This is a genomic window from Pseudomonas sp. FG-3G (assembly GCF_901007645.1).
GTDB lineage: Bacteria > Pseudomonadota > Gammaproteobacteria > Pseudomonadales > Pseudomonadaceae > Aquipseudomonas > Aquipseudomonas rhizophila.
Window position 1 is genome coordinate 1 of sequence record NZ_CAAKGZ010000044.1, and the last position, 111,854, is coordinate 111,854.

Annotated in this window: 101 protein-coding genes and 1 pseudogene; 49 read left to right on the plus strand and 53 right to left on the minus strand. The window is 59.2% G+C overall.

Features of this window, described 5'->3' with window-relative positions; genetic code table 11:
- Positions 1-304: 304 nt before the first annotated feature.
- From PSEUDOMOFG3G_RS25000 to PSEUDOMOFG3G_RS25010, 3 genes are all read right to left on the minus strand, one after another.
- Entirely contained in the window at positions 305-700 is a 396-nt protein-coding gene (locus tag PSEUDOMOFG3G_RS25000; protein WP_139048788.1) for a DUF6124 family protein, read from the minus strand.
- Between the two features lie 426 nt (positions 701-1,126).
- Positions 1,127-1,888, minus strand: coding sequence for a slipin family protein (locus tag PSEUDOMOFG3G_RS25005; protein WP_047226796.1), 762 nt, complete (start codon positions 1,886-1,888; stop codon positions 1,127-1,129).
- A 1-nt stretch (position 1,889) separates the two neighbouring features.
- Complete coding sequence (locus PSEUDOMOFG3G_RS25010) at positions 1,890-2,414, minus strand: NfeD family protein (protein WP_047226797.1); 525 nt, start codon at positions 2,412-2,414, stop codon at positions 1,890-1,892.
- 144 nt (positions 2,415-2,558) lie between these two features.
- Between PSEUDOMOFG3G_RS25010 and PSEUDOMOFG3G_RS25015 the strand changes: the two genes are divergently transcribed.
- The 6 genes from PSEUDOMOFG3G_RS25015 to PSEUDOMOFG3G_RS25040 all read left to right on the plus strand — a co-directional run bounded on the left by PSEUDOMOFG3G_RS25015 (position 2,559) and on the right by PSEUDOMOFG3G_RS25040 (position 11,492).
- Positions 2,559-2,804: a DUF2789 domain-containing protein gene (locus tag PSEUDOMOFG3G_RS25015; protein ID WP_047226798.1), complete on the plus strand. Its 246-nt coding sequence runs from the start codon at positions 2,559-2,561 to the stop codon at positions 2,802-2,804.
- 213 nt (positions 2,805-3,017) lie between these two features.
- Positions 3,018-3,599: an alpha/beta hydrolase gene (locus tag PSEUDOMOFG3G_RS25020; protein WP_139048789.1), complete on the plus strand. Its 582-nt coding sequence runs from the start codon at positions 3,018-3,020 to the stop codon at positions 3,597-3,599.
- 46 nt (positions 3,600-3,645) lie between these two features.
- Complete coding sequence (locus tag PSEUDOMOFG3G_RS25025) at positions 3,646-4,569, plus strand: sigma 54-interacting transcriptional regulator (protein WP_076383250.1); 924 nt, start codon at positions 3,646-3,648, stop codon at positions 4,567-4,569.
- A 259-nt stretch (positions 4,570-4,828) separates the two neighbouring features.
- Complete coding sequence (locus tag PSEUDOMOFG3G_RS25030) at positions 4,829-5,773, plus strand: hypothetical protein (protein WP_139048790.1); 945 nt, start codon at positions 4,829-4,831, stop codon at positions 5,771-5,773.
- A gap of 28 nt (positions 5,774-5,801) precedes the next feature.
- Positions 5,802-10,532 carry an RHS repeat-associated core domain-containing protein gene (locus PSEUDOMOFG3G_RS25035; RefSeq protein WP_139048791.1) on the plus strand — a complete coding sequence of 1,577 codons (4,731 nt, stop codon included), beginning with the start codon at positions 5,802-5,804 and terminating at the stop codon, positions 10,530-10,532.
- Between the two features lie 177 nt (positions 10,533-10,709).
- Positions 10,710-11,492, plus strand: a complete 783-nt coding sequence (locus PSEUDOMOFG3G_RS25040) for a MetQ/NlpA family ABC transporter substrate-binding protein (protein ID WP_047226803.1) — start codon at positions 10,710-10,712, stop codon at positions 11,490-11,492.
- A 328-nt stretch (positions 11,493-11,820) separates the two neighbouring features.
- On the opposite strand, the gene PSEUDOMOFG3G_RS25045 is transcribed toward PSEUDOMOFG3G_RS25040, so the two are convergent.
- On the minus strand, positions 11,821-12,981 hold the full coding sequence (locus tag PSEUDOMOFG3G_RS25045; protein ID WP_139048792.1) for an AAA family ATPase: 1,161 nt from the start codon (positions 12,979-12,981) through the stop codon (positions 11,821-11,823).
- Between the two features lie 142 nt (positions 12,982-13,123).
- Between PSEUDOMOFG3G_RS25045 and PSEUDOMOFG3G_RS25050 the strand changes: the two genes are divergently transcribed.
- Genes PSEUDOMOFG3G_RS25050 through PSEUDOMOFG3G_RS25060 form a run of 3 tightly spaced genes read left to right on the plus strand, consistent with a single transcriptional unit; the run spans position 13,124 to position 18,332 of the window.
- A complete protein-coding gene (locus tag PSEUDOMOFG3G_RS25050; protein WP_139048793.1) occupies positions 13,124-14,227 on the plus strand; it encodes an efflux RND transporter periplasmic adaptor subunit in 1,104 nt (367 codons plus the stop codon).
- Positions 14,224-15,288 (plus strand): efflux RND transporter periplasmic adaptor subunit, encoded by a 1,065-nt coding sequence (locus PSEUDOMOFG3G_RS25055; RefSeq protein ID WP_139048794.1) that lies wholly within the window; start codon positions 14,224-14,226, stop codon positions 15,286-15,288. Before PSEUDOMOFG3G_RS25050 ends, PSEUDOMOFG3G_RS25055 begins: the two co-directional genes overlap by 4 nt.
- Positions 15,285-18,332 (plus strand): efflux RND transporter permease subunit, encoded by a 3,048-nt coding sequence (locus tag PSEUDOMOFG3G_RS25060; protein WP_139048795.1) that lies wholly within the window; start codon positions 15,285-15,287, stop codon positions 18,330-18,332. Before PSEUDOMOFG3G_RS25055 ends, PSEUDOMOFG3G_RS25060 begins: the two co-directional genes overlap by 4 nt.
- Positions 18,333-18,476: 144 nt before the next feature.
- Here the strand turns inward: PSEUDOMOFG3G_RS25060 and PSEUDOMOFG3G_RS25065 are convergent, their stop codons facing one another.
- Positions 18,477-20,696 (minus strand): heavy metal translocating P-type ATPase, encoded by a 2,220-nt coding sequence (locus tag PSEUDOMOFG3G_RS25065; protein ID WP_139048796.1) that lies wholly within the window; start codon positions 20,694-20,696, stop codon positions 18,477-18,479.
- Between the two features lie 86 nt (positions 20,697-20,782).
- On the opposite strand from PSEUDOMOFG3G_RS25065, the gene cadR reads away from it, so the two are divergent.
- Positions 20,783-21,229, plus strand: coding sequence for a Cd(II)/Pb(II)-responsive transcriptional regulator (gene cadR, locus PSEUDOMOFG3G_RS25070; protein WP_076383258.1), 447 nt, complete (start codon positions 20,783-20,785; stop codon positions 21,227-21,229).
- A 144-nt stretch (positions 21,230-21,373) separates the two neighbouring features.
- On the opposite strand, the gene PSEUDOMOFG3G_RS25075 is transcribed toward cadR, so the two are convergent.
- From PSEUDOMOFG3G_RS25075 to PSEUDOMOFG3G_RS25085, 3 genes are all read right to left on the minus strand, one after another.
- Entirely contained in the window at positions 21,374-22,345 is a 972-nt protein-coding gene (locus tag PSEUDOMOFG3G_RS25075; RefSeq protein WP_047226810.1) for a thymidylate synthase, read from the minus strand.
- A 48-nt stretch (positions 22,346-22,393) separates the two neighbouring features.
- A complete protein-coding gene (gene lgt / locus PSEUDOMOFG3G_RS25080) occupies positions 22,394-23,203 on the minus strand; it encodes a prolipoprotein diacylglyceryl transferase (RefSeq protein WP_076383259.1) in 810 nt (269 codons plus the stop codon).
- A 68-nt stretch (positions 23,204-23,271) separates the two neighbouring features.
- Positions 23,272-24,054, minus strand: a complete 783-nt coding sequence (locus PSEUDOMOFG3G_RS25085) for a sulfite exporter TauE/SafE family protein (RefSeq protein WP_076383260.1) — start codon at positions 24,052-24,054, stop codon at positions 23,272-23,274.
- A 152-nt stretch (positions 24,055-24,206) separates the two neighbouring features.
- On the opposite strand from PSEUDOMOFG3G_RS25085, the gene PSEUDOMOFG3G_RS25090 reads away from it, so the two are divergent.
- A complete protein-coding gene (locus PSEUDOMOFG3G_RS25090; RefSeq protein ID WP_139048797.1) occupies positions 24,207-24,953 on the plus strand; it encodes an NRDE family protein in 747 nt (248 codons plus the stop codon).
- Positions 24,954-25,085: 132 nt separating this feature from the next.
- Here PSEUDOMOFG3G_RS25090 and ptsP read toward each other — a convergent pair whose 3' ends face one another.
- The gene (gene ptsP, locus PSEUDOMOFG3G_RS25095) at positions 25,086-27,365 is read right to left on the minus strand and encodes a phosphoenolpyruvate--protein phosphotransferase (protein WP_047226814.1); all 2,280 of its coding nucleotides are present in this window, start codon (positions 27,363-27,365) and stop codon (positions 25,086-25,088) included.
- A 22-nt stretch (positions 27,366-27,387) separates the two neighbouring features.
- Positions 27,388-27,867, minus strand: a complete 480-nt coding sequence (locus tag PSEUDOMOFG3G_RS25100) for an RNA pyrophosphohydrolase (protein ID WP_003186867.1) — start codon at positions 27,865-27,867, stop codon at positions 27,388-27,390.
- Between the two features lie 143 nt (positions 27,868-28,010).
- Here PSEUDOMOFG3G_RS25100 and PSEUDOMOFG3G_RS25105 point away from each other — a divergent pair, with 143 nt between their 5' ends.
- Positions 28,011-28,667, plus strand: a complete 657-nt coding sequence (locus PSEUDOMOFG3G_RS25105) for an HAD family phosphatase (protein WP_139048798.1) — start codon at positions 28,011-28,013, stop codon at positions 28,665-28,667.
- Positions 28,668-28,770: 103 nt separating this feature from the next.
- On the opposite strand, the gene PSEUDOMOFG3G_RS25110 is transcribed toward PSEUDOMOFG3G_RS25105, so the two are convergent.
- Positions 28,771-29,196: a DUF2269 domain-containing protein gene (locus tag PSEUDOMOFG3G_RS25110; RefSeq protein ID WP_076383263.1), complete on the minus strand. Its 426-nt coding sequence runs from the start codon at positions 29,194-29,196 to the stop codon at positions 28,771-28,773.
- A 42-nt stretch (positions 29,197-29,238) separates the two neighbouring features.
- Positions 29,239-30,753, minus strand: a complete 1,515-nt coding sequence (gene ilvA / locus PSEUDOMOFG3G_RS25115) for a threonine ammonia-lyase, biosynthetic (RefSeq protein WP_047226817.1) — start codon at positions 30,751-30,753, stop codon at positions 29,239-29,241.
- A gap of 137 nt (positions 30,754-30,890) precedes the next feature.
- On the opposite strand from ilvA, the gene rpiA reads away from it, so the two are divergent.
- Positions 30,891-31,565, plus strand: a complete 675-nt coding sequence (gene rpiA / locus PSEUDOMOFG3G_RS25120) for a ribose-5-phosphate isomerase RpiA (RefSeq protein WP_047226818.1) — start codon at positions 30,891-30,893, stop codon at positions 31,563-31,565.
- 143 nt (positions 31,566-31,708) lie between these two features.
- On the opposite strand, the gene PSEUDOMOFG3G_RS25125 is transcribed toward rpiA, so the two are convergent.
- From PSEUDOMOFG3G_RS25125 to PSEUDOMOFG3G_RS25140, 4 genes are all read right to left on the minus strand, one after another.
- The gene (locus tag PSEUDOMOFG3G_RS25125; protein WP_139048799.1) at positions 31,709-32,623 is read right to left on the minus strand and encodes an SdiA-regulated domain-containing protein; all 915 of its coding nucleotides are present in this window, start codon (positions 32,621-32,623) and stop codon (positions 31,709-31,711) included.
- 118 nt (positions 32,624-32,741) lie between these two features.
- On the minus strand, positions 32,742-33,674 hold the full coding sequence (locus tag PSEUDOMOFG3G_RS25130; protein ID WP_139048800.1) for an SdiA-regulated domain-containing protein: 933 nt from the start codon (positions 33,672-33,674) through the stop codon (positions 32,742-32,744).
- Between the two features lie 164 nt (positions 33,675-33,838).
- The gene (locus PSEUDOMOFG3G_RS25135) at positions 33,839-34,504 is read right to left on the minus strand and encodes a fumarylacetoacetate hydrolase family protein (protein WP_047226821.1); all 666 of its coding nucleotides are present in this window, start codon (positions 34,502-34,504) and stop codon (positions 33,839-33,841) included.
- A 41-nt stretch (positions 34,505-34,545) separates the two neighbouring features.
- Positions 34,546-35,940, minus strand: coding sequence for an FAD-binding oxidoreductase (locus PSEUDOMOFG3G_RS25140; protein ID WP_107323098.1), 1,395 nt, complete (start codon positions 35,938-35,940; stop codon positions 34,546-34,548).
- Positions 35,941-36,145: 205 nt separating this feature from the next.
- Here PSEUDOMOFG3G_RS25140 and serA point away from each other — a divergent pair, with 205 nt between their 5' ends.
- Positions 36,146-37,375 carry a phosphoglycerate dehydrogenase gene (gene serA, locus PSEUDOMOFG3G_RS25145; protein WP_047226823.1) on the plus strand — a complete coding sequence of 410 codons (1,230 nt, stop codon included), beginning with the start codon at positions 36,146-36,148 and terminating at the stop codon, positions 37,373-37,375.
- Positions 37,376-37,484: 109 nt separating this feature from the next.
- Here serA and PSEUDOMOFG3G_RS25150 read toward each other — a convergent pair whose 3' ends face one another.
- Positions 37,485-37,910 (minus strand): DUF4399 domain-containing protein, encoded by a 426-nt coding sequence (locus PSEUDOMOFG3G_RS25150; RefSeq protein WP_139048867.1) that lies wholly within the window; start codon positions 37,908-37,910, stop codon positions 37,485-37,487.
- 133 nt (positions 37,911-38,043) lie between these two features.
- Between PSEUDOMOFG3G_RS25150 and PSEUDOMOFG3G_RS25155 the strand changes: the two genes are divergently transcribed.
- Positions 38,044-38,610 (plus strand): transporter substrate-binding domain-containing protein, encoded by a 567-nt coding sequence (locus PSEUDOMOFG3G_RS25155; RefSeq protein ID WP_139048801.1) that lies wholly within the window; start codon positions 38,044-38,046, stop codon positions 38,608-38,610.
- Between the two features lie 166 nt (positions 38,611-38,776).
- Here the strand turns inward: PSEUDOMOFG3G_RS25155 and PSEUDOMOFG3G_RS25160 are convergent, their stop codons facing one another.
- The 6 genes from PSEUDOMOFG3G_RS25160 to PSEUDOMOFG3G_RS25185 all read right to left on the minus strand — a co-directional run bounded on the left by PSEUDOMOFG3G_RS25160 (position 38,777) and on the right by PSEUDOMOFG3G_RS25185 (position 44,269).
- The gene (locus PSEUDOMOFG3G_RS25160; protein WP_139048802.1) at positions 38,777-39,406 is read right to left on the minus strand and encodes a bifunctional 2-polyprenyl-6-hydroxyphenol methylase/3-demethylubiquinol 3-O-methyltransferase UbiG; all 630 of its coding nucleotides are present in this window, start codon (positions 39,404-39,406) and stop codon (positions 38,777-38,779) included.
- Between the two features lie 97 nt (positions 39,407-39,503).
- Positions 39,504-40,274 (minus strand): hypothetical protein, encoded by a 771-nt coding sequence (locus tag PSEUDOMOFG3G_RS25165; RefSeq protein WP_139048803.1) that lies wholly within the window; start codon positions 40,272-40,274, stop codon positions 39,504-39,506.
- Between the two features lie 469 nt (positions 40,275-40,743).
- Entirely contained in the window at positions 40,744-41,505 is a 762-nt protein-coding gene (gene tcyN / locus PSEUDOMOFG3G_RS25170; protein WP_139048804.1) for an L-cystine ABC transporter ATP-binding protein TcyN, read from the minus strand.
- 3 nt (positions 41,506-41,508) lie between these two features.
- Positions 41,509-42,174 (minus strand): cystine ABC transporter permease, encoded by a 666-nt coding sequence (gene tcyL / locus PSEUDOMOFG3G_RS25175; RefSeq protein WP_047226833.1) that lies wholly within the window; start codon positions 42,172-42,174, stop codon positions 41,509-41,511.
- Entirely contained in the window at positions 42,174-42,968 is a 795-nt protein-coding gene (tcyJ, locus tag PSEUDOMOFG3G_RS25180; protein ID WP_047226834.1) for a cystine ABC transporter substrate-binding protein, read from the minus strand. Before tcyJ ends, tcyL begins: the two co-directional genes overlap by 1 nt.
- A 302-nt stretch (positions 42,969-43,270) precedes the next feature.
- Positions 43,271-44,269 carry a D-cysteine desulfhydrase gene (locus PSEUDOMOFG3G_RS25185; protein WP_076383274.1) on the minus strand — a complete coding sequence of 333 codons (999 nt, stop codon included), beginning with the start codon at positions 44,267-44,269 and terminating at the stop codon, positions 43,271-43,273.
- A 490-nt stretch (positions 44,270-44,759) separates the two neighbouring features.
- Here PSEUDOMOFG3G_RS25185 and betT point away from each other — a divergent pair, with 490 nt between their 5' ends.
- Entirely contained in the window at positions 44,760-46,721 is a 1,962-nt protein-coding gene (betT, locus tag PSEUDOMOFG3G_RS25190; protein ID WP_171061300.1) for a choline transporter BetT, read from the plus strand.
- Between the two features lie 12 nt (positions 46,722-46,733).
- On the opposite strand, the gene PSEUDOMOFG3G_RS25195 is transcribed toward betT, so the two are convergent.
- On the minus strand, positions 46,734-47,474 hold the full coding sequence (locus PSEUDOMOFG3G_RS25195; RefSeq protein WP_139048805.1) for an SDR family oxidoreductase: 741 nt from the start codon (positions 47,472-47,474) through the stop codon (positions 46,734-46,736).
- Between the two features lie 272 nt (positions 47,475-47,746).
- On the opposite strand from PSEUDOMOFG3G_RS25195, the gene mgrA reads away from it, so the two are divergent.
- On the plus strand, positions 47,747-48,784 hold the full coding sequence (gene mgrA, locus PSEUDOMOFG3G_RS25200) for an L-glyceraldehyde 3-phosphate reductase (RefSeq protein WP_139048806.1): 1,038 nt from the start codon (positions 47,747-47,749) through the stop codon (positions 48,782-48,784).
- A gap of 108 nt (positions 48,785-48,892) precedes the next feature.
- Here mgrA and gshA read toward each other — a convergent pair whose 3' ends face one another.
- From gshA to PSEUDOMOFG3G_RS25215, 3 genes are all read right to left on the minus strand, one after another.
- Positions 48,893-50,476, minus strand: coding sequence for a glutamate--cysteine ligase (gene gshA, locus PSEUDOMOFG3G_RS25205; RefSeq protein ID WP_139048807.1), 1,584 nt, complete (start codon positions 50,474-50,476; stop codon positions 48,893-48,895).
- A 271-nt stretch (positions 50,477-50,747) separates the two neighbouring features.
- Positions 50,748-51,131, minus strand: a complete 384-nt coding sequence (locus tag PSEUDOMOFG3G_RS25210; protein ID WP_047226840.1) for a PaaI family thioesterase — start codon at positions 51,129-51,131, stop codon at positions 50,748-50,750.
- The gene (locus tag PSEUDOMOFG3G_RS25215; protein WP_139048808.1) at positions 51,131-53,455 is read right to left on the minus strand and encodes a Tex family protein; all 2,325 of its coding nucleotides are present in this window, start codon (positions 53,453-53,455) and stop codon (positions 51,131-51,133) included. Before PSEUDOMOFG3G_RS25215 ends, PSEUDOMOFG3G_RS25210 begins: the two co-directional genes overlap by 1 nt.
- A 356-nt stretch (positions 53,456-53,811) precedes the next feature.
- Between PSEUDOMOFG3G_RS25215 and ompR the strand changes: the two genes are divergently transcribed.
- Complete coding sequence (ompR, locus tag PSEUDOMOFG3G_RS25220) at positions 53,812-54,552, plus strand: two-component system response regulator OmpR (protein ID WP_025211284.1); 741 nt, start codon at positions 53,812-53,814, stop codon at positions 54,550-54,552.
- Between the two features lie 113 nt (positions 54,553-54,665).
- Positions 54,666-55,979 carry an ATP-binding protein gene (locus PSEUDOMOFG3G_RS25225; protein ID WP_139048809.1) on the plus strand — a complete coding sequence of 438 codons (1,314 nt, stop codon included), beginning with the start codon at positions 54,666-54,668 and terminating at the stop codon, positions 55,977-55,979.
- Positions 55,980-56,101: 122 nt separating this feature from the next.
- Here PSEUDOMOFG3G_RS25225 and rimK read toward each other — a convergent pair whose 3' ends face one another.
- Both rimK and PSEUDOMOFG3G_RS25235 read right to left on the minus strand, forming a co-directional pair.
- Entirely contained in the window at positions 56,102-57,007 is a 906-nt protein-coding gene (gene rimK, locus PSEUDOMOFG3G_RS25230; protein ID WP_047226843.1) for a 30S ribosomal protein S6--L-glutamate ligase, read from the minus strand.
- Positions 57,004-57,468 carry an ATP-dependent zinc protease gene (locus PSEUDOMOFG3G_RS25235; RefSeq protein ID WP_171061301.1) on the minus strand — a complete coding sequence of 155 codons (465 nt, stop codon included), beginning with the start codon at positions 57,466-57,468 and terminating at the stop codon, positions 57,004-57,006. The genes rimK and PSEUDOMOFG3G_RS25235 overlap by 4 nt, the downstream gene beginning before the upstream one ends.
- A gap of 251 nt (positions 57,469-57,719) precedes the next feature.
- Between PSEUDOMOFG3G_RS25235 and PSEUDOMOFG3G_RS25240 the strand changes: the two genes are divergently transcribed.
- The 3 genes from PSEUDOMOFG3G_RS25240 (at position 57,720) to PSEUDOMOFG3G_RS25250 (ending at position 60,899) form a co-directional block, all read left to right on the plus strand.
- Entirely contained in the window at positions 57,720-58,124 is a 405-nt protein-coding gene (locus PSEUDOMOFG3G_RS25240; protein ID WP_139048810.1) for an RNA-binding S4 domain-containing protein, read from the plus strand.
- Between the two features lie 149 nt (positions 58,125-58,273).
- Positions 58,274-59,176: an Hsp33 family molecular chaperone HslO gene (gene hslO / locus PSEUDOMOFG3G_RS25245; RefSeq protein WP_047226845.1), complete on the plus strand. Its 903-nt coding sequence runs from the start codon at positions 58,274-58,276 to the stop codon at positions 59,174-59,176.
- Positions 59,177-59,354: 178 nt separating this feature from the next.
- Positions 59,355-60,899, plus strand: coding sequence for a phosphoenolpyruvate carboxykinase (locus tag PSEUDOMOFG3G_RS25250; protein WP_047226846.1), 1,545 nt, complete (start codon positions 59,355-59,357; stop codon positions 60,897-60,899).
- Positions 60,900-61,069: 170 nt separating this feature from the next.
- Here PSEUDOMOFG3G_RS25250 and PSEUDOMOFG3G_RS25255 read toward each other — a convergent pair whose 3' ends face one another.
- A complete protein-coding gene (locus tag PSEUDOMOFG3G_RS25255; RefSeq protein ID WP_047226847.1) occupies positions 61,070-61,423 on the minus strand; it encodes a DUF1493 family protein in 354 nt (117 codons plus the stop codon).
- Positions 61,424-61,572: 149 nt separating this feature from the next.
- Positions 61,573-62,637, minus strand: coding sequence for a S8 family peptidase (locus PSEUDOMOFG3G_RS25260; RefSeq protein WP_139048811.1), 1,065 nt, complete (start codon positions 62,635-62,637; stop codon positions 61,573-61,575).
- 251 nt (positions 62,638-62,888) lie between these two features.
- Here PSEUDOMOFG3G_RS25260 and PSEUDOMOFG3G_RS25265 point away from each other — a divergent pair, with 251 nt between their 5' ends.
- The 3 genes from PSEUDOMOFG3G_RS25265 to PSEUDOMOFG3G_RS25275 all read left to right on the plus strand — a co-directional run bounded on the left by PSEUDOMOFG3G_RS25265 (position 62,889) and on the right by PSEUDOMOFG3G_RS25275 (position 66,625).
- Positions 62,889-64,817 carry an ATP-dependent DNA helicase RecQ gene (locus PSEUDOMOFG3G_RS25265; protein WP_139048812.1) on the plus strand — a complete coding sequence of 643 codons (1,929 nt, stop codon included), beginning with the start codon at positions 62,889-62,891 and terminating at the stop codon, positions 64,815-64,817.
- Between the two features lie 107 nt (positions 64,818-64,924).
- The gene (locus PSEUDOMOFG3G_RS25270) at positions 64,925-66,166 is read left to right on the plus strand and encodes a 3-hydroxyacyl-CoA dehydrogenase (RefSeq protein WP_047226850.1); all 1,242 of its coding nucleotides are present in this window, start codon (positions 64,925-64,927) and stop codon (positions 66,164-66,166) included.
- Positions 66,167-66,205: 39 nt separating this feature from the next.
- Positions 66,206-66,625 (plus strand): thioesterase family protein, encoded by a 420-nt coding sequence (locus PSEUDOMOFG3G_RS25275; RefSeq protein ID WP_047226851.1) that lies wholly within the window; start codon positions 66,206-66,208, stop codon positions 66,623-66,625.
- Positions 66,626-66,711: 86 nt separating this feature from the next.
- Here PSEUDOMOFG3G_RS25275 and PSEUDOMOFG3G_RS25280 read toward each other — a convergent pair whose 3' ends face one another.
- The 4 genes from PSEUDOMOFG3G_RS25280 to PSEUDOMOFG3G_RS25295 all read right to left on the minus strand — a co-directional run bounded on the left by PSEUDOMOFG3G_RS25280 (position 66,712) and on the right by PSEUDOMOFG3G_RS25295 (position 71,624).
- Positions 66,712-67,197, minus strand: coding sequence for a glycine zipper domain-containing protein (locus PSEUDOMOFG3G_RS25280; RefSeq protein ID WP_047226852.1), 486 nt, complete (start codon positions 67,195-67,197; stop codon positions 66,712-66,714).
- Between the two features lie 261 nt (positions 67,198-67,458).
- Positions 67,459-69,807: an FdhF/YdeP family oxidoreductase gene (locus PSEUDOMOFG3G_RS25285; RefSeq protein ID WP_047226853.1), complete on the minus strand. Its 2,349-nt coding sequence runs from the start codon at positions 69,805-69,807 to the stop codon at positions 67,459-67,461.
- Positions 69,804-70,643, minus strand: a complete 840-nt coding sequence (gene fdhD, locus PSEUDOMOFG3G_RS25290; RefSeq protein ID WP_139048813.1) for a formate dehydrogenase accessory sulfurtransferase FdhD — start codon at positions 70,641-70,643, stop codon at positions 69,804-69,806. The genes PSEUDOMOFG3G_RS25285 and fdhD overlap by 4 nt, the downstream gene beginning before the upstream one ends.
- A 93-nt stretch (positions 70,644-70,736) precedes the next feature.
- Positions 70,737-71,624, minus strand: a complete 888-nt coding sequence (locus PSEUDOMOFG3G_RS25295) for a LysR family transcriptional regulator (protein ID WP_139048814.1) — start codon at positions 71,622-71,624, stop codon at positions 70,737-70,739.
- A gap of 136 nt (positions 71,625-71,760) precedes the next feature.
- On the opposite strand from PSEUDOMOFG3G_RS25295, the gene lysM reads away from it, so the two are divergent.
- A complete protein-coding gene (lysM, locus tag PSEUDOMOFG3G_RS25300) occupies positions 71,761-72,210 on the plus strand; it encodes a peptidoglycan-binding protein LysM (RefSeq protein ID WP_047226856.1) in 450 nt (149 codons plus the stop codon).
- Positions 72,211-72,322: 112 nt separating this feature from the next.
- Here the strand turns inward: lysM and yrfG are convergent, their stop codons facing one another.
- A complete protein-coding gene (gene yrfG / locus PSEUDOMOFG3G_RS25305; protein ID WP_139048815.1) occupies positions 72,323-72,985 on the minus strand; it encodes a GMP/IMP nucleotidase in 663 nt (220 codons plus the stop codon).
- An 88-nt stretch (positions 72,986-73,073) separates the two neighbouring features.
- On the opposite strand from yrfG, the gene nudE reads away from it, so the two are divergent.
- Positions 73,074-73,640, plus strand: coding sequence for an ADP compounds hydrolase NudE (gene nudE / locus PSEUDOMOFG3G_RS25310; RefSeq protein ID WP_047226858.1), 567 nt, complete (start codon positions 73,074-73,076; stop codon positions 73,638-73,640).
- Complete coding sequence (cysQ, locus tag PSEUDOMOFG3G_RS25315) at positions 73,637-74,464, plus strand: 3'(2'),5'-bisphosphate nucleotidase CysQ (RefSeq protein WP_107323082.1); 828 nt, start codon at positions 73,637-73,639, stop codon at positions 74,462-74,464. The genes nudE and cysQ overlap by 4 nt, the downstream gene beginning before the upstream one ends.
- A gap of 146 nt (positions 74,465-74,610) precedes the next feature.
- On the opposite strand, the gene PSEUDOMOFG3G_RS25320 is transcribed toward cysQ, so the two are convergent.
- From PSEUDOMOFG3G_RS25320 to rfbB, 7 genes are read right to left on the minus strand one after another with little or no spacing between them, the layout of a single operon-like run.
- Entirely contained in the window at positions 74,611-75,066 is a 456-nt protein-coding gene (locus PSEUDOMOFG3G_RS25320; RefSeq protein WP_047226860.1) for a YiiD C-terminal domain-containing protein, read from the minus strand.
- A 45-nt stretch (positions 75,067-75,111) separates the two neighbouring features.
- Complete coding sequence (locus PSEUDOMOFG3G_RS25325) at positions 75,112-76,500, minus strand: sigma-54 dependent transcriptional regulator (RefSeq protein WP_047226861.1); 1,389 nt, start codon at positions 76,498-76,500, stop codon at positions 75,112-75,114.
- On the minus strand, positions 76,497-78,305 hold the full coding sequence (locus tag PSEUDOMOFG3G_RS25330) for an ATP-binding protein (protein WP_047226961.1): 1,809 nt from the start codon (positions 78,303-78,305) through the stop codon (positions 76,497-76,499). Before PSEUDOMOFG3G_RS25330 ends, PSEUDOMOFG3G_RS25325 begins: the two co-directional genes overlap by 4 nt.
- Before the next feature lie 36 nt (positions 78,306-78,341).
- Positions 78,342-79,223: a dTDP-4-dehydrorhamnose reductase gene (rfbD, locus tag PSEUDOMOFG3G_RS25335; protein WP_139048817.1), complete on the minus strand. Its 882-nt coding sequence runs from the start codon at positions 79,221-79,223 to the stop codon at positions 78,342-78,344.
- Positions 79,220-79,765: a dTDP-4-dehydrorhamnose 3,5-epimerase gene (rfbC, locus tag PSEUDOMOFG3G_RS25340; RefSeq protein WP_139048818.1), complete on the minus strand. Its 546-nt coding sequence runs from the start codon at positions 79,763-79,765 to the stop codon at positions 79,220-79,222. Before rfbC ends, rfbD begins: the two co-directional genes overlap by 4 nt.
- A complete protein-coding gene (gene rfbA / locus PSEUDOMOFG3G_RS25345; protein ID WP_047226864.1) occupies positions 79,762-80,637 on the minus strand; it encodes a glucose-1-phosphate thymidylyltransferase RfbA in 876 nt (291 codons plus the stop codon). Before rfbA ends, rfbC begins: the two co-directional genes overlap by 4 nt.
- A complete protein-coding gene (rfbB, locus tag PSEUDOMOFG3G_RS25350; protein WP_139048819.1) occupies positions 80,634-81,716 on the minus strand; it encodes a dTDP-glucose 4,6-dehydratase in 1,083 nt (360 codons plus the stop codon). The genes rfbA and rfbB overlap by 4 nt, the downstream gene beginning before the upstream one ends.
- Positions 81,717-81,906: 190 nt before the next feature.
- On the opposite strand from rfbB, the gene PSEUDOMOFG3G_RS25355 reads away from it, so the two are divergent.
- The 9 genes from PSEUDOMOFG3G_RS25355 (at position 81,907) to PSEUDOMOFG3G_RS25395 (ending at position 91,567) form a co-directional block, all read left to right on the plus strand.
- The gene (locus tag PSEUDOMOFG3G_RS25355) at positions 81,907-84,819 is read left to right on the plus strand and encodes an aminotransferase (RefSeq protein ID WP_139048820.1); all 2,913 of its coding nucleotides are present in this window, start codon (positions 81,907-81,909) and stop codon (positions 84,817-84,819) included.
- A 248-nt stretch (positions 84,820-85,067) separates the two neighbouring features.
- The gene (gene aguB, locus PSEUDOMOFG3G_RS25360; protein WP_139048821.1) at positions 85,068-85,946 is read left to right on the plus strand and encodes an N-carbamoylputrescine amidase; all 879 of its coding nucleotides are present in this window, start codon (positions 85,068-85,070) and stop codon (positions 85,944-85,946) included.
- A 3-nt stretch (positions 85,947-85,949) separates the two neighbouring features.
- Positions 85,950-87,056, plus strand: coding sequence for an agmatine deiminase (aguA, locus tag PSEUDOMOFG3G_RS25365; RefSeq protein WP_107323076.1), 1,107 nt, complete (start codon positions 85,950-85,952; stop codon positions 87,054-87,056).
- Positions 87,057-87,301: 245 nt separating this feature from the next.
- Positions 87,302-87,505 (plus strand): hypothetical protein, encoded by a 204-nt coding sequence (locus PSEUDOMOFG3G_RS25370; RefSeq protein WP_047226869.1) that lies wholly within the window; start codon positions 87,302-87,304, stop codon positions 87,503-87,505.
- Positions 87,506-87,844: 339 nt separating this feature from the next.
- Positions 87,845-89,131 (plus strand): OprD family porin, encoded by a 1,287-nt coding sequence (locus PSEUDOMOFG3G_RS25375; RefSeq protein ID WP_047226870.1) that lies wholly within the window; start codon positions 87,845-87,847, stop codon positions 89,129-89,131.
- A gap of 232 nt (positions 89,132-89,363) precedes the next feature.
- A complete protein-coding gene (locus PSEUDOMOFG3G_RS25380; RefSeq protein WP_047226871.1) occupies positions 89,364-90,110 on the plus strand; it encodes a 2OG-Fe dioxygenase family protein in 747 nt (248 codons plus the stop codon).
- 13 nt (positions 90,111-90,123) lie between these two features.
- Entirely contained in the window at positions 90,124-90,561 is a 438-nt protein-coding gene (locus tag PSEUDOMOFG3G_RS25385) for a GNAT family N-acetyltransferase (RefSeq protein ID WP_171061302.1), read from the plus strand.
- Entirely contained in the window at positions 90,558-91,271 is a 714-nt protein-coding gene (locus tag PSEUDOMOFG3G_RS25390) for an AzlC family ABC transporter permease (protein ID WP_047226872.1), read from the plus strand. The genes PSEUDOMOFG3G_RS25385 and PSEUDOMOFG3G_RS25390 overlap by 4 nt, the downstream gene beginning before the upstream one ends.
- Positions 91,250-91,567, plus strand: coding sequence for an AzlD domain-containing protein (locus tag PSEUDOMOFG3G_RS25395; RefSeq protein ID WP_047226873.1), 318 nt, complete (start codon positions 91,250-91,252; stop codon positions 91,565-91,567). Before PSEUDOMOFG3G_RS25390 ends, PSEUDOMOFG3G_RS25395 begins: the two co-directional genes overlap by 22 nt.
- Here the strand turns inward: PSEUDOMOFG3G_RS25395 and PSEUDOMOFG3G_RS25400 are convergent.
- Positions 91,484-92,410 carry a LysR family transcriptional regulator gene (locus tag PSEUDOMOFG3G_RS25400; RefSeq protein ID WP_047226874.1) on the minus strand — a complete coding sequence of 309 codons (927 nt, stop codon included), beginning with the start codon at positions 92,408-92,410 and terminating at the stop codon, positions 91,484-91,486. The genes PSEUDOMOFG3G_RS25395 and PSEUDOMOFG3G_RS25400 overlap by 84 nt on opposite strands.
- Before the next feature lie 354 nt (positions 92,411-92,764).
- On the opposite strand from PSEUDOMOFG3G_RS25400, the gene PSEUDOMOFG3G_RS25405 reads away from it, so the two are divergent.
- Together PSEUDOMOFG3G_RS25405 and PSEUDOMOFG3G_RS25410 are read left to right on the plus strand one after the other, a co-directional pair.
- Positions 92,765-93,175: an MbcA/ParS/Xre antitoxin family protein gene (locus PSEUDOMOFG3G_RS25405; protein ID WP_047226875.1), complete on the plus strand. Its 411-nt coding sequence runs from the start codon at positions 92,765-92,767 to the stop codon at positions 93,173-93,175.
- A complete protein-coding gene (locus tag PSEUDOMOFG3G_RS25410) occupies positions 93,175-93,852 on the plus strand; it encodes an RES family NAD+ phosphorylase (protein WP_047226876.1) in 678 nt (225 codons plus the stop codon). The genes PSEUDOMOFG3G_RS25405 and PSEUDOMOFG3G_RS25410 overlap by 1 nt, the downstream gene beginning before the upstream one ends.
- A gap of 144 nt (positions 93,853-93,996) precedes the next feature.
- Here the strand turns inward: PSEUDOMOFG3G_RS25410 and PSEUDOMOFG3G_RS25415 are convergent, their stop codons facing one another.
- Positions 93,997-95,604: a methyl-accepting chemotaxis protein gene (locus PSEUDOMOFG3G_RS25415; RefSeq protein WP_139048822.1), complete on the minus strand. Its 1,608-nt coding sequence runs from the start codon at positions 95,602-95,604 to the stop codon at positions 93,997-93,999.
- A 233-nt stretch (positions 95,605-95,837) separates the two neighbouring features.
- Here PSEUDOMOFG3G_RS25415 and PSEUDOMOFG3G_RS25420 point away from each other — a divergent pair, with 233 nt between their 5' ends.
- Positions 95,838-96,374 carry a dihydrofolate reductase family protein gene (locus tag PSEUDOMOFG3G_RS25420; protein ID WP_139048868.1) on the plus strand — a complete coding sequence of 179 codons (537 nt, stop codon included), beginning with the start codon at positions 95,838-95,840 and terminating at the stop codon, positions 96,372-96,374.
- A gap of 236 nt (positions 96,375-96,610) precedes the next feature.
- On the opposite strand, the gene PSEUDOMOFG3G_RS25425 is transcribed toward PSEUDOMOFG3G_RS25420, so the two are convergent.
- Positions 96,611-96,889, minus strand: a complete 279-nt coding sequence (locus tag PSEUDOMOFG3G_RS25425; protein WP_139048823.1) for a DUF3077 domain-containing protein — start codon at positions 96,887-96,889, stop codon at positions 96,611-96,613.
- Between the two features lie 1,047 nt (positions 96,890-97,936).
- Between PSEUDOMOFG3G_RS25425 and PSEUDOMOFG3G_RS25430 the strand changes: the two genes are divergently transcribed.
- The 5 genes from PSEUDOMOFG3G_RS25430 to PSEUDOMOFG3G_RS25450 all read left to right on the plus strand — a co-directional run bounded on the left by PSEUDOMOFG3G_RS25430 (position 97,937) and on the right by PSEUDOMOFG3G_RS25450 (position 101,004).
- Complete coding sequence (locus PSEUDOMOFG3G_RS25430) at positions 97,937-98,209, plus strand: hypothetical protein (RefSeq protein WP_017127016.1); 273 nt, start codon at positions 97,937-97,939, stop codon at positions 98,207-98,209.
- Entirely contained in the window at positions 98,206-98,562 is a 357-nt protein-coding gene (locus PSEUDOMOFG3G_RS25435; protein WP_017127015.1) for a helix-turn-helix domain-containing protein, read from the plus strand. The genes PSEUDOMOFG3G_RS25430 and PSEUDOMOFG3G_RS25435 overlap by 4 nt, the downstream gene beginning before the upstream one ends.
- Positions 98,563-98,565: 3 nt before the next feature.
- Positions 98,566-99,585, plus strand: a complete 1,020-nt coding sequence (locus PSEUDOMOFG3G_RS25440; protein ID WP_139048825.1) for an ImmA/IrrE family metallo-endopeptidase — start codon at positions 98,566-98,568, stop codon at positions 99,583-99,585.
- A gap of 80 nt (positions 99,586-99,665) precedes the next feature.
- Positions 99,666-100,232, plus strand: a complete 567-nt coding sequence (locus PSEUDOMOFG3G_RS25445; protein WP_139048826.1) for a C1 family peptidase — start codon at positions 99,666-99,668, stop codon at positions 100,230-100,232.
- Positions 100,210-101,004, plus strand: coding sequence for a hypothetical protein (locus PSEUDOMOFG3G_RS25450; protein ID WP_017127012.1), 795 nt, complete (start codon positions 100,210-100,212; stop codon positions 101,002-101,004). The genes PSEUDOMOFG3G_RS25445 and PSEUDOMOFG3G_RS25450 overlap by 23 nt, the downstream gene beginning before the upstream one ends.
- Here PSEUDOMOFG3G_RS25450 and PSEUDOMOFG3G_RS25455 read toward each other — a convergent pair whose 3' ends face one another.
- Genes PSEUDOMOFG3G_RS25455 through PSEUDOMOFG3G_RS25465 form a run of 3 tightly spaced genes read right to left on the minus strand, consistent with a single transcriptional unit; the run spans position 101,005 to position 103,198 of the window.
- Complete coding sequence (locus tag PSEUDOMOFG3G_RS25455) at positions 101,005-101,676, minus strand: uracil-DNA glycosylase (protein ID WP_139048827.1); 672 nt, start codon at positions 101,674-101,676, stop codon at positions 101,005-101,007.
- On the minus strand, positions 101,673-102,887 hold the full coding sequence (locus tag PSEUDOMOFG3G_RS25460) for a nucleoside triphosphate pyrophosphohydrolase family protein (protein WP_017127010.1): 1,215 nt from the start codon (positions 102,885-102,887) through the stop codon (positions 101,673-101,675). The genes PSEUDOMOFG3G_RS25455 and PSEUDOMOFG3G_RS25460 overlap by 4 nt, the downstream gene beginning before the upstream one ends.
- Positions 102,888-102,907: 20 nt before the next feature.
- Positions 102,908-103,198: a DUF4031 domain-containing protein gene (locus PSEUDOMOFG3G_RS25465; protein WP_139048828.1), complete on the minus strand. Its 291-nt coding sequence runs from the start codon at positions 103,196-103,198 to the stop codon at positions 102,908-102,910.
- Between the two features lie 66 nt (positions 103,199-103,264).
- On the opposite strand from PSEUDOMOFG3G_RS25465, the gene PSEUDOMOFG3G_RS25470 reads away from it, so the two are divergent.
- Complete coding sequence (locus PSEUDOMOFG3G_RS25470; protein WP_171061298.1) at positions 103,265-103,591, plus strand: helix-turn-helix domain-containing protein; 327 nt, start codon at positions 103,265-103,267, stop codon at positions 103,589-103,591.
- 67 nt (positions 103,592-103,658) lie between these two features.
- Here the strand turns inward: PSEUDOMOFG3G_RS25470 and PSEUDOMOFG3G_RS25475 are convergent, their stop codons facing one another.
- From PSEUDOMOFG3G_RS25475 to PSEUDOMOFG3G_RS25485, 3 genes are all read right to left on the minus strand, one after another.
- The gene (locus tag PSEUDOMOFG3G_RS25475) at positions 103,659-104,270 is read right to left on the minus strand and encodes a hypothetical protein (protein WP_139048830.1); all 612 of its coding nucleotides are present in this window, start codon (positions 104,268-104,270) and stop codon (positions 103,659-103,661) included.
- Complete coding sequence (locus PSEUDOMOFG3G_RS25480) at positions 104,267-104,716, minus strand: hypothetical protein (RefSeq protein ID WP_139048831.1); 450 nt, start codon at positions 104,714-104,716, stop codon at positions 104,267-104,269. The genes PSEUDOMOFG3G_RS25475 and PSEUDOMOFG3G_RS25480 overlap by 4 nt, the downstream gene beginning before the upstream one ends.
- A gap of 89 nt (positions 104,717-104,805) precedes the next feature.
- Positions 104,806-106,062 (minus strand): nucleoside triphosphate pyrophosphohydrolase family protein, encoded by a 1,257-nt coding sequence (locus PSEUDOMOFG3G_RS25485; RefSeq protein ID WP_139048832.1) that lies wholly within the window; start codon positions 106,060-106,062, stop codon positions 104,806-104,808.
- 383 nt (positions 106,063-106,445) lie between these two features.
- Here PSEUDOMOFG3G_RS25485 and PSEUDOMOFG3G_RS28195 point away from each other — a divergent pair.
- Positions 106,446-106,599: pseudogene (locus PSEUDOMOFG3G_RS28195) on the plus strand (integrase); the annotation flags it as partial.
- 64 nt (positions 106,600-106,663) lie between these two features.
- On the opposite strand, the gene PSEUDOMOFG3G_RS25490 reads toward PSEUDOMOFG3G_RS28195, so the two are convergent.
- Entirely contained in the window at positions 106,664-107,668 is a 1,005-nt protein-coding gene (locus tag PSEUDOMOFG3G_RS25490) for a hypothetical protein (protein ID WP_139048833.1), read from the minus strand.
- Between the two features lie 448 nt (positions 107,669-108,116).
- Here PSEUDOMOFG3G_RS25490 and PSEUDOMOFG3G_RS25495 point away from each other — a divergent pair, with 448 nt between their 5' ends.
- Both PSEUDOMOFG3G_RS25495 and PSEUDOMOFG3G_RS25500 read left to right on the plus strand, forming a co-directional pair.
- Complete coding sequence (locus PSEUDOMOFG3G_RS25495) at positions 108,117-110,327, plus strand: AAA family ATPase (RefSeq protein WP_171061299.1); 2,211 nt, start codon at positions 108,117-108,119, stop codon at positions 110,325-110,327.
- Positions 110,328-110,816: 489 nt separating this feature from the next.
- The gene (locus PSEUDOMOFG3G_RS25500) at positions 110,817-111,719 is read left to right on the plus strand and encodes a hypothetical protein (protein WP_139048835.1); all 903 of its coding nucleotides are present in this window, start codon (positions 110,817-110,819) and stop codon (positions 111,717-111,719) included.
- Positions 111,720-111,854: the final 135 nt, after the last annotated feature.

Here is a 111,854-nt window from a genome sequence, read left to right on the forward strand (position 1 = left end):
AGCTCTTGCGGGTGTACACCCATCAGACCTGTTTGAGCAGAACCTGTGGGAGCAAAGCTTGCTCGCGAGGCGGCCTTATAGCCGACCTGGCTCTTGCGGGTGTACTCCAATCCAATTGTGGGAGCGAGCTTGCTCGCGAAGGCGGCCTTATAGCCGACCTGGCTCTTGCGGGTGTACTCCAATCCAATTGTGGGAGCGAGCTTGCTCGCGAAGGCGGCCTGACAGCCGACCTGGTTTCTCCCGGTCGTACTCCAATCCAATTGTGGGAGCGAGGCTGCTCGCGATGGCGTCGGCACAGTTTGCATCAAAGCAAAGCGCTACCCTTGGTCCCAGGCGCCGCCATCTCCTTCGTTTCCAAATGATCCAACGCCCGCTCAACCAACAACTGAACCCCATCGGCCATGCGGCTGATCGCCAGGGCGACGCAGCGGCGTGAGTCATCGACATCGTCAGCCAGGTCGGCGGCGATGGTGCTGATGGACAGCAGGTCTTCGGAGGCATTGGCGAGCAGGGTTTCGGTGTCAATGTGGGGGGCGACGATGAAAAGCTGGTTTTTATCGGGTTCGGGCGGTGAGGAAGGTTGGGGTTTGAGGTAGTAATCGAGGGCGCGGATGGCGGCGTCTTCGAGCTTTTTTTCTTCGAGGGCTTCGACGCGGGATTTATGGCCGCTTTGCGGCGGATTCGGTGTTGCTTTGAACATAATGATTTCCCTGGAGGTGGAGCTGACACCCATCGATTGCACTTCGAAAAAGGTGGCAGCTGTACGTAGGTGTGCAAGACCGGTCCAGGAACCCGGCAGACCCGAAAGTCTCCCACGCGCAGCCGCCATAACAATCGGCGAGCATAGAAAAATGCTCGGCGAATAGCCATAACGAATGCGTTCCTAGATCGGACTTGCACGTCCGTGTCACCGTTTTTTGCGATGACGGACAAAGGTTAGCGGCGCTCGGAAGCACTGCCTAGTTCATGAACAACGCTGCGTATTGAAGGAAATGTCCGAGGGTTTGGCGGGGGAAAAGATCAAAGGATCGCAGTCTTCGGTAGCTCCTACAGAAGTGGGTGTAGGAGCTACCAAGGCTGCGATTTTTTGATCTTTCGCTTGGAATTCCATGCCCTGCGCAATTGATCAAGACTTGTTGGGCGACAACTCCGCCATCCCCTTGAGCAACTCGATTGGCAGCGGAAAAACGATGGTGGAGGTCTTGTCCCCGGCAATGGAGCCCAGTGTCTGCATGTAGCGCAGTTGCATGGCACCAGGCTGGCGACCGAGCATTTCGGCGGCTTGCATGAGTTTTTCCGAGGCTTGCAACTCGCCTTCGGCGTGGATCACCTTGGCCCGTCGTTCCCGCTCTGCTTCGGCTTGCCGGGCGATGGCGCGGATCATCGATTCATTGAGATCCACGTGCTTGATTTCCACGTTGGCCACTTTGATACCCCAGGCGTCGGTCTGGGCGTCCAGCACTTGCTGGATGTCGCTGTTCAGTTGCTCGCGCTCGGCCAGCAATTGGTCCAGGTCATGTTTGCCGAGAACGGCGCGCAAGGTGGTCTGGGCCAGTTGGCTGGTCGCCATGAGGAAGTTTTCGACCTGGATAATCGCCTTCTGTGGATCGAGCACGCGAAAGTACAACACCGCGTTGACCTTCACCGAGACGTTGTCGCGGGTGATCACGTCCTGCGCCGGTACGTCGAGGACAATGGTGCGCAAGTCGACGCGGATCATCTGCTGCACCACGGGAATCAGCAGGATCAACCCCGGCCCTTTGACCTGCCAGAACCGGCCGAGCTGAAAGACCACCCCGCGTTCGTATTCGCGCAGGATCCGGAACGTTGAAGCCGCCAGTGCTATCAACAGCAACAACAGCATCGTGAAACCGATTTGCATACCCATATCAGGCTCCTTGTGAATCAGCGGCGGCCACTTCCAATAGCAGGCCCTTGCGTGCGATGACCCGCACGGCCTGGCCAGGCCGCAGCGGCATCGCGCTTGTCACCTGCCAGCGTTCGCCTTCCAGCTGGATCCAGCCATGATGGTTATTGCCGGCCTGTAACGCTGTCACCGCCGTGACGCTGCCCAACAACGCGGCATCGCCGCTGACGGGTTGGCGCGGTCGGGTTTTCAATGCGCGGACCAGGAGGGCTATCAGCAAAAAGCCACTGATCAGACCCAGGACGATCATCAGTGGGACCGGTATATCGGCGTTGGTCAGGATGATCGCGCCAATGACGCACAGAATGATGCCGCCCAACCCGGCGACTCCGTAGTTGGGCAGGGCGGCCTCGGCGATCAGCAAGGCCACGCCCGCGGCAATCAGCCAGAAACCCAAGGGATTGGCCGTCAGTAGCGCGAGTCCGTCGGCCGCCAATGCGGGCCCGCTCATGGCCAGCAATGCGACCATCAAACAGCGAATGTTCACTGGATCCTCCGCGATGTGATTGGGAACTCTATCTAGAGTCTAGTTCACGCGTGGTTTGATCGAATTTTGATCAGTCTGGCGGTCGTCAAGAGGCTAGACTGCGGGGAGTAACCCAGCCATCCGATCTATGCTCAGGAGTCCCGCATGCAATCCCCGATCCACAGCCTGCCCGCGCTGTTCAAACAATTGGGCCTGTCTGACGACCCCGTTGATATCGACAAATTCATCACGACCCATTCACCCCTCAAGCCTGAACTGCACTTGGCTGACGCGTTTTTCTGGAGCACAAGCCAGCAGCAGTTACTGCGTGAAGAAATCCTCGAGGACGCGGACTGGGCGGAAGTGGTGGACCAGTTGAATGTGTTGCTGCGCAAGGGACGCAACGAGTGACACGGAAGCAGAACCTGTGGGAGCGGGCTTGCTCGCGAATGCGTCGTATCAGCCAGCATCACCGACAACTGGCCCAGCGCTTTCGCGAGCAAGTCCGCTCCCACAGAGAAAGGTTGTTATTCTTTACTGTTATTAATAAATAGCTTCTTATTCCTTAATCAATCTGGCTCGCCTCCCTATACTCGCCTGCAACAGACACGCGGGAGAGCACCCATGCGCAACGAATCGATTCGCTACCTGATTGTGCCGGGCTGGCAAGGATCGCCGCAAAACCACTGGCAAACCCATTGGCAGAACAGCCTGCCCAACAGTGCCCGGGTCGAGCAGGCCGACTGGTTGACCCCTCGGCGTGAAGACTGGGTGGCGGCGCTGGCCGAAGCCATTGCCGCCGACAGCAGGCCGGTGATCCTCATTGCCCATAGCCTGGGTTGCATCACGGTTGCCCATTGGGCGGCCAGCGCGCCGGTGCAGTTTCTGCAGCAGGTGCGCGGGGCGTTACTGGTGGCGCCGGCGGATGTCGAACGGCCGGCCTGCGCGCCTGCGTTGCGCAATTTCGCGCCGATTCCCACCGATCTGCTGCCATTTGCGAGCCAGGTGGTCAGTTCCGACAATGACCCCGCCGTGAGCGTTGAGCGCGTGCTTGAACTGGCGCGTCATTGGGGCGCCGAGGCCGGGATTCTGGCCGGGGCGGGGCATATCAATGTCAAGTCTGGCCATCAGCGTTGGGAGCAGGGTTTCGCCTATCTCTATCGTCTGCAAACCCGCATGGAGCACCACGCCCTGCGTCGCGCCTGAGTTTTTTTGCCCTCCCGTCTCCCGGCGGTGGGGGCGGGAGTCTGCCATGAGCTTGCATGAAACACTGGGTCAGCCGTTGCTGACGTTTCCCGACGCACAAAAAAGCCCCCTGAGCATTCGCGCCAAGGCGTTGGTGTTCGTCGACCCGCGTTCGCGGCAACTACGCCACGCATTGGAGCAACTGGCGCCGCGCTCGATCGCGGTACTGATTCGCGGCCAAACCGGCACGGGCAAGGAGTTGCTTGCCCGTTACCTGCATCGTGAAAGCGCTCGCGGTGGGCTGTTCGTTTCGGTCAATTGCGCTGCGATCAGCCCGACTTACGCCGACGCCGAATTGTTCGGTTATGCCGTCGGCAGCCACAACGGCTCGGCCAGTAGCCGCGCCGGCTGGTTCGGCTCGGCCAATGGCGGCACCCTTTATCTGGATGAGATCGGCGATTTACCGCTGCCGATCCAGCTCAAATTGTTGGCGGCCCTGGAGAACCACGAAGTCATCCGCGTCGGCGCCCACCAGCCCAGCCCTGTGGATGTGCGCCTGGTTGCGGCCACCAGCATCGATCTGGCGCAAGCAGTGGCAGCCGGTAAATTCCACCAACGGCTCTATGACTATCTCAGTGAAGGTCAACTCGAGTTGCCGGCTTTGCGCGAGCGGGTGGGCGATATCCTGTCCCTGGCCGAGTACTTTCTGGGCATCTACAGCCAGCGCCTCGGCCTGGCGGTGCCGCTGATCAGCGAAGCCGCGCAGCACGCGCTGGAACGGCACGACTGGCCGGGCAATACCCGCGAGTTGGAGAACGTCATTCATTTTGCGTTGCTGGTGAGCACCGGCGATCAAATATTGCCGGAACATCTCAATTTACCGCATCAACCGACACCCGCAACGGTGATTGAGCAAATGGTTCTTGAGTTGATCAGGCAAGGTGACCGGCAACAACTTGAGCGATTAAAGACATGGATCGCCGGGATCTGATGCCTGCGTCAATAATGTTACTGAATCATTTGAGCGCTGATGATTTTTATATTGTCGGCGTTGTTGTTGCGCGGATCCCGTAAATGTCGGGGCTGTTTCATTTTGCGGCCAGTTATAAGTTGTCATTCAAATAATTTGTCTGGGTTTTGATCTTGATTGGTGGCGTCGTAGTGATGGTTAATTAAATGGCGCAAGCAATGTGGCGGCCGAACTTGAAGGCTGCCACTCTTCAATCAAGTAACGGACTAAGGATTTGAAAATGGAACTTAAGAATAATGAACCTGGCGTGGCGACATGGTCGGACCTGAAAACCTTTAAGATTTTTTCAGTCTCGGGCGGTAATCAGTTGTACCGCAACGGTTATCAGCAATTGAAGGTTAAAGTGGTTGTCGAGGTCGAAGACTGGCTCTGGGGCAGTGTCGCTCTAAGCCAGTCCGAGCTGGACTCCATTGTTCTGGTCGATGCATTGACCGGATTGGCATTGACCAAAGACCGGCACCGCGAAGACATCAAAGACTGGAGGTACACCGAGCGGGAGGACAGCCGTTTTCGCCAGCTTCCTCCGAATGGCCCTATCCAAGGCTCGGTGCCGTCGGGTGAGTTTGTTTACACCAAAGATTTTTATGTCACGACCCGTTCCGACACACCGATAGATTTACAGCTGTGCATCACGCGGGCCGATGGCAAAAAATTTCTATCTTCCAAGGCCAGCGAGTTTGGCTCTCTGGTATTGATTCCACTGGCGCCCGCTGTTTACCGAAGTGAGCAGTACTCTGTTCGCGCCATCCCCGCCTACTATTCCAGCCAATCGCCTGATATCGCGAAAGTCGAGGGTTTTGTCCTGGAGTTGATCGTTGACCAGCAGCGAATGGAATTTGTGGCGGACTTTTTTATGAGGACGCATCTTCAGATAGGAAGCTCGGACAATCGATACTCGGGCTATTACGTGGTGGGCTATGGCGCTGGTCGCGCAATACGAACGTCAGCCTATTTGAGTTGGGAACGGCCGGATGCGGTAGGAAGGAATTTAAGCGAAAAGGGCGCGGTTGCATTCGTTCTGGCGTTCGGAAAAAAGGGTGGGCCGGTGTGGGTCCGAGAGAATAGAAACAGTGCTGCACTGGAAATGCGTGATGTATTTGGAAATTTCCATCAACTGCGCGTCGGGATAACTGAAGAGACGTTGGCGGTCTGGGTCGCCCGGTAAATCAGAAACCATGTTCAAGGAAGAATAGATGAGTCGCTCAGTTTCATTCAAAGAGCAGTTAACTTCGGCTGCCTTCAGGTTTGATAGTTTCATTCGTTCGGGTGTTGATCCTCGTACCGGTAGTTATAGTTGCAGCGTGGCGCTGGATGCAGCGCCCACTGACGCAGCCGGCGGGTCGAAGCTACCGCTTACCCTTTCATATGATTCCTTCAATAATCAAAACATGGGTTTAGGCACCGGCTGGTCCCTGCGCACCTGCAGCTATGAGCAACGCCGACGCAAGCTGACACTGTCGAACGGCGTGACCTATCAGCTTCTGGTCAGCGAAGGCCAGGCCACGTTCAAGGATAAAAAGCTCGATAACCTGAACGTTACGGTGCAAGGCGATGAACTTGTCATTGAGCACATAGATGGGCGGACCGAAATACTCTCGCGCCCCTCTGCAACGGCTGACGAGTGGCTGCTGACGCATGCGTATTGCCCCAATGGCACGCAAACGCGCTATGCCTACAGGCTCATTTCCGGACAGCGACGGCTGACGGAGGTTTATCACCAACATCACCGCCTGTTGAGTATCGACTATGCCCAGAACGGAGGAACGCCACCGACCATTACCTTGTGGCCGGATATGCCTTCAAAAAGACTCCAATACCGGTTCGCGCTCAACAATGAACTACTCCAGCGCATCATTCTGGTCACGGCCGAAAATAATCAGTTGATGTGGTCCTTTGGTTATCGGCGAATCAATGGTTTTTTGCTGATGACCAACGTCCAACAGCCAAGCGGCGCGCAGGAAACGCTCAGTTACAGGCCTGAGGGACATCGCTTGCCTACGGGGGCGCCGGTCTCTTCGTTGCCGGTTGTCGTCCAGTCGGTCATGTCCCCCGGCGGGGGGCAGCCGGCCATGATGAGCAAATATGAATACTCGCGCAGAAACTTTCTCGGGTTCGATTCGCGCGCGTTCTGGACCGCTGACAGTGACGTGCTTTATGGCTTGAGCGGGCAGTACGAGTACGCCTGCACCCAGATACAGATCGCCCTTGATGAAGGTGGTCAGCGTGAGGCGTCTCGCGTCACGCGTACCTACAACCGCTTTCATTCGATGATTTCGCAAAGAACGATCAGTGGCGGCAAGATGCAACTGCGAGAGATCGAATACCACGATGTCCCCAATAGGGCTTTCGAGGATCAGCCCCCACAGTTCCAGATGCAACGCGTGGTGCGCGACAGCTTCTTTGACAGCAGCGATGCCGCGGATGCGAGGCGCAGCAGAATCAGAAGCGAGGTCACCCGCACGTCCTATGATGAACATGGGAATCTGCTGGAAAAGACCAGTCCGAGCGGAGTGCGTGAAGTCTATGAATACTTCCCCGCACAAGGGGATGCTGACTGTCCTGCCAGTCCATTGGGCGTGCCGTCCTTGCTCAAACAGAAGTCGATTTTCGCTTCCCCTGACTTCGCTGCCGCACCTACAACGGTGGTCCGTTACACCTACGCTGAGCTGCCTTCGTTACGTCCCGGTGGCGGCCGTTGTGTGCAGCTCGCCAGTGAAACACTGTTCGAAGGCGGCGTCAGCGAGCCACGGGTGGACTGTCGATTAAGGTACGTCAACGACGTCAATGACGTCTTCCATGCAAGGCTGCAAAGCAAGGTTGAAACGGTAGGTGGTGTACGGACTGAATATCAGTATGCGTACCAGCGTGAAAACGGGCATGTCCGCACCGACCAGACCTTTAGCGCCGAAGGCGTGAGGCACTTGCGACAGAGCTGGCATGACGAGTGTGACTGGCTGATCAAGACCCGTGAGTCCGGGGGCAGCAGCGTCAGCATGGAATACGATTCGCTGGGGCAACTGATCCGTGAAACGGTGATGCCAGGCACTGACAGCGCAGCGTCGCGTCAATTCACCTATCAACCGTTCACACCCGAAGATCCGTTTGTCACGGTCATCGTCACGGATTCGCGGGGTGTCCAGACAGCGACCCGCAGTGACGGGGTCGGCCGCACCATCAGCGTCCAGAAGCAGGATGTCGATATGCCTGGCGCGCCCATGCGCCTGATCTATCAGGCCGAATACGACAGCCTCGGGCGCCTGAAGGCGGATGAAGAAACCGACTGGTTCGAGGGCCAGGCGAAATCACTGAAGACCCTGTACGAGTATGACCCGTGGGGACATCAGAGCCGCGTCCGTCGCCGTGGACAGGTGATCGTGCATGATGAGGTCGACCCGGTAGCGCTCACTCGCACACAGTGGGTGGAAGGCGCCGGCAAGACGCGTACGTTCACGAACGTTTTTGGCAAACCGTCGCGCATCGAACGGGTGGACCTGTCAGGCGTTGTTCGAGAGGTCACCGCCTACGAATACGATGGGCTGGGACGGTGCATCAGGCAAAGGGCTTCTGACGGGGCGGTGACTCGCTACAGCTACGATCTGGCGGGGAGGGTCCTGAGTACGGTTTTGCCCGACGGTACGGTCATCAAGAAGCAGTACGCGGTACACAGCCAGGGTGACCATCCCACGCAAATCAGCGCCAATGACTACGTGGTGGGTAGCCGAACCTACGATGGGCTGATGCGTATTACGCTCAATCGCTCAGGTGGTCGCACTGAACGATTGGTCTATGAAGGCTCCAGCAGGAACGCTTCACAGAGGATCACTGCGGCCGGCAAAGTCCTGCGGTTCACCCTTGATCCGTTGCTCGATGATTGTGTCACCGAGCGCGCAGGCAGCCAGGCGCCGGTTTCGACAAGGCATCGTTTTGATCCGCGCACCGGCCTGCTCCAGGAGTCGGCCAACGCGCTGGTGCAGCGACGCATGGAATATTCTGCGTCCGGTCGGCTCAAGCAGGAGAAATGGGTAACTGCGCTCGACCGGTTCGAAAGTTCGCAAACCCACTCGTTGATGGGAAAGCCGATTTGCCATACAGACGTCAACGGCGCGGATCGCACCTGTCTTTATGACGAGACAGGACGGTTGTCGGGCATCACCCAAGGCCGAGTCTGCGTCGCCTACTCGTACAACGCTCAAGAGCAACTCAGTTGTATCACCGTCACCGACGCTCAATCGGGCCTGTCAATGGTCACCGACCTGGTGTACGACGAGTTTGGCCGCGAGGTTCTTCGACGTTCCTCCTCCCAGGAAAAAGACGTCCTGGAGTTGGCCCAGTCGTTCGGCCCCGGCGATAAGCTCAGCCAGCGCACGCTCAAGGTCGGGAACGTTCTCCTGCGCCTGGAATCGTTCACCTATGATCTGCGTGGCCGCTTGGAGCGTTACGCCTGCAAGGGTGAGCAGGCGCCCGTGGATACGCAGGGAAAAGTTATCGTTTCCCAGGATTTCACTTACGACTATCTCGATAACATTCGTCAGGTCACCACCCGTTTCGTAGGTGGCGAGAACATTGCGAACTATCGGTATGACCTGGCTGACAAAACGCAACTCAGTGCCGTCATCCACAGTCATCCCGACTATGTGGCGGGCAATACAACCTTCAGTTATGACGCGGACGGCAATCTGCTCAACGATGGGCAAGGGCGCAGGCTGCTTTATGACGAGTTGGGCCGCCTGGAAAGCGTGACGTCGGCGGACTCCAGATCGACGTTGGCCCGCTATCGGTATGACGCCGCGGATTGGCTCCATGCCTTTGAGCTGACGGGGGAGAAGGCATACCGGCGTTTCCACCATCAAGAGCAGTTGTGCAGCGAAGTGGCGGGTGACGAGAGGCGCAGCATCGTGCGCGAAGGGCGGCAGTTGCTGGCCCTGTTGCAAGGCCAGGAGACGGCGCTGTTTTGCACCGACGCTTACGGCAACGTCCTGCAGGCACTTTCCGGTGCAGACACCACCACGCAGGCTTATTCACCCTATGGGCAACGCCCGGTGTCCGACGGGTTGGGTAGCCTGTTCGGTTTCAATGGCGAGCCGCTGGACCCCGTGACGGGATGTTACCTGCTGGGTAATGGCTACCGGGCTTACGATCCGGTACTGATGCGATTCCACCGGCCCGACAGTTGGAGCCCGTTCGATGGCGGTGGCCTCAATCCTTACGCCTATTGTTTGGGAGACCCGATCAATCTCAGCGATCCGACAGGCCATATTTCTGCCTGGGGTTGGGTCAAGATAGGTCTTACTGCTGCTTTTGCTGTGGCTTCCGTCGCATTGACCCTTGCGACCCTTGGCGCATCCGCACCTTTGGTCGGGGTGTCATTTTCGGCTGCGGCGGCGTTGACGCTGGAAGTGGTGTCAGGCGCGGCATCGATTGCATCGGTGGTGTTGACGGAGGCAGCCCCGGATGCCGTCGCCACGCAGATTCTCAGTTACACCAGTATTGCGCTGGGTGTCGTGTCTGGCGGGGCTTCCCTGGCGGGCAAGGTATTGGGCAAAGGCACAAGCGTCGCGTTGCAGAAAACCGTCGAGGCACTCGGTGATACCGTGACATTGAATCGTGGCAATGCCTTGCGTGCGGTACGTGTTGGGGAATATGCCAAGGCCGCGAGCCGTCTGGTTCCTGAAGGCGGGCGGCGTAACTTCATCGCTGTGCAAAACGACCTGAGGAATGTACTGACAGCCAAGGATGTGGTCGGTTACGTCAAGTATCCGGTTGACGGCGTCAGGTACACGATCGATAGAGATCGGTACATCGAAAAAGCCAAAGAGTATCTCCAGCGCGCGGACGAATTTTTCGGCAGCCAGTCGCTTGGGCAGGCACAGGACGAAATCTATGGTGACGTCAGGAAGCGAAGCGCCGATATCCGATTTGCCTGACGAGGAAATTACGCCTGCTCATTTATGGATTTTGGGTATAAGCACCTCAATAAAAGATATTGTTAAGGCATAAAAAATATCGGTATCGTCCACATCACGCCAGCGATAGCACTTCGCTGGCACTTCCATTGTTTGACCGTGGTCCATGACGACGGTGATCTTCGATAAGGACACTGCATGAAAAAGGTTCTGTTATTCACCGCGTTGGCAGCAGCCCTGACCTCGGGTCTGGCCCAGGCGGCGGAGAAACTGGTCGTGGCGGCCACCCCGGTGCCCCACGCTGAAATCCTTGAGCTGATAAAGCCGGCCCTGGCCAAAGAAGGCGTGGACCTGCAAATCAAGGTGTTCACCGACTACGTTCAACCCAACGTACAGGTTGATCAGAAGCGCCTGGACGCCAACTACTTCCAGACCCTGCCGTATCTCAAGAGCTTCAACGAAGGCAAAGGCACCGATCTGGTGACCGTGATCGGCGTGCATGTGGAACCGTTCGGTGGTTACTCGAAGAAAGTCAAAAGCCTGGCCGAACTCAAGGACGGCGCGACCATCGCCATCCCCAACGAAGGCAGCAACAGTGGTCGCGCCCTGATCCTGTTGCAGAAGGCGGGCCTGATCGAGCTCAAGGACCCGAAAAACGCCCTGGCCACGCCCAAGGACATCGCCAAGAACCCGAAAAACTTTCAGTTCAAGGAGCTGGAATCGGCCATGCTGCCGCGTGTGCTGGATCAGGTCGACTTGGACATGATCAACACCAACTACGCCCTGGAAGCGGGTCTTAACCCGGCCAAGGATGCGCTGGTGATCGAAGGTTCGGATTCGCCCTACGTGAACTTCCTGGTGGCCCGCCCGGACAACAAGGACAGCCCGGCCATGCAGAAACTGGCCAAGGCCCTGACCAGCCCGGAAGTGAAGGCATTTATCGAGAAGAAATACAGCGGCGCGGTACTGCCGGCGTTCTGATCGAACAGCAAGGATTTGAAGTTTCAACGCCGACGGCTTTGCCAGCGTCGGCGTTTTTTTGTGCCGACGCTCAGAACCCGTCTTGATCGATGTAGCTATGCAGGCGGTTTTTTTAATGCGCGGCGCAGGGCCACGAGCAGTTTGACGATGTCGCGTGGGTCGAGGTGTTGCGGGGCTTTCACGTCAGCCATTGTGATCTTCCTTGTGATGGGGGCCAGGCAGTCTGGCCATAAGCTGCGGTTCCTTGGAGAGGTCCGTCGAGAAATAGACCCGTCCTACAGCCAGTGGAAAAATAGCCTTCTTACTTGGCCCCTGCAAATACCGTCGATCAATCCGGCCAGCTCCAGGCCGGCGCATCCAGTATTCCCTGGCCGACGATCCCGGTCTGGCCCAGATCTTTCTCCAGCACGATGCAATTGCAGTCGCCGTCCTGCTGCAAGGCGGTGATCAAGCGCCGGGCGTGGGAAACCACCCAGACCTGACAGTGCGCTGAAGCGCGGATGATCAACCGTGCCAGGGCTGGCAACAGGTCCGGGTGCAGGCTGGTTTCCGGTTCGTTGAGCACCATCAGCGAGGGTGGGCGCGGGGTGAGCAGTGCGGCTATCAGCAGCAGATAGCGCAGGGTCCCGTCGGAAAGTTCGGCAGCCGACAGCGGGCGCAGCAAGCCATGCTGATGAAACTCGATGCCGAAACGCCCGCCTTGCAGTTTCTCGATATGCAGCCGGGCACCGGGGAATGCGTCGCTGATGGACGAGTGCAGGGCTTGATCGTCGCCGATCTCAAGAATGGTTTGCAGGGCAGCGGCCAGGTCACGCCCGTCGTGGTGCAGCACCGGAGTGCGGGTGCCCAGTTGCGGCTGGCGCGCCGGGGCGTCGGCGTCGCTGCGAAAGTGGTCATAGAAGCGCCAGCGACGAATGAACTCGCGCATTTGCAGCACCTCTGGTGAGGTGCGCAGGCTGCCGACCTGGTCGAACAAACTGTCAAAGGTGGGCGTGTACTGAGCCAGGACGTCCCAGGTGCGACCGTCCCGGGCACGGATCATGGGCCCGTTGCGATCCACCAGCAGGCTGGCGGGACGAAACACCGGGCCGGCCCAGATGCATTCGCGCTTGATTTCAGGGTCCAGCGAAAACGCGGACAAACTCGGTTCCGGCAGGCCGAGGGAGATCGAATAGCTGAAATCTTCCCCGGCAAAACCCAGGCGCAGACGTTTCGTGCTGAGCCGCACCGTAGCTCCGATGGGCACCTCGCCGTTGCGCATACGCCGGCTGATCACTTCCGGCCCGGCCCAGAAGGTCGAGTCCAGCCCGCCTTCGCGGGCCAGGGCGTTGACCACGCCACCCTGGGCGGTCTCCGCCAACAGGCGCAGGGCACGATACAGATTGGATTTGCCACTGCCGTTGGGGCCGGTGATCAGGTTCAGCCGGCCCAGGGGGATCACCAGTTTGTTGATCGAGCGGTAGTTGGCCACCGCCAGTGTCTTGAGCATGTGCAAATTTTTCCTGCTGCCGCAAAGGCACTAGTCTGCCTGATGGGTGTATCCATTGTGATCCTGTGGCAGGTGTTGAACCCTGTTCTAAGCTCACAGTCGTATCGTCACTGGTACGTCCGTACAACGCAAAGGAGTCTGCATGGCTGGTCCTCGAAGTAAAGTTCTGGTTGGCCTTGGCTTGTGTGTATTGTTGGCCGGATGCGGTGATGAAAAGCCCGAGGAAAAGGCCCTGCCGAGGGTTTTCGTGCAACAGGCCGTGCCCACCGAATATGCCGCCTCGGTGACCCTCACCGGTGACGTCCAGGCCCGGGTGCAGACCGATCTGTCGTTCCGCGTGGCCGGCAAGATCGTCGAGCGCAAGGTGGATGTCGGTGACCGGGTTTCGGCCCGACAGGTGCTCGCCCGGCTCGACCCCCAGGATCTGCAGACTCGTGTCGACTCCGCCCAGGCTCAGGTGGCTGCCGAACAGGCGCGGGTCAAGCAGAGTGCGGCGGCGTTCGTGCGCCAGCAAAAACTCTTGCCCAAGGGTTATACCAGCCAGAGCGAATATGACACGGCCCAGGCGCAACTGCGCAGCAGCCAGAGTGCGCTGACCGCTGCCCAGGCCCAGTTGGCCAACGCCCGCGAACAACTGAGCTATACCGCGCTGATCGCCGAGGCTCCGGGCATCATCACGGCACGGCAGGCGGAGGTCGGCCAGGTGGTGCAGGCCACGGAACCGATCTTCAGCCTGGCCCAGGACGGAGAGCGCGACGCCGTGTTCAATATCTACGAATCACTGTTGCGCGAACCGCCCTCGGATCCCGCCATCGTCATCAGCCTGCTGGACAACCCGGCCATCAAGACCACCGGTACGGTGCGCGAGATCACCCCGGCGGTTTCCGCTGAAACCGGCACCGTGCAGGTCAAGGTGACGCTCAGTGAGTTACCCGAAGGCATGCGCCTGGGTTCGGTGGTCAGTGCTACCGCCAAGTCTGCCGGCAAGACCGCCGTGGAACTGCCCTGGTCGGCGCTGACCAAGAACCTTCACGATCCGGCGGTGTGGCTGGTGGACGATGCAGGCAAGGCGCAGTTGCACAATGTCACCGTCGGCCGGTATCTCACCGGAAAGGTCATCATCAGCGACGGGCTCAAGGGGGGTGAGACAGTGGTCACCGCGGGTGGGCAATTGCTGCATCCCGGCGTGCGCGTAGAGATCGCTGAAAATACCCATGAGAAATCCCCGACGGGAGTCCAGCCATGAAGCTTTTATGGATGGTCTCGGCTGGCCTGTTGCTGGCGGCGTGCTCGAAGGAAGAGCCGCCACCTGAGCCGGTGCGCCCGGTGTTGTCCATCGAGGTTCGCGCGCTCGACCAGCAAGCCCTTGGGCGCTTCGCGGGCAGCATCCAGGCCCGTTACGAGACCAATGTGGGGTTCCGCGTGCCGGGACGGATCGCCAGCCGCAACGTCGATGTCGGCGCCGAAGTGAAGAAGGGTGATTTGCTCGCTACCCTCGACCCCACCGATCAACAGAACCAGTTGCGCGCCGCCCAGGGCGACCTGGCGCGGATCGAGGCGCAGTACATCAACGCCCAGGCCAATGCCCGTCGCCAGCAGCAGTTGTTCGACCGTGGTGTCGGCGCGCAGGCGCAACTGGACATTGCCCAGACCGATCTGAAAACCACCGCGGCTTCCCTGGAACAGGCCCGTGCATCGGTGGAGCAGGCTCGCGACCAACTCAACTACAGCCAGTTGCACACCGACCACGATGCCGTCGTCACGGCCTGGAATGCCGAGGCCGGGCAGGTGGTCACTGCCGGCCAGCAAGTGGTGACCCTGGCGCGCCCGGACATCAAGGAAGCGGTGATCGACCTGCCGGCCGGCCTGGCTGAGCGCCTGCCCGCCGATGTCGTGTTCGAGGTCGCCGGGGAACTGGACCCGAGCATCCGCACGACCGCCACCGTGCGCGAGATCGAACCCCAGGCCCAAAGCGCCACCCGCACGCGCCGCGCACGGCTGACCCTGGGCGATACACCGCCAGGCTTTCGCCTGGGCACGGCCATCAGCGTGACCCTGAGCTCAACCATCGAGCCGCGCATCGAGCTGCCGCTCAGTGCCTTGCAAGAGGTTGATGGCACAACGCGGATCTGGCTTGTCGATCCGCAGAGTCAGACCGTTTCCCCCCGAGAGGTGAGGATTCTCAGCCGCTCCACCGACTCGGTGCTGGTGGCCAATGGCATCAAGCCCGGCGACCGTGTGGTCAGCGCCGGTGTGAACAGCCTCCAGCCGGGGCAGAAAGTGAAACTCGACGAGGACGCACGATGAAAGGGCCTTTCAACTTATCCGAATGGGCCCTGCGGCATCAGTCGTTTGTTTGGTACTTAATGTTCGTCGCCCTGTTGATGGGGGTGTTTTCCTACATGAACCTGGGGCGCGAAGAAGACCCCTCGTTCACCATCAAGACCATGGTCATCCAGACTCGTTGGCCTGGCGCGACCCAGGAGGAAACCCTCAAGCAGGTCACCGACCGCATCGAGAAAAAACTCGAAGAGCTCGACTCTCTCGACTATGTCAAAAGCTATACCCGACCAGGGGAGTCGACGGTGTTCGTGTACCTGCGCGATACCACCGACGCCGAGGAAATCCCCGGGATCTGGTATCAGGTTCGCAAGAAGATCGACGACATCCGTGGTGACTTCCCCCAGGGCCTGCAGGGCCCGGGATTCAACGACGAATTCGGCGATGTGTACGGGTCGGTCTATGCCTTCACCGGCGACGGGCTTTCGATGCGTCAGTTGCGCGATTATGTGGAGCAAGTGCGCGCCGAAATCCGTGAGGTACCGGGCCTGGGCAAGGTCGAGATGGTGGGCGAGCAGGATGAAGTCCTGTACCTGAATTTTTCGACCCGCAAGCTCGCCGCGCTGGGTATTGATCAGCGCCAGGTGGTGCAGAGCCTGCAATCCCAGAACGCTGTGACTCCCGCCGGGGTGATCGACGCCGGGCCGGAGCGGATTTCCGTACGCACTTCCGGGCAGTTCCAGTCGGAAAAGGACCTGGCCAACGTCAATCTGCGGCTCAATGATCGTTTTTATCGCCTGGCCGACATCGCTGACATCAGTCGCGGTTATGTCGACCCCGCGACCCCAATGTTTCGCTTCAATGGCACGCCGGCCATTGGCCTGGCGATTGCGATGAAGAAGGGCGGCAACATCCAGGAATTCGGCAAGGCACTGCACGCGCGCATGAACGAACTGACCGCCGATCTGCCAGTGGGCGTCGACGTGCATACCGTGTCGGACCAGGCCGAAGTGGTGGAGGAAGCGGTCGGCGGTTTCACCAGCGCGTTGTTCGAGGCGGTGATTATCGTGCTGGTGGTCAGCTTTATCAGCCTTGGCTTACGGGCCGGGCTGGTGGTGGCCTGCTCGATTCCGCTGGTATTGGCGATGGTCTTTGTGTTCATGGAATACAGCGGCATCACCATGCAGCGGATTTCCCTTGGTGCGCTGATCATCGCCCTCGGTCTGCTGGTGGACGACGCGATGATCACCGTGGAGATGATGGTCACGCGCCTGGAGAAAGGTGAAACCAAGGAGCAGGCCGCGACCTTCGCCTACACCTCAACGGCGTTCCCGATGCTCACCGGGACCCTGGTGACCGTGGCCGGGTTCGTGCCCATCGGCCTGAACGCCAGCTCCGCCGGCGAGTACACCTTTACCCTGTTTGCAGTCATTGCCGTGGCGATGCTGGTGTCGTGGATTGTCGCGGTGCTGTTCGCCCCGGTGATCGGCGTGCACATCCTCAGTACCCATGTGAAACCCCACAGCAACGAGCCAGGACGGATCGGCCGGGCTTTCAATGGCGGCTTGCTGTGGGCGATGCGCAATCGCTGGTGGTCCATCGGCATCACCGTGCTGCTGTTTGCGTTGTCGGTGTTTTGCATGCGTTTTGTGCAGAACCAGTTCTTCCCGTCTTCGGACCGCCCGGAAATTCTGGTGGACTTGAACCTGCCGCAGAACGCTTCGATGGACGAGACCCGCAAGGCGGTCGATCGCCTGGAGGCGACGCTCAAGGGCGACCCGGACATCGAGCGCTGGAGCACCTACATCGGTGAGGGCGCGATTCGTTTCTACCTGCCGCTGGACCAGCAGTTGCAGAATCCGTACTACGCGCAACTGGTGATCGTCAGCAAAGGCCTGGAGTCGCGCACGGCCCTCACCGAACGCCTGCAAAAGCGTCTGCGCGAGGACTTCGTCGGCATTGGCAGCTACGTGCAGGCCCTGGAAATGGGCCCGCCGGTGGGGCGGCCGATCCAGTACCGGGTCAGCGGCAAGGACATCGACCAGGTGCGCAAGCACGCCATCGAACTTGCCAGCGAACTGGACAAGAACACCCACATTGGCGAAATCATTTATGACTGGAACGAGCCGGGCAAGGTGCTGCGTATCGACATTGCCCAAGACCGGGCGCGGCAACTGGGCTTGTCTTCGGAGGACGTGGCCAGGCTGATGAACAGTATCGTCAGCGGTTCGCCGGTGACCCAGGTCAATGACGACATCTACCTGATCAACGTGGTCGGTCGTGCCGAAGACGCCGAGCGCGGTTCGCCGCAGACCCTGCAGAACTTGCAGATCGTCACGCCGAGCGGCACCTCCATTCCGCTGCTGGCGTTCGCCACAGTGCGCTATGAACTGGAACAACCCCTGGTGTGGCGTCGCGACCGCAAGCCCACCATTACCATCAAGGCCGCGGTGCGCGATGAAATCCAGCCCACCGATCTGGTGAAGCAACTGCAACCGGCCATCGATCAATTCGCTGCCGGCCTGCCGGCGGGCTACAAGGTCGCCACCGGGGGGACGGTGGAAGAAAGCAGCAAAGCCCAAGGGCCGATTGCCAGCGTCGTGCCGCTGATGCTGTTTTTGATGGCGACCTTCCTGATGATCCAGCTGCACAGTGTGCAGAAAATGTTCCTGGTGGCCAGCGTCGCGCCCCTTGGGTTGATCGGCGTGGTGCTGGCGCTGGTGCCGACGGGCACGCCCATGGGTTTTGTGGCGATCCTCGGGATACTGGCACTGATCGGCATCATCATCCGCAACTCGGTGATCCTGGTGACCCAGATCGATGAGTATGAACGTGACGGGTACGAGCCCTGGGATGCGGTGGTGCAAGCCACCGAACATCGGCGTCGGCCGATTCTGCTCACCGCGGCCGCCGCGAGCCTGGGGATGATCCCGATTGCCCGGGAAGTGTTCTGGGGGCCGATGGCCTACGCGATGATCGGCGGGATCATCATCGCCACCCTGCTGACGTTGTTGTTCCTGCCGGCGCTGTATGTGGCCTGGTACAAGATTCGCGAGCCCAAGCGCGACTGAACAGGCGTTGAATCATTGGGGCTGCGGTGCAGCCCCATCGCGAGCAGGCTCGCTCCCACATTGGATCTCGGTTGTACACCACGTGTGGCCGCTGAGATTTACTGTGGGAGCGAGCCTGCTCGCGATGCGGGTGCCTCATCACCTCTATTTACGCAACAACCGCAACCCATTGAACACCACCAGCAAACTCACCCCCATGTCGGCAAACACCGCCATCCACATGGTGGCAAACCCGGCAAAGGTGAATCCCAGAAAGATCGCCTTGATGACCAGCGCCAAAGCGATGTTCTGTTTCAGGATGCTCGAAGTCTGCCGCGACAGGCGGATGAACGCCGGGATCTTGCGCAAGTCATCGTCCATCAGGGCGACATCGGCGGTCTCAATGGCGGTGTCGGTGCCCGCCGCCGCCATGGCGAAGCCGATCTCCGAGCGCGCCAGGGCAGGGGCGTCGTTGATGCCGTCGCCCACCATGCCGACCCGGTGACCCAAGGCATACAGATCCTCGATGGCTTGCAGTTTGTCGCCCGGCAACAGATCGCCTCGGGCCTGATCCATGCCCACCTGTGCGGCAATCGCCTCGGCGGTATGAGCGTTGTCGCCGGTGAGCATCAGGGTCTTGATACCCAGCTCATGCAGTTGCTGGATGGCTTCGCGGCTGGAGTCCTTCACCGTGTCGGCGACGGCAAACAGCGCCAAGGGGCCTGAGTGGTCGAGCAGCAGCACCACGGACTTGCCTTGTTTTTCCAGGGCGAAGAGCTTCTCTTCCAGCTCGGCAGAGCACAGGCCCAGGTCTTCCACCAGACGGTGATTGCCCAAATGATAGGTCTGGCCGTTGATATCGCCGCGCACCCCGCGTCCCGGCAGCGCTGCAAAGTTATCCACAGCGTGCGGCGCCAGCTGTTTATCCACAGCTGCGTTGGCGATTGCGTGGGAGACCGGATGGTCGGAACGGGCGGCAAGACTGGCGGCCAAAGCGGGTGCCGTCGCTTCCACTGTCGGGTCGAGTGGAACGTAGTCGGTCTGCACCGGCTTGCCATGGGTGATCGTACCGGTCTTGTCCAGGGCCAGATAGTCGAGCTTGTGGCCGCCCTCCAGATACACGCCGCCCTTGATCAGAATGCCTTTGCGCGCCGCTGCGGCGAGGCCGCTGACAATAGTCACCGGGGTGGAAATCACCAGCGCACACGGGCAGGCCACCACCAGTAACACCAGCGCCCGGTAGATCCAGTCGAACCAGGTCGCCCCCATGAACAGCGGCGGGATCACCGCCACGGCCAACGCCAGGGCGAACACGGCCGGGGTGTAGATTTTCGAGAACTGATCGACGAAGCGCTGGGTCGGAGCGCGGGAGCCCTGGGCCTGCTCCACGGCGTGGATGATTCGCGCCAGGGTGGAGTGGTCGGCTGCGGCGGTCACGGTGTACTCCAGTTCGCCGGCCTGGTTGATGGTGCCGGCGAAAACCTTGTCGCCCACGGTTTTTTCCACCGGCAGGCTCTCGCCGGTAATGGGCGCCTGGTCGATGGTAGAGCGACCGGCGACGATGTCCCCGTCCAGACCCACCCGTTCGCCTGGACGAACCCGCACCCGTGCACCGAGGTTGATGGCCTTGACCGCTTGCACCTGCCAGGTGCCATCGGCCTGTTGCACGGTGGCCTGTTCCGGGGCCATCTGCATCAGGCCGCTGATGGCGTTGCGCGCCCGGTCCAGGGACTTGGCCTCGATCAATTCAGCCACCGTGAACAGGAACATCACCATCGCCGCTTCCGGCCATTGGCCGATCAGCACCGCACCGGTCACCGCGATGCTCATCAGTGCGTTGATGTTCAGGTTGCGGTTTTTCAGAGCGATCCAGCCCTTCTTGTAGGTACCGAGACCGCCGCTGAGGATCGACACCAACGCCATTAGCGCGACCACCCACTCCGGCGCGGCGCTGGTGAAGTGGATCACCTCGGCACCCAGGGCGGTGACACCCGACAGCGCCAGCGGCCACCAGGGCTTGGCCGGGGCGGGCAATTCGCTGGTTTCTTTTTCCTGGCCCGGGGCCAACGGCTCGGCCTGCATGCCCAGGGACTGGATCGCATCAATGATCGGCGAGTCGTTGGGCAAGTCGTGAGTCACGCCCAGCACGCGATTGATCAGGTTGAATTCCAGTTGTTGCACGCCTTCAAGTTTGCCGAGCTTGTTCTGGATCAGCGTCTGTTCGGTGGGGCAGTCCATGGCCTGGATGCGAAAACTGCTCAGCCGAGCGCCGTCCGTCGGCGCCTTGCCGAGCTTGACCACCGACGGTGCCGCTTTGGCTGAGCAGCAGGAATGCCCGTGGTCATGGCCGTGGTCGGGCTTGTGGGTATGAATGGAATCGCTCATCGGGTTACGTCCGTGAAAAGTGCCTGTTGCACAGTAAAGACCCTGTAGCCACTATAGGGTCAAGCACCTGTTTTGGAGGCAACGCCATGAAGATCGGCGAACTGGCAAAAATCACCGACTGCCAGGTCGAAACCATTCGCTACTACGAGCGCGAAGGCTTGTTGCCGGAGCCGGCCCGCAGCGATGGCAATTATCGGGTCTACACCCAGGCTCATGCCGAGCGGCTGACGTTCATCCGCAACTGCCGCACCCTGGACATGACCCTGGAAGAAATCCGCAGCCTCCTGGCCCTGCGCGACAGCCCTCAGGATCAGTGCGAAAACGTCAACGCGCTGATCGACGAACACATCCACCACGTCAAGGCGCGCATCGACGGTCTGCTGGCCTTGCAGACACAACTGATCGACCTGCGCCATCGTTGTGGCGAAGGGCCGGACCTGGATCAATGCGGGATTTTGCAGCGCCTGGAAGTGAGTGGCGCGGTGGCGCCGGAGGTGGAGCATTCACATGTGGGCAGGAGTCATGGGCATTGAGTCCTTGCCGTCAATCTCCAACACACTGAGCTCTGTGTGGGAGCGAGCTTGCTCGCGATAGCGGCTTAACAGTCAACATCTATGTTGAATGTAATGGCCTCATCGCGAGCAAGCTCGCTCCCACAGGGGGAGAGGTGGCGTGGCTTAGACCGCCATCGGCGCCGTCATCGGCGCGTGGTGCTGGTAGCCCTCGAGCGAGAAGTCGCTCGGTTCCACCAGTTCCAGCCACTCAGGCTGGTACACACCGGTCTTGGCGAACTCCGGCACGCGCTCGGAAATCACCAGTTTGGGCATCGGGAACGGCTCGCGCTTGAGCTGCTCGTTGAGCATGTCCAGGTGGTTTTCGTAGACGTGGGCGTCGCCGATGAAATAGGTGAACCAGCGTGGCGTGTAGCCGGTCAGGCGACCGATCAGGCTCAGCAGCGCGGCGCCTTCGGTGAGGTTGAACGGCGTGCCCAGGCCCAGGTCGTTGGAACGGATGTAGAGGGTCAGGGAGATTTCCTTGGTCTCGACATTCGGGTGGAACTGGTAGAGCAAATGGCACGGCGGCAGGGCCATTTCATCGAGCTGGGCGCAGTTCCAGCCGTGGAACAGGATCCGCCGGCTGCCCGGGTCCTTGATGATGGTGTCGACGCACTGGCGCACCTGATCGATGGCCTTGTACAGCACCACGTAGGCCTGACCGTTTTCTTCGCCCTCGGCGATTTGTCGGTAGCCCTGGGCCAGGGTTTGCTCGATGGCGGCCGGGTTGCTCAACGGGATCTGCTTGTAGGCTGGCCACTTGCGCCATTGCACACCATAGATCTCACCCAGGTCGTCTTCGCCCTGGCGAAACGGGTTGGCCAGCCATTGGGCGTTTTCGTTGGCGTTCTGATCCCAGACCTTGCAGCCCAGGGCACGGAATTCGGCGGCGTTGTTGACCCCACGGAGGAAACCGCACATCTCACCGATGGCTGACTTGAAGGCCATTTTGCGCGTGGTGATGGCCGGGAATCCGTCCTTCAGGTCATAGCGCAACATGGCGCCGGGAAAGCTGATGGTGTTTACACCCGTGCGGTTGGCTTGCTTGGTGCCGTTCTTGATGACGTGGGCCACCAGATCGAGATATTGCTTCATGGGTTACCTGTGTCCTTGAACCCGGGGCCAGCGCCCCGGGGTTCGAATTTAAATCTTGGCCGCCGCAGCCGGCGCACGATGATAGGCCAGCCAGATCAGCGCCAGGCCACCAATGATCATTGGCAGGCACAGCAACTGGCCCATGGTCAGCCAGTTCCACGCCAGATAGCCGAGTTGGGCGTCTGGTACGCGGACGAATTCAACGATGAAACGGAAGATCCCGTAGAACAGCGCGAACATGCCCGACACGGCCATGGTCGGCCGTGGCTTGCGCGAGAACAGCCACAGGATGGCAAACAGTGCCACGCCTTCGAGCGCGAACTGGTACAGCTGCGAAGGATGACGGGGCAGCTGCGCCGGGTCGCTGAACGGCGGGAAGACCATCGCCCATGGCACGTCGGTGGCCTTGCCCCACAATTCGGCGTTGATGAAGTTGCCGATGCGCCCGGCCCCCAGGCCAATCGGCACCATTGGCGCGACGAAGTCCATCAACTCGAAAAACGACTTGTTGTTGCGTTTACCGAACCACAGCGCTGCCAGCATCACGCCGATGAACCCACCATGGAACGACATGCCGCCCTTCCAGACTTCGAAGATCAGCGTCGGATTGGCTAGGTACGCGCTCAGGTCGTAGAACAAGACGTAACCCAGGCGTCCGCCAACGATCACGCCCATGGATAGCCAGAACACCAGGTCCGAGAGCTTTTCCTTGTTCCAGGTCGGATCGAAGCGGTTGAGCCGGCGCGACGCCAGCAACCAGGCGCCGCCGATGCCGATCAGGTACATCAGGCCGTACCAGTGGATTTTCAGCGGGCCGATGGCCAGGGCCACCGGATCGATCTGCGGGTAAGGCAGCATTGATATTCCTCGTAAACGTCAAAAATATCCGGGCGACGCTGCCACCTCGGGATTAAGCCAGGATTGCGTCAGAGCAGAAAACTCAAGCCCACGCTGAACAGCAAAGCGGCGAACAGCCGTTTGAGCAAGCGCGGTGACAGGCGATGGGCCAGTCGCGCGCCGAAGCGGGCGAAGACCATGCTCGTCAGGGCAATGCCCAGTAGCGCCGGCAAATAAACAAAACCGAGACTATGAGCCGGCAGCCGCGGATCTTGCCAGCCCAGAATCATGAAACTTAATGCACTGACCAGGGCAATCGGCAAACCGCAGGCCGATGACGTCGCCACCGCCTGTTGCATCGGCACGCTGCGCCAGGTCAGGAACGGCACGGTCAGCGAGCCGCCGCCGATGCCGAAAATCGCCGAGGCCCAGCCGATCACCGTCCCCGCCACGGTCAACCCGACCTTGCCCGGAACTGTGCGGCTGGCCTTGGGCCGCAAGTCCAGGCCCAGTTGTACGGCGACAATCAGGGCGAACACGCCGATGATTTTTTGCAGGTTCGGACCGGAAATCGCTTCGGCAGTGACGGCTCCGAAACCGGCACCGATCAGGATTCCAACGGTCATCCAGGCAAAAATCGGCCAGCGCACCGCGCCTTTGCGCTGATGCTCGCGCACGGCATTGACCGAAGTGAAGATGATCGATGCCAGGGACGTGCCGACCGCCAGGTGCGTCAACACCAGTGGGTCGAAGCCCTGCAAGGTAAAACTGAATACCAGCACCGGGACGATGATGATCCCGCCACCCACGCCGAACAGTCCGGCCAGCACGCCGGCACAGGCGCCGAGCAGCAGATAGAGCACAAATTCCACCAGCGTCCCTCGCCCATCCTAGAAACAAGAGCGGCATGGTAACGGATCCATGGCCTTGGGCTCCACTCAAGGCGATGGATGCCGGGGCGATGTCTGGGTAGAGTGAAACCCACAACAGCTGTGCTCGGCTTTATTTTTAAGGGGACTATCTGATGTGCCTGATCGTATTTGCCTGGCGCCCCGGCCACGCCCGGCCGCTGATCGTGGCGGCCAACCGCGATGAGTTCTACGCGCGCCCGACCTTGCCCCTGGGGCAATGGCCTGACGCCCCTGATGTCCATGCCGGTCGCGATCTGGAAGCCGGAGGGACCTGGCTTGGCGTCGGCGCCGATGGCCGTTTCGCTGCCCTGACCAACATTCGCGACCCGGCCCAGCCGCCCGGCTTCAAGTCCCGTGGTGAACTGGTGGCGCGATTTTTGAGCGGAAATCTTTCAATTGCCGATTATTTGAGCGAAGTGGTGCCCCATGCCGGTGAGTACGGCGGGTTCAACTTGCTGTTGGGCGATGGCACCGAACTGTGGCACCACAATGCCCGCGATGCCCGGCCACAGCGACTGGCCGAGGGTGTCTACGGTTTGTCGAACGCCGGGCTGAACACGCCATGGCCCAAGCTGCTCAAGGCTCGGGCGGCGTTGGTCGAGGTACTGGACGATCCGCAGCCCCAGGCCCTGTTGGCGCTGCTGAACGACCCGCAGCCGGCCCCGGTAGCCGAACTGCCGGACACCGGCGTAGGGCTGGCGACCGAGACACTGTTGTCGAGTGTGTTCATCACCAGCCCTGCTTACGGGACGCGAGCGAGTACGGCGCTGATTGTCCATGCCGATGGGACGCGGCATCTGGTCGAGCGCAGTTATGGGCCGCTTGGGGGGCATTTGGGGGAGGTGGAGTTTAAGGTTTGATTTTGTGCTGTCATTTCTGGCCCCATCGCGAGCAGGCTCGCTCCCACAGTAGATCTTCAGTAAACACAAACGTTGTGAACAACCGAGATCCCCTGTGGGAGCGAGCCTGCTCGCGATGAGGTCGCTAAAGATTCAGAGCGTCTTGTTCGACGCCGGATTGATCATCCGCGCCAACCCAAGGTTCTTCAGCGCCAGTTGCAAGGAGCTGTGGATTACCTGCGGATTATCGATCGTCATCACTTCGGCCAGCAGTTCCTGGGCCTTGCTGAGGTTGATCTGACGCAGCATCCATTTCACTTTCGGCAGGTTGGTGGCGTTCATCGACAGGCTGTCAAAGCCCATCGCCATCAGCAGCACCGCCGCCGCCGGGTCCCCGGCCATTTCGCCGCAGATACTCACCGGCTTGCCTTCGGCATGGGCGTCGCGGACCACATTCTGCAGGGCTTGCAGCACCGCCGGATGCAGATAGTCGTACAGGTCGGCGACCCGCGGGTTGTTGCGGTCCACGGCCAGCAAATACTGGGTCAGGTCGTTGGAGCCGACCGACAGGAAGTCAACCTGGCGCGCCAGTTCCTTGGTCTGGTAAACCGCCGCCGGAATCTCGATCATCACCCCCACCGGCGGCATCGGCACGTCGGTGCCTTCATCGCGCACTTCGCCCCACGCCCGGTGGATCAGGTGCAAGGCTTCTTCCAGCTCATGGGTGCCGGAAATCATCGGCAACAGGATGCGCAGGTTGTTCAGACCCTCGCTGGCCTTGAGCATGGCGCGGGCCTGGACCAGGAAGATTTCCGGATGGTCGAGCGTCACGCGTATCCCGCGCCAGCCAAGGAAGGGGTTGTCTTCCTTGATGGGGAAGTAGGACAGGGATTTGTCCCCGCCGATGTCCAGGCTGCGCATGGTCACCGGTTGCGGATGGAAAGCGGCCAACTGTTCGCGATAGATCGCCAGCTGTTCCTTTTCGCTGGGGAAGCGCTGGTTGATCATGAAGGGCACTTCGGTGCGGTACAGGCCCACACCCTCGGCGCCGCGTTTCTGCGCCCGGGCCACGTCGGCCAGCAGGCCGGTGTTGACCCACAGCGGCATGCGGTGGCCGTCGAGCGTCACGCAAGGCAGGTCCCGCAGCGCATCCAGGCCCAGGGACAGTTGCTTTTCTTCCTCCACCACATCGGCAAACTGCTTGCGCAGCAATTCGGTGGGGTTGGTGTAGACCTCGCCGTGGTAGCCATCGACGATCATCTGGATGCCGTCGACCTTTGAATACGGCAGGTCCACCACGCCCATGACCGTCGGAATGCCCATGGCGCGGGCCAGGATCGCGACGTGGGAGTTGCCCGAACCCAATACCGAGACCAGCCCCGCGAGCTTGCCTTCAGGCACCTCGCCGAGCATGGCCGGGGTCAGTTCTTCGCTGATCAGGATGGTGTTATCGGGATAGACCAGGGTCTGCTGGCGTTCCTGTTGCAAGTAGGCCAGCAGCCGGCGGCCGAGGTCCTTGACGTCGGAGGCACGCTCGCGCAGGTAGGCGTCGTCCATCAGTTCGAAACGGTTGACGTGGTCGGTCACCACCTGGCGCAACGCACCCTGGGCCCACTGACCGGTCTTGATGACCGTGGTCACCTCGCTGCCCAGGGAGGCGTCGTCGAGCATCATCAGGTAAACGTCGAACAGCGCGCGCTCTTCGGGGCGCAGCTGCGTCGCCAGTTTCGCCGACAGGGCGCGCATGTCGGCCCGCACGCCCTCGATGGCTGTCTTGAACAGGCCCAGTTCGGCGGGGATGTCGACGATGGTCTTGTCCGGCACTACGTCGAGGTCGGCGGGCGGCAACATGACCACCGCCGTACCCACTGCCGCGCCGGGTGAGCCTGGCACGCCGACGAACTTGGCTTCCTGGATGCCCTTGCCCTGGCGGCCCAGGCCGCTGATCGACCCGGTGGCTTCGGCGTGGGCGATAACCCCGGCCAATTGCGCGCTCATGGTCACGAGGAAGGCTTCTTCACCTTCGTCGAACTGGCGACGCTCCTTCTGCTGGATGACCAACACGCCGACGACACGGCGGTGGTGGATGATCGGTGCCCCGAGGAACGAGGCGTAGCGTTCTTCGCCGGTCTCGGCAAAATAACGATAGCGCGGGTGATCCGCGGCATTTTCGAGGTTCAGCGGTTCTTCGCGCGTGCCGACCAGGCCGACCAGACCTTCATTGGGTGCCATGCTGACCTTGCCGATCGAGCGCTTGTTCAAGCCCTCGGTGGCCATCAGCACAAAACGGTTGGTCTCGGGGTCCAGCAGATAGACCGAGCAGACTTGGCTGCCCATGGCCTCTTTGACGCGCAATACAATAATCCCCAACGCCGCCTTGAGATCCTTGGCGGAGTTAACTTCCTGGACGATCTTGCGCAGCGTATTGAGCATGGCTCGGGGTCGAACTCCGTCGTCAGTCGCGCGTCAGCAGGCGCGGGGCAAGCTCTTTGAGGGCGCGTCGGTATACCTCGCGCTTGAATGTCACCACCTGGCCCAACGGATACCAATAGCTGACCCAGCGCCAGCCATCGAACTCCGGTTTACCGGTCAAATCCATCCGCACCCGCTGCTCGTTGGAGATCAGGCGCAGGAGAAACCATTTCTGCTTCTGGCCGATGCACAGCGGTTGGCTATGCGTTCTGACCAGGCGTTGCGGCAAACGATAGCGCAACCAGCCCCGGGTGCAGGCGAGTATTTCGACATCTTCTCGCTCAAGCCCCACTTCTTCGTTCAACTCGCGGTACAAGGCCTCTTCGGGCGTCTCCTGAGGGTTGATCCCACCCTGGGGAAACTGCCAGGCGTCTTGATTGATACGGCGAGCCCATAGCACCTGCCCTGCATCATTCGTAAGAATGATCCCCACATTGGGTCGGAAACCATCGGGATCGATCACGGCAACAACCTCGCAAACGCATGTCGCCGCATTGTTCCACAAAGGTTGTGAAAGCAGCAACGAGCCTTCCTACCTTATGTGCACTCTTGTGAAAAGTCCGTATTCTGGACGCCTTTCTTCAGATTCTTCAGCGAGTAACTGCAATGCGGCTGGCTTTATTCGACTTGGACAACACCTTGCTGGGCGGCGACAGTGACCACGCCTGGGGCGATTACCTGTGTGAGCGCGGTTTCCTCGACGCCGTTACGTACAAGGCGCGCAATGACGAGTTCTATCAGGATTACCTGGCCGGCAGGCTCGACAACGCCGAGTACCTGAATTTTTGCCTGGAAATCCTTGGCCGCACGGAGATGGAGGTGCTGGCACAGTGGCATCTGGACTACATGCGCGACTGCATCGAACCGATTGTGTTGCCCCAGGCGATCGAGCTGTTGAGTAAACACCGTGAGGCCGGCGACAAGCTGGTGATCATCACCGCCACCAATCGCTTCGTCACCGGACCGATCGCCGAGCGCCTGGGAGTCGAAACCCTGATCGCCACCGAGTGCGAAATGATCGACGGGCGCTACAGCGGGCGCAGTACCGACATTCCGTGTTTTCGTGAGGGCAAGGTGATGCGGCTCAATCGTTGGCTGGAGGAGACCGGGTATTCGCTGGACGGCAGTTACTTCTACAGTGACTCGATGAATGACCTGTCACTGCTGGAAGTGGTGACCCATCCGGTGGCCGTGGATCCGGACCCGAACCTCAGGGCCGAAGCCCAGAAGCGTGGTTGGCCGGTGATTTCGTTGCGCGGCTGAAATCGTCATCGCGAGCAGGCTCGCTCCCACACTGGATGTGCGTCGTTCACAAACCCCTGTGGGAGCGAGCCTGCTCGCGATAGGGTCGACGCGGTCTAACGCCTTAAACCGGCTTGGCCCCCATCAACCCCGCAATGGCGACAAAGCAGACAAAACTGAACAGCGCCAAGGCAAAGGTAAATTTCCCGCTCCCTCCCGGCGCCTTGCGCAGTTTGTTCAATCGCACCAACAGCCAGAACCCCGCCAGCGCCGCCACGGTGTAGAGCACACTGGAAGCCAGCAACCAGGTCTGCCCCAGTGGCCAGCCGATCTGATGCACCATCCACCACCCCGTGAATGGCAAGCTCACCAGCGCCAGGGCCATCACCAGCCAGACAAACACCCGCGGGCGTTGCAATGTGCGCGCGGCCGCCGTGGCATCGCCGTTGCGGCGCGTCCTCCAGACCCAGATGGCCAGCCCCAGGGCACCCGCCAAGAGCAATACCGTGGCGACGACATGGGCGATCTTCAGCGCGGTTAACGTTTCCATCGTTGGATTTCCTTGAGTCTTGCCGGGCAGTCTAGCTCTGCTTTAGCCCAGGAACAGCTGATACGCCGGGTTATCGCTTTCATCCCAGTACGGATAGCCGATTTCTTCCAGGGCTGCCGGTACCAGATGACGTTCATCGTGCGGTACCTGCAGGCCCGCAACCACACGACCATCCGCCGCACCATGGTTGCGGTAGTGGAACATCGAGATATTCCAGCGTCCGCCCAGCTTGTTGAGGAAGTTGAACAGCGCCCCCGGACGTTCCGGGAATTCGAAGCGCAGCACCACTTCGTCGATGACGTGGGCCGCATGCCCGCCCACCATGTGGCGAATGTGCAGTTTGGCCAGTTCGTTGTCGGTCAGGTCCACCACCGGGAAGCCTTGCTCGGTCAGGCTGGCGATCAGCGCGCTGCGCGGGTCGTTTTCCGGGTGCGTCTGCACGCCCACGAAGATGTGCGCTTCGCTGCCCGTGTTGTAGCGATAGTTGAATTCGGTGATCTGGCGCTTGCCGACGGCTTCGCAGAAGGCCTTGAAGCTGCCTGGCTTCTCGGGAATGGTCACTGCGATGATCGCCTCGCGGCCTTCGCCCAGTTCGGCACGCTCGGCCACGTGACGCAGACGGTCGAAATTGACGTTGGCGCCGGAGTCGATGGCCACCAGGGTCTGCCCGCTGACGCCGCGCGATTCGACATACTTCTTGATCCCGGCCACGCCCAAGGCGCCGGCAGGTTCGGTGATCGAGCGGGTATCGTCGTAGATATCCTTGATGGCCGCACAGATCTCGTCGGTACTGACGGTGATGACTTCATCCACGTAGTGCTTGCAGATGTCGAACGTGTGCTGGCCGATCTGCGCCACGGCAACGCCGTCGGCAAAGAGCCCCACGGTCGGCAGCACCACTCGCTCGCCAGCAGCCAGGGCGGCTTGCAGGCAATTGGAATCGTCCGGCTCGACGCCGATCACCTTGATGTCAGGCCGCAGGTATTTCACGTAGGCCGCGATCCCGGCGATCAGCCCGCCGCCGCCCACCGGGACGAAAATCGCATCCAGACGCCCCGGATGTTGGCGCAGGATCTCCATCGCCACCGTGCCCTGCCCGGCAATGGTGTGGGGATCGTCATAGGGGTGAATGTAGACGTAGCCCTTTTCGTCGACCAGTTTCAGCGAATAGGCCAGGGCTTCGGGGAACGAATCACCGTGCAACACCACTTTGCCGCCTCGGGAACGTACGCCTTCGACTTTGATTTCCGGAGTGGTCTTGGGCATCACGATGGTGGCTTTGACGCCCAGCACCTTGGCCGCCAGGGCCAGGCCCTGGGCGTGGTTGCCCGCCGAAGCCGTGACCACGCCGCGTGCGCGCTCTTCGTCGCTGAGCTGGGTCAGCTTGTTGTAGGCGCCGCGAATCTTGAACGAGAACACCGGCTGCAAGTCTTCGCGCTTGAGCCAGATGTTGTTGCCCAGCCGCTCGGAGAGCTGGCGGGCAGTCTGCAATGGGGTTTCCACGGCAACGTCGTAAACGCGCGAGGTGAGGATCTTTTTGACGTACTGTTCAAGCATCGGAAAGCATCACTGAGCGGGTTGGGCAGGGCCAAGGAGTCTAACCCGGCTTTTGGCTGGGCGACCACACGAATCCCAAGGTTTTGTTGGGTTATACTCGCGTCCCTCTTTACTCCCCGTCCGCTTTCGGAGCCCGCATGACCCAGGATCAACTCAAACAGGCCGTGGCCCAGGCCGCTGTCGACCTCATCCTCCCGAAACTGGATGACAAGAGCATCGTTGGGGTCGGCACCGGCTCGACGGCCAATTGCTTCATCGACGCACTGGCGCAGCACAAAGGTGCGTTCGACGGCGCGGTCGCCAGCTCCGAAGCCACCGCCGCGCGCCTGAAGGGCCACGGGATTCCGGTCTATGAGCTCAATACCGTGAGCGACCTGGAGTTCTATATCGACGGCGCCGATGAAAGCGACGCGCACCTGAACCTGATCAAGGGCGGCGGCGCGGCCCTGACCCGCGAGAAGATTGTCGCGGCCGTGGCCAAGACCTTCATCTGCATCGCCGACGCCAGCAAACTGGTGCCAGTCCTCGGCGCGTTCCCGCTGCCGGTGGAAGTCATCCCGATGGCCCGCAGCCATGTGGCCCGCCAACTGGTGAAGCTGGGCGGTGACCCGGTGTACCGCGAAGGCGTGCTGACCGATAACGGCAACATCATCCTGGATGTCCATAACCTGCAGATCACCAACCCGGTGGAACTGGAAAGCCAGATCAACGCCATCGTCGGCGTGGTCACCAATGGCTTGTTCGCGGCTCGCCCGGCGGATGTGTTGTTGCTGGGGACGCCTGAAGGGGTGAAGACCCTGCGGGCTGAGTAATCCGGCCAGATAACCTGCTCTTTCAGTGATTCAGCCCCTGTGGGAGCGAGCCTGCTCGCGATAGCGGTCTACCCGACACATCCATGTTGGCTGACGCACCGCCATCGCGAGCAGGCTCGCTCCCACATCAGGTTTTTTGGGGATCAAGGCTGCGGTTTCTTGAAGACGTAGAACAGGTTCGGTTCGCTCACCACATACAAGTTGCCATCATCGTCCATGGCAACGCCCTCGGCCTGAGGGACGGTTTTTTGCAGCCCTTGACGGCCCTTGCTCAACGACAGCGTGCTCAACGGGCGGCCGTCGATGTCCAGCTCGATAATCAATCGCGACTCATCGGACAGCGCCAGTAAATGGCCGCTGCGCTCGTCGTATTGCAGGCTAGAAAGATCGCGTACGAACAGTCCGGCATCGCGCTTGGGGTTGTTGATTACATGGACAGCGTAGGATTTGTCCGGTTTGTGATGGGGAAAGCCCCGCACTTCATAAATCAGCATCGGATCGCGCTCCTTAGCCACGAACAACCGTTTGCCCACTGAGTCGTAGGCCAACCCTTCGAACCCTTTGTTACCGTTCAGGTGCAGGCCAAGCGTCATTTGCTCTGCGTCGGCGGCGTCGAGGAATTGGGTATCGTCGTCCAAGTGAATCTTGATCAGCCGCTGCTGACGCTCGTCGGTGATGACGTAAATGTCCTGGCTGATGAACTCCACCGCCTCCGGGTCGCCGAAGCCAATCAGGGCGATGCGCCTAAGGATCTTGCCGTCCAATGACAGCTCGATCAGTTCGGCATTCTTGTTGGTAACGGTAAAGAGGCTCTTGCGGATTGGATCGTACGTCAGCGCCGAAACGTCATTGTCCAGGCCTTCGATCACCTGCGCCTCGACCGTAACCCGATACTGGTCCAGGGCAATGGCCTGCTCGCTGGGAGGCTGCCAGAGGGTGTTGAAGTTGAACCACGCGCGCTCGAACAGGCGCAGGTATTGAGCTGCTGCGATCAAAGCGATCAGTACGATCATTATCAGCAGCAGGATCAAGGGCTTCGGGCGGGCAAGTCGACGCATGTGGGTGGGCTCGGATGAGAACAGGTGGTTGGAAATACCACGGCTGCCTGAACTGAAGCTTAATGGCCGGATGCCACACCCTACGGCGAAGGATGAATTACCTTACAGAGTTGCGCTATCAGCGTTGTTTTTCGAAACGATAGAACAGGTTCGGCTCGCTGACCATGTACAGGTTGCCAGCCTCATCGAGGGCGACGCCTTCGGCACGGGGGATCGTATCCTTGATACCGTTGAAACCGCCCAGCAAGGTCATGAAGCTGACCTGTTCCCCTGCATCGTCCAGCTCCAGCAAGAGATGGGAGTCGGCCGACAGCAGCAGCGAGTGCCCCGTGCGAGGATCGATCGCCAGCGCCGACAGGTTGCGCAGGTCCAGCTCGTCGCTGGCATGGATCTGTTTGTCGCCCTTGAGCAGTTGGCTGCCGTCGCTTTTCCAGGTGAACAACGCTGGCGGACGCTCTTCACCCAAGGCCAATTGCTGGTTGCGTGGATCCCAGGCGACGCCTTCGAAGCCCTTGTTCTGGTTCTTGGACGGGCCGAGATCGTAGTGGGGGAAATCCGTGCTGTTCAGTTCGCGAGTATCGGCATCGACCTGGATGATCGACAGCGTGTGTTTTCGTTCATCGGTAATAGCCATCAGGCCATTCTCCATGTAGGCCACGCCTTCAGGATTGCTCCAGCCCACCAACGGCATTTTGCGCAGCACGTCACCCTGCAGGGTGAGTTCCACCAGAAACGGATGCTTACCCATGATCGCGAACAGGGTTTTGGTCTGTGGGTTATAGGTCAGGTCGGACGCTTCATCCTCTTCCATTCCTGGCAGGACCTTGGCATCAATCACCGCGTGGTAGTCCGGCAGCCAGATGCTTTCCTGGCGCTGGGCGGGGCTCTCGAGACGTTCCGATGCCCACAGCAGGCCCCGGTCATCCCAGTGCATGGCATACGCCAGCCAGTAAAAGGCCCCGGCTGCTAACAGCGACCAGGCGGACCAGGGCAGCGAGAAGCGAGCGCGGCGGACGGGGCTGGAGGAGGGCCGAGCTAGAGGAGTGGCCATCAGGGGGATGCGTTCCAGGTATTCGGGTTAGGAAAATGAATGGCTCAGACGCCGTATTCCCTGGAATTATCCGGATGGCATGTGAAAAAAATGGTAAATGGCGAGAGCCGTCCATCCATGTGGGCACGAGCCGGCTCGCGCCCACGCGGGACGGTGCCTTGCGGTTAGCGAACGCTGCTTTCGAAACGGCTCGCGCCTGGCAATTCCAGTACCAGTTCATCCCCGACGTTCAACGGTCCCACGCCCGCCGGAGTGCCAGTGAGGATCACGTCGCCGGCCTGCAATGAGAAGCAGCCAGCCATGTATTGGATCATCGGCACGATGGGGTTGAGCATCAGGCTGCTGTTGCCGTCCTGGCGCACTTCACCGTTGATGGTCAGGCGAACCGGGATGTCGGTCAGGTCGGCAAAGGTGCCGCTGGACACGAAAGGTGCCAGCACCGCCGCACCGTCGAAGGATTTGGCGACTTCCCAGGGCAAGCCCTTGGCCTTGAGCTCGGCTTGCTTGTCCCGCAGGGTCAGATCCAGGGCCGGGGCGAAGCCGGAGATGGCATCCAGCACTTCCTCGGCACTGGGCCGGGTCGACAGTGGCTTGCCGATCAGCACGGCAATTTCAGCTTCGTAGTGCACCGCACCACGGTCGGCGGGGATGCTGAAACCGCCTTCCAGCGGCACCGCGCAGCTGCCGGGCTTGATGAACAGCAGGGGTTCGGTAGGTACCGGGTTATCCAGTTCCTTGGCGTGTTCGGCGTAGTTGCGGCCAATGCACACGATTTTTCCCACCGGGAAATGAATACGGGTACCGTCGACATACTGGTGCTGATAGCTCATTACCGACTCCTGCTTCTGGGATTCATCAGGTATTTTTTGCATTAAACCGCGAAAATCTTGCCCGGGTTCATGATGCCGTTCGGGTCGAACACTGCCTTGACGGCCTTCATGTATTCAATTTCTACCGGCGAGCGACTGTAGGTCAGGTAATCGCGTTTGGTCATGCCTACGCCGTGTTCGGCGGAGATCGAACCGTTGTATTTCTCGACGGTTTCAAAGACCCATTTGTTCACGGTCGCGCACTTGGCGAAGAATTCGTCCTTGCTCAGGTTCTCTGGCTTGAGGATGTTCAAGTGCAAGTTGCCGTCGCCGATGTGGCCAAACCAGACGATCTCGAAATCCGGGTAATGTTGGCCGACGATAGTGTCGATGTCGCGCAAGAAGCCCGGGACTTTCGAAACGGTGACCGAGATGTCGTTCTTGTACGGTGTCCAGTGGGAGATGGTTTCCGAGATGTACTCGCGCAACTTCCACAGGTTTTGCAGTTGGGTTTCGCTTTGGCTCATCACCCCATCGAGCACCCAGCCCTGTTCGACACAGTGTTCGAACGTTTCCAGGGCGTGGTTGGCGACTTCTTCGGTGGTGGCTTCGAACTCCAGCAGGGCGTAGAAGGGGCACTCGGTTTCAAATGGCGCCGGTACGTCGCCCCGATCCAGGACCTTGGCCAGGGCCTTGTCGGAGAAGAATTCGAACGCCGTCAGGTCCAGCTTGCCCTGGAAGGCATGCAGTACGGGCATGATCGAATCAAAATCGGCGGTGCCCAGGACCATGGCGGTGAGGTTCTTCGGAGCCCGGTCCAGGCGCATGGTGGCTTCGACCACGAACCCGAGGGTGCCTTCGGCGCCGATGAACAACTGCCGCAGATCGTAGCCAGTGGCGTTCTTGATCAGGTCCTTGTTCAGTTCCAGCAGGTCACCTTTACCGGTGACGACTTTCATGCCGGCTACCCAGTTGCGGGTCATGCCGTAACGAATGACCTTGATTCCGCCGGCATTGGTGCCGATGTTGCCGCCAATCTGACTGGAACCGGCCGAGGCGAAGTCCACCGGGTAGTACAGACCGTGCTCTTCAGCCTTGTTCTGCAGTTGTTCAGTGACCACACCTGGCTGGCAGACGGCTGTGCGATCGGTGAGGTTCACGTCGAGAATCTGGTTCATGTAGTCGAATGACACGACCACTTCGCCGTTGGCCGCCACGGCCGCAGCGGAAAGCCCGGTACGCCCGCCCGATGGCACCAGCGCGACCTTGTGCTCATTGGCCCAGCGCACAATGGCCTGAACCTGTTCGGTGGTCTTGGGGAAGACGATGGCGCTCGGCGCCGGGGCGAAGTGCTTGGTCCAATCCTTGCCATAAGCGTTCAGGGAGTCGGCATCGGTCAAGACTTTGCCAGGCTCAACCAGGGTCTTCAGCTCATCTATCACGGCAGGATTGGTCATCGACAGAACTCTCGAACAATTCATGGTCATCCTGAGAACGCTTCACGTCGCAGGAATGAGTGTTTAGCGGGGTGCGTATGCTAGCATACCGACCCCGCAGCGTAGTGCCCATTGGCTGTTCTGCGGCGACGGCTGTCATGCCGGTCGGACCAGCATGCGCTGTCCGATTCCCTGCCATTTTTCTCCGGGACACAGGTTTACGCAGATGAGCAAGACTTCTCTCGATAAGAGCAAGATCAAGTTCCTTCTTCTCGAAGGCGTCCACCAATCGGCTGTCGACGTCCTCAAGTCGGCGGGCTACACCAGCATCGAGTACATCACCAGTTCTCTGCCGGAAGCCCAGCTCAAGGAAAAGATCGCCGATGCTCACTTCATCGGTATTCGCTCCCGTACCCAATTGACCGAAGAGATCTTCGACCACGCCAAGAAACTGGTGGCGGTCGGCTGCTTCTGCATCGGCACCAATCAGGTGGACCTCAATGCGGCGCGCGAGCGCGGTATCGCGGTGTTCAACGCGCCATACTCCAACACCCGTTCCGTTGCTGAACTGGTGCTGGCCGAAGCGATCCTGCTGCTGCGCGGCATTCCCGAGAAGAACGCTTCCTGCCACCGTGGCGGCTGGATCAAGAGCGCGGCCAACTCCTTCGAAATCCGTGGCAAGAAGCTGGGTATCGTCGGTTACGGCTCGATCGGCACGCAGTTGTCGGTGCTGGCTGAAGGCCTTGGCATGCAGGTGTTTTTCTACGACACCGTGACCAAGTTGCCGCTGGGCAATGCCACCCAGGTCAACGACCTGCACGAGCTGTTGGGCATGTCCGACATCGTGACGCTGCACGTTCCGGAAACCGCCGCCACCCAGTGGATGATCGGCGAGAAGGAAATCCGTGCCATCAAGAAAGGCGGGATCCTGATCAACGCCGCTCGTGGCACCGTGGTCAAGCTCGACGCCCTGGCCGAAGCGATCAAGGACAAACACCTGATCGGCGCCGCCATCGACGTATTCCCGGTGGAGCCGCGCTCCAACGACGATATCTTCGAAAGCCCGCTGCGCGGCCTGGACAACGTGATCCTGACCCCGCACATCGGCGGTTCTACTGCCGAAGCCCAGGCCAACATCGGCCTGGAAGTGGCGGAAAAGCTGGTCAAGTACAGCGACAACGGTACTTCGGTATCGTCCGTGAACTTCCCGGAAGTGGCCCTGCCGGCTCACCCTGGCAAGCACCGCCTGTTGCACATCCACGAGAACATCCCGGGTGTGATGAGCGAGATCAACAAGGTCTTCGCCGAAAACGGCATCAACATTTCCGGTCAGTTCCTGCAGACCAACGAGAAAGTCGGCTACGTCGTGATCGACGTCGATGCCGAATACTCCGATCTGGCGCAAGAGAAACTGCAGCACATCAACGGCACTATTCGTAGCCGGGTGTTGTTCTAAGCAGATCAGGCTTGCAATAAAAAACGGGAGCCTCGCAGGGGGCTCCCGTTTTTTTCTGTCGAACACATAACCTGTGGGAGGGTTTTGTGTTGTGTCGACCTGTGCCGGTTTATTTCACGTTTACCGTGATCTTCTCGGACACGATCGTCGGATCGAACGGCATATGGCCGCTGTCGCCCAGGATCAGCTGCAAGGTGTGCTTGCCCGGTGCCAGTTTGATCGTAGCCTCGGTTTGCGCCTTGCCGAAATGCATGTGGTTGGCATCGGTGGGAATCGGCGCGCCCGCGGCAGGCAGTTTGTCGATATCAATCAGCAAATGATGGTGCCCGGTATTTTTGGTTTCATCACCCGCCGGGGCCAGCGCGATGTTCTTGACGCCGAACTTGACCTTGAACTCCTGGCCAACGGTGGCACCGTCTTCCGGGGAAACGATGAATACCTCTGCACCCTGGGGAGCAGGGGTTGCGGCGGATGCCAGCATCGAAGCCCCCAGCAACAGGCCGGCCAAGGCGGCACGTGACATAAAGCTTTTCATTTTTTTCTCCAGTTTTTCCATGAAATCCGCGTGGTCATGACAACTTCATGACCATTCGTTGTCGAAGCCTGCAACAACCATAGCAAAGCGAACCTGAAACGAGCGTCGCTTGTAACAATACAAAGGAGTGACCATGCGTTTTCTGCCTGGGCTGATCTGCCTGCTACCCCTCTTGAGCCCTCTGGCCCATGCCGAACTGATCGACGACATCAACGACCGTGGCGAATTGCGCATCGCTCTGGAAGCCAACACCAGCCCTTTCAACTTCAAGGAAGACGGCAAGCTCACCGGCTTCGAAGTGGAACTGGGTCATATGCTGGCCGGCGAGCTCGATGTTCGCGCCGACTTTGTGGTCACCGATGCCAGCGATCTGCTGGCCGGTGTGGAAAGCGGCAAATACGATGTCGCCATCAACCACATAGCAATGACCCCGGAACTGGCCGAACGTTTCGACACAAGCACCGCTTATAGCCAACCGGATGCGCAACTGTTGGCGCGCAAGGACGACTCGCAACGCCCGATGGTCATGGCACAGTCGTTCCAGCCGGAAGAAAAGAGCGGCCCGCCGCCGAGCCTGGTGATTCCATTCCAGAAGGGCAATCCGGCGTTCAAGGCCAGCCTGGACAACGCTTTGGCGCGTATCAAGGACGACGGGCGGCTTGAGCAGTTGTCACAGAAGTGGTTGGTCAAGCAGGAGTAACAATGGGGCGGTGGGCGACGGCGGTGTGTCAGTCGCATCAATGTTGCTGATCCGCCGTCATCGCGAGCAGGCTCGCTCCCACATTTGGATCATTGATGGTTCGCCCATTTATGTTCGCAGTTGACCCGTGTGGGAGCGAGCTTGCTCGCGATGGCGCCCTCAAATCCTAAGCAGGTCTACGCCAGACACTCGCCAACCAAGGCTGCTGCTCTCGCGGCAGCCCAGCCGGTCGGTAGTAATGCTCAAGCTCTACAAAGCCCGCTTCTGTGAGCAAGGTGCGCCAGGCCGCAAGGTCGTGGTAGGCGCCAAAGCGCTGGCCGTTCCAGCCTTCCTGGTTTTCGCCCCGGGGGTTGGAACTGAACAGCACGCCGCCGGGCTTGAGGGTGGCGTGCAATTGCTTGAGCACCCGAGGCAATTCCTGGACAGGGATATGAAACAGCACGGCGTTGGCGAAGATGCCATCGAAGCGTTCGCCTGGCAGGTCGAGGTTCAAGAAATCCTGTTGCCAGACTTCGCAGCCGCTGTCCTGGCGCGCCATTCGGGCAAACTCCTCCGAACCGTCGAGGCCGACCGCGACATGGCCCCTATCGGTGAATGTCCGCAAGTCCCGCCCGGGGCCGCAGCCGAAATCCAGGACGTGGAAGGGCGCCTGACCCTGGATATGCCGCAGCAACGCGTCGATATTCTGGCTGACGTCATGATCGCGAGTGCCTTCGCGAAAGCTTTCCGCCACGGCGTTGTAATGGCCCAGGGTTGTGGCGGTGATGGCGTGCAGGTCTTCGGGGGTGTGTTTCATGGTCGTTGGCTTGGGTTAGGGAGCTTGGTCAGACTATACCGCAAGCGGCTTGGCCGCTTCGCTGCCAATCATGACCAGGCTCGCTCCCCACCATCAGTCAAGGATTCTTGCAGCCCGGTTCGGCGGCCATGAGCGCCTCTTTCGGTAAAGTGCTCAGGTAGGGGTTGGCGCAACCGATCTTCAACGTTCGCGGCGGCGCCCAGTGGGAGTTGTTGCCCGCGCGGTCGAGGATGCAGTAGGTCACTTCCAGGCGCAGGTCTTCTCCCGCCTCCAGAATGATCTGCGGCGGTACCCAGATGTTGATCGGCTGGCCAACCTCGCAGGGCTTGATGCGGGGCAGGTCCATGCGCACGTCGCCCCAGCGCAAGGTAATCGCATCGTCAGCAGCCATGTTCAGATAGGGCTCTATGGTCAGTGGTACACCGCGTTTGACCTGACTCGGGTTCACGCCTTTGCGGCGAATGGCATCAGGAATCCGCACTGGCGCCAGGCCTTGGTTTTCATCACCGCTCAGGGCCGACGGTTGGCCACCCGGACAATCGAGCTTGACCTGCACCCGTTGCGTTGCTGACAGCGCCGGGCCGCGCCCCACTTGCATCACGCGGTAATGGATGCGCGAGGTCCCGTTTACAACGAAGCTCTCGGGTACTCGCAACGTAACGCTAGTTTGCACGTCGGCCTGTGACAACAGACGGGAGCCGACGTAGCAGTTGTCCCAGAACAGCTCGATCAGATCGCCCGCGTCCATGCCGGGGTAAGGGGCAATTGCCACTTGCAGGTGCGCAGCGCTGGTGATGTTGATGCGGGTACGCAGAGCGTTGACCAGGGTAGGCGCAGCCAGTTCAGGAATATTCGACGTACATGTCATGGTGTTCTCCTTGATGCTTTAAAACGAAGTCCGTTTCGGGAAGATCAAAAGCGCTTAATCATCGCGATATATTTTTATTGCGCAGCATGGACCCTGTCTGCGGTTCATCGCGCAGAACTAAAATAGTTCGCATCGCCTGTGGGGTCACTAGATAAGGGTTCAGCAGTTTCAGTGTCAATAGAGGAACTTGCTTAATAATTAAATGTATAAGGCTTCAGAAATGTCCTACGCATTCAAGTTAAGAAAACGTTGCGTTGTGCGCCATTTTCCTCAGGTTCATTGGTTTGGAAGGGAGGGGCGGCAGGAAACCGGATAAATAGCGTAGCCCAAAGAGAAGTGTTGCCGGAGATATGTATATACCGCACGTCAGCGGGGTGGCTGTGTTAAGTCAACTGGAAGTTTCAGTTTGTGACGCTGGGCTGTTAATTGTTCCACTTCCATCCCTGGAAGTGGGGACAATATCAATAACTTACTGGTTGCCGTGTCCGGCCGAGAGGAACTTGCTGAGGAACTGTCGAGTGCGTTCCTCCCGGGGGGCTGCAAACAAGGTCTTGGCTTCGCCTTGCTCGACGATCACACCTTTGTCGAAAAACACCACGCGGTTCGCTACGTCCCGGGCGAAGCCCATTTCGTGAGTCACAATGACCATGGTGCGCTTTTCTTCGGCCAGGCCACGAATCGTCGCCAGCACCTCGCCCACCAGCTCCGGGTCCAGGGCCGACGTTGGTTCGTCGAACAGAATCACCTCGGGTTCCATCGCCAGCGCCCTGGCAATTGCCACGCGCTGTTGCTGGCCACCGGAAAGACGCCGCGGGTAGGCGTCCTCCTTGCCCGCCAGCCCGACCTTGGCCAGCAGTTTACGGCCTAAAACCTCAGCGTCGGCACGGGGGATCTTCTTCACCACCAGTGGGCCTTCGATGACGTTCTCCAGCGCGGTGCGATGGGGGAACAGATTGAAGTTCTGGAACACAAAACCCACTTGCTGGCGCAAACGACGCACCAGGTTCTGTTGCTGGTTCAGCGGGCGACTGCCATCGATTTCGATGTCGCCGACCTTGATCCGGCCACTGCTGGGTTCTTCGAGGAAGTTCAGGCAGCGCAGGAAGGTGGTCTTGCCCGAACCGCTGGGGCCGATGATCGCCACCACTTCGCCTTCTTCGATCTTCAGGTCGATGCCATTGAGCACCACTTGACCCTTGAACTGCTTTGTCAGTTTTTCCACGACAATCATGGGTCAGGACTCCTGGTCATGCCGATTGACCCGGGCTTCCAGGACGTTCTGCAGGTGCGCCAGCACGCTGGCCAGAATCCAGTAGATCAGCGCGGCGGCAAGGTACATGGTGAAGATTTCGAAAGTGCGGGCAGTGATCAACTGCGCCTGACGGAACAGCTCCGGCACCTGGATGGTCGCCGCCAGTGCGGTGTCCTTGACCAGGGAAATGAAGCTGTTGCCCAGAGGAGGCAAGGCCGTTCGCGCCGCTTGCGGCAGGATGGCCCGGCGCAGGGTCTGGGCGCGGGTCATGCCGATACTGGCCGCGGCTTCCCACTGGCCGCGCTCGATGGAGCTGATGGCGGCTCGCAGGATTTCACACGCATAGGCCGCCATGTTCAGCGAGAAGCCGATCAGCGCCGCGGGCAATGGATCCAGCTCGATGCCCAGTTGGGGCAGCCCGTAATAGATCACGAACAACTGCACCAGCAGCGGCGTGCCGCGAAAAAACGACACGTAGATGCGGGCGATCCAGCTCACCAGTTTGAAGCGCGACAGGCGCATCAACGCCAGGCCGAAGCCCAGCAGCAAGCCGAAGAACATGCCGCCCAAACTGAGGATGACCGTGTAATACGCGCCCTTGAGCAAGAAGGGCGCGGAGTCCAGCGCGAGTTGAAAAGCCTCTTCCATTATTGGGTGACGTCAGCGTTGAAGTACTTCTGCGAGATTTTCGCCAGGGTGCCGTCGGCCCGTAGTTTGTCGATGGCCTTGTTGATTGCATCCAGCAGCTCAGGCTCGCCTTTGCGCAGGGCGATACCGGCTTCCTGGCGGGAGAACGGCTCGCCGGCTACAGCGGTGTCCTTGGCCTTGGCGGTCAGCTCCAGAGCAGCCAGCCGGTCTACCAGAATGGCGTCGATGCGGCCTACACGCAGGTCCTGGTATTTGGTTGGGTCATCGTCGTAGGTGCGGATAATAGCCTTTGGCTGGTTTTCCTTGAGCCATTGCTCATAGTTGGTGCCCAGGCCAACGCCGACTTTTTTGCCGGCCAGGTCATCGGCGGTCTTGATGGCGTCTTTGTTCTTGGTCAGAACCAGCGCCTGGATGCCGGAAACGGTGTAAGGCTGGGAGAAGTCATATTTCTTCTTGCGCTCCTCGGAGATGGTGACCTGGTTGATCACCGCGTCCAGGCGCTTGGATTCCAGCGCTGCGAGAATGCCGTCCCATTTGGTCGGTTGCAGTTTGACCTTCACGCCCAGCTCCTTGGCCAGGGCTTCGGAAAACTCCACTTCGAAACCGGCCAGCTTGCCGTCGGCGTCCACGAAACTGAACGGTGGGTAAGTGCCTTCCAGGCCGACGTTGATCACGCCCGCGTCCTTGATCTTTTGCAGCTGCTCACCGGCAACGGCCTGGCCCAGCAGGCCGGCGCTCAATGCCAGGCCCAGCGAACCCACCAACAGGTTGCGACGTAATGCGGAAAAATTCATGACAAGCCCCTGTGTTTTCTTATGAAGAGGTTATTTTGGCTGAGATAAGGCGTAGCCGCGATCCGAAAAGATTGCCACATCCTGCCTTAAAGCAGCCTGGGCGTCTCGCGGCAAATGCGCCTGTGGCGAGACTATAGGGTGGTGTTTATAGATTGGAAAATAATATTAAATCATTCAAATATTCGAGTATGGAATGAAAAAAGTCCCCTGTGGGAGCGAGCCTGCTCGCGATAACCAGTCAATGTTGTTTTGGCTGACACGGCGCTATCGCGAGCAGGCTCGCTCCCACATTGAGAACTTCACTACGCCTGGAACGCCGCGTTATACGCAAACAACGCCGGTGCGCCGCCGGTATGCAGGAAGATGATCGGGCCCTCGTCGAAGCGGTCGCGACCCACCCCATCGAGCAGGCCGGCCATCGCCTTGCCGGTGTAGACCGGGTCCAGCAACAGGCCCTCCAGGCCAGCCAGCAATTTGACTGCCGCCAGCGTACCGGCATTGGGTTCGCCGTAGCGGGGGGCGAAGTATTCGTCCCACAGGTTCACCTTGAAGGCCTCAGGAAGCGATACATCGAGCAACTGGGCGGTGCGTTCGGCCAAGCCCTGGACCTTGGGGCGCTGGTCTTCTTCGCTGCGAGACACCGTTATGCCAATCACGGGAAGTTGCCCCAGCGTTTCACTGAGCGCCAGCGTCAGGCCGCTGTGCGTCCCGGCGCTGCCCGAAGCCAGCACCACGGCAGCGAAGTTCAGGCCGGTGTCCTTGATTTGCTCGGCCAGCTCAAGCCCGGCGCGTACATACCCCAGCGCACCCAGAGCGTTCGAACCGCCAATCGGTACCAGATAGGGCTTCTTCCCGTTGCTGCGCAGGCGTGCGGCGAGGGCTTGCAACTGCTCGTCGGCGTTATCCAGGTTTTCTACCAATTCGACCTTGGCGTCGAACAGCTCCAGCAGCAGCCGGTTGCCGTTGCTCAGGTAGTTGCTGTCTTCGGTGCCGATGGGGTTTTCCAGCAGGGCCACACAGCCCAGGCCCAGCTTTGCCGCCAGCGCGGCAGTCTGGCGTACATGGTTGGACTGGATCGCACCGGCGGTGATGAGGGTGTCGGCACCTTGAGCCAGGGCATCGGCGGCCAAGTATTCGAGCTTGCGCAGCTTGTTGCCACCCAAAGCCAGCGGAGTCAGGTCATCGCGCTTGATATAGATATCGCGACCGAGCCAGGAGGAAAGACGGTCGAGTTTTTCCAGGGGGGTTGGATGGCCGAGCAGATCGAGACGGTTAAAGCGCGCCAGCTGTTGTTTGATCATGGGGTCGTACTGGTTGCAGGAAATCCATGGACTATAGGCACGCCGATATTGATGGGCAACCGCCAATCGTTTGCCGGGGCGTAAATGGGGACGCATGAGAGGTGAGCACCGAAAACCTGTGGCAGCGAGCCTGCTCGCGATCGCGGTGTGTCAGCGAATGGATGTACCCACTGAACCACCACGATCGCGAGCAGGCTCGCTCCCACAGGGGCTGTGTTATGTCTGTTGAACACTGAACGAATGCTCTCCAGGCAACGTCATACCCTCCCGTAGGCTAGCGTAGGAAACATGCCATCCAGCCGTGCGATTAGTCCTTAGCTACCTATTCATGTTTAACTTGAACGTTCATTCAAGTTAAACCGTCGGTTTGCTGCCCGCTCACAACAGGAGGCTTGCCTTTGCCGAGTCCGTTTTCGATTTTCACGATTCCGCTTTCCGGGGTACATCGCTCATGAGTGCCTCGTCCCTTCCACCCAGCGGCCTGGTCCGCATGAATCCGCCGGTTTTTTACTTTGCCGCGACCTTCATTCTGCTGTTCGGCCTGGTGGTCATCGCCGTGCCGGAGCAGGCGGGTGCCTGGCTGCTGGCGGCGCAGAACTGGGCGGCCAATACGGTCGGCTGGTATTACATGTTGGCGATGACCCTGTATCTGGTCTTCGTGGTGGTCACCGCCTTGTCCGGCTACGGCAAGATCAAGCTCGGTGCCGACCACGACGAGCCCGAATTCAGTTACCTGTCCTGGGCTGGCATGCTGTTCGCTGCCGGTATCAGTATCACGCTGTTTTTTTTCTGTGTCTCCGAACCGCTGACCCATCTGGTTCAGCCACCGCAAGGCGAGGCCGGTACCGCAGATGCCGCGCGCCAGGCCATGCAGATCCTGTTTCTGCACTGGGGTCTGCACGGCTGGGGCGTGTTTGCTTTCGTCGGCATGGCCCTGGCGTACTTTGCCTACCGGCACAATTTGCCGCTGGCCCTGCGTTCAGCGCTGTACCCGCTGATCGGTAAACGTATTAACGGTCCCATCGGCTACGCGGTGGACGGCTTCGGCATCATCGCGACCGTGTTCGGCCTCGGCGCGGACATGGGGTTTGGGGTGCTGCATCTCAATTCCGGGCTCGATTACCTGTTCGGCATCGCCCATACCCAGTGGATTCAGGTCGGCCTGATCGTGCTGATGATGGGCGCGGCAATCATTGTGGCGGTGGCCGGTGTCGATAAAGGCGTGCGGGTCATGTCCGACATCAACATGCTGCTGGCCTGCGCATTACTGCTGTTCGTGCTGTTTGCCGGACCTACCCAGCATTTGCTCAATACGTTGATCCAGAACATCGGCGATTATCTCGGCGCCCTGCCGATGAAGAGTTTTGACGTGTATGCCTACGACGAGCCCAGCGACTGGCTGGGCGGCTGGACGGTGTTCTACTGGGCCTGGTGGATTGCGTGGTCGCCGTTCGTGGGGTTGTTCATTGCGCGCATTTCCCGTGGGCGCACTATCCGTGAGTTCGTGTTTGGCGTGCTGCTGATTCCCCTTGGCTTCACCCTGGCGTGGATGTCGATCTTCGGTAACAGCGCCATTGACCAAGTGCTGAACCACGGCATGAGTGCCCTGGGTATGTCCGCCCTGGAAAACCCGTCGATGAGCCTTTATTTGCTGCTGGAAACCTATCCATGGAGCAAGACCGTCATCGCGGTCACCGTGTTTATCAGTTTTGTGTTCTTCGTCACGTCAGCCGACTCCGGCACCGTGGTGCTTTCCACGTTGTCGGCCAAGGGCGGCAACCCCGATGAAGACGGGCCCAAATGGCTGCGGGTGTTCTGGGGGGCGATGACTGCCCTGGTGACCAGCGCATTGCTGTTCTCCGGCAGTATCGATGCCTTGAAGTCGGCAGTGGTGCTGACGTCCTTGCCGTTCTCGCTGATTCTGCTACTGATGATGTGGGGCCTGCACAAGGCGTTTTACCTCGAGTCCCAGAAGCAGATTGCGCAGTTGCATTCGCTGGCGCCGGTGTCGGCTTCTCGACGGGGTACGGGCGGCTGGCGACAGCGCTTGAGTCAGGCGGTGCATTTCCCGTCCCGCGATGAGGTGTACCGTTTTCTCGACACCACGGTGCGCCCGGCCATCGAAGAGGTGAAGGCGGTGTTCGCCGAGAAAGGTCTGACAGTGGTGACCCAGCCAGACCCGGCCAACGACAGCGTCAGCCTGGAGATCGGCCACGGCGAGCAGCATCCGTTCATCTACCAGGTGCAGATGCGCGGCTACTTCACGCCGTCCTTCGCCCGCGGCGGCATGGGCTCCAAGGAACTCAACAACCGCCGTTACTACCGCGCCGAAGTGCACCTGAGCGAAGGCAGCCAGGACTACGATCTGGTGGGTTATACCAAGGAGCAGGTCATCAACGACATCCTCGACCAATACGAGCGGCACATGCAGTTCCTGCATCTGGTGCGCTGATCGGGCGAAACCTCAGACCAGGCCGCCGTTGGCTCGCAGAATTTGCCCGTTCACCCAGCCGGCGGCCGGGCTGACCAGGAAGGATATGATGCTGGCGATGTCCTCCGGCTGGCCGAGGCGTTCCAGGGGCGGCATTTTGGCGAAGTTCTGGATCTGTTCTTCGCTCTTGCCATGCAGGAACAGTTCGGTAGCAACCGGGCCGGGCGCCACGGCGTTGACCGTGATCTGGCGGCCGCGCAGTTCCTTGGCGAACACCTGCGTCAGTGACTCGACGGCGGCCTTGCTGGCGATGTACACCGAATAACCGGGCAGGTTCAGGCCAACGGTGCTGCTGGAAAAATTCACGATCCGGCCACCGTCGTTCAAACGGGTTGCGGCTTCGCGCAGGGTGTTGAAGGTGCCGCGGGTGTTGATGCCGAACGTCTGGTCGAACAACTCGTCACTGTGCTGGGCCAAGGGCATCACTTGCAGGGTACCCGCGTTATTGATCAGCACATCCACCTTGCCCAGTTGCGCTTCGGTTTCATCGAACATCCGCCGGACGTCGACGGCAGAGGACACATCTGCCTTGATCGCTATGGCTTGGTGACCGGCCTGGCGCAATTGCACCACCAGCTTCGAGGCTTCGGCGGCGCTGTTGGCGTAGTTAATGGCGACGGCAAAGCCATCGAGGGCCAATTGCTTGGCGATTTCGGCACCGATGCCGCGGGAAGCGCCGGTTACGATGGCAACTTTGGCGGTTGGAGAGGGCATAGGAGGGCTCCTTTTGAAGTGGATGACGCCAGATTCACATGTTTACCCTCAGCGATAAATGCCCGACGGCTGCCTTGACTGTTCAGTAATTACAAACAATACCCGCGCTGCATGACGCCTCGTTGATTGGCCGATGCGTGGCCAATCTGCGGCAGATCACCTGCGCCGGCAGCCAGCCCCCACACCTGATATGCGAACTTTCGGCCTGACGAATGCGTCTGTGAGGTGTTAGCTTGCCCCTTGTACCAGCCACCCGAACAGAGAGCCTTTCGATGACCTACACCGCTGCCGAAAACCGCTACGAGTCCATTCCTTACCGCCGTGTCGGTCGCAGCGGGCTGGTGCTGCCGGCGCTGTCGTTGGGGTTGTGGCACAACTTCGGCGACAGCACGCCGATCGACACGCAGCGTTCGCTGCTGCGTACGGCGTTTGATCTGGGTATCAATCACTTCGACCTGGCCAACAACTACGGCCCGCCCTACGGCAGCGCCGAGATCAATTTTGGTCGGTTGCTGCGCGAAGACTTCAAGCAGTATCGCGATGAGTTGATCATCTCCAGCAAGGCCGGTTGGGACATGTGGCCGGGTCCTTACGGCCAGGGTGGCGGTTCGCGCAAGTACGTGTTGGCCAGCCTGGACCAGAGCCTGCAACGCCTGGGCCTGGACTATGTGGATATCTTCTATTCCCACCGCTTCGACCCCGACACCCCGCTGGAAGAAACCGCCAGCGCGCTGGCCACGGCCGTGCAGCAGGGCAAGGCGTTGTACATTGGCATCTCTTCGTATTCCGGGGTGAAAACTCGGGAAATGGCTGCGCTACTCAAAGAGTGGAAGGTCCCACTGCTGATCCATCAACCGGCCTACAACCTGCTTAATCGCTGGGTGGAAAAGGACCTGCTGGACGCCACCGATGAACTGGGCACGGGTGTGATTGCCTTTACGCCGTTGGCCCAGGGCCTGCTGACCGACAAGTACCTCAAAGGCATTCCGGCCGATGCGCGGGTCAATCGCCCGGGTGGTGGTTCGTTGCAGGCTTCGCACCTGTCGCATGAGAACATCGCCCATGTACGCGCCCTCAATGAAATTGCCCAGCGTCGCGGGCAAAGCCTGGCGCAAATGGCCCTGGCCTGGACCCTGCGCGACGCACGGGTAACCTCTGCGCTGATCGGCGCCAGTCGGCCGGAGCAGATTATCGAGAACGTCGGGGCGTTGAAGAACCTGAGTTTTAGCGCTGAAGAACTGGCGCAGATCGACCGGTTTGCCCAGGAGGGCGGGATCAATCTGTGGGAGAAGCCTTCGTCGGCGGAGTAGTGACTTGAGCCAATCAGCCGATCCGCCAGAAATGGCCGGCTGTACACAAAACCCTGTGGGAGGGAGCTTGCTCCCTCCCACAGGTGTTCGCTCGTCGGCGAGGTGTGCCTAGTTACTGATCGCCAGGATGCTCGCCTGGTACGCCCCTACAAACACATCGAAATCCCCCACTTCGTTCTGCTCAAGCTCGGCTTGCTGAGCCAGGGATTGACGAGCGTTTTCTTCGAATGCGCTCTGTTCCTGGGCAGGCAACGGCTCGGCGCGGAAGAATTCGGCGTGGGCCTTGCTCTGGCGCAGGGAGAACTGGGCGAAACTTTCCTGGTGTTCTGCCATGGCCGCCAGCACTTGGGCGGAGGGGGTCAGTGACGGGTCCCGCACCTTCGCCAATTGCGCGTCCAGTGCCTGGCGGTGGGCGTCGCCCCCCTGGCTCTCGTCGAGCAGCGAGGCCAATGGCGCGAGCTTCTCCAGAAGCTCGATAGCCCAGGCTTGCATGTCCACCGATTGCCCTTGGCGTTGCAATTGCAAACCTGGCCGACGGCCTTCCTTGACCACGGTCAGGAAGTTGTTCGTCGCATTGCTGCATTCGTTGTTTTCCAGGAGCGGACTGTCGTTCAGACCGCAATACAGCAGGAACGCATCGAGGAAGCGCGATTCGGTGAGGTCGATGCCCATCGGCAGGAAGGGGTTGATGTCCAGGCAACGGACTTCGACGTACTGGATGCCTCGAGCCATCAACGCCTGGATCGGGCGCTCGCCGGTATAGGTCACGCGTTTTGGGCGGATGTTGGAGTAGTACTCGTTTTCGATCTGCAAAATATTGGTGTTGAGCTGCACCCACTCACCATTCTTATGCGTGCCGACTTCGACGTAGGGCGCGTACGGTGTCGCCACCGCCTTGCGCAGGCTGTCGGTATAGCTTGCCAGGTCGTTGTAGCAGGGGGTCAGGCCGGCCTGGGCGTTGCTTTGGTAACCCAGGTCGCTCATGCGCAGGCTGGTGGCGTACGGCAGGTACAAGGTGTCCGGATCCAATTGTTCCAACTGGTGCGGACGGCCGCGCAGAAAGCCGGCATCCAGAGCCGGCGAGGCACCGAACAGGTACATCAGCAACCAGCTGTAGCGACGGAAATTACGGATCAGCGCGATGTAGGCCGATGACTGGAAATCACGATCGCTCGCTTCAACGGCTTCGGCCTGACGCAGCAGCGGCCAGAGTTTTTCCGGCAGGGAAAAGTTGTAGTGGATCCCGGCGATGCATTGCATGGTCTTGCCATAGCGCAGGGCCAGACCCTGGCGGTAGACATACTTGAGCCGACCGATGTTCGAGGTGCCGTAATACGCGATCGGGATGTCCTCCTCCGCTGGCAGCGGGCACGGCATCGAAGGGCTCCACAGGTACTCGTTGCCGAGTTTGCTGTAGGCAAACCGGTGGATCTTGTCGAGGCTGCGCAAGGTATCGGCCACGTCAGCCTGGGCCGGGGTGATGAACTCCAGCAGCGACTCGGAATAGTCGGTGGTGATCTGCTCGTTGGTCAGCGCCGAGCCCAGGGCCTCGGGGTGCGGGGTCTGCGCCAGATGCCCTGTGTCCGTGACGCGCAGGCATTCACGTTCGATGCCGTGCAGGCACTGCTCGAGCAGGGAGAGGTTGGCGCGCTCGCCGAGCAGAGCCAGGCGGCGGTTTAAAAGGTCGCTCAAGTTGAATTCCTTCACGCGTCAGTCGCCCCAATATGGGGGTGGTCACGACGGTCTACAAGGGTGAAGTTAAAACTGGCGTTTTCGCCTGGTTTTTGTGTGGCCAAAGACAATTCGTCGCGGCCCTCTGTGGGAGCGAGCCTGCTCGCGATAGCGGTATGTCGGTCAACTTTACATTGACTGGTCCACCGCTATCGCGAGCAGGCTCGCTCCCACAGGGGATATCGACACCGCATTCGCAGCGCCGAAATTAACCCAAATCGATGACAGGGAGCTATAGGACTGCGAACGTGCCTTGTGCTTTTGCGACCAGTTTGTCGCCTTGCATCACCTCGGCCTCAACCACCAGCGTGCGCCTACCCGGGTGGATGACCCGGGCCGTGCAGAGCACCTCACCGTCGGAAACGGCGCGAATGTAGTTGATCTTGCATTCGATGGTCGCGCTCTGCTGGTCAAAGCCGTGGACACTGGAACAAGCCAGGCCCATGGCGATGTCCACCAGGCTGAACAGCGCGCCGCCGTGCAGCTTGCCGCCACGATTGCGCAGCGGTGGCTCAAGGCTCAGGGCGACTTGCGCCACCCCGTCCCCCAGGCTGTGCAGACGGCAGCCGAGCAGCTTGAAAAACGCGCTTTCCACCAACCCGGCTGGCGCGTCCATCAGCGTTTCTTCAACTGCTTGGCGTTGGCGAACAGCGAGGCCATGGCGTTGTTCGCCGGGGCCGCAGTGGTGGTTTCCTTGCGCGGCGCGGTGTTCTGCGACTGGCGCGGTGTCGAGCCCGGACGAGCGCCGCGGGCACCGTCGACCTTCTCGCCCGGTGTGTCGCTCATGCGCATCGACAGACCGACGCGTTTGCGCGGGATGTCGACTTCCATGACCTTCACTTTCACCACATCACCGGCCTTCACCGCTTCGCGCGGGTCCTTGATGAACTTCTCCGACAAGGCGGAGATGTGCACCAGGCCATCCTGGTGCACGCCGATGTCGACGAAGGCCCCGAAGTTGGTGACGTTGGTCACCACGCCTTCGAGGATCATGCCCGGCTGCAGGTCCTTGAGGTCTTCGACGCCTTCCTGGAACTCGGCGGTCTTGAACTCGGGGCGTGGGTCGCGGCCGGGTTTCTCCAGTTCCTGAAGAATGTCGGTCACGGTGGGCAGGCCGAAGGTTTCGTCGGTGAATTTTTTCGGGTCCAGGCGCTTGAGAAACGCGGCGTCACCGATCAGCGAACGGATGTCGCGGTCGGTCTGGGCGGCGATGCGTTGCACCAGTGGATAGGCCTCAGGGTGGACAGCCGACGAATCCAGCGGGTTGTCGCCGTTCATGACCCGCAGGAAACCGGCGGCCTGTTCGAAGGTTTTTTCACCCAGGCGCGGGACTTTCTTCAATGCGGCGCGGGTCTTGAACGCACCGTGTTCGTCGCGGTGGGTGACGATGTTCTGCGCCAGCGTGGCGTTGAGGCCCGAGATGCGCGCCAGCAGCGCTACCGAAGCGGTGTTCACGTCCACGCCCACGGCGTTTACGCAATCCTCCACGACGGCGTCCAGGCCCCGGGCCAGTTTCAACTGGGAAACGTCGTGCTGGTACTGGCCGACACCGATGGATTTCGGATCGATCTTCACCAGTTCCGCCAGCGGGTCCTGCAGGCGACGGGCGATGGACACCGCCCCGCGAATCGACACGTCCAGGTCCGGGAACTCCTTGGAGGCCAGTTCCGACGCCGAATAAACCGAAGCGCCGGCCTCGGAAACCATGACCTTGGTCATCTTCATGGCCGGGTATTTCTTGATCAGTTCGGCGGCCAGTTTGTCGGTCTCCCGGCTGGCGGTGCCGTTGCCGATGGCGATCAGGTCCACCGAATGCTTGGCGCATAGCGCGGCGAGCACGGCGAGGGTCTGGTCCCACTTGTTATGCGGCACATGGGGGTAGACCGTGGCATGGTCCAGCAGCTTGCCGGTGGAGTCCACCACGGCCACTTTGCAACCGGTACGCAGGCCCGGGTCCAGGCCCAGGGTGGCGCGCGGCCCGGCCGGTGCGGCCAGCAGCAGATCGTGCAGGTTGTGAGCGAAGACGTTGATCGCCTCGGTCTCGGCGTTGTCGCGCAGCTCGCCCAGCAGATCGGTTTCCAGGTGGGTGTAGAGCTTGACCTTCCAGGTCCAGCGCACCACTTCGGCCAGCCATTTGTCGGCGGCGCGGTTCTGGTTCTGGATGCCGAACTGCTGGCCGATCATGCCTTCGCACGGGTGCATGGTGCCGGGCAACTCATCGCCCACCTTCAGCGCGGAGCTGAGAATGCCTTCGTTGCGGCCGCGGAAAATTGCCAGGGCGCGGTGGGACGGCATGCTCTTGAGCGGTTCGTCGTGTTCGAAGTAGTCGCGGAACTTGGCGCCTTCCTCTTCCTTGCCGGCGATCACGCGGGCGCTGAGGGTAGCCTCCTGCTTGAGGTAATTGCGCAGTTTTTCCAGCAGGTTGGCGTCTTCGGCGAAGCGTTCCATAAGGATGTACTTGGCGCCTTCCAGCGCGGCTTTCACGTCCGCCACACCTTTTTCGGCATCGACGAAACGCGCGGCTTCGGTTTCCGGGGACAGGGTCGGGTCGTTGAACAGGCCGTCGGCCAGCTCGCCGAGGCCGGCCTCCAGGGCGATCTGGCCCTTGGTGCGGCGTTTTTGCTTGTAGGGCAGGTACAGGTCTTCGAGACGGGTCTTGGTGTCGGCCAGCTTGATGTCACGCTCAAGTTGCGGGGTCAGCTTGCCCTGTTCCTGAATGCTGGCCAGGATGCTGACGCGCCGCTCGTCGAGTTCTCGCAAGTAGCGCAGGCGCTCTTCCAGATGACGCAATTGGGTGTCATCGAGACTGCCGGTCACTTCTTTGCGGTAACGGGCGATAAAGGGCACCGTGGAGCCCTCATCCAGTAGCGCGACGGCCGCTTCGACCTGTTGTGGGCGTACGCCGAGTTCCTCGGCGATGCGGCTGTTGATGCTGTCCATAAAACCACCTGAAAAATTGTGAAATCAGACTCGCCACCGCAAAAAACTGGGCTCGGCGAGACTGGTTGAGCGGCCTGGCGTGCGCCGCTGCCTGGGTCAAGAGGCTGCCTGTTGACCCGCGAAATTCAGAAAGTGCTGCCTGGCAAGGGAAAAAACGATGGGTCGGGATCACGATCCGACATTCCCTGGCACAAAAGGCCGCGCATTATAACCAGCGTTGCGTTCTTAGGGGGCGTCGTGGTCTGTAGGCTCGATACCCGGATGACTGGAGATAGAGGAAAAATCTGCTAACAATGCACACGGTGCGTATAACGGCAGCTAGGCCATAATGCGCGCCGAGATCAAAGGAGCTTCCTATGAGCAGCACTGCACAAACTGCTGAAGGCGAAAAAATTCTTATTGTTGACGACGATCCGGGGCTGAGCAGCCTGCTGGAGCGCTTTTTCGTCAGCAAGGGCTACCGTGCCCGCACCGTACCGAACACCGAGCAAATGGATCGGCTGCTGGCCCGTGAGGTCTTCAACCTGGTGGTCCTCGACCTGATGCTGCCAGGTGAAGATGGTTTGACAGCCTGCCGTCGCCTGCGTGGCGCGAACAACCAGATCCCGATCATCATGCTCACGGCCAAGGGCGATGAGCTGAGCCGTATCAAGGGTCTGGAACTGGGCGCTGACGATTACCTGGCCAAGCCGTTCAACCCGGACGAGCTGATGGCCCGGGTCAAGGCGGTGTTGCGTCGTCAGTCGGCCCCGGTGCCTGGCGCCCCGGGCAGCGAAGATGAAAGCGTGACCTTCGGCGACTATGAACTGTCCCTGGCCACTCGCGAGCTCAAGCGCGGCGATGAAATACACATGCTCACCACCGGTGAGTTCGCCGTGCTCAAGGCCCTGGTGATGAACGCCCGTCAGCCGCTGACCCGCGACAAGCTGATGAACCTGGCCCGTGGCCGTGAATGGGATGCGCTGGAGCGATCCATCGACGTGCAGATTTCCCGTCTGCGCCGGATGATCGAGCCTGATCCTTCCAAGCCGCGATATATCCAGACTGTCTGGGGCGTGGGTTATGTATTCGTGCCGGATGGCGCCGCCAGCAAGTGATCGGTGATTTGTAGGAGCGGGTGGCCTGGCGGGTTGAATTTCTTCCTGCAGGCGACTCGCGGTCCGTTATTGTGCGAGCATCGCTCGCTCCTGCAAGTGTGTAGCGGCTATTCATGAAAACCCCCGTTTGGTTCCCCCAGAGCTTCTTCTCCCGCACCCTCTGGCTGGTGCTGATTGTCGTGCTCTTTTCCAAGGCACTGACGCTCGTCTACTTGCTGATGAACGAAGATGTGCTGGTGGACCGGCAGTACAGCCACGGCGTTGCCTTGACCCTTCGAGCCTATTGGGCCGCCGACGAAGCCAACCGGGAGAAGATCGCCGAAGCGGCGACCCTGATCCGGGTGGTTGGCGCTGGCGTGCCGGAAGGCGAACAACACTGGCCTTACAGCGAGATCTATCAACGGCAGATGCAGGACGAACTCGGCGCCGATACCGAAGTGCGCTTGCGTATGCACTCGCCTCCGGCGCTGTGGGTCCGTGCGCCGAGCCTGGGGGATGGCTGGTTGAAGGTACCGTTGTACCCCCACCCGTTGCGCGGCCAGAAAATCTGGAACGTGCTTGGCTGGTTCCTGGCCATCGGCCTGTTGTCGACCGCTTCGGCGTGGATCTTCGTCAGCCAGCTCAATCAGCCGCTCAAGCGTCTGGTCTACGCGGCCCGACAATTGGGCCAGGGCCGTAGCGTGCGATTGCCCATCAGCGACACTCCCAGTGAAATGACCGAGGTGTACCGCGCTTTCAACCAGATGGCCGAGGACGTCGAGCAGGCCGGACGCGAGCGTGAACTGATGCTTGCGGGCGTCTCCCACGACCTGCGCACACCGTTGACCCGTTTACGGCTGTCGCTGGAGTTGATGGGCGAGCATACCGACCTGACCGATGAAATGGTCCGCGATATCGAAGACATGGACGCGATTCTCGATCAGTTCCTGGCGTTCATTCGCGACGGTCGGGACGAGTCCGTGGAAGAAGTCGATCTCAGCGAGCTGGTACGGGAAGTGGCCGCGCCCTATAACCAGAACAGCGAAAAAGTGCACCTGCGCCTGGAGCCGATCCAGCCGTTCCCGCTGCGCCGGGTGTCGATGAAGCGATTGCTGAATAACCTGATTGGCAATGCCTTGAATCACGCCGGCACGGGCGTCGAAGTGGCGGCTTATGTTTCCGGTGATACCAGCGCACCTTATGTGGTGCTCAGCGTCATGGACCGCGGTGCCGGGATCGATCCGTCGGAACTGGAAGCCATTTTCAACCCCTTCACCCGGGGCGACCGTGCCCGGGGCGGAAAAGGCACGGGATTGGGCCTGGCCATTGTCAAGCGCATCGCTTCGATGCACGGCGGCAATGTCGAATTGCGCAACCGCGTCGGTGGTGGTCTGGAAGCGCGGGTGAGGTTGCCGTTGGGGCTGTTGTTGCCTAGGGATGCGGTATAGGGATACACCCGTTTGCTCAAGAACTGATGTGGGAGCGAGCCTGCTCGCGATAGCAGTGGATCAGCAGCATTGATGTTGACTGACACGCCGCCATCGCGAGCAGGCTCGCTCCCACCTATGAGTTAACCCTTACCCTTGGTCCGGGTCATGTTCGGCCCGCCATTCTTTTCCAGATGCTCGATGATGATCCCCGCCACGTTCTTGCTCGTGGTGGTTTCGATCCCTTCCAGGCCCGGCGAGGAGTTGACCTCCATCACCAGCGGCCCGTGATTGGAACGCAGGATGTCTACACCCGCCACGGCCAGGCCCATGACTTTAGCGGCGCGCAGGGCAGTCATGCGCTCTTGCGGCGTGATCTTGATCAGGCTCGCGCTACCGCCGCGATGCAGGTTGGAGCGAAATTCCCCGGGTTTGGCCTGGCGCTTCATCGAAGCGATCACCTTGTCGCCGACCACGAAGCAGCGAATGTCCGCGCCGCCGGCTTCCTTGATGTATTCCTGGACCATGATGTTCTGCTTCAGGCCCATGAACGCTTCGATCACCGACTCGGCGGCCGTCGCGGTTTCACACAGCACTACGCCGATACCCTGGGTGCCTTCCAGCACCTTGATGACCAGTGGCGCGCCGTTGACCATGGCAATCAGGTCGGGAATGTCGTCGGGAGAGTGGGCAAAACCGGTCACCGGCAAGCCGATCCCACGGCGCGACAACAATTGCAGCGAGCGCAACTTGTCCCGGGAGCGGGCGATGGCCACGGACTCGTTGAGGGGAAATACTCCCATCATTTCGAACTGGCGCAACACGGCGCAACCATAGAACGTTACCGACGCACCGATGCGCGGGATCACCGCATCGAACCCTTCCAGCGGCTTGCCACGGTAGTGGATCTGCGGCTTGTGGCTGGCAATGTTCATGTAGGCGCGCAGGGTATCGATCACCACCATTTCATGGCCACGTTCGGTCCCGGCTTCAACCAGGCGACGAGTGGAATACAGACGCGGATTACGCGACAGCACAGCGATCTTCATGCAACACCTGTGGCAGAGGTAGTGGACACCGGGAACACCGGCTTGTCTTGAACGTATTTGATGCCCGGATTGACCACCAACTGGCCGTCGATCAAGGCTTTGGAACCCAATAACAGGCGATATCGCATGGACTTGCGGCAGGCAAGCGTGAACTCGACTCGCCAGATCCGATCCCCCAGTGCCAGCGTCGTGCTGATCACGTAGCGAACCTGAGCGTGGCCGTTGGAGCTTTTTATCGTTTTGCGCGCCACCAATGGGGCTTCGCAGCGACGATGGCGCAACTGCACCACCGTTCCCAGATGCGCGGTGAAGCGCACCCATTTTTCACCGTCGCGCTCGAACGGCTCGATGTCGGTGGCGTGCAGGCTGGAGGTGCTGGCGCCGGTGTCGATTTTTGCCCGCAGGCCCGCGACACCCAGATCCGGGAGCGCCACCCACTCGCGCAGACCGACAACGGTCAGATGGTCAAAAGTCTTCAATAAAAAAACCTGCGATCAGTACATCGGATCGTGGAGCCCGCGAATCGCGGTATTCACGCAGAATAATCACAAAATGGCGACAGTTATCTACACACCTGTTTCCGCTCGTAACCGATACCGGCCCGCATCGTGCCGCAAGTCAGTTCGGCCGACATTCTATCCGTCGGACCGAATTCGTGCGCTCGACAAAAACGGTAGTACAGTTCTGACTATTGGCTGAAAGAGGAATTGCAGTGGCACAAAAAAAGGAAGAAGACGACAAGGTCCGTCTCGATAAATGGTTGTGGGCAGCGCGATTCTATAAAACCCGCGCCCTGGCCAAGACCGCCATCGAAAGCGGCAAGGTTCATCACCGGGGCGAACGTTGCAAGCCGGGCAAGGAGCCTCGCATCGGCGACGAATATGTCATTCGCGCCGGGTTCGACGAAAAAACCGTGGTTGTCCAAGCCCTGTCGATCGTGCGCCGCGGCGCGCCTGAAGCGCAGGCGCTGTATCGCGAGACCGAAGCCAGTATCGCCCGGCGCGAAACCGCAGCCGCCCAGCGCAAGGCCGGCGCCCTGGGGGTCAGCACCGATGGCAAGCCCAGCAAGAAGCAGCGTCGGGATCTGTTCAAGTTTCATGGCAGCAATAGCGAATAAAAGATCGGCAATTTAAGGCCGCAGTGCCTGTGGCTCGGATGCGCAGTCAGCCCCATCCCGTCCGACAAACCCTGGCCTTGCTTGGAACCCACCCGGAATGTCCATAAAATGCCCTTCATCCTTTGTCATCACCTCAGATACCAGACCCTATGACTGATTTGCCGGATACCGACTACACCCAACGCTTCATCTTCGATGACAGCGACACTCGTGGCGAACTGGTGGCGTTGGAGCGTAGCTACGCCGAAGTTCTTGCCAAGCATCCCTATCCGGAACCGGTCGCCCAACTGCTCGGTGAACTGATGGCGGCTGCGGCGCTGCTGGTCGGCACCTTGAAATTCGATGGCTTGCTGATTCTCCAGGCCCGTTCCGAAGGCCCGGTGCCATTGTTGATGATCGAATGCTCCAGCGAACGCGAGATCCGTGGCCTGGCCCGTTATCACGCCGAGCAGATCGCCCCCGACGCGACCCTGGCCGACATGATGCCCGATGGCGTGCTGGCGCTGACGGTCGATCCAACCCACGGCAAGCGCTACCAGGGTATTGTCGATCTCGATGGCACGTCTCTGGCTGAATGCTTCACCAACTACTTCGTCATGTCGCAACAGACCAACACTCGCTTCTGGCTCTATGCCGACGGGCGGCGTGCCCGTGGTTTGCTGCTGCAGCAGTTGCCCGCCGATCGCCTTCGCGACCCGCAAGAACGTGACGCCAGCTGGCAGCACATCACCGCTCTGGCCAGCACCCTGAGCGCCGATGAGCTACTGAGCCTGGACAACGAAACCGTGTTGCATCGTCTCTACCATCAAGAGCAGGTCCGCCTGTTCGACGTTCAGCCGTTGCGCTTCCAATGCAGCTGCTCTCGTGAACGTTCCGGCAATGCGCTGGTCAGTCTGGGTCTGGAAGATGCGCAGCAATTGGTGATCGAGCATGGTGGCGCCATCGAGATCGATTGCCAGTTTTGCAACGAGCGCTACCTGTTCGACGCTGCGGACATCGCCCAATTGTTCGCCGGTGCGGGTGTCGACACACCGTCAGATACTCGTCACTAAAACGGTTCAGCGCAGGTAAATCTCCTGGCAAACGCCGGATTTACGCCGTACTGACGGGAGGGCCCTACTTTTTTTGGGCTTTTCTGGCATAATCCGGCCCACTTTTTTCGGGTAGTAGTGCGCGACTTCCTACTACAAAACGTTTGGAGCACTCGGCCACAGGCCGACGGGGAATCTCATGACGCAAGCCAATAACGCCGTGTACACCGATCTGAGTGTCGATGATCTGGTCAAAGAAGCCCTCAGTCGCGGTGAAGGCGAGCTTGCCGATACTGGCGCGCTGGTTGTTCGCACCGGTCATCGTACCGGTCGTTCACCGGTTGACCGTTTCATCGTTGAAGAGCCGACCACCCAGGACGCCATTGCCTGGGGCCCGATCAACCGCAAGTTCCCGGCCGACAAGTTCGACGCCCTGTGGGACCGCGTAGCAGCCTATCTGGGCGAGCGTGAGCGTTTTGTCTCCCATGTTCATGTAGGTTCCGACCCTGCGCACTACCTGCCGGTCAAGATGACCACCGAGACTGCCTGGCACAACCTGTTCGGCCGCTGCCTGTTCATCAACCCCGAGCAGTACAACGCCGGTGGCAAGGATGAATGGCAGATCCTCAACGCGCCGAACTTCGTCTGCGAGCCTGAGCGCGACGGCACCAATTCCGACGGCACCGTGATCATCAACTTCGCGGCCAGGAAAGTACTGATCGCCGGCATGCGTTACGCCGGTGAAATGAAGAAAGCGCTGTTCTCCGTCCAGAACTTCCTGCTGCCAGCGGTTGACGTACTGCCTATGCACTGCGCCGCCAACATGGGCGAAGAGGGCGATGTAACCCTGTTCTTCGGCCTGTCGGGCACGGGCAAAACCACGCTGTCCGCCGATGAAAGCCGTTACCTGATCGGTGATGACGAGCACGGCTGGGGTGTTGGCGTGGTCTTCAACATTGAAGGCGGTTGCTATGCCAAGTGCATCGACCTGTCCGAGAAGAACGAGCCGGTTATCTGGAAAGCCATCCAGCACGGCGCCGTACTGGAAAACGTTGTCCTGGACCCGGTCACCAAGAAAGCCGATTACGCCGACGACAGCCTGACCCAGAACAGCCGCGCCGCCTACCCGCGTGAACTGATCGAAAAACGCGCACCGAAAAACCTCGGTGGCGAGCCAAACGCAGTGATCTTCCTGACTTGCGACCTGACCGGCGTACTGCCGCCGGTGTCGATCCTCAGTGAAGAACAAGCGGCCTACCACTTCCTGTCCGGTTACACCGCACTGGTGGGCTCGACTGAAATGGGTTCGGGCAGCGGCATCAAGTCGACGTTCTCCACCTGCTTCGGCGCTCCATTCTTCCCACGTCCTGCTGGTGAATACGCTGAGCTGCTGATCAAGCGTATCCGCGGCTTCGGCTCCAAGGTCTACCTGGTCAACACCGGCTGGACCGGCGGTGGCTACGGCGTCGGCAAGCGCTTCAACATCCCGACCACCCGTGCGGTGATCGCGGCAATTCAGAGCGGCGCGCTGATCGGTGCTGAAACCGAGCACCTGGACATCATCAACCTGGACGTGCCGCTTGCCGTTCCGGGCGTTGAGACTGGCCTGTTGAACCCACGCAACACCTGGACCGACAAGGCTGCGTACGACGAAGCCGCCAAGGCATTGGCCGGCTTGTTCATCGAGAACTTCAAGAAGTTTGAAGTGAGCGACGCGATCAAGGCGGCTGGACCGCAGTTGTAAGGCTTGGTGAGCGAATGAAAAAACCGCCCTTTTTCAGGGCGGTTTTTTTATGGACGGCTTTTGAGGGGGCGGATGCAATGCTGTGCTGCTCCCGGCTCGAAAGCAGCCATTATTCCACCTGGAATCACGGTAAACAGCCAGAATAATGCCACTTAATGCGTGCCGTTCGGCTACACCCCTTCCACTTCCTGCGTCTCCCAGCGCTGAGCCTTGATTGCTTTGTAGAGCATCCCAATGGTCAGTGGCACCTTGCTGCCACGGCCCTTGGCCCTGCGCTTTTGAAACACATCAAATCCTTCCGGCTGAAAGTAGCGGTACGCGTCGTAGTCAATGAGGTCGAGGGCGAACCGCTCCTCCAATGCTTCCATCAGATGCCGAGCGTCCGCGCCGTCACAGCCCAAGTCGAGATTGATGGCGGTGTCCAGACGGATTGTCTTGCGCTCCGGCAGGCCGATTTCTTCATGGAGCAGTTCCATGAGCTGGCGCATGGCGTGGTCGTCAGGAAAATCTGGGGCGAGGTACATGAAAAAATGTCCGGGGTGAGGGTGGCGTCTGTATAGGTGGAAAGTTTAGGGCGAAATCTTTGCCCGTTGGAAAAAGAAGAAATATCCCACGACCGTCTAGGAACTGTCCGGGAGGCTTCGACAGCCGCGAGCGGTAGCGGCCTCCTGATTCAGTCAGCCAGCGGTCCTGGGGCGCGTCGTGAGGCCGCCTCAAGGTCCATCAACCCTCTGCCGTAGGCTTCGCTGTTGGCGTAGATGCCAGTGCGGTTGGCTGTCGCCAGCAGATGTTCGCGCACTTGCTGTGCGTTGAGCTGCGGGTAGAGGCTTTGCAGCGCGGCCAGTGCGCCACTGACCAACGCGGCGGCTGGGGATGTGCCGGCGGTTTGCACGTAACGGCCATCCTTGCCCACGGTAAGCAGGCCTGCCTGTGGACCTGCGTCGCCGCCGGGTACGGCGATGCACCAGGCGGCTGCGACGCCGCAATAGTTGGATTTTCCATTGATGGTGCTGCCATCGTTTTTCAACGCCACGACCGCGATCCAGCCTTTCTCCAGTTCCGGCAACGCTGCCGGTAACCCAGGTTCGGCCAAGGGCTCGCGCTTGAGCTCATTGCCGGTCGGGAAGACAAATACGGCGCCGTCTTCCACCAGTTTTCGGGCAGCGGCCAGGGAGTCGGGCATCACCTGGTTGTAACGTGCTTCAGTGATTTCGGTGGCGGGGATGGCGTTGGCCCACGAGTTATTGAACAGGCGCGCGCCCTTGTCGAAACCGCTTTGCCAGGACTGTGCGATTTCGCTGTCGAAAAAAAACGGTTCGTTGTCGTCGCCGAAACGGAAGGGGATCAACCTGGCCTCAAACGCGATGCCATGCATGCCCTGGTCGTCCTTGTTGGCGGCGAGGATGCCGGCCATTTGCGTGCCGTGACCGACCCGGTCAAGGGTACCGGGACGGTTTTCGACATGGTCGAATCCGGGGTCACCCAGCCTGCCCTCGAACTCCGTCAGGCTGCTGTTCAGTCCAGAGTCAATCAGCGCCACGGTCACGTTCCGGCCGGTGCCACCCCGGGCATACAGAGCTGAGGCTTTGACGATGGCCAGACCTTGCTGGGCGCGGTATTCCGGTGTTTCGAACACGGTGGTTCGCATGTCGGGTTGTGCTGGAATGGTCAAGCAACCGGCCAGCAGTGAGGCCGACGTTAGCGCCAGGGTGCGTAGCGCGGAAAATGGATGTGACATGGTTCAGTCCTTGAGCGGAGTCTTGAGCGCCAGGCTTCCAGGCCTGTAACGCATGAGTGGATGGCGCACCTTACCTTGCAAGCGAAACGGGAACGAGGCATCAAAGTGCCTGGATTTGTATCGCCTCATGGCAAAGCACAAAGGCGCTGAGGCTGTATCATCCGGTATCGTTTTCCCCCCAAACCTTTTCTCGACTCCCTGCGCCGTCCGGCTAGGCTTTTGGCATCGCAGCAGTCAAGGAGTGACCGCCTATGCACAGCACCCTGGAACAGGTTTTCGGTTATCCGCAGTTTCGCCCCGGTCAGGAAGCTGCCGTCAGCGCAGTACTTGCCGGTCGGTCGGCAGCGGCCATTTTTCCTACCGGCTCGGGCAAGTCCCTGTGCTATCAATTGCCGGCCCTGCTATTACCGCATCTGACCCTGGTGGTCTCGCCGCTGCTGGCACTGATGCAGGACCAACTGGCGTTCCTGCATCGCCATGGCATTGCGGCGGCGAGTATCGATTCAGTCCAGCGTCGTGACGAAGCCAGCGAGGTCATGGCACGGGCCCGTTCGGGCGAGTTGAAGATTCTGATGATTTCGGTGGAGCGGCTGAAGAACGAGCGCTTTCGCAATTTCCTGCAGCAGGTACCGATCTCGTTGCTGGTGGTAGATGAGGCCCACTGCATCTCCGAATGGGGGCATAACTTTCGTCCCGACTACCTCAAGCTCCCCGACTACCAGCGTCAGTTCGACATTCCCCAGGTGTTGCTGTTGACGGCCACCGCAACGCCCAAAGTCATCGCGGACATGCAGGCGAAGTTCGCCATCGCCCCCGACGATGTGGTCACCACCGGCTTCTATCGACCTAACCTCAACCTGCTGGTGGAACCGGTGCGCGGCGCGGATAAACGGCGGCGACTGGTGCAATGGCTGGGCGAGCGAGCCGGGCAGCCGAGCATCGTCTATGTCACCTTGCAGCGAACCGCCGAGCAGATTGCCGAGCACTTGAGCCAGCATGGAATTGGGGCCGAGGCTTATCACGCCGGCTTACCTCATGAACAACGCGAAGCCATTCAGCGACGGTTCATGGGCGGGCAGTGCAATTGCATCGTTGCGACCATCGCCTTCGGCATGGGTATCGACAAGAGTGATATCCGCAACGTGGCGCATTTCGACCTGCCTAAATCCATCGAGAACTACAGCCAGGAGATCGGCCGGGCGGGGCGTGATGGGTTGCCGTCCGATTGTCTGGTCCTGGCCAACCGTGACAGCCTCAATGTGCTGGAAAACTTTGTTTATGGTGATACGCCGGAGCTGATGGGTATTCGGTGCGTGCTTGATGAGTTGAAGGCCGCAGCGGCCGATGGGCAATGGGAGTTTTTGCTGGGGCCGCTGGCGGACAAGAGCAACATCCGGCAACTGCCGCTCAAGACGCTGCTGGTGCAATTGGAACTGCGCCGGCTGATCGCGCCGCGTTATGCCTATTTCGCGGAGTATCGCTTCAAGTTTCTGATCGAGCCGCAGGCATTGCTCGAGCACTTCGAAGGTGAGCGTCAGGCGTTCGTCTCGGCCATCATCCAGACCTCCAGCCGTGCTCGTACCTGGGCCACGGTGGATTTCGACGGGATGTACCAGCTGTATCACGCCGAGCGGAACCGCGTGGTCAAGGCGCTGGATTACTTTCAGGAAAAGGGCTGGGTCGAGCTGGAAAGCAAACAGATGACCGAGGTGTATAACGTGCTTGAAGCAGGGTTCGACGTTCAGGCGCTGAGCGCCGAGTTGCACGACTATTTCACCCGGCACGAGCGTGGGGAGATCGCGCGGATCCACGCGATGCTCGAACTGTTCGCCACCGATCATTGCCTCGGTTATCGGTTGGCCCAGTATTTCGGCGATGAAAGTGCACCGCAGCGCTGTGGTCATTGTTCGGTGTGCCATGGACACGTTGCCCGTCTGCCGGAGCCACCACCATTACCAGTACTGGTGGACAGAGACTTCAACGCGCTGTGTGGCGACTTTATCAACAGGCACGAGCAGCATACCGGCAGTGCCCCCTCTGCGGAGCGGGTGACCCGGTTCCTCTGCGGCATCAGCGTGCCGTTGTTCACCAAGCTGAAGGCACGGACGATTCCAGGATATGCGCAGCTGGAGGATTACCCGTACGCCGAAGTTCGCCACTGGGTTCAAGCGGCTTTGTAATCCGCATCCATCCGATGAATGCCCGCCATCACACGAATAAATTTCAAAAATATTCTGCGGCTGACTAAGGTGAGGGCTGTCTTTGGATCGCCAACAAGAGAGCAAACATGAGCCAGACACCCTTCGATATTCAGCGCGCCGCCGTAGTCGGTGCAGGCACTATGGGGCGGGGCATCGTGATGTGCCTGGCCAACGCCGGCGTGACGGTGCAGTGGGTCGACAACAACCCGCAGATGCTGGAACAGGCGTTAGCTGCCGTGGCCGATACTTATGCCCACAACGTGCGCCAGGGCCGTATCGACCAGGGTGAAGCCGATGCCCGAATCGCCAGGGTGACGCGGGCAGATGACTACGCGGCGATCCGCAATGTGGATCTGGTCATCGAGGCGGTTTACGAGAACCTTGAGCTCAAGCAGAAGATCTTCCGCGAGCTGGACGGCTTGCTCAAGCCGCAAGCCATTCTGGCGAGCAACACCTCGGCGCTGGACATCGATGCGATTGCCGCCGTCACCCGCCGCCCCACCCAGGTGTTGGGTCTGCACTTCTTCAGCCCGGCGCACATCATGAAGTTGCTGGAAATCGTTCGTGGTGCGCAAACCTCCAAAGCGGTGCTGGACGCAGCCCTGGTATTGGGCAAGCGCATGGGCAAGGTCAGCGTGGTGTCGGGCAATTGCCACGGGTTCATCGGCAATCGGATGCTTCACCCCTATGTGCTGGAGGCGCGCAAGATGCTGCTGGAAGGGGCGTTTCCCCATCAGGTTGACGCGGCATTGCAGGGTTTCGGCTTCGCCATGGGGCCGTTTCGCATGTACGACGTCGTCGGCATCGACCTGGAGTGGCGCGCTCGGGAACTGGCGGGCAAAGGTCAGGATGCACCCGAGGTGCAAGTGGACAACCGTTTGTGCGAACTGGGTCGGTTCGGCCAGAAAAGCGGCAACGGGTACTATCACTACGAAGCCGGCAGTCGCCAGGCCGAGCATGATGTAGAGGTCGATGCGCTGGTGCAGCGAGTCAGTGAAACGTTGGGTTTTCAGCGTCGCGAGATCGGCCCCGAGGAAGTCCTCGAGCGTTGCTTGCTGGCGCTGGTCAATGAGGGCGCGAAAATCCTGCAGGAAGGTATTGCCGAGTCGGCTCATGACATCGACCTGGTGTATCTCAACGGCTACGGCTTCCCCGCGGACAAGGGCGGCCCGATGGCCTGGGCCGACCATCAGGGACTTGAAGACATCCATGCACGGCTGCTGGAACTCGAAACGAAGCAGGGGGACCACTGGAAGCCCGCGCGTCTGATCGGGGAGCTGGCGGCCCAGGGCAAGGGATTCGCACAACACCAGGCCTCAAAATCCTGAACAACGCATGAACCATTGAGCAACCGTAAAGGACACCTGATGCCCCAACGTAGCGAATACCCGCACCTGCAACCGATCACCACACGCTGGCACGACAACGACGTGTACGGTCACGTCAACAACGTGACTTATTACAGTTTTTTCGACACGGCGGTGAACACTTATCTGATCGAGGTCGGCGGCCTCGATATCCACGATGGGGAGGTGGTGGGGTTCGTGGTGAGTTCGGCTTGCGACTACTTTGCCTCGATCGCCTTTCCCGACCGGATTGAAATCGGTCTGCGGGTGGGGAAGCTGGGCAGCAGTTCAGTGCAGTATGAGCTGGCGGTGTTCAAGGCGGGGGAGGAGGAGGCCTGCGCGGCGGGGCGCTTTGTGCATGTTTTTGTGGAGCGGTCTTCGAATCGGCCAGTGGCGATTCCGGATCGGTTGCGCGCCGCTTTGGAACGGCTGGTGATTTAAGCGAAAAATCGCAGTCTCCTGTCAGACGCTTGAGAAGCGCTGACGAAGACTGCGATTTTCTATCGACTACTGGTTAGAGCCAGTGATCAATCGTCGTGATAGCGATGTTTGTGCTTGTGCTTGCGATGCCCATAGGCATGGCCACGACCTGGATGGCCGTCACGGTAGTAACGGCGATCACCACGGCGACCGTCATAACGACGATCGTCGTCATCGTCCTTGCCCATATAGTTGCCCAGTGCACCGCCAGCGCCGCCGCCTGCTGCTGCACCGATCAGGCTGCCGGTGGTGCCGCCTACGCTACGGCCGACCACGTTACCGCCGGCTGCGCCCAGCGCACCGCCAATCGCTGCTTCGCCGCGGCTGCGTTTGTCCGCACCGACCGCACTGCCACCCGCGCCACCCAAGGCTGCGCCGATGGTGGACCCGGTGTTGCCGCCCAAGGACTGGCCGACCACAGAACCCAGAACCCCGCCCAATGCGCCGCCCACGCCTGCTTCGGTGGTGCCACCGGCAGAGGCTGCGCCACTGATCAGGCCAAGGGACAACAAGAGAATCGAGGAGAACTTCATAGAGGAGCCTCAAAGGGATGACGGCGCGATCCTGAGGCTGGCTTCGCTTGGTTACAATCGAAATCCGACGAGTAACACGACTTGTGCACAATTCGATAAGTTATTGTTTTTTGGGCGGAACTTAACAGATTTTCGCCGGTCTTTAGCTACTTCGGACAGGCCGTTTTCTATGGAAAACGGCTTTTTTGTGGGCGATTGAAAAGCAGGATTGTGGGGAGCCAAGCCTTGCTCCCACACAACCTAATCTCCTGGCACGTTGTGTCAGGCCGACTTGGCCAGAATCAGCCCATTCTCGCTCGCTGCTTCCAGACGGATCGCCACGAATTTCGAAGTCGGGGTATGGCTGCCGTCGCCGGTGCTCTCCAACGGCACCAACGGATTCACTTCAGGGTAATAGGCGGCGGCCTGTCCGGCGGGAATGTCGAATGCCAACAGGGTAAAGCCTTTGACCCGTCGCTCGCGGCCGTCATCCCAGAGCGAGACGATGTCGGCCTTCTGCCCAGGTTTGAAGCCCAGTCGAATGATGTCCGCTTCGTTGACGAACAACACGTCACGCTGGCCCTTCACGCCGCGATAGCGGTCATCGAGGCCATAGATGGTGGTGTTGTACTGATCGTGGGAGCGCATGGACTGCATGATCAGGTCAGGCAACTGCCCGGTGGCGCGGGTGCGTTCATGCACCAGGTCGGTCGGCAGCCGGTTGGGCTTGAAGTTGGCGCGGCCTGAGGCGGTGTTCCAGCGACGTGCACCGGCGCTGTTGCCCAGATAGAAGCCGCCGGGGTTCTGGAGCTTTTCGTTGAAGTCTTTGAACCCCGGGATGGTATCGGCGATCAGGTCGCGGATGCGGTTGTAGTCCGCCACCAGCCAGTTCCAGTCCACCGGATGGTGGCCCAGTGTGGCGGCGGCGATGCCGGCAATGATCCAGGGCTCGGAACGCATCTGGTTCGACAGCGGCTGCAATTGGCCATTGGATGCATGGACCATGCTGAAGGAGTCCTCCACGGTCACCGCTTGTGCGCCTTCGACTTGCAGGTCGATGTCGGTACGGCCCAGGCACGGTAGGATCAGCGCCTCTTTTCCATGAGCCAGATGGCTGCGGTTGAGCTTGGTGCTGATCTGCACAGTCAGGTCGCAATTGCCCAAGGCCTGGAACGTCCGATCACTGTCCGGGGTGGCCTGAGCGAAGTTGCCGCCCAGAGCGATGAAGACCTTCGCCCGGCCGTCAGCCATGGCGTGGATCGCTTCGACCACGTTGTGGCCATTCTCGCGCGGCACCTTGAACTGGAAGCGACGCTCCAGCGAGTCAAGGAACGCCGCCGGCGGACGCTCGTTGATGCCCATGGTCCGGTCGCCCTGCACGTTACTGTGGCCGCGAACCGGGCACAGACCGGCGCCCGGCCGGCCGATGTTGCCGCGCAGCAGCATCAGGTTGGCGATTTCCTGGATGGTCGCCACCGAATGGCGGTGTTGGGTGATGCCCATCGCCCAGCACATGATCACGTTCTTGCTGATGGCGTACATGCGCGCCGCTTGTTCGATCTCGACCAGAGTCAAGCCCGACTGCTCAACGATCTGCTCCCATGGAGTGTCATCGACCACGGCCAGGTAATCCAGTACGTCGATGCTGTGTTCGTTCAGAAACGCGTGGTCGAACACTGCAGCAGCGCCGGTGTTTTGCGCCTCACGTTCCCATTGCAGCAGGAACTTGGCCATGCCCCGCAGCACGGCCATGTCGCCACCCAGGGCTGGACGGAAATAGGCGGAGTTGGTCGGTTTATCCCCGTTGGTAAGCATTTCGATCGGGTTTTGCGGGTGCTGGAAACGCTCCAGGCCACGCTCCTTGAGCGGGTTGATGCACACCACCTGGGCGCCGCGTTTCACTGCTTCGCGCAGCGGTTCGAGCATGCGTGGATGGTTGGTGCCTGGGTTCTGGCCCCAGACGAAAATCGCGTCGGCGTGCTCGAAATCGTCGAAAGTCACGGTGCCTTTGCCTACGCCGACACTCTGGGACAGCGCCACGCCACTGGCTTCATGGCACATGTTCGAGCAGTCGGGGAAGTTGTTGGTGCCGTAGGCGCGCACGAACAACTGATAAAGGTAGGCTGCTTCGTTGCTGGCCCGGCCCGAGGTATAGAACTCAGCCTGGTTCGGGCTGGAGAGCCCCTGCAAGTGTTTGCCGATCAGGGCAAATGCCGCTTCCCAACTGATGGGTTTGTAGCGGTCGGTTTCGGCGTCGTAGCTCAGTGGCTCGGTCAGGCGCCCCTGGTATTCCAGCCAATAGTCGCTCTGCTCCAGCAGCGACGTCACACTGTGTTTGGCGAAGAATGCGCCATCGACACGGCGCTTGGTCGCTTCCCAGTTCACGGCTTTGGCGCCGTTCTCGCAGAACTTGACCATGCCGCTTTCCGGCGAGTCTCCCCAGGCACAGCCTGGGCAGTCAAAGCCGCCGTTCTGGTTGGTCTTGAGCATCATGCGCAGGTTCTTCAGCGCATTGTCGCTGGTCAGCCAGGCCTGGGCGACGCTGATCAGCGCGCCCCAACCACCGGCCGGGCCCTTGTAGGGCTTGTAGCGCGGTACGGGTTTCTGATCGGCTTGTTGATGATTGCTCACGCTTGATTCTCCATCGCAGGGCTATAGACCCGCGGCGCACTTTTCTGCGGCAGGTGGATGAGATTGAGGTTGTGCTGGCGGGCCCACTGCACGGCAAGGCCGGTGGGTGACGACAGGCTGACCAGGGTCTGGATGCCGGCGCGCAACACCTTCTGGATCAATTCGAGGCTGCAACGACTGGTGACGATCGCCACGCCTCCGTTCACCGGGATCTGTTGCCGGATCAGCGCGCCGATCAGTTTGTCGAGCGCGTTGTGCCGGCCGATATCTTCGCGTCCCAGCAGCAATTGGCCTTGGGCGTTCATGAACAGGGCCGCGTGGACCGCGCCGCAATGCTGGCCCAGGGGCTGGAACTGGCCGATGCGTTGACGCAGGTCTTCGAGCCACTGGGCCGGTGGCAGTGGCGTGCCGGGCAGTGCCTTGAGGTTCGGTAATGCCTGCTCCACCGCTTCCACCCCGCAAAGCCCGCAGCCACTGGTGCCGGCCAGTTGTCGGCGTTGTTGCTTGAGGTTCCAGAAGGCGCGGTTGGCGATGGTTACCTGGGCGTATTGCGCAGACCCGTCGCCGCTCAGTTGCACGTCATAGATGTCCGCAGGGTGTTCAATGATGCCGCTGCCTAGGCTGAAGCCGACGATGAAGTCTTCAAGGTCAGACGGCGTGACCAGCATGACGGCCTGACTGATGCCGTTATAGGCGATCGCCAGCGCCACTTCCTCGGCCAGCGCGGTGCTGTCCGATTGGGAATGGTCCAGGTTGCAGTAGCGATAGCTCTGGCTGGCGGCTGGCGCGGGTATTTTCTCCGCAGGCGCAGAACAGACCGGAGGCTTGTCGTTCATAGGCATCACTGACAGTGGGAATAGTGATAAGACTAAATGCGGCAATCTGCCACGTCTAATCGCTATTACTGATCTATCAATAGATGACGTCGATCAAGATGTCGTTGATGATTTCTGGTAGAGGGCGAAGCAAGCCTCCGCCAAAGCCGAGCGCGGAGCGCCGCGGCGCATGATCAGACCCAGTGGGACCAGGGTTTGCGCGTCTTCGATGGGCTGGATGCGCAAGTCCTGGGTCAGCATGCCCACGCCACTGTCCAGCGGCATCACTGCGCAACACAGTCCGCCGTGCACGGCTTGTAACAATTGATGCACCGCGTCGGTTTGCAGCAGAGGGCGGGGTGTGAGGCCTCGACTGTGGAAGTTGTGGTCGATGGACTGACGAAAATGCATGCCGCTGGTGAGCATGCCCAGGGGCAACTCGATCAGCGCTTCCCAGCTCAGCGGCTGCTCGCCGAAATAGAAGTATCGCTGGTCAAAGAGCAAGCCCATGCGCGTATGGTTGAAGGGCAGGGCGTCGAAGCGCTCGGTGTCCAGGCGCTCCAGATAGGAAATGCCCAGGTCGATGCGGTTGTTCGCCAGTTGTTCGAGGATGCGTTCGGAGCTTAAGGATGACAATTCGAAATGCAGGTTAGGGTGCTCGCTGTGCAGCCGCTGCATCATCGACAACGGATCGAAGTCCGACAATGGCACCACTCCCAGGCGCAGGGTACCCACCAGGTTGCCACGGCAGGCCGCCGCTTCGGCCTGTAGACCGTCATAGGCCGCCATGACCGTGCGTGCCCAGGCCAACACCCGCTCCCCCGGAGCGGTGAAACCTTCAAAGCGCTGGCCTCGATTGACCAGCGGCAGACCCAGCTCTTCCTCAAGGCTGCGCAGGCGCATTGACAGGGTTGGTTGGGTGATGTGGCAGCGCGCGGCCGCTTGGCCGAAGTGGCGGGTTTCGTCGAGCGCGATGAGAAATTTCAGCTGCTTGATGTCCATCTTCGTTCCAGGGCGCGGGAAGGTTGGGATTCTAGCGCTTTGTACGCGGCAGGGTCATTGGTCGGCTGGGAACCGGGTTCGTTTGGCTTGGTCTAGGCTTTTGCGTCTGGACACTTAAACCTATGGAGAGAACACGATGAGCCTTTTCAGTTTTTTGAAAGATGCCGGTGAGAAAATTCTTGATGCACTGACGCCCGACAAGGCACAGGCCAACAGCGAAGCGCTGACCAATCACGTAAAGGAGGCGCTGACAGGCATTGATACTTCAAAGATCCAGGTGAAAGTCGAGGGCGAAAAAGTCATTGCCTCGGGTGAAGCCGCGACCCAGGAAGAGAAAGAAAAGATTTTGTTGGCGCTGGGCAACGTGCACGGTATCAGTGAAGTCGATGACCAAATCACCGTGACGGGTCCTGTGGCCACTGAGGCCAAGTTCGTTACCGTCGTAAAAGGTGACACCCTGAGCGCCATTTCCAAGCGTGTTTATGGCGATGCGAACAAGTACAACAAGATTTTTGAAGCCAACAAACCGATGCTGTCGCATCCGGACAAGATCTATCCGGGGCAGGTGCTGCGCATTCCCGAATAAAGCTTGAGGACCGCATCGTCTTCATCGCGAGCAGGCTCGCTCCCACACTGGATCTGTGGCGAACAAGGAACCTTGTGAGAGCGAGCCTGCTCGCGATGCAAACGGCCGGCTATCAAAGCCCGGCAATCAAATCCCGATAATCCCCCAACGCCTCGAACTCCCCCGTATCCTTCGGCCCTTTGCGGCTGTCCGGTACGCTGACCGCCAGCAGGTGTGCCACGCCGAATTCCCGGGCGCTGCGCAGCACTGGCAAGGTGTCGTCGATAAACAGGCTGCGGGCCGGGTCGAAGTTCAGATCGGCTTGCAGGGCATCCCAGAACTGCGGGCTTTCCTTGGGGAAACCGTAGTCGTGAGAGCTGATCAAACGTTCGAAGTAAGGGGCCAGTTCGATGCGTTCCAGCTTCAGGGACAATGAGTCGCGATGGGCGTTGGTGATCATTACCACCCGTTTACCCGCCCGCTGGATCGCCGCCAGGAACGTGTCGGCGTCCGGGCGCAGGGCAATCAGGTGCGCGGTTTCCAGCTTCAGTTCGCGCACCGGCAATTTCAACTCGCTGCTCCAGAAGTCCAGGCAATACCACTGCAATTGACCGGCGTTGCGCTCGAACAGCGGCTGCAACTCCAGCTCCGCCATGGCCCGGCTCACGCCATGCAGTTCGGCGTAGCGTTGGGGCAAGTGTTCCATCCAGAAATGGTTGTCGTAATGCAGGTCCAGCAGGGTGCCATCCATGTCCAGCAGCACCGTATCGATCTCGTGCCAGGGCAGCAAGGCCATAAAGCTTCTCCAGCGGTAATCGGATATCCGACACAAACAATCAGAATAGGCCGGGTATAGTAGCCCGCTATCGCCCAGGGAGCCGTTTATGCGCCAGAAACCCACCATACTCGATCGACGGATCGTCGCCACCAGCCGCCTGTTTTGCGTGGAAGAACTGAAACTGCGGTTTTCCAACGGCGTGGAGCGCACCTATGAGCGTTTGGCGGGCAAGGGCGCAGGTTACGGCGCGGTAATGATCGTGGCGATGCTCGACGCCGATCACGCCGTGTTGGTGGAAGAATACTGCGGCGGCACCGATGCCTACGAATTGTCCCTGCCCAAGGGTTTGATTGAGCCGGGTGAAGACGTGTTGGCGGCGGCTGAGCGGGAGCTTAAAGAAGAGGCCGGCTATGGTGCACGTCAGTTGGAACACCTGACTGAACTGTCCCTGTCCCCCGGCTACATGAGCCAGAAGATCCAGGTGGTGCTGGCGACCGATCTCTATGAAGAGCGGCTGGAAGGCGACGAGCCTGAGCCGATGCGTGTGGACAAGGTCAACCTGCGTGAGTTGTCGGCCTTGGCGCAAAACCCTCAATTCACGGAGGGCCGGGCCTTGGCGGCGCTGTACCTGGCCCGTGACCTGCTGACCCAGCGCGGAGCGTTCCTGTCATGAATTTCCCCCATCCTCTAATGGCCCCTGTGGTTGAGCTGGCGCTCAAGGCCGGTGAGGCGATCCTGCCGTTCTGGCGAGCCAATGTGCAGGTCAACCACAAGGCCGACGCATCGCCGGTGACCGCCGCCGACATGGCCGCTCACGATGTGATCGTGGCCGGGCTGACCGCGTTGGCGCCGGATATTGCAATCCTCTCCGAAGAGGACGCCAATATTGCGCAAAGCGTGCGCGCCGGCTGGCAACGCTGGTGGCTGGTGGACCCGCTGGACGGCACCAAGGAGTTCATTTCTGGCAGTGAGGAATTCACCGTCAATATCGCACTGGTCGAGCAGGGGCGGGTGGTGTTTGGCGTAGTGTCGATGCCCACCAATGGTCGCTTTTATGTCGGTGGCGCGGGATTCGGCGCCTGGCGTGGCGACAAGGGGGGCGAGCCGTTGCCGATCGAAGTGCGTAACGTGCCGGCGCCGGGTGATGCTTTTACGGTGGTCGCCAGCCGTCGCCATACCAGCCCGGAGCAAGAGCGTCTCTTGGGCGGCTTGAGCGAGAGCCTGGGTGAGTTGCAACTGACCAGCATCGGCAGTTCGTTGAAATTCTGCCTGCTGGCCGAGGGCGCGGCGGATTGCTATCCGCGACTGGCGCCGACGTCCCAGTGGGACACCGCCGCCGCCCAAGGCGTGCTGGAGGGTGCGGGCGGCGAGGTGCTGGACCTACGCGGCGAGCCGTTCTGCTATCCGCCGCGGGAGTCGCTGTTGAATGAATCCTTCCTGGCGTTGCCGGCAAAGGCGGCGTGGCGTGGGAAACTGCTGGAACTGGCCCGCTCCTGAATCGGCTGCCCCTTGCTGGACTTGGGACAGTTGTTGTGGCGAGGGCGCTTGCTCCCGCTGGGCTGCGAAGCGGCCCCAATGCGTCTGCTGCGCAGCCGAGCGGGAGCAAGCTCCCTCGCCACAGGGTTTTTTGTGATGCTCGGGGGTCAGCGGTGCAACACGTACTGCCCCACAAATTGCACCGCTGGTGCTTCGCTCCCGGCATTTATCACCTGGGTCTGCAAGGTCAGCCGCGCGCGTCCGTAGCGCCGGTAGGTGGCCAGGAAGCGTTTCCAGACCTTTTCTTCGGGAGCCTGGCAAATGACCGTGGCGTCCCTCGTGACTGGCAGTGGATAGCTGATCTGCCCTTCCTGAATGACGATATGCCCGTCCTCAATGCCCTCTTCGCGCAAGGCCAGGTGCAGCCAGCCCCAGCCGCCCAGCACTGCGCCGCAGTACAGGCTGCCGCCGAACATGGTGCTCTTGTGGTTGACGTTGGCCTCCAGCGGTAAAAACAGGCGCAGTTGCCGGGCCTGCCAGTCGAGCACCTTCAGGCCCATGTCCCGCGTCAACGGGATGTCGTGGTGCAGGATCGATTCCAGGTAGCGGCTGTCGCGGTTCATGCAGGGCCTCTTTTGAAAGGGAAGATGGCAATCACTCAAGCAGACTCAATCGGACTCATCGGCATGGCCCTGGCTATCGCCGAAGTTCAGCCCATGCTTGCGTAACTTGTCGTGCAAGGTCTTGCGCGGAATGCCCAGGGCTTCGGCGAGGCTGCGCACCGAGCTGTGAGGGCGGGCCAGTTCGGCGGCGATCAGGGTTTTCTCGAAGTTCTCCACCTGCTCGCTCAAGCCGCCGCTGATCACTTCGACCGGCGCACCGGGGCTACCGTCGGGCGCGCTGTTGTCCAGGGCCAGTTCCAGACCCAGGGCAAAACGCTCGGCGGCGTTCTGCAATTCTCGCACGTTGCCCGGCCAGCTATGGCGCAGCAGCAATGCCCGTTGGGCCGGTTGCAACTCGTGGGGCGGCAGGCCGTGACGGGCGCTGGCTTCGTCGGCGAAATGCTGGAACAGCATCAGGGCATCCTCACCGCGTTCACGCAGCGGGGGGATACGCAACGGCGCGACGTTCAGGCGGTAATACAGGTCGGCGCGAAAACGACCCTGATCAGCGGCCTGACGCAGGTCTTCCTTGGTGGCGGCGATGACGCGGATGTCCAGCGGGATCTGTTGATTGCCCCCCAGTCGTTCCACTACCCGCTCTTGCAGCAGCCGCAGCAGTTTGACCTGAACGTCCAGGCTCATGCTTTCGATTTCATCGAGAAACAGCGTACCGCCGTTGGCGAACTCGAACTTGCCGATGCGGCGCTTCTGCGCGCCGGTGAAAGCGCCGGGCTCATGACCGAACAGCTCGCTCTCCACCACCGACTCGGCCAGGGCTCCGGCGTTGATCGCGACGAAGGGGCCGTTGCGCCGGCCCGACAGATCGTGCAGGGCTCGGGCGACTACCTCCTTGCCGGCCCCGGTTTCTCCGAGGATCAGCACATCGGCGCGGGTCGCCGCTAACGCACCGATCTGCTCGCGCAGGCGCAGTATCGAGGGCGATTGGCCGACGAGCCGGGCGCTGAGTTCATGGCGGTCGCTCAGGGCCAGGCGCAGGCTGCGGTTGTCCAGTACCAGGCGCCGCAAGGCCAGGGCCCGGCGCACGCTGTCGAGCAGGTGATCGCTGGGGAAAGGTTTCTCAAGGAAGTCATAGGCTCCGGCGCGCATGGCCTGGACTGCCAGCGGCACGTCGCCATGGCCGGTGATCAGCAACACCGGCAGCTCCGGGTCCTGGGCATGGAGTTCGCTCAGCAACTCAAGGCCGTCGATGCCCGGCATGCGAATGTCACTGACCACCACACCCGGCCAGTCGCGAGACAGTTGCCCGGCCACGCCTTTGGCCTCGGCCAGGGATAGGACCTTCAGGCCGGCCAGGTCGAGGGTCTGGCTCAAGGCCTGACGCAAGTGGGGATCGTCGTCGATCAACACCACCTCAATCCGGTTATCGATGGTCATACACTACGGTCCTCGGACGGTTGCAGGCTCACACCGGGCGCGCCAGCGCGCAACTTCAGGGTAATCAGGGCGCCGCCTTCCTTGTGATTGGCGAACGACAGTTCACCGCCGAAGGCGCGCATCAGGGTGTCGCAAATCGCCAGCCCCAGGCCAAGGCCCTGGGTGCGGGTCTTGGTGGTGTAGAAGGGCTCGCCCGCGCGACCAAGGGCTTCCATGCAAAACCCCGGGCCGTTATCGCGGATGTACAGGTTGACGCCGGTTTCGGTGGCTTCGGCACTGAGCCAGAGTTTGCGCGGCGGGCCTTTTTCAGTCAGGGCGTCGAGAGCGTTGGCCAGCAGGTTGCCGAGCACCTGGCGCAAGCGCGTTTCCCCGGCCTCGACCCACAACGTGGCGGCCGGCAGGTCGCGGATCAGTTCCACTTCCATGCTGCGCCGGCGCTTGGCGAGCAGTGCCAGGGCATCGTCCAGCGCCGGTTGCAGGGCGACACTTTCCGGGGCGTGACGGTCGCGGCGGGCGAAGGCGCGTAAGTGGGCAATGATCGAGGCCATGCGAGCGGTCAGCTCACTGATCAGCTTGAGGTTGCCTCGGGCGTCCTCGGTACGCTGGTGATCGAGCAATATTTCGGCGTTTTCGGCATAGCTGCGGATCGCCGCCAGCGGCTGGTTGAGTTCGTGGCTGATGCTGGCCGACATGGTGCCCAGGGCCGACAGCTTGCCGGCCTGCACCAGGTCATCCTGGGCGCGGACCAGTTCCTGCTGGGCCTGCTCGCGTTCCAGCACCTCTTGCTTGAGTCGCCGGTTCAGGCCTTCCAGGTCACTGGTGCGCTCGGCCACCCGGCCCTCCAGCTCCTGGCGGGCCTTGCCTTCGAAGGCGATGCGATCCAGGTAATGCCGCCGGCGCTGCATCATCAACCCGAGCAACAGCATCAGGACCAGCAAGGCCGCACCGCCGATGACCACCACGGTGCGCACCGGACGGTCGATCAGGGTACGCGGGGCTAGAATGCTCACGCTCCAGCGGGTCTCCTCAATGGACTGGGTCTGGATCAGCCAGGCGTTCGCGTCCAGGTTCAGCGGTTTGGGGTCGCGGGTCGGGTAGGGCTGTACGGCGCTGATGGACTGGCGCTCCTCGTCACTTAAGGGGCGGGTCGCGCGAAATCGCCATTCTTGTCGCGAAGTGAGGATCACCACGCCGTTGTGGTCGGTCACCAGTAGTTGTTCGGGGGTTTTGCCCCAGAGGCTTTCGGTGTGGTCCAGATCCACCTTGACCACCAGTACGCCGATCACTTTTTCCCGGTCGCGCACGGCAGCGGCGAAGAAGTAACCGCGCTTGGCCGAGGTGGTGCCCAAGCCGAAGAAGCGTCCCAGCCGCCCGGCCATTGCTTCGATGTAATACGGCCGGAAGGCAAAATTGCGTCCGACGAAACTGTCGTGTTTATCCCAGTTCGATGCCGCGAGGGTCTTGCCGGTGGGGTCCATCAGGTACATGACTTCTGCGCCGGTCTGGGCGCTGATGTTTTTCAGCAGTCGATTGGCATTGCCCTGGATGATGCCGTCGTCCGGTGCCAGTAAAGTGGCGCGCAGGGCCGGCAGCTCACCGAGAATCTGTGGCAGCACTTCATAGCGATGCAGGGTGCCCAACAGGTTGGCGACGTAGAGATCGAGGGTCTGGCGGTTCTGCCCGGCCAGTTCACTGCGGTAGTAACGCTCGGCCAGATGTTCCAGCGGCCACAGCAACGGCGCCAGGCACAGCGCAAGCAAGGCCAGGCTGCGCCAGCGGGGTCTGCGGGGAAGAGTGGAATTCATGAGCATCAGGCGCCAGTGGGGACAGGCGCATTATGCCTAGTGTCCGGCGGCAAGGCACTGGTGCAGCGCGCTTTGCCAGTCTGGCTGACTTACACCCCATTGCTGAAGCAGGCGTGTGCAATCCAGACGCGAGTTCAGCGGGCGTGGGGCCGGAGTCGGGTAGGCACTGGAGGGGATGGGCTCAAGCACCGCGCAGGGTTTGTGCTGCTCGATCAGGTGCTCGCCGATGGCCTGGGCAAAGCCGAACCAGGACGTTTCACCCTGCGCCGTCAGGTGGTAAGTCCCCCAGGCGCCGCACCGGCCGGCCTGCCAGCGTTCGATCAAGTGGGCGGTGCTGTCGGCGATAGTCCCGGCCCAGGTCGGTGCGCCGATCTGATCGTCCACCACCCGCAGGTGCGATTTTTCCTGCAGCAGGCGTTGCATGGTCAACAGGAAGTTGCGGCCTTCGTTGGAGTACACCCAACTGGTGCGCAAAATCAGGTGCTGCCCGGCGACGTGGCGAATGGCGTCCTCGCCGGCCAGCTTGCTGCGCCCATAGACACTCAGCGGGTTGGGCGAGTCGGTCTCGGTGTAGGGCTCAGGCTTGCGGCCATCGAAGACGTAATCGGTGGAGTAGTGGATCAGCGGGACACCCAACTCGACCGCCACTTGAGCCAGGACGCCCGGCGCTGTGGCATTGATGGCGAAGGCCCGTTCCGGTTCGCTCTCGGCCTGGTCGACGGCGGTGTGGGCGGCGGCGTTGATGATCAGGTCAGGCCGCAGGGCAGTGATGGGCGAACGAAGGTGATCGGGGCGCGCCAGGTCGAGTTGGTCGCTGCCGCGCACGATCAACTCAGCCATGCCGGCCAGGCGCGACTGGAGTGCTCGGGAGACCTGGCCGTTCTGGCCGATGATCAGGATGCGCAAGGAGGTACTCATGGGAACAGGTCGGCCTCGTGCAGAGCCTTGCCGGCCTGGTCCTTGGGTGACAGGATCGGCGCACTCTCCAGTTCCCAGTCGATGGCCAGGTCCGGATCATCCCAGCGAATGCAACGCTCGGCCGAGGGCGCGTAGTAGTCGGTGGTTTTGTAGAGAAAATCAGCGTAATCGCTGAGCACGACGAAGCCATGGGCGAAGCCTGGTGGGACCCACAGTTGCCGATGGTTCTGCGCTGACAGGCGTACGCCCACCCATTGCCCGAAAGTGGCCGAACTGCGACGAATGTCCACCGCCACGTCGAGCACTTCCCCAGCAATGACCCGCACCAGTTTTCCCTGGGCCTGTTCGATTTGATAATGCAGGCCGCGCAACACGCCCCTGGCCGAGCGCGAGTGGTTATCCTGGACGAACTGCAACGCGCAGCCAGTGGCCTCGGCGAACGCCCGAGCGTTGAAACTCTCATAGAAAAAGCCGCGATCATCACCGAAAACCTTCGGTTCGATGATCAGGACTTCAGGCAGGCGGGTGGCGATGACGTTCAACGTGTCTCTCCAGCGATCTGGAACAGGTATTGGCCGTAGCCGGTCTTGCCAAAGTACTGGGCGCGCTCAAGGATGTGCTCGCGGCTGACCCAGCCCTGTTGGTAGGCAATTTCTTCCAGGCAGGCGACTTTCAAACCTTGGCGGTGCTCGATGGTTTGCACATATTGCGAAGCCTCCAGCAGGCTGTCGTGGGTGCCGGTGTCCAGCCAGGCGAAACCACGGCCGAAACGCTCGACGTGCAGGTCGCCGCGGTGCAGGTAGGCGTTGTTGACGTCGGTGATTTCCAGTTCGCCTCGTTTGGAGGGTTTGATGGTCTTGGCGATCTGGATCACGTCGTTATCGTAGAAATACAGGCCGGTTACCGCGTAGCTGGATTTGGGCGCGGTAGGTTTTTCTTCAATGGAAATGGCCCGCCCTTGAGCATCGAAATCGATCACGCCAAAACGCTCAGGGTCTTTGACCCAGTAACCGAATACCGTTGCGCCCGTCTGCCGGGTGGCGGCCGTCTGCAGTTGTTCGCCGAAATGCTGCCCGTGAAAAATGTTGTCGCCCAGGATCAGGCACACCGGATCGTTGCCGATAAATTGCTCGCCGATCAGAAACGCCTGGGCCAGGCCATCGGGCGATGGCTGCTCGGCGTAGTGAAATTGCACGCCAAACTGACTGCCGTCGCCCAACAGATTGCGGTATTGCGGCAAGTCCTGAGGGGTGGAAATCACCAGGATGTCCTTGATGCCGGCGAGCATCAGCACCGAAATCGGGTAATAGATCATCGGCTTGTCGTAAACCGGTAGTAACTGCTTGGAAACCCCAAGGGTAATCGGGTGCAGTCGGGTGCCGGAGCCGCCGGCCAGAACAATGCCTTTCATCATGCAATCGCATCCTTGTTGTCGAGCGAGCCCAGACGCTCGCCCTGATAGCTACCGTCCTGGACACGTCGGCACCACAGCAGGTTTTCGAGGTACCACTGCACGGTTTTACGCAGGCCGGTCTCGAAGGTTTCCCGGGGCGTCCAGCCCAGTTCACGCTCGATCTTGCCGGCATCGATGGCGTAGCGCAGGTCGTGACCGGGGCGGTCTTTGACGAAGGTGATCAGGTCGGCATAGTGCTCCACGCCGTCGGGCTTGTGGGGCGCCAGTTCTTCGAGCAGGGCGCAGATGCCGCGCACCACGTCGATGTTCTTCTGTTCATTGTGGCCGCCGATGTTGTAGGTCTCGCCCACGGCACCTTCGGTCACGACCTTGAGCAGCGCCCGGGCATGGTCTTCGACGTACAGCCAGTCGCGCACTTGTTGGCCGTCGCCGTATACCGGCAACGGCTTGCCGGCCAGGGCATTGAGGATCACCAGCGGAATCAGCTTCTCGGGAAAGTGAAACGGCCCATAGTTGTTGGAGCAGTTGGTCAGCAGCACGGGCAAGCCGTAAGTGCGTTGCCAGGCGCGTACCAGATGGTCGGAAGCCGCCTTGCTCGCCGAGTACGGCGAGCTGGGGGCGTAGGCGGTGGTTTCGGTGAACAAATCATCCACGCCGTGCAGGTCGCCATACACTTCGTCGGTGGAAATGTGATGGAAACGAAACGCGCGCTTCTGCGGCTCGGCCAGGGTCTGCCAATAGGCGCGGGTGGCTTCCAGCAGGCTGTAGGTGCCCACGATATTGGTCTGGATGAAGTCCGCCGGGCCGTCGATGGAGCGGTCGACGTGGGACTCGGCCGCCAGATGCATGATGGCCTCAGGTTTGAACCTTGCCAGTATCGCGCTGACCGTCGGTTGATCGACGATATCGGCCTGGACGAACTCGTAGCGGTTGTCGTGCTCGATGCTGCTCAGCGATTCGAGATTGCCGGCATAGGTCAGCTTGTCGAGGTTCAGGACCTGATGTCCGGTATCCAGGATCAAGTGCCGTATAAGCGCCGAGCCGATAAAACCGGCACCGCCAGTGATGAGAATGCGCATCCGATCAAGCCTTTTTCCGTGGAACAACAAAGCATTGGAGCATAGCTTGTCGGCATGGCGAGGGCGGTGCAAGCAGGATATTTCCGGGCACGCTCACGCGCTTGGCAATTCACCTGCGGCAAAGGGGTTGCTTATCCCCCGACTCAATGGCGAGATAGACATCCGATAAAACCACCTCAGGGGTCGTTGTATGCCACTCGCTACGTTGGTTCACCGTGCCAGTTTGCCAAGCCCACAGATCAGTGCCGAACAGGCGCTGGTGCTGCTGCGCTCGAATTACGGACTCAGCGGTGACCTGCGACCCTTGGGCAGCCAGCAGGACCTCAACTATCGCGTCGACAGCGAGCGCGGACGGTTTGTGCTGAAGATTTGCCATGGTGACTATGCCGTCCAGGAACTCCAGGCCCAGCATGCCGCCCTCAAGCACCTGGCCGAGCACGGCGCGGTAAAAGTGCCGCGGGTGATCGCCGCCAATAATGGCCAGGATCTGTTGACCCTGGAGCTCGCAGGGCAAGCGGTTCATGTGCGACTGCTGGAATACATCGACGGCCAGCCGCTCACCCAGCTCAACCATTGGGGGCCTGAACTGGTCACGGGGCTGGGGCGCTTGTGCGCACAAATCGACCTGGCGCTGGCCACGTTCGATCACCCTGGCCTGGAGCGCACCCTGCAATGGGATGCCCGCCACGCCAATGCACTGGTCGGCCATCTGCTGCCCGTCATCGACGATGATCAAGAACGCAACCTGATCGCCGAGGCGGCGCAACAGGCCGAACGCCGCTTGCAGCCGCTCAAGGCCAGCCTGCCGGTGCAGGCGATCCACATGGACATCACCGATGACAACGTGGTCTGGCAGCGCGATGCCCAGCGCCAATGGCAATTGCAGGGCGTCATCGATTTCGGCGACCTGATCCGCACCTGGCGCGTTACCGATCTGTCGGTGACCTGTGCAGCCTTGTTGCACCATGCCGACGGCGATCCGTTTTTCATCCTGCCGGCGATCAAGGCTTACAACGCGCTCAACCCGCTGCAATATGAGGAGCTGCTGGCGCTTTGGCCGCTGATCGTTGCCCGCGCTGCCGTGCTGGTGCTCAGCGGTGAACAGCAGGTATCCATTGACCCGGAAAATCAATACAGCCGCGACAACCTGGACCATGAGTGGGAGATTTTCCGGATTGCTCAGTCGGTCCCGTTCGAACTGATGGAAGCGGCGATCCTCACGTCCGTGGGCCACCATCTGCCACCCGTTGCCAGTGAAGGCTTTGTGCCGCTGTTGCCGACCTTGGTGGGCCGCGAGTTCGCCCTGATCGACCTGGGTGTACTGAGCCCGCATTTCGAAGCCGGTAACTGGGAGCAGGAGGGGATCGACCAGCGTCTGCTGAGTGAAGCCGCCGCCGTCCATGGGTTGGCCGCCAGCCGCTACGGGCAGTACCGATTGTCTCGGACCCGGCCAGACAGCGCCGTTGAACCGGATACTTATCCATTACACGTAGAGTTGCAGGTGCCGCGGGGCACGCCGCTGGAATCGCCGTTCGCCGGGGTGGTGCACAAAGCCGCCGACGGCATGTTGCAACTGGACAGCGTGCAACTGAGCATTCGGCTGTGGGGCGTGACATCGCCGCTGCATTCCGGGGCTGCGCTGGTCAAGGGCCAGGTCTTGGGCGAAGTCGATGGACCGTTGCGGGTGCAGTTGTGTCGTGGCGCTCAGCTCAATCCGCCGTTGTTCTGCACGCCATCCAGGGCGCCGGCCTGGCAGGCGCTCTGCCCCTCACCAGCGGTGCTGCTGGGACTGGCCTGTGATGCCGAGCCAGAGATCGACCCCCAGCAGTTGCTGGCCCGTCGCGATGCGAGCTTTGCCCGTTCGCAGAAGCACTATTACGTTGATCCGCCGCGCATTGAGCGCGGCTGGCGCAATCACCTGATCGACATGCAGGGCCGCTCCTACCTGGACATGCTCAACAACGTCGCGGTACTGGGGCACGGGCATCCGCGCATGGCCGCGGTGGCCGCCCGGCAGTGGTCGCTGCTCAACACCAACTCCCGCTTTCACTATGCCGCGATTGCCGAATTTTCCGAGCGCTTGCTGGCGCTGGCGCCGCCCGGCATGGATCGGGTATTTCTGGTCAACAGTGGCACCGAGGCCAACGACCTGGCGATCCGCCTGGCCTGGGCCTACAGCGGCGGCCGGGACATGCTCAGTGTGCTGGAGGCCTATCACGGCTGGTCGGTAGCGGCCGATGCGGTCTCGACGTCCATTGCCGACAACCCTCAGGCCCTGAGCAGTCGCCCGGATTGGGTGCATCCGGTGACCGCGCCAAACACTTATCGCGGTGAATTCCGCGGCCCCAACAGCGCGCCGGACTACCTGCGCAGCGTCGAGCACAACCTGGCAAAAATCGCCGAACACAAGCGCCAGCTCGCCGGCTTCATCTGCGAACCGGTGTACGGCAATGCTGGCGGGATCGCACTGCCGCCGGGGTATCTGAAGCAGGTCTACGCGCTGGTGCGCGAGCGCGGCGGCGTCTGCATCGCTGACGAAGTGCAAGTCGGCTACGGGCGCATGGGAGAATTTTTCTGGGGCTTCGAAGAACAGGATGTAGTACCGGACATCATCACCATGGCCAAGGGCATGGGTAACGGCCAGCCGCTGGGAGCGGTCATCACCCGCCGGGAAATCGCCGAGGCGCTGGAAGCAGAAGGGTATTTTTTCTCGTCAGCCGGCGGCAGCCCGGTCAGTTGCCAGATCGGCATGGCCGTGCTGGACGTCATGGAAGAAGAAAAACTGTGGGAAAACGCCCGGGCAGTGGGTGGGCATTTCAAGGCCCGCCTGCAAGCTTTGATCGACCGATATCCGTTGGTCGGTGCGGTGCATGGCTCCGGTTTTTACCTGGGCGTGGAACTGATCCGCAACCGCGACACCCTCGAGCCGGCCACCGAAGAAACCACGGCGCTGTGCAATCGCCTGCGGGAGCTGGGTATTTTCATGCAACCGACCGGCGACTACCTGAACATCCTCAAGATCAAACCGCCGATGGTCACCACCCGCCAGAGCGTGGATTTCTTTGTCGATATGTTGGTGAAGGTGTTGGACGAGGGGCTTTGACTAACTGAGGCAAACGCTTTCCCTGTGGGAGCGGGCTTGCTCGCGATAGTGGTGAACCCGTCTGCAGCGATGTCAGATGGGGGATCGCATTGCGAGCAGGCTCGCTCCCACAAGGTTTTGCGTGGTTAATAGTTCGATTTTTGTCGGTATTTATTGCGACTAGCGTGTGGTTTTAAATCTGTATCGCTTCTAAAGTCGATTTTTATCGGTTATAAAGTCGGCACCACACATGCTCTGGAGCTCCCTTCATGAGTCGTATCGTCACCGTTGCCGCCACCCAGATGGCCTGTTCCTGGGATCTGGAGGCCAATATCGAGATCGCTGAACAGCAGGTTCGCGAGGCCGCCGCCAAAGGGGCGCAGATCATCTTGCTCCAGGAGTTGTTCGAGACGCCGTACTTTTGCCAGAAGCCCAACCCGGACTACCTGCAATTGGCGACTCCGGTCGAAGATAACGTCGCCATCAGGCATTTTCAGAAAGTTGCCAGGGAGCTTCAGGTCGTCTTGCCCATCAGCTTTTTTGAACGGGCCGGTCGTGCGCGTTTCAACAGTATTGCGATCATTGATGCCGACGGCCGTAACCTGGGGGTATACCGCAAGAGTCACATCCCGGACGGTCCTGGCTACCATGAGAAGTACTATTTCAACCCTGGCGATACCGGTTTCAAGGTCTGGAATACCCGCTACGCCAGGATCGGCGTGGGCATCTGCTGGGACCAGTGGTTTCCCGAGTCCGCCCGCAGCATGGCGCTGCAAGGTGCGGAAATTCTGTTTTACCCGACCGCCATTGGCAGCGAGCCGCACGACAAAAGCATTTCGTCCCGCGATCACTGGCAGCGCGTGCAACAAGGCCATGCCGGCGCGAACGTAATGCCGCTGGTGGCCAGCAACCGCATCGGCAACGAAGAGCAGGATGGCTACGACATCACGTTCTACGGCTCCTCGTTCATCGCCAATCAGTTCGGTGAAAAGGTCCAGGAATTGAACGAAACCGAAGAAGGCGTGCTGGTGCACAGCTTTGACCTGGACGAGCTGGAACACATTCGCAGTGCCTGGGGCACTTTCCGTGATCGTCGTGCGGACCTGTACGGCTCGATCAAAACCCTCGATGGCTCACTGGAGTCCTGATTTATGACAACGTTGAACAGCACTCCCCGCGCGGATGGTTTCCACATGCCTGCCGAGTGGGCACCCCAGACCCAGGTCTGGATGGTCTGGCCCGAGCGCCCTGACAACTGGCGCCTGGGCGGCAAGCCCGCGCAGGCCGCTCATGTGGCGGTCGCCAAAGCCATCGCCCGCTTCGAACCGGTAACCGTGGCGGTGTCCGCGAACCAATACGAAAATGCCCGGGCGCATCTCGACGTGCCGAATATCCGCGTGGTGGAAATGTCCAGCGACGATGCCTGGGTCCGGGACACCGGCCCGACGTTTGTCATCAATGATAGTGGCGAAGTGCGCGGCGTCGACTGGGATTTCAACGCCTGGGGTGGGTTTGACGGTGGCCTGTATGCGCCGTGGAACCGGGATTCGCAAGTGGCCAGCAAGATTCTCGAGATTGAACGCAGCCCGCGTTACCGCACCGAAGGCTTCGTGCTTGAGGGCGGCTCAATCCACGTCGATGGCGAGGGCACCCTGATCACCACCGAGGAATGCCTGCTCAACCGCAATCGCAACCCGCACTTGAGCCGCGAAGACATCGAGGCTGTGCTCAGCGCGCAGTTGGCGGTGGACAAGATCATCTGGCTGCCGGACGGCCTGTTCAACGACGAAACCGACGGGCATGTGGATAACTTCTGCTGCTACGTGCGCCCTGGCGAAGTATTGCTGGCCTGGACCGATGACCCGCAGGACCCGAACTACGCCCGCTGCCACGCCGCGATGGACGTCCTGCAAAACAGCACTGACGCCAAGGGACGCCCGTTCACAGTGCACAAAATGCCAATTCCGGGGCCGTTGTATGCCACTGAAGAGGAATGCGCCGGCGTGGACGCGGTGCAGGGTTCCCAGGAGCGCAATCCGACCGTGCGGTTGGCCGGTTCCTACGTGAATTTCCTGATCGTCAACGGCGGCATCATCGCACCGAGTTTCGACGATCCACTGGATGGCCCGGCGAAGGCGCTTCTGCAAGGGCTTTTTCCAGAGCACGAAGTGGTCATGGTGCCGGGGCGCGAACTGTTACTGGGGGGCGGAAACATCCACTGCCTTACCCAACAACAGCCTGCGCCGCGCACAAAATGAGTGGTGATGTAACAGCCAGGTAATAGCGCTGGCGGCAGCTCTGCGCCGGGCTTTTTGGATCCATTTTGCTTTGGCCCGCGGCCTGATTGGGGATGCGGGCTTTTTTATGTCTGCAGATCGGCAGTGCAGGCACATTGGCATAGCTCTTGTATCTGTATCCCGGCAGTTCTGGGGAGCGGAGCTGAGTTGTTTTGTCATAAACCTTGGATAAATTGGCCGCTCATCAACCAGGAGAGGGCGCTGGAATGAATATGATAAGCGAGCGCACATACCATCCCTTGGCCGTTGTCAATGGTGAGTCGCTTAAAGCTTTGGCACAGTGGTTGAAGTCCAACGGAACGCGTCAGACCAGAGAGCCCGATCCGCGTCGGATGATCATGGAACGCTACCCGGATGGCCTGTTCAGCGAGGCTGAGCTGGAAGCACTGTGGGACGTGATGCAAGGATAGAATTCGACGGATTGAGAAAAGGCGCTGGCCAGGATGGCAGCGCTTTTTTTGTGGCTGATGGTTCTGTGTTGAACACTGAGCCCATTTGAAGGTTGTTTTTAGAAGTTTTTCGCCTGATTACAGACGATTCACGAAATTGACACATCATTGAAGGCGGGACTAGGATTCGTCCACGCCTGTGGCTAACAGCCATGACTCTTAAATAATAAAAAGGCCCGCCACGATCATTCGTGGGCGGGCCTTTTCATTATTTTCAGGAGCAAGAGTCCGAAAAAGAGCGCAAAAGCGCCGTTTCGGCTGCCGTCGCAGTGCGTATCAACCCGTATAAGGAAAATAATCATGTTGAACAAGCGCATTGCTCTGATCGCACTGGGGATTTTAAACACGACATATGCCATGGCCAGCGACCAGGCTGAGTCCAAGGGGTTCGTTGAGGACAGCAGCCTGAACGTGCTGTTACGCAACGCCTATATCAATCGCGACTACAAAAACGGTAATGAAGACAAAGCCGAATGGGGGCAGGCCGCCATCGGAACGTTCTCGTCCGGCTTTACCCAAGGCACTGTCGGTGTAGGGGTGGACGCCTTCGGACTGTACGCGCTGCGTCTGGATGGCGGCAAAGGTCGCAGCGGTGCGGGCGGCATCGACTTCTTCAAGCAAGGCGACAGCGGCAACGCGGCCGATGACCTGTCCAAGTTTGGTGCGGCGGTCAAATTCCGTGTTTCCAATACCGTGTTGGCCTACGGTGACCAGATGCCGGCGTTGCCGGTGCTGAGCTACGACAACTCGCGCCTGCTGCCGGAAAGCTACACCGGCACGCTGATCACCTCCAAAGAGATCAAGGGCCTGGAGCTGAACGCTGGACGTTTCACCGCCGAGTCGCGCAAGAGCGCCGAGGGTCGTGACAGCGGTGGCCTGAAGTCGATCAACGTATTGGGCGGCAGCTATCAGTTCACCGAGCAGTTCAAGGCCTCGCTCTACGCCTCGGATGTCGAGGACGTGTTGAAGAAGCAGTACGTGAACGCCAACTACGTATTCCCGCTGGCCAAGGATCAATCCCTGACCCTGGACTTCAACGGCTATCGCACCAAGCTGGACAACAGCTACGTTCGCGAAAACAACGTCACCGGCGACGACAACAAGATCTGGAGCCTGGCCGCCACCTTCGCCACCGGCCCGCACAGTTTCACCCTCGCTCACCAGCGCAGCACTGGTGACAGCAACCTGGGCTACGCCTATGGCGGTTATCAGCGTGGGCAGAATCGTGTAGGGGACGGCGGCAATACGATCTACCTGGCCAACTCCTACTGGTCCGACTTCAATGCTGAAGACGAGCGCAGCTGGCAACTGGGTTATGGCCTGGATTTCACCACGTTCGGGGTTCCCGGTCTGACGTATAACGTGGCTTATGTGCGTGGCGATAACATCACCACCTCCACCAGCGAAGGTGGCACCGAGCGCGAGATCTTCAACCAGTTCAAGTACGTAGTCCAGAACGGTCCCGCCAAAGACCTGAGCGTGCGGTTGCGCAGTTCCTTCCTGCGTGTTTCGCAGAAATCCAGCGAGTACAACGTCAGCGGCAATGAGCTGCGGGTGTTCGTGGATTATCCGATCAGCGTCTTCTGATGCCTGATCACGTTACAAGCGTCTGATGAAAAACCCCGAGCGCAAACTCGGGGTTTTTTCTTTGGACGGCAAAAAAACGTTGGAACAGTCTGTTTTCCCGAGAAAAAGTCGTACTAATGAAACATTGTCCACCGTTTCAAGCATGGCTTGAAATGCCTCAAATACTTTCTCATGGACGTAAATCCTGTACCTACTAGATTAGGCTGCTCAATGCAGTGGAGACCTATGAAAAATGATCGTTCTGAACAGGGAAGTAGGCGAAGCGCTGAGGCGTGACAAATACGTCAACGTCCGCGGTGGAGACTTCAATCTCTACGGTCATTTCGGCGACTTTGTCCGGCTGACCAAGAGCTGGGAAAACATGGAGCCCGACAGCTACTACGGCCAGGCCGAGTCAGGCATGCGTTTTCGCCGCTATAGCGACTTCGAATACAACCCCAGGACCCGCGACCTTACGCAGCTCGAGCATCGGGCCTACATTCAGTCCAAGGCCAACAACAGCTATGTCGGTGGACTGGAGCGGCACTTCCAGGACTTTTCCAACGAAGTGATCAACTCACCGGTGATGCGCAGTCTGATCGACACGGACTTTGAGGTGTACAAGAACGTCCTTCCCCAGGAGCTGCACGAGGAAATCTGGCAGTGCCAGATCCACCAGATCCGTATCGAGATCAAGCCGGGCAAGCAACTGGAAATCACCCCTGAAGGGATCCATTGCGACGGGTATCCGTTCAGCGGCGTGCACTTCTGGGGCCGTCATAATGTGGCCGGCGCAGAGAGTCGTCTGTACACCGCCCAGGAAGAACAACTGGCGGCGATTACCTACGAGGACATTCTCGACACCACGTTTTTCCTCGACCGCGACATGCGCCATTACGTCACCCCGGCCCGGAACGTCCACAGCCATGAAATGGCTTTCAGGCAGATCCTGGCGATTTCCTTCTCGCGGCCCGGGACCGCTTTCGACATTGTTCGCTGAACAGCTCGAACCCATGGACGATCTGGAGCAACAGGTTCTGTTGCGCCGAGCAATGGTCAGGGACGCCGAACGACTGGAGCAGTTTTTTCGCGGTTTCGACGAAGTGTCGTTCTGCGAGTGGCAGGATGCCCGATTCTTGCGCGGGGTATTGTTGCAGGACACCACCACCGCGTACCTGGCCGTCGATGTCAGCGGTGAAGTGGTGGGGGCGGTGATTGGCGGCATGCTCGGCACCCGTGGCACCATCAATCACCTGGCCGTCAGCCCGGGGCATCGAACCCGAGGCCTGGGCCAGCGTCTGGTGGAGGCTGCATCGGCCGACATGAAACGGGTCGGCGTACTGCGCATGTTCCTGTTCGTCGACGATGCTAATCTGGCCGGCAAACGGTTTTGGGCAGCCCAAGGCTTTTGTGAGCCTCGGGGTGAAATCACTTTCGAGAGGGATCTATGAGCAAGACTTCCAGCCAGCCGCTGGTGGTCGAACCACAAGCCTCGCGTACCTTTGCTGAAGCCAGTCCGGTGGTAGCGGGTTATTTTACGGTTTCGTTTGTGTTCGGTCTGATGGCGGTCAACGCCGGGTTGCCCTTGTGGCTGCCGGTGGCGATGTGCCTGTTCGTTTACGCGGGCGCTTCGCAATTTGCGGCGCTGGCGTTGATTTCCAGTGGAGCATCGCTGACCACTATCGTGCTCACCACCTTCCTGATCAACGCGCGACACATGCTGATGTCGGTCTACATGGCCAAGGCATTGCGTGCGCTGGGGCTCAGTCGTTTCGAGCGCTGGTGCTACGCGGCGGGGCTCACGGACGAGTCGTTCGCTTTCCACAGCGTCAAGCTCGGCACCGGTGCGCCGGTCAGCGTGCGTTACCTGATCGGCTTCAACCTTTTTTGCCACACCTCCTGGGTGCTGGGTGGCTTGTTGGGAGCGGTGTGTGCGCAATACGCGGCGCACCTGATCAAATACCAGCTCGACTACGCCCTGACTGCGATGATGCTCTACGTGCTGGTTTCGTTGTGCAATACCCGTAACAAACTGATCGCTGCCCTCGCGGCGGTCGTCTGCATGGGCGGGCTGAGCCTGCTGGGCAGCTCGCCGTTCAATGTCTTCATTGCCACGTTCGTTGGCTGCGGGGTGGGCGTATGCCTGACCAAACGTTCCTGATCCTGGTCGTGGCCCTGATGATGGCGGTGACCTTTCTGCCACGGGCCCTGCCGCTGCAGGTCAATACTGAAAACTGGCCACCGTTCGTCGCCCGCGCCCTGGAATACCTGCCGGTGGCGATCGTCGCTGCCATCAGCCTCACCCCGTTGTTGATCAAGGATCAGCAGATACAACTCGACCGCCCGGAATTCTATGCCGCGATTCCGACGTTGTTATGTGCGTATTTCAGCCGCAACCTGTTTCTCAGTGTGGCGGTGGGCACGGCGGCGTACATCGCGCTCGGTTCGTTCCTTTAGCGTCAGATCCACAACATCGTGCAGCGCCTGGCCGGACAACTCTGGATTATTCACCGCCAGGCGCACCTCGAGGAAATCCTCGAAGTCCGGGAAAATCGTCAGGTCGTTACGCAGCGCCGCTTCCCGGGACACCAGTCCCAGGCCATCGAGTTGGGTAATCAACGACAATGTCAGCGTTTCACTGCAGGAATACACCATCCGCTGACTCGAGCCGTACTCGCCCAGGCCGGCATCCAGGAAGCGAAGGAAACTGTGGGAATACGGACATTCCTCGGCCGGACGCACCTGAAACTTATCACCGAGCAAGCCGAGGGAGTCGTCCTCTTCGCCGCAATGGGCGCCGACCACCTGCACCTGGACGTCCGGCATTGTGATGCTGGAAAAGCCGCTCTGCTGCGGACCGATCAGGATCGCCAGGTCAAAATCTTCGTTCTTGAGCTTGCTCAGGTTCTCCATCGACTCGGCGTAGCTGAACTCCAACTGATACTGGGGAAACACGGCGATCAGCCGATCGATCATCCGCCGGTTGAACTCCGCCGGCAGCGTGGTATTGAGCGCCACTCTCAGCGTGCGCTGCCGAGGCGTCTTCAGCGCCGCGACCTTCTCTTCCAACTGCCGCGTGGCAACCAGCACCTGATCCATGAACGGCGTCAGTTCCGAGCCTTGGCTCGTCAACGTCAGGCCCTTGTTCGACCGCCGGAACAACCGGAAGCCGAACTGCTCCTCAACTTTGTTCAACTGTGCCGCCAATGCCTGCACCGTGAGGCACGAATGTTCCGCCGCCGCCGACAAGGAGCCGGTCTGCACGATGCGCATGAGGTTGCGTAAGGTTCTGCTATCCATGAGGTAATGCCCTCTGCTTAAGTGGGCTCGCTATTGTTGTGCACCTGGCCCGGTCAGGCAGTGCATGCCGGCTATCATCATGTACCTTGCCACGCTTGTCGCGGTTTTGTGGCGAAAAGCTCCGGCAGACGATGGTTGGAGCTTATGCGGGATTTGGGTTTTTTGCCTGATCAACGGTAATCGGGGCGGTCAGCGAGTCCGTAAGTGGCTGGAGCAGAGAAAATTCCTGCACACAGCTTGCTGAATGGTTCAGGTAGAGGGTGGTAAAAATCCGTTTGCGAATAAAAAATAATAATTTATCCGTATTTGTACTACTCTCTAGGTGTCACCCCCTAGCAATGGAGCCCAAATTTTATGGCAACCTCCTCCATCACCCTCAACGCGCAGCAACAATTGGACTCCCCGGACGCGGGTCGGGTCGCGTTGAAGTTTTTCTTCAATCTCATGGCGTTGTGGGGCTGCAGTGTCGAGCAGCAGCGCACATTGCTGGGCAAGGTAGGCAACACGACTTTCTATAAGTACAAGCAATTACCGGAAAACGTCAGGCTGCCTCACGACACACTGGAGCGCATTTCCTACCTCATGGGCATTCACAAGGCGCTGAGCATCATCTTCAGCAACAGCCGGGACCGCGCTTACCAGTGGGTCAACAGCCCCAATACCGCTGCGCCCTTCAACGGCCAGTCGGCACTGGCCTACATGCTTGCCGGGCGGGTGGTGGACATTGCCGATGTGCGGCGTTACCTCGACGGAGTGCGCGGTTGATGACGCCACCACTGGCGGACCCGCAATGGAAGCGTGCCTACCGGATCGTCAACAGCAGCTTCCCGCCGATTGCGCTGTTCGAAGACGTGCTCGATCCCGAGGACCTGCCCACCGCGTATGCCCTGGAAGCACTGACCAACGATCGGCTCATGGAAGAAGCCGGGGTGCTGTCCCGGGTACGCCCCGAGGACCGCATTTCCGGGCCCGGCTCCTCGCCGGTGATGGCCGCGTTTACCCATATCGGCAAAAGCAGCCGCTTCAGTGACGGTACCTTCGGCGTCTACTACGCCGCCAGCAGCCAGGAAGCGGCCATTGCCGAGACCTGCTACCACCAGGCGCGATTCCTCGGAGCGACCAACGAGCCGGATCTGGAATTGACCATGCGCACTTACGTCAACAAGGTCATCAAGCCGCTGCACGACATCCGCCAGGACTACCCGCACCTGCACGACCCGGACCCCACCGCCTACGGTCCGTCCCAGGTGTTCGCCCGGCAACTGCGTGAAACCTTGTCCTGGGGCTTGCTGTACAACAGCGTCCGCCTGCCCGGCCACGAATGCGTGGCGGCGTTTCGTCCACCGGCGGTTTCGATTCCGGTGCAGGGCAAGCATATCCGGTACGTCTGGAGCGCCCAGAAGCGGGAGATTTCGTTTGTGTTTGAGGTGAGCGAGGTGTGAGTCAGGTCTTTAGGGTGTTTTGGCTGGGCAATAATTATTGCCCAGCCAAAATTTTCAATAATTCGCGAGTATTGAAAGCACGGGCTGCTACACAGCCGAGCGAGAGCAAGCGGCCTCGCCACAAAAGTGGGTCCGGCCGATTGATCAAATCTTGAACTGCTGCACCGAAGACTGCATCGACCCCGCCGCATCGTTCAATTGATCCGCTGTTTGCGTCAGGTTGTGAATCGAGCGGGTGTTCTCGCGGGACTGCGCGGCAATCGACTCCACCCTCTGAGCCATTTCATCGCTGGCCTTCGATTGTTCGGCAATGGTCTGGGAAATTTCCTCCACCACTTCTGCCGCGTGCCGGGCGCCGGTGCGGATTTCGCTGATGGACACCCCGGCCTGCTGGGCCAGTGAGACGCCTTCGTCCACGCGGCTGACGCAAGCCTGCATGTTCGCCACCGCATCCCGGGCGCTGGTCTGGATGCGCTCGATCATTGCGGTGATTTCCTGAGTGGACTGGGTGGTGCGCGCTGCCAGGTTACGCACCTCATCGGCCACCACCGCAAAGCCGCGCCCCGCCTCACCGGCGCGGGCGGCTTCGATGGCGGCGTTGAGGGCCAGCAGGTTGGTTTGCTCGGCGATGCTCTTGATCACCTGAATGATGGAATGAATGTCTTCGGACGACGCATCCAGCGCGGTGATCTTGCTGGACGACTGATTGACCACCTCGGCGATCCGGCTCATGCCCTCTACCACCCCAAGAATCACTTGCCCGCCGCTGCTGGCCAGTTGTTCGGACTGCGCTGAAATCGTCCGGGCGCTGTCGGCGTGCTGATGGATCTGGCTGATGTTCGCCATCATCTGCTCCATGCTTGCCGCCATGCTGGTGGCGCTCTGAGCCTGCTGATCGGCGCTGGACACAATCTGCCGCGCCGTATCGCCCAATACGCGCGACGTGCCATGCAACTCGTCACTCTGGCTGCGGATCGTGGCGATCATTTGCCGCAGATTGACCTGCATCTGCTCGATCACACCTTGCAACTGACCCAGCTCATCCTTGCTTTGAGCCCCCATCGAGCGCTGCAAATCCCCTTGGGAAATAGCCTGGGTATTGAGGATGATCTTGTTCAGCGGCGTAAGCACCGCCTTGAGCAGGCTCCAGGACAACAGCGCCAACGCCACGCAGGTGGCCAGCAATGTGAAAACCAACCAGCGCTCCGACGTTTGAATGCTGTGGTCCTGATGCTCGCGGGTGGCATGGGCCTGGCTCTCGATCAACTCACTCACCGCCTCGTTACGCTCCTCCAGCGCCGAAAACGCCCCGTCGAACTCCGTCCGCAGCGCCCGGCCATCCTGGGCACCCTCCAACGCCTTAGCGATCACCTGCTGAGCCGATGCAATATAGGTTTCCACTTGCGGCTTCAGCTCGGTAATAGCCTGAGCGATCGCTTGCGGCAACTGGGCCTCGGCATTCTCGGCGATGACCTTGCGCATCCGTTGCGCATGCTCATCGAACGCCTCCCTCACCTCCTTGGCTCCCGCGGCATCCCCCGGCGCCACCAGCAAAGCGGCCAACACATCGCCACGAATGGCGTCGTGCATCATGTCCGCCTCCATGTGCTTGCGCATGGCCGAAATACTGGTCTCGCTACGCGCCAGGGCGCTGGTCATGCTGATATAGCCCCACAACCCGATACCGCCGAGCACGAGGGCAAAGAAAAGGCTGATCAACCCCGAGCCTATGATCTTGGTCCTGATCTTCATCGCCTACTACTCCAGAGGGGGCGGGATTTCAGGGCAAGTGTAGTTGAGGGCCGGCGGAGCGCTCGGAGGTTCGCTTTGATTGCTTCGGGCGCTCACGCCCGCTTGCCGATAACGCCAACGACCTGCGGGCCCGAAGACAAGCGATGGGAGCGATTGCACAATGGATGATCAATGCTAGCAGGTGTTTCTCGACGCCGGGCATCGAAATACCCCGTATGAATAAGGAGATCCTGATGGCCACTGCACATGTTTTCATCGCCACCAGCCTGGATGGCTTCATCGCCAGGCCCGACGGTGACATCGACTGGCTTTTACAGCGCGATGATCAAACCGAGGACCATGGCTACTCAGACTTCATCGCTGACAAGGACGTGATCGTGATGGGGCGCGGAACCTATGAGAAGGTCCGGACCTTCGACACCTGGTTCTACGAGCGCCCCGTGGTGGTGCTGTCTAAAAGCCTGTTGAATGCGCCAGTGCCCGAAGCGCTGAAGGGCAAGCTCCGGTTCTCTAGCCTCGCGCCCAAGGACGTGATGGAGGAACTGACGAGACAAGGCGTACGTCGGGTCTATGTCGATGGCGGACAGGTGGTGCAGTCATTCCTGCGCGATGGATTAATCACCGACATGGTGATTACCACTGTACCTGTGCTGATCGGCTCCGGAAGGCCATTGTTCGGGGCTCTTGAGCGGGACGTAGATCTGAAACTGGTATCCAGCCGCTGGTTTGCTTCGGGGTTGGTGCAGTCTACCTATCGCTTGGCGACATGATGCGCTTGCGTGGGTATTAGGCCCGCAGCGCCAGAGCGTTCTCGTAGGAAAACGGGGGACAGACCATGGTTGATTTAGTGTCCGCCTACTCATTGCAGCCGGTAATCGTGCTCTGTCCGTAGCCCCCGTGGCGAGGGAGCTTGCTCCCGCTGGGCTGCGAAGCTGCCCTTCTTTAATCCGCTCCTGCAAATAAAATTCAATGCTGCCCCCTCGGAGCAGCATTGCCCCTGCGGCTCTTAAGCAGAATGACTCCCCGGCGCCTCCAGCACCTTCACCACGTCATCGATGACGGCTTTGCTCATATCCTGCAAATAACACGACGCCCAGGCGTACCGATCTGTGCTGCGAATCATCGCCGCGTCCTCGGCCAAGAGCTTGGCAACGTGGAGCAGGTCGGAGGCGTGGGATAAGGCTTCGCCGATGGGAATGCCGCTGTTGACGCGGAAGAGGGGGCGATCGGAGTGGTAGGAGAAGGGGGTTAGGCCTGGGGTTTTGAGGTCTCTGGGGTGGGTCATTGTGCGCCTCCGGTTGTCAGTTGGCGGCAAGTAGCGGCTGACCAAGCGCAACAGCAGAAAAGCGGCAAATCCATGGCATACATCGATAGAGCTCCCATATCAAGTGAGAGCTGCCACGTTCGTTCTCAGGCGAATGGGTGGCAGCTGTGCGCAGGCTGAGAAACCGGAGATACAGGAACCCGGCAGACCCGAAGGTCTCCCACGCACAGCCGCCATTGCACGAAATACGGACATAAAAAAGCGCCGCAAAACGTGGTAGGGCGCTGTAGCGCCTGCATCTTACTCGGGTTCTCAGGCCCGGTCGCTGAATTGGCAGCGACAGTTGGAGGGTAGCGGTCGATTGGATAGGGGACAATCGTGGCGCCATGCTGGCGGGGCTAGGAATTGTGTGTCCGGGATTAACGCATCTGGGGCGGACGGAGCGAGCTTGCGTCTGTATGGCAGAGTGTCGGTGGCGGTGAAGGCCTCATCGCGAGCAGGCTCGCTCCCACAGAGTTCAGTGTCTGGACAGAAAGTGGGCGTGCAGAAACAACAAAGCCCTCGCATTTCTGCGAGGGCTTCGTTTTGTATGGTGCGGCACCAGGAGTCGAATAAGAATAAAAGTAACTGAATTTTAAGAATATTATTTTTTATGGGCTGTCCTTCTATCTCTAAAACTACCTCAAGGCGTCCCTAAGGTTCCTTACAGCTGTAAAAAATAGCCAGAGCAGGATGTAAAGGACTACTTTGCATCCGAATTCCTGACACAAACCTTAATGCTTGCGTGAGATTAGGCGGCGTCATTTTGCCTTATTCGACCAGTCGGGTACCGAGAAGCCTCTTGGGTGTAGCGGTAGCCTTAGCGCTCACCTGCACTCTGCACGTACTGCGCTAGACCCTTATCGTGATATGTCTGACCAGCTAGCGGGTGATAATGGCACATTGATCTTTTCTTTGGATCCAGTGCTACTATCGGCATCCGGACGATATTGAATCATCTCAAAGAGTGTCTCGTTGACGTATCATTTTCATACGGATATGGTTTGATTTTCTTACGAGCGTTGTACGATGGATATCAAGACGCAAATCGAAACCTTGCTAAGTGCTTTCTGGGACAAGCGAGCGCAGGAAATCATTGACGATCCCTTGTCGACTGATGAGCTAGGAGCACCTCTGGATTCTATCTCGGCTGTCGATGCTTTCGTCGGGATCGACAAGCTGGTCCAGCGCAAACTGCCTGTTGAGCTGATCATCCGCCATGGGGGATATAACTCGAAAGACCAGTTCGTCACTGACATTACCGACAAAGTTCTCCGTCATCTTAAGGGGGCACCGAAATGATTGACGTGACGCATTCGGATCGCAATGACATCGGTGATCGGCTGCGACAGGCCCGCGAATATGTAGGACTCTCGCAAGAGGAAGTTGCAACGGCTTTGGGGCTACCTCGTCCATCGGTCACCAACATCGAGCTGGGTGCCAGAAAGGTCGAAGCGACCGAGCTCGGGAAGCTCGCGAAGCTTTACCGTCGAACACTGGAATATCTTTTGACGGGCGTTGAGCCTGCTCCCAGCGGGCCGGAGCAACTGGCGTTCCTGGCACGTGCGGTGAACGGTTTATCAGATAAAGACCTGGAAGAAGTCGCGCGCTTTGCTGAATTCCTGAAGCAGTCCGGGCGTAAACGCGGGGGGTAAATCATGGCCGTACGCGACATTGCGATGGCGACAGCCAAGGTGGCTGCCGAGGTCTTCGCGTCATCTCGTGCCATGGAGCGCATCGAGCAAGACGGCTACACACGGATTGACCCCTTTCGCATCGCGGCTGACCAGGGGGTTTCGGTTCTGTTGCGGCCCATGGAAAAGCTTCTCGGCGCCTTTGTACGCGAGGATTGCCCCGGAATTCTGGTGAACTCGGCCCGATCCGCCGGCTTGATCCACATGACCTGCGCCCATGAGTTAGGACATTACTTCATGGGGCACCAGAGTACGGTAGATGAGACCATCGATTACGGTGGTCAGGCCGCTGTGATGGAGCAGGAGGCCGAAACCTTCGGCTATCACCTATTGGTACCGCGGCCTTTGCTAGGCATCATTTGCAAGCGCAAGGGCTGGAACAAAGCGTCGCTGAGCAATCCTCATGTGCTTTACCAGATGTCCCTCCGTCTGGGTGTGAGCTATGCCGCTGCGGCCTGGTCTCTGGTTCGGCACAAGATCCTTACGTACGACGCTGTTCAGGAACTCTTGAAAGTACAGCCTGCCTCGATCAAGCAGTCACTGCTGCAAGGGCAGCTCCCGGATGCCACGAAGGACGTCTGGCTGTTCGACGAAACCGATCAATCCTCGGTCCTGGAGCCTCGTCCGGAAGATCATCTGGTGGTGCGCCTCAAAAGCCACGCGTCCGCCGGCTACCTGTGGAAAGCGGACTCGGTGGAGCAGGTGGCCGAACAGGGCTTCACGCTGGCTCCATTGGTAACTGTGCGTCCTGTGGATCCTAGCACTGTAGTGTTCGGTGCTGATTCCACGCTGGATTATCTGCTCTCCGCGAAGCGGATGAATGTCGAGCAAGCCCATCCTGTAACGCTGTCCGAAGTTCGGCCATGGATGGGTAAGCAGGCCGGCGATGCGTCGTTTAACTCTAGGACTCATTTCGAGCCGATCGCTGAAGGGCTTTCTCGCGAATCGAAGCGCGCGCTGATTGAGGAGGTCGCCGGTTCGTGATAACAATCGAGTGCCTGAGCGATAGATCCCCGGTCAAGGCGAGAAACCAAGGCAATCGTCCAACGTGCGTGGCCTTCGCCGTGACCGAGCTGAATCGTCGCTTCTCTGATGGTGATCTCGGGCCTGAGTATTTCTACCGCGCCACCGTCCAGAGGATTCCAGGCTGGAAACCTGGCGATGGGGTTCAAGCGGCTGCGGCGGCTGAAGCCTCGCAGGCCGGGCATGCCCTGGAAGTCCACTTCCCTTATCAGGCAGATGAGCCAGGCGTACCACTTGAAGCCCTGCCTGACGCGCTGGATTTGTTTGGTCACCCCATCCGTTTTTTCAATGCCGACGTTGGTGAACTGATCGATAGCATGCGCATGGGTGTGCCTGTCGGCTTGGCTCTTCGGCTCACCTATGAGTTCTATTCGCCTGCCGAAGGGATCATCCCGTTCAGCCATTCGATCCTTCCTGGAGCGATGCAGCACGCGGTGGTTGCTGTTGGCCTGGGGCATGACGCTCACGGCGAGACTTGGTTTTTGATCCGCAACAGCTGGGGAGAGGAGTGGGGCCAGAAAGGTCACGCTTGGATCCCGGCTGCATATATCGCTGCGCATGCGACGTGCGCATTTGGAGTGGAACATGGCAGTCCTAATTCAGCATGACCGAGTGGTATCCGCCTGGCTGGCCGCGGCCCGTCATCTGGCGACGTGCCCAGATTACACTGCCCGAAACCTGGTGCTGGAGATCGCTTCGCCCGGGGTCCTGGAAGCGCAGGACAGAGATGTCATCGGTGCAGTCGATGCTGCAATTCGACAATGCTGGCCTAGTCTCAGCGTGCAGACTGTAGCGGGCACAATATTCCCGAACGAGATGTACCGCAGAGAAGGGCGACCAGCGTTCTACGAGTCTTACCTGAGCGCGATGGCTCGCGGAATGAAGAGCGGGACGTGGGGGACATACGCCTACAGGATGATGCGCAGGGTCAGTCGAGACGGCAAGACGACCTTTAACCCATTGGAGGTGATCGTCCGCAAGCTTCAGGCCTCCAAGACTGGGCGCCGCTTCCAAGCGGTATATGAGCTGGGAGTGGTGGATGTCGAATACGACATAGAAGACGACGGATTCGGCTTTGAATTGCCGTTGTATGACCCCGCGGCTGATCGAAATAAGCCGATGAATATGCCTTGCCTAAGCCATCTCAGTTTCAAGGTGACCGGCGACAAGCTGGACTTGACCGCGGTGTACCGATCCCATTGGTACGGCCAGAGAGCTTTGGGTAATCTGCTCGGGCTGAGCAATTTGCATAAATATGTCAGCGACGAGTCCGAATTCGAGCGTGGAGTTCTCACCTGCATCGCCACCCATGCGTTCCTGGATGTGGAATCGCTGGGCGGCGCGACAGCCGCTAAGCAGATGCTCGCGGCGTTTCCCTGATTAGAACAGCGAACCTTGGCGTTTCGAGTTGAATGTTTCGACTGGGATGTTGTACAGGGCGCTCATCCCATTGCGGAAGTCCTTGATGCCTCCGTAGCTAGGATGCCGGATGGCAACGACTTCGACATCGAACCGGCTCGCGTAGTTATAGGCATCTCCGCCAATGGCCACGACTCGGCGCACGCCCAGCCACTTGATCAACGTCTCGTTGAGCAGGTCGACCTTCTGCAGTTCACGAGCGGTGAACTTGCGATTGGTAAACGGATTGCCTGGCTCGTGTGGATGAAACGGGAACACGTTCCACAGTAGCGGCGGGAGCGCGAGCGCTCTGAGCACCGACCAGATTTCGGACGCCGTGCGCTCAACCACCGCCGGCCCGACCGTTGCCTGCTTGAAGTTGGAGCCAGGGTACCGCTGCATCATTTCCGGGAGGTGGTATTCGTCGGTCAGCGCAAGCCCGGTTCGCCGTCCACCGCGGTACCCCAGATCTCGTCCCATCCAGATGGTGTCGACACCGATATCGGTCGCGGCCTTGAGGTAGCCACGAAGATTGCGCCGGCGTGCGGCGACAGCATCGCTGCGATCGTGGACGGGGCACTTGTCAGCGTAGGGATTGAACACGTTGTCCAGCTTCAGCTCAGACAGGGCATTCACAAAGGCGGTAGGGTTCATGGCTGCTCTTTCTTTTCTAAAGGTTCAAAGTGCATGGTGTGCTCGTGCACGTTGACATGTACGGTGCCGCACCGGTGCTTCTGTAATTGGCGAAATACCTGAAACCCGGTGAGGATCGCTTTTTCCCACTGCCACAGCTTGCACTCCTCGACCTCGTAGCCTTCGACCATGCTCTTGATCTGTTTTAGCACGCTGTAATCCAGCGCGCCTGGCTCGGGGTCGATAGAAAACTTTCGGCTCTTGGCATGGTTGAAGATCCAGGTCGCTATGCCCTCCTCGATGATCATCGCGCGGGCACCGTCTTCGTTCTCGTCCTTCTTTGGATCTGACTTGCGCTTGCGCTTGAGGAGCGCGCGCAGTACCGGCGACCAGCCCAGGAATGCAACGTAGGCCAGATGGAAAACGTCGTGGAAACGGTAGTCGTCGGGCTCGTTGCTGTTGTCCGTGAGACGATCGCCGATAAACACCCCCCTCAGGCTCTGCACAACATAGCCGTTCTCCGGAGAGCCCCGTTCATTGAACTCCATGGCTAATTCGGCGGGGAATTGTTCATGATCAGGGCACTTGAGATCAAATGGTGGGGGATAGACGGTTTCGTTGTCTGGCCACCGACTGAGAATCTTGTCGATGTTACTGCGTGCCACATCCTCAAATCTCAGATCGAAACTGGCACAGGCAATGGCCAGTTCGGCCAGATGAACGCCCAGATTTTGGCTGCGCGACGGGGGAGACATCGCTCGCAGGGAGGCAAACGACACCTCGACCAGAACGCCTGCGCGGTTCGCCAGTCTGGAGAGCTGGGAGGAACGATCGACATTCTCTGGGCTTCTGCGCATTTCCATGAGACTGTCGATGTGCCGAAAGGTCACCGGCAGGACTGGGTCCAGTTCACTTTCCCCGTACTGGGAGCGCAGATAGGCGATGCAGCTGGCACCAATCTCATCCGGGCCAACGTCCACGGCCGCAGCGATGTTGATCAGGTACCACAGCGCGTCCCCCAGCTCCTCGGCCGCCAGTTCGCTGACGGACGCCGCGAGGCGGTCGCGGCCTACCTTTTTGACTGCAGAGAGCAGGCCGCCCACTTCGCCAAAGTAACCGAACTTCAGCTTCTGGTATCCACCTTCGTCGGTCTGAAACCGGTTGGTGCCGCCAGCTTTCAGACGGTATTGAGGAATCGATAGCGAGGGTAGCTGCGGTGTAGGTACCAGCACGGAATTTCCCTTCCCATAAGTTAGATGCCGGAGACGGCATCTCGATGAGCTTGGATCATCTCGAATCGCATCTGCCTTGCGCAACTGACAATTTTTTCCCTGTCTGCGCCGTGCGCACCCATCGCCAGTGCCCGCGTCCTGACAGACGTGGTGACGTCGTAGTGAGGGTAGAGCGTTTTGGACTGAAACCAGCTGCGCCTCAATCCGAGCTTGTCTGCGAAGGCGTGCAGCTCATCCAGCGAATCGGCAACTAGATGGTTCCATTCACGACCGTGCCAACGGATTCCTTCTGCATCAACATAGACAGCCATGGTGCTCGCCTTGGAAAGAAATATGTGCAAATATCTTGCACATATTTAGCAAATTATTCAATCGAAATGAACGCATCAGATCTCGGTAAACGCATAAAGGCGGTGCGCAAACAAAAGGGTTTTACCCTGCAATACCTACACCAAAGCACCGGAATTCACTACACACAGATTTCCAAGATGGAGCGGGGTGAATGCAAGCTCCTGAGTAAAAATTTGCTAAAAGTTTGCGATTTTTTGCATATTTTACATTCGCCCGATAGCGCGCCTTCCCGATCCGAGGGCGTGGTCGACAGGGTTCAGGCCTTGATTCAGTCATGGCCGCAAAGCGAAGGGCTGATTCGCCACTTTTTGGAAGGGGTTGAACTGGCGCTTAAGACCGGGCAAGCGAAGTAGGTCTCGGGCCCGCGCAAAGCTTGCCGGCCGAGACGCTTGAGTATGTCGATGCGCTATCGAAACATGGCTAACGCCAAGAAGCTGGCCGGCCTCGACAGCCCCGATCAGCGAGTGCCTTGAACCAGGTATCGACTTCAGCCCGGAAGTCTTCCGTGAATGTACTTCGGTAGTTTCGTGAAGGAGGGTAGAGGTCCTCCCCTGCGAAGTGCCGTAGGTGGTCAGGGAGCTTCACTGCGCTCGAACCCCAATAAACGAACTCTTCTCCTATCAGAACGTTGTCCGAACTGGTATCCCGGAGAAGGTTCTCGTGGTTCACCTCTCCTCCCACGAAGCTGTGATGCGAGTCTTCCTGAATCCACGCCTCGCCATCGCGATGGTAGATGTTGTCCCCATAAGCCATGCTTTTGCTTGAATGCAGGTTTGGCCGCTTGATCTGAAAGGCCTCGTGCTCCCAATATTCCTGGAAGGAAAGCTTATGGGAAACCCTCATCGCGAAGATGATTCTTCCCTCCAGTTTCAGTGCGGTGCTTCCGCAGCCTACGATGATGTCCCCGACCTTGGCTGATCTCCTGATCTGCGGTTTGCAGGTCCCTAACGTGCAGATGCCGTGGAACGGGTTCGGCGCAAAGCCGTAGTCCCTCACAAGTTTGTACGAGAACACATTCGGCACATCACTCATTGGCACTTGACCCGATCAATCTTGCGTTCTGCGCTCGGGCTACCGTCCGCACGCTCCCAGACCTGATTGCCTTGGATGACATCGCTCAGTCGTGGGCTGTCGATCGTAAGTACGGAGCTGGCATGATCGTCGAACACCTGAGGCAGTGATTCAACGTTTTCGGAGATGGCCACGATAGTTTTGCCACACGCCACCGCATGTCCGGCAGCCCCTTCCAGGCACTCGTAACCTTCCTCAGGGATCAGGAAGATGCTGATCACTGCGTTGTCGATACAGCTTTGGATCTCCTCGGAGACAGGCTGTGCTGCCTGGGCGGCTTCGACTTCTTCCTGTTCGGCCTCAGCCATGCACACATCGAAGCCTCTTTCATTCAGCTGTTGAGACACTTCCTGGGCCTTTTGATCTAGCCCTGTCGTGAAGACGATGCACGCTTTATCGTTACTCATGAGTGGATCTCCTCAACTGCATGTGGGTCATTGTTTGGTTTAAAGGAACGCCGAGGCCTGCGCGTTAAGCTGCACTCCTCAGCCGATAGCTATTCATCGTCGTCATTGCCGTCGCGAAAGCTGATCGTGTGATTGTCGAAGTCGGCCATCACGTAACCTTTTCGTTTGTCAGAGAGCTGCCGGAATATGCTGAATCCATCCAGGATCGCCTTTTCCCATTGCCACAGTGCGCACCGGGCGACTTCATAGCCTCTGACGAAATCCTGAATGGACTTCAGCAGGTCATAGTCGACGTGATCGACATTCCTGAATAAATCGCACTCCAGCCCGCGGCCAAAGATGAAGGTAGCCACGCCCTCTTCGATGAGCATTGCCCGGGCACCGTCTTGGTTCTCGTCAAGTTCAGGATCACATTTACGCTTCAGGTGAAGAAGCGCTCTCAGGACGGGAGACCAGCCGAGATGGACCGCGAACGCGAGGTGGAACACGTCGTGGAAGCGGTAGTCATCACGTTCCATCTTATTGTCAGTCAGGCGATCACCAATGATGATCCTGTTGCACTTCTGGATGACGTACTGCTTGTCGCCGGCGCTCTCTTCGGCAATGTAGAACTCCAGCCACGAAGGCAGTCGTTCATTTTTGGGCATGTCGACGTCGAAGCGGGGTGGGTAGGTCATCTCCGCTGGCCATCGACTGAAGGTCTTCTTGAGGTTTTCAAGCGCGGCGGCCTCCATATCAACATCGGCAGAGTCCGCCGCAGCGACCAGCGCCCGGAATACCTCCACCATGTGGGCAGAGAGCTTGTCGCGGTTGCGTGTGAATGTTCCGGTCCTGAAATCGTTGAGTAAATCACCCACGCAGCCGGCGAGCGCGAGGACTTGGACGCTAAAGTCTTCTTCGGAGACTGGCTCATCTATCCAGCGTTGCATGTCCCCGAATCCAAGGCTGGGTTCGGCAGGCTCGACGATGTCCCAATCCTCCAGATCCCGAAAAACTCGCTGAGCTAGAGTTGGAAGATCAAGCTGGGCGCGCGTAGCGAGGTTCGAAAAGTACCAGAGCACATCTCCCAGCTCCTCCTGGATGATTGCTTTATAGCGTTTGAACGCTGCCCGGTCACGCTGTCGCTTCTTGAATGCGCTCAGCAGACTCCCGACTTCACCGAACAGCCCCAGAATCATTAATTCCAGCCCGGTATCAGGCAGTCTGTCAGTCGTGCTCGCGATTTCCTGATATGTGCGGATGCTCATCCAGCCGTCTCGAATATCGGGCGGCAGGATGACGAACTGTTCAGGTGTCTTGAGAGGATTGAAGCGGTCGCTCGATGGGGATGAAGCTTTTTCGTCCATGCAGCCCTCCGGCCGATCTATTTCTCCAGATTCGACAATCAGGTGTCTGAAGTCGATTTGCCATCATCATGAGCGATCCAATATGCGATGTACAAGCCCTGAACCTGACGTGCAGATGGAGCGCGGCATGGCCAATGCCGCCAACGGCAAATCCTTTAACCTAAAGTCCTGAAGTGAAATAGGACGGTGCCTTCATAATCCTTAGATGTCGGAGGAAGAATGACCTCCGAGCGTAGAGAGTCGTTCGATTATGACTTGACGGTGCATCTGGATCTGGAAGGCTTACCAAACGGATCCGTTGTCTGGAGTGACACCTTTATGAGCATAAGGTACTCATCAATTAGATATTCGACAATCTACTCGTGCCTCTTAATATCGGCACTCGCGGCGATCAGTATGCGAAATTGCCAAGTCCGAGCAAGGCGTTGGGTATGCAGCGCACAGAGGGGGCGTCACTCGGTACCGCAGGGTCAAGACCGCGAACAAGTTAAGCAGATCGTCGACGTACTTTGTTATCGTGATCAGCTACAGGCTTCATTGTGGGGTTGAGATCCATGGGCGCGAAGATCCTGTTTGCTCACCCCCTGCAGTATTCGTTAAATCAGAAATGAAGGCGGGCAGATACTGGTTTGAAATAATAGTTGTCATACAGCTCGGGATGAAACTGTCTGCGAAATTTTTGGATGTCCGAAGTTCTGAAAATTAAGGGGGTTACCAAAGCACGGATAAGATGTAACGGCATTAAATAAGGCGATCCTTTTGCCTTTACGGTTAAGGAGGGCCAAATTCCATCCACATACATATCAAGCTTTTGCGGCGGAGTCGTGTGTCGGAAGAAATATTTTAGCAGTTCGTCGTGCGCCTCGACTCCAGCCTGCTGGATAAGTAAAAAATTATGCGTAATTGTTCTAGTGTATATCATTGAGCTGAGCATGGACAATCCTTCGGCGGTTATAATTCCGGGAGGCATGTAGGTGTTGCCGTCTGATAAATTGAGCGGGTTGTTGGCGGAGAGTTGCCGAAATTGCTTGGTGGTGGCAATAGAGCTGTCTGTGTTGCTTTGTTTGATGTTGCTCCTGTATTGATACATCCATTCAGGCCAATTTCTTAATATGATTTCCATCAGGTCAATGCTATACCAAAGATCAGGGTTCGATTTTCCATGGTCGCGTACATCTATCAAAAATGCCTGGTCTTGCCAAATAATTGCCAGTAATACTTCTTTTGAGCGTTCAACGTAACCGTCTTTTTCAATGTTAGTGTTTATGTGGAAGTGAGAAATTTTCCACGCGTTGTACATTTGGTCGATGTCTTTTAGCTTGCCCCACCCTCGACTTAAGTGTGGCCAAACACTGATTCCGTTCTCTAGTTTTCGAACTATAGGTTGAATGGTCTGTATTTTTTCAGATGACTCAAGAATGGTATCACTTAGGTGGATGCGGCGGCTTCGTGAGCCTGGCAGCCGCATAACAAGGTCATGAAAGTAATGAGGTAGGTTTCCAGGGGGGATCTTTCGGTGGTCTTGGCCCCACTTGCGTAATATTTTTTTCAGATTCGCTTGGTAGCTCAAAGTAAGACTCGCCGAATAATCAAAGCTTTGTGGCATAACTGCTCCTTGAAATTTTATTCTTGAGATAATGTTACTACCTGCATGCGCCATGATGATAGTTGTACATGATGCAAAAAATCAAATTTTTTGTGGGTGGGAACTGTTGTTGCGTAGAAGATAAACTCTGGGTTGCAGATAGCGTTGGTTTTATAGTTGCTTTATGTTTTCTATTAATTAAGTTGAGTTTTTTCGCCATTGAGACATAAGCCTATAACTCAGTCAGCTTACTGATATTTTGTTGCTGGTGGCACGCTCTGTCGCGGCGGCCAGATAGTGAAGAGGTCCGAAAATACTCGCTAATGCAACAGAGCCACAACCATGTCGCAGCCTTCAAAGTAGCCGCCTGAGGATAGGGATAGGTTATGCGAAAGGCTTATGGCAAAAGGAGCAGGCGATGGTATAGATTTGATGGTACTTTAATGTTTCTCCACCACGGATGGATCTCATGATTGACCTGGTCTCTCTAAAAGGCGTCACTAGCTATCCCTCTGACGCCTTTGTCACGCTCGGTCCACTGACGCGTGTGAACCTTATTTACGGGCTTAACGGTAGTGGGAAGTCCACCATTGCGAATTATCTGCAGGAGCTTACGCATGGCCACTACAGACACTGCCAGGTCAATCCGGCGGTGAGCCAAGACCAGGTCTTCGTTTATAATCAGGCATTCGTAGAGAAGAATTTTCACTCAGAAACTCAGCCCGGTATCTTCACGCTCAACCAAGGTAATATCGAGGCTGAGGCGGCCATCCGTGAGGATGAACAAAGCCTTGAAGAGACGCGTTTGATAAGTCAGACAGTCGCTGATGAACGTCAAAAACTCTTCAGTCAACAGACAAAGGAGGACAACCAATACAAGGATCTGCTATGGGACATCAAGAAAGAATATAACCAAGACAGTCTCTATTACTGCTTTGAAAGCTTCCACACCAACAAGGCCAAGCTGAAAAGCAAGCTGGAAAGTATGTCGCTACCTTCGGTAGCTACCCGTTCAGGCCGCGAGTTAGCTGAAGCAGCGCATGCACTGCAATCGTCTGATGGTGAGCTTCTATCCACTCTGGGGCCTATCTTGTTTACCGCGTCCGCGGTTGAAAACAATAAGATTTTCAGCGAAGTCATTACCCCTTCTGGGGATTCCTATCTGGCAGGTTTGATCGAGAAGCTTGGGAACGCGGACTGGGTGAAAGGCGCGATGTTTTATGTCGCCAAATCCGATGGGCAATGTCCACTCTGTCAGCAATCGCTACCGCATGAATTCCAGTCCCACGTCAAACAACTCTTTGATAAAAGCTACGACGAAAAAATAGAAACGCTCCAATTGCTTAAGGATTCGTACGAGAGTGGTACCCGCTCGTTGCTGACGACGCTGGAGGGTGAACTCTACAGAAGCTCTGCGATTCAGGAGGATCCCGCTTTCGTCAAAGCCAAGGCTGAGTTGGTCAAAGCCTTTGCTGATAACGTTGCGAAAATTAACGACAAGAGAGGTTCGGCGTCAAAGGTCGTAACCCTCATTTCTACCAGTGACATTGTTGAGCGACTGAACGTTACGATCGAGGTGCAGCGTCTCAAAATTGTCGAGTACAACGAAAGGATCCTTAAAAAGGATCAGTTGCTTAAGGATATAACCCAAGAGCTGTGGCTGATCATGCGTAAGCAGGCTGAGCCGATCATTTCGGCACACAAAAAGGTTACTAAGGAGTTGGAGGAGAGCATCCAGAGATGTGATGAGAGCATCGCGCAACTAATTAAGCAGTCGACTACGATTCGAGATTCTATTTCACGGCATCGGTCGGAGATTACCAATATCGAAGAGTCAGTCATAAATATCAATAACTCGCTTTCAGCGATCGGCCTCAGCGGCTTCTCTATTCAGAAGGAGCCAGGAGACCAGACCAGTTACCGACTCGTCAGGCCCGACGTAATAGATGATGTCTACCGCTCACTGAGCGAAGGTGAAAAGACCTTGGTCACGTTCCTATACTTTCTGGAGCTATGCTTGGGTAGTGTCGAGTCAGACTCACCGGTGGTACTGAGTAACCGCATTGTGGTCATTGATGACCCAATCTCCAGCCTTTCGCATAACTATGTCTATGAGGTTGCCGCGCTCATTTACCACCGAGTGCTTCGTCCGGAGGCGAATTTCAAACAGATCCTAGTGCTTACTCATAACTTGTTTTTCTTCCACGAGCTTTTGAGAAATGGTCGGCAAACCGTGGTCAAAAAATACCGATGCTTCCGGGTCATCAAGGGCGAGTTCAGCAGCATTTCAGCGTTGGGTCATCGCGACATCAAAAATGACTACGAGACGTATTGGCAAGTAATCAGGGATGCGAGTGAGGGCAGGGTAAGCCCGGCAGTGCTGCCGAACATGATGCGCAATGTGCTGGAGCACTATTTCGGCTTCATTCATAAGAGGGATGATTTGTCGAAGGCCCTAGAGGGCTTGGAGAATAATGATAGTGGGGAGTTCAAGTCGCTCTATCGTTATGTCAACCGAGAATCACATGGCACCTCTATCAATATCACTGATTTCGGGGGGCTGGAGCCCAACAAACTCATTGAGAAATTCAAAGAGGTTTTTGCGGTATCTGGGTACCCCGAGCACTATCGCATGATGATGGGGGAGGAGGACGAGAGTGATTCAGCAGACGTGGCATAAGCCTCAGAGGCTCAGTCTCTTCGCTCTTATCGCTGAACATTCTCAGTCCGGAACCAGCGCGACGAGTCTGCCAGCAAAGCGGCCATACATTTGCGATCCAGCTTGTGATGGCACTAGCGGCACGGTGCCATCAAAACGCTTCACAGGCGTGTTTTAGGCTGTTAGGATTGCTCCGCAGCTACCACCAACGGATCTCTCCATCCTGCCCACACTCGAATGCGTAGCTTTACACATAGGGTGTAAAGGCTATCAGCAGCAAGCTGAGAAAAAATGGAGATAACGTCATGACTAGTCATGCCAAAGTCGTACCGGTTCGCCAGTACGAACGTTACCGTTTCGGTCGTTGGGAGACAGTGTGTAAACACCAGCGCTCCCTTCCCCGCCGGTAATGAATAACCTTGGTGGTAGTTGCATCTCTTGTATCTCTCAGCTTTATCTGTTTTAGCCAGGCACATCTCCTTACTTAGCCAATCATAAGTCCAATATTACATGCTCAAAGAACCAAGGCCTTCGATCAGTCTAGATGAAAAGAAACTGAATATAGAGATGGAGAAGCTTAGTCTTGAGCAAAAAAAGTTTAAGCTAGAAGCGTCTAAAGCCTCTCTTGCTGTAAAAAGTTACAGGATTGATTTGTGGTCTAAGCTTGCGATTCCAGTCGCGGTTTTCGTCTTGGCAGCTGCTACATACTATACAAACTCTAGTAATATGTCCGAACGAATGGTATTCGACGCGGACAACAAAAAAGTTGAGTTTAGGCAGAAAGAGGAAGAGCTCTTTATCAAGAAAAGTGAGTCTGAGCAAAATAGAGAGGCAAATAAAGCAAGGTTTATACAGAACAATCTTGAGCTTATTACCGCTCCTGCACCAGAGTCTGAGCAGAGGCTGGCGGCGCTGGCAAATGCTGTGTTGCCAGCTATTGATGTTCACGAGGTTCTTGAAAAAGCTAAAGCTATTAGAGTCAGTAGTACACCCCAGGAGGTCATTGCCGATAAGGCATCGCCTCTGAAAGCTTCAAGTGAATACCTTAATACTGGTAAAACCTTTGCCAAGAGCGGGAATTTTGAACAAGCGTTGACCAATTTTGAGATGGCGACCCTACTTAACACTTCTGATTCATTGGCGTGGAACTACAAAGCTTACGCAGAAATGCGAACTGATCGGAACGACGCTGCGCTAAAGAGCATTAGCACTGCGATCAACCTGAAGCCAGTCGAAGGGAGTGCGCAAAGAATAATTATGCTCAATGCGACAAAGATCCTATGTTCTCTCGGGCGAACCGAAGATGCATTGTCGTACATCAACAAGAGCATAGCGTTATCCCCAGAAATGTATGATCTAGCGCGCAAGGATCAGGAGTTTGGGAAGCGCTGTAATTTTGCTCTGAGAAAATAAGGTATCTGGATAGTAGCTTGCATAAATTCCGCTGAGGCAAACTTTGCTTGCCGCGGTGGTTTTCCCGTAGAAAACTACAGGTTCTCTGGCTAAAACTGCCTATTGTTTCGCATTCGGATCACTACGCTCGGCGAT

Excerpts from the sequence above, each read along its gene's own strand:
- PSEUDOMOFG3G_RS25270 (WP_047226850.1), top strand. The coding sequence starts at position 64,925 with ATGAGCCAGACACCCTTCGATATTCAGCGCGCCGCCGTAGTCGGTGCA.
- PSEUDOMOFG3G_RS25150 (WP_139048867.1), bottom strand. The coding sequence starts at position 37,910 with ATGAAAAGCTTTATGTCACGTGCCGCCTTGGCCGGCCTGTTGCTGGGG.
- PSEUDOMOFG3G_RS25160 (WP_139048802.1), bottom strand. The coding sequence starts at position 39,406 with ATGAAACACACCCCCGAAGACCTGCACGCCATCACCGCCACAACCCTG.
- PSEUDOMOFG3G_RS25275 (WP_047226851.1), top strand. The coding sequence starts at position 66,206 with ATGCCCCAACGTAGCGAATACCCGCACCTGCAACCGATCACCACACGC.
- PSEUDOMOFG3G_RS25485 (WP_139048832.1), bottom strand. The coding sequence starts at position 106,062 with ATGGACGAAAAAGCTTCATCCCCATCGAGCGACCGCTTCAATCCTCTC.
- ompR (WP_025211284.1), top strand. The coding sequence starts at position 53,812 with ATGAGCAGCACTGCACAAACTGCTGAAGGCGAAAAAATTCTTATTGTT.
- ptsP (WP_047226814.1), bottom strand. The coding sequence starts at position 27,365 with ATGCTCAATACGCTGCGCAAGATCGTCCAGGAAGTTAACTCCGCCAAG.
- PSEUDOMOFG3G_RS25260 (WP_139048811.1), bottom strand. The coding sequence starts at position 62,637 with ATGTCACATCCATTTTCCGCGCTACGCACCCTGGCGCTAACGTCGGCC.
- PSEUDOMOFG3G_RS25045 (WP_139048792.1), bottom strand. The coding sequence starts at position 12,981 with ATGCTCAAGACACTGGCGGTGGCCAACTACCGCTCGATCAACAAACTG.
- rpiA (WP_047226818.1), top strand. The coding sequence starts at position 30,891 with ATGACCCAGGATCAACTCAAACAGGCCGTGGCCCAGGCCGCTGTCGAC.
- PSEUDOMOFG3G_RS25380 (WP_047226871.1), top strand. The coding sequence starts at position 89,364 with ATGATCGTTCTGAACAGGGAAGTAGGCGAAGCGCTGAGGCGTGACAAA.
- PSEUDOMOFG3G_RS25155 (WP_139048801.1), top strand. The coding sequence starts at position 38,044 with ATGCGTTTTCTGCCTGGGCTGATCTGCCTGCTACCCCTCTTGAGCCCT.
- PSEUDOMOFG3G_RS25425 (WP_139048823.1), bottom strand. The coding sequence starts at position 96,889 with ATGACCCACCCCAGAGACCTCAAAACCCCAGGCCTAACCCCCTTCTCC.
- PSEUDOMOFG3G_RS25280 (WP_047226852.1), bottom strand. The coding sequence starts at position 67,197 with ATGAAGTTCTCCTCGATTCTCTTGTTGTCCCTTGGCCTGATCAGTGGC.
- PSEUDOMOFG3G_RS25105 (WP_139048798.1), top strand. The coding sequence starts at position 28,011 with ATGCGGCTGGCTTTATTCGACTTGGACAACACCTTGCTGGGCGGCGAC.
- tcyN (WP_139048804.1), bottom strand. The coding sequence starts at position 41,505 with ATGATTGTCGTGGAAAAACTGACAAAGCAGTTCAAGGGTCAAGTGGTG.
- PSEUDOMOFG3G_RS25225 (WP_139048809.1), top strand. The coding sequence starts at position 54,666 with ATGAAAACCCCCGTTTGGTTCCCCCAGAGCTTCTTCTCCCGCACCCTC.
- PSEUDOMOFG3G_RS25490 (WP_139048833.1), bottom strand. The coding sequence starts at position 107,668 with ATGCCACAAAGCTTTGATTATTCGGCGAGTCTTACTTTGAGCTACCAA.
- lysM (WP_047226856.1), top strand. The coding sequence starts at position 71,761 with ATGAGCCTTTTCAGTTTTTTGAAAGATGCCGGTGAGAAAATTCTTGAT.
- rfbA (WP_047226864.1), bottom strand. The coding sequence starts at position 80,637 with ATGATGAAAGGCATTGTTCTGGCCGGCGGCTCCGGCACCCGACTGCAC.
- PSEUDOMOFG3G_RS25015 (WP_047226798.1), top strand. The coding sequence starts at position 2,559 with ATGCAATCCCCGATCCACAGCCTGCCCGCGCTGTTCAAACAATTGGGC.
- PSEUDOMOFG3G_RS25400 (WP_047226874.1), bottom strand. The coding sequence starts at position 92,410 with ATGGATAGCAGAACCTTACGCAACCTCATGCGCATCGTGCAGACCGGC.
- rimK (WP_047226843.1), bottom strand. The coding sequence starts at position 57,007 with ATGAAGATCGCTGTGCTGTCGCGTAATCCGCGTCTGTATTCCACTCGT.
- betT (WP_171061300.1), top strand. The coding sequence starts at position 44,760 with ATGAATCCGCCGGTTTTTTACTTTGCCGCGACCTTCATTCTGCTGTTC.
- PSEUDOMOFG3G_RS25395 (WP_047226873.1), top strand. The coding sequence starts at position 91,250 with ATGCCTGACCAAACGTTCCTGATCCTGGTCGTGGCCCTGATGATGGCG.
- PSEUDOMOFG3G_RS25110 (WP_076383263.1), bottom strand. The coding sequence starts at position 29,196 with ATGGAAACGTTAACCGCGCTGAAGATCGCCCATGTCGTCGCCACGGTA.
- PSEUDOMOFG3G_RS25430 (WP_017127016.1), top strand. The coding sequence starts at position 97,937 with ATGGATATCAAGACGCAAATCGAAACCTTGCTAAGTGCTTTCTGGGAC.
- PSEUDOMOFG3G_RS25470 (WP_171061298.1), top strand. The coding sequence starts at position 103,265 with ATGAACGCATCAGATCTCGGTAAACGCATAAAGGCGGTGCGCAAACAA.
- PSEUDOMOFG3G_RS25455 (WP_139048827.1), bottom strand. The coding sequence starts at position 101,676 with ATGAACCCTACCGCCTTTGTGAATGCCCTGTCTGAGCTGAAGCTGGAC.
- ilvA (WP_047226817.1), bottom strand. The coding sequence starts at position 30,753 with ATGCTTGAACAGTACGTCAAAAAGATCCTCACCTCGCGCGTTTACGAC.
- PSEUDOMOFG3G_RS25420 (WP_139048868.1), top strand. The coding sequence starts at position 95,838 with ATGGCCACTGCACATGTTTTCATCGCCACCAGCCTGGATGGCTTCATC.
- serA (WP_047226823.1), top strand. The coding sequence starts at position 36,146 with ATGAGCAAGACTTCTCTCGATAAGAGCAAGATCAAGTTCCTTCTTCTC.
- PSEUDOMOFG3G_RS25320 (WP_047226860.1), bottom strand. The coding sequence starts at position 75,066 with ATGAACCGCGACAGCCGCTACCTGGAATCGATCCTGCACCACGACATC.
- PSEUDOMOFG3G_RS25165 (WP_139048803.1), bottom strand. The coding sequence starts at position 40,274 with ATGACATGTACGTCGAATATTCCTGAACTGGCTGCGCCTACCCTGGTC.
- mgrA (WP_139048806.1), top strand. The coding sequence starts at position 47,747 with ATGACCTACACCGCTGCCGAAAACCGCTACGAGTCCATTCCTTACCGC.
- PSEUDOMOFG3G_RS25030 (WP_139048790.1), top strand. The coding sequence starts at position 4,829 with ATGGAACTTAAGAATAATGAACCTGGCGTGGCGACATGGTCGGACCTG.
- PSEUDOMOFG3G_RS25390 (WP_047226872.1), top strand. The coding sequence starts at position 90,558 with ATGAGCAAGACTTCCAGCCAGCCGCTGGTGGTCGAACCACAAGCCTCG.
- PSEUDOMOFG3G_RS25060 (WP_139048795.1), top strand. The coding sequence starts at position 15,285 with ATGAAAGGGCCTTTCAACTTATCCGAATGGGCCCTGCGGCATCAGTCG.
- PSEUDOMOFG3G_RS25450 (WP_017127012.1), top strand. The coding sequence starts at position 100,210 with ATGGCAGTCCTAATTCAGCATGACCGAGTGGTATCCGCCTGGCTGGCC.
- PSEUDOMOFG3G_RS25500 (WP_139048835.1), top strand. The coding sequence starts at position 110,817 with ATGCTCAAAGAACCAAGGCCTTCGATCAGTCTAGATGAAAAGAAACTG.
- PSEUDOMOFG3G_RS25255 (WP_047226847.1), bottom strand. The coding sequence starts at position 61,423 with ATGTACCTCGCCCCAGATTTTCCTGACGACCACGCCATGCGCCAGCTC.
- PSEUDOMOFG3G_RS25025 (WP_076383250.1), top strand. The coding sequence starts at position 3,646 with ATGAGCTTGCATGAAACACTGGGTCAGCCGTTGCTGACGTTTCCCGAC.
- PSEUDOMOFG3G_RS25125 (WP_139048799.1), bottom strand. The coding sequence starts at position 32,623 with ATGCGTCGACTTGCCCGCCCGAAGCCCTTGATCCTGCTGCTGATAATG.
- PSEUDOMOFG3G_RS25075 (WP_047226810.1), bottom strand. The coding sequence starts at position 22,345 with ATGAAGCAATATCTCGATCTGGTGGCCCACGTCATCAAGAACGGCACC.
- PSEUDOMOFG3G_RS25330 (WP_047226961.1), bottom strand. The coding sequence starts at position 78,305 with ATGAATTCCACTCTTCCCCGCAGACCCCGCTGGCGCAGCCTGGCCTTG.
- PSEUDOMOFG3G_RS25440 (WP_139048825.1), top strand. The coding sequence starts at position 98,566 with ATGGCCGTACGCGACATTGCGATGGCGACAGCCAAGGTGGCTGCCGAG.
- PSEUDOMOFG3G_RS25415 (WP_139048822.1), bottom strand. The coding sequence starts at position 95,604 with ATGAAGATCAGGACCAAGATCATAGGCTCGGGGTTGATCAGCCTTTTC.
- PSEUDOMOFG3G_RS25210 (WP_047226840.1), bottom strand. The coding sequence starts at position 51,131 with ATGGACGCGCCAGCCGGGTTGGTGGAAAGCGCGTTTTTCAAGCTGCTC.
- PSEUDOMOFG3G_RS25475 (WP_139048830.1), bottom strand. The coding sequence starts at position 104,270 with ATGAGTGATGTGCCGAATGTGTTCTCGTACAAACTTGTGAGGGACTAC.
- PSEUDOMOFG3G_RS25215 (WP_139048808.1), bottom strand. The coding sequence starts at position 53,455 with ATGGACAGCATCAACAGCCGCATCGCCGAGGAACTCGGCGTACGCCCA.
- PSEUDOMOFG3G_RS25055 (WP_139048794.1), top strand. The coding sequence starts at position 14,224 with ATGAAGCTTTTATGGATGGTCTCGGCTGGCCTGTTGCTGGCGGCGTGC.
- PSEUDOMOFG3G_RS25480 (WP_139048831.1), bottom strand. The coding sequence starts at position 104,716 with ATGAGTAACGATAAAGCGTGCATCGTCTTCACGACAGGGCTAGATCAA.
- lgt (WP_076383259.1), bottom strand. The coding sequence starts at position 23,203 with ATGCTGCCTTACCCGCAGATCGATCCGGTGGCCCTGGCCATCGGCCCG.
- PSEUDOMOFG3G_RS25325 (WP_047226861.1), bottom strand. The coding sequence starts at position 76,500 with ATGACCATCGATAACCGGATTGAGGTGGTGTTGATCGACGACGATCCC.
- PSEUDOMOFG3G_RS25355 (WP_139048820.1), top strand. The coding sequence starts at position 81,907 with ATGCCACTCGCTACGTTGGTTCACCGTGCCAGTTTGCCAAGCCCACAG.
- nudE (WP_047226858.1), top strand. The coding sequence starts at position 73,074 with ATGCGCCAGAAACCCACCATACTCGATCGACGGATCGTCGCCACCAGC.
- PSEUDOMOFG3G_RS25005 (WP_047226796.1), bottom strand. The coding sequence starts at position 1,888 with ATGGGTATGCAAATCGGTTTCACGATGCTGTTGTTGCTGTTGATAGCA.
- PSEUDOMOFG3G_RS25090 (WP_139048797.1), top strand. The coding sequence starts at position 24,207 with ATGTGCCTGATCGTATTTGCCTGGCGCCCCGGCCACGCCCGGCCGCTG.
- PSEUDOMOFG3G_RS25020 (WP_139048789.1), top strand. The coding sequence starts at position 3,018 with ATGCGCAACGAATCGATTCGCTACCTGATTGTGCCGGGCTGGCAAGGA.
- PSEUDOMOFG3G_RS25495 (WP_171061299.1), top strand. The coding sequence starts at position 108,117 with ATGATTGACCTGGTCTCTCTAAAAGGCGTCACTAGCTATCCCTCTGAC.
- PSEUDOMOFG3G_RS25140 (WP_107323098.1), bottom strand. The coding sequence starts at position 35,940 with ATGACCAATCCTGCCGTGATAGATGAGCTGAAGACCCTGGTTGAGCCT.
- yrfG (WP_139048815.1), bottom strand. The coding sequence starts at position 72,985 with ATGGCCTTGCTGCCCTGGCACGAGATCGATACGGTGCTGCTGGACATG.
- PSEUDOMOFG3G_RS25000 (WP_139048788.1), bottom strand. The coding sequence starts at position 700 with ATGTTCAAAGCAACACCGAATCCGCCGCAAAGCGGCCATAAATCCCGC.
- PSEUDOMOFG3G_RS25135 (WP_047226821.1), bottom strand. The coding sequence starts at position 34,504 with ATGAGCTATCAGCACCAGTATGTCGACGGTACCCGTATTCATTTCCCG.
- PSEUDOMOFG3G_RS25065 (WP_139048796.1), bottom strand. The coding sequence starts at position 20,696 with ATGAGCGATTCCATTCATACCCACAAGCCCGACCACGGCCATGACCAC.
- PSEUDOMOFG3G_RS25385 (WP_171061302.1), top strand. The coding sequence starts at position 90,124 with ATGGACGATCTGGAGCAACAGGTTCTGTTGCGCCGAGCAATGGTCAGG.
- PSEUDOMOFG3G_RS25295 (WP_139048814.1), bottom strand. The coding sequence starts at position 71,624 with ATGGACATCAAGCAGCTGAAATTTCTCATCGCGCTCGACGAAACCCGC.
- PSEUDOMOFG3G_RS25265 (WP_139048812.1), top strand. The coding sequence starts at position 62,889 with ATGCACAGCACCCTGGAACAGGTTTTCGGTTATCCGCAGTTTCGCCCC.
- PSEUDOMOFG3G_RS25370 (WP_047226869.1), top strand. The coding sequence starts at position 87,302 with ATGAATATGATAAGCGAGCGCACATACCATCCCTTGGCCGTTGTCAAT.
- cysQ (WP_107323082.1), top strand. The coding sequence starts at position 73,637 with ATGAATTTCCCCCATCCTCTAATGGCCCCTGTGGTTGAGCTGGCGCTC.
- PSEUDOMOFG3G_RS25410 (WP_047226876.1), top strand. The coding sequence starts at position 93,175 with ATGACGCCACCACTGGCGGACCCGCAATGGAAGCGTGCCTACCGGATC.
- PSEUDOMOFG3G_RS25130 (WP_139048800.1), bottom strand. The coding sequence starts at position 33,674 with ATGGCCACTCCTCTAGCTCGGCCCTCCTCCAGCCCCGTCCGCCGCGCT.
- aguB (WP_139048821.1), top strand. The coding sequence starts at position 85,068 with ATGAGTCGTATCGTCACCGTTGCCGCCACCCAGATGGCCTGTTCCTGG.
- PSEUDOMOFG3G_RS25375 (WP_047226870.1), top strand. The coding sequence starts at position 87,845 with ATGTTGAACAAGCGCATTGCTCTGATCGCACTGGGGATTTTAAACACG.
- PSEUDOMOFG3G_RS25250 (WP_047226846.1), top strand. The coding sequence starts at position 59,355 with ATGACGCAAGCCAATAACGCCGTGTACACCGATCTGAGTGTCGATGAT.
- PSEUDOMOFG3G_RS25465 (WP_139048828.1), bottom strand. The coding sequence starts at position 103,198 with ATGGCTGTCTATGTTGATGCAGAAGGAATCCGTTGGCACGGTCGTGAA.
- PSEUDOMOFG3G_RS25195 (WP_139048805.1), bottom strand. The coding sequence starts at position 47,474 with ATGCCCTCTCCAACCGCCAAAGTTGCCATCGTAACCGGCGCTTCCCGC.
- aguA (WP_107323076.1), top strand. The coding sequence starts at position 85,950 with ATGACAACGTTGAACAGCACTCCCCGCGCGGATGGTTTCCACATGCCT.
- rfbB (WP_139048819.1), bottom strand. The coding sequence starts at position 81,716 with ATGCGCATTCTCATCACTGGCGGTGCCGGTTTTATCGGCTCGGCGCTT.
- tcyL (WP_047226833.1), bottom strand. The coding sequence starts at position 42,174 with ATGGAAGAGGCTTTTCAACTCGCGCTGGACTCCGCGCCCTTCTTGCTC.
- fdhD (WP_139048813.1), bottom strand. The coding sequence starts at position 70,643 with ATGAACGACAAGCCTCCGGTCTGTTCTGCGCCTGCGGAGAAAATACCC.
- PSEUDOMOFG3G_RS25435 (WP_017127015.1), top strand. The coding sequence starts at position 98,206 with ATGATTGACGTGACGCATTCGGATCGCAATGACATCGGTGATCGGCTG.
- cadR (WP_076383258.1), top strand. The coding sequence starts at position 20,783 with ATGAAGATCGGCGAACTGGCAAAAATCACCGACTGCCAGGTCGAAACC.
- tcyJ (WP_047226834.1), bottom strand. The coding sequence starts at position 42,968 with ATGAATTTTTCCGCATTACGTCGCAACCTGTTGGTGGGTTCGCTGGGC.
- PSEUDOMOFG3G_RS25040 (WP_047226803.1), top strand. The coding sequence starts at position 10,710 with ATGAAAAAGGTTCTGTTATTCACCGCGTTGGCAGCAGCCCTGACCTCG.
- PSEUDOMOFG3G_RS25035 (WP_139048791.1), top strand. The coding sequence starts at position 5,802 with ATGAGTCGCTCAGTTTCATTCAAAGAGCAGTTAACTTCGGCTGCCTTC.
- PSEUDOMOFG3G_RS25185 (WP_076383274.1), bottom strand. The coding sequence starts at position 44,269 with ATGATCAAACAACAGCTGGCGCGCTTTAACCGTCTCGATCTGCTCGGC.
- PSEUDOMOFG3G_RS25050 (WP_139048793.1), top strand. The coding sequence starts at position 13,124 with ATGGCTGGTCCTCGAAGTAAAGTTCTGGTTGGCCTTGGCTTGTGTGTA.
- PSEUDOMOFG3G_RS25405 (WP_047226875.1), top strand. The coding sequence starts at position 92,765 with ATGGCAACCTCCTCCATCACCCTCAACGCGCAGCAACAATTGGACTCC.
- rfbD (WP_139048817.1), bottom strand. The coding sequence starts at position 79,223 with ATGAGTACCTCCTTGCGCATCCTGATCATCGGCCAGAACGGCCAGGTC.
- hslO (WP_047226845.1), top strand. The coding sequence starts at position 58,274 with ATGACTGATTTGCCGGATACCGACTACACCCAACGCTTCATCTTCGAT.